Below are 110,889 nucleotides of genomic sequence, written 5' to 3'. Positions count from 1 at the left end.
CCGCAGCCGCCCATCGCCTGGGTGGTGCGGACCAGTTCCTGGATCTTGGCGTCGATCGCCGGACGCGGCGCGCCGGCGGGGAAGCCGAGGCTGATCTGCTTGAGGCTCAAAGTCGCGTCGCGCGGATCGGCGGTCAGCACCTGGCGGCTGTCCTCGACCGCGATGATCGAATAGCCGCCGGGAATGGCGATCGGCTCGCTGACGCCGCCGACCGGCATCTGCTTGACGGCCGCCGCCAGCGGTTCGGGAAGCTGTTCGGCATGGACCCAGCCGAGCTCGCCGCCGGTCGCCGCCGTCGAGGCTTCGGAGAATTGGCGCGCATAGGCCTGGAAGGCGCCGCCGCCGCGCAGCTGCGCGAGGATGCGGTCGGCGTTGGCGCGGACGGTCGCCGCCGTCTCGGGCGTCGCCGACAGGAAGATCTCGGCGATCTTATATTCCTGGGTGCCCTTGGCGGCGTTCAGGCGGTTCATCACCTGCTTAACCTCGTCCTCGCTAACGTTGACGTAGGGCTCGATGCGGTTGCGCTGGAGGCGCGACCAGGCGATCTCGCCCCAGATGCGGCGCTTGACCGTCGTCGTCGAGGAGCCGTTGGCCTTGAGGATGGCGGTGAACTGCTGCGGGTTCATTTTGAAATTCTGGGCGTAGCGGCTGAAATATTGATTGATCTCGGCGTCGGTGACCTTGATCTTTTCCTGCTCGGCGGCCTGGATTTCCAGCGTCTCGTCGACGAGATCGCGCAGCACCTGCTCGCGGATCGCCGGAAGCTGCTCGGGCGGGAGCTGCGCGCCGCCATTGGCGATGACGAACAAAGCGAGGCGCTGGTCGACGTCGGTGCCGGTGATGACGGTGCCGTTGATGATCGCGGTCGCCTTGCGGACCGAGCCGGTGTCGGCAACGAACTGCGGGTTGCTGGGGAGGTGGAGGTTGCTCGCGCTCGGCCCGGGTGCGGCCGGACCGGCAGATGCCGCAGGGGTCGCGGCGACCGGCTTGGTGGCGGAACGGCGCACCGGCGCGGGCGCGCGCGTCTGCGGCGCCGCGGCTGCCGCCGCCGCGCAGGTGCCCGCGATCAGCATCGCCGCCCTCTGGAAAGTGCCGAGCTTCATCATTCCTCCAGTGAATTGAGGCCGCTACGATGGCCTCCGCTTGCTGAACCGCGGCTGACGCGGTCCGGCGAGGTTAACGTCCCAGGTTTTTCAGCGCCACCCTGATCAGGAAGGTGTTCCCCCGCTTGAAGGTGGTGCTGGTGTCATAGTCCCGCCGCCACGTCACCCCCAATTCGATGCACTCGTCGTCGTAGAAGATGCCGAGGCGGTGGCGGACCGGCTGGAAACCGTCCGACAGCGACAGCGGGTCCTCCTTCTTGCTGGTGAGGTCGATGGTGGTCGAGCCGAAGATCGACCAGTAGCGCAGGAACTTGATGCGGCCCGACAGGCGCAGCTCCTCGCGGTCGCGCAGATCCTCGATCGACTGGTCGATGTTGCGGCGCAGGTGAAGGTAGCCGATCGTCGCATAGGTCTGGCTGCCGCCGAACACGGCGTCGATCTCGTTGCGGCGGATGGCGAGATTGTCCTTGTCGAGCCGGAAGCGGTGGACGATGTCGATGACCCGGCCGATCTTGACCGTCGTCCGCCCGACGATGTCCGACAAGGGATCGGAGAGGCCAGTGCCCTGCGGGAGGATGCTGGTGCGGCTGTTGAGCCGGTAGCTCTGGCCGATCGTGGTGCGCACCGCGATGCCGGGCAGGTCGAGCGCATAGTCGAGGCCGTAGGTGATGCGGCTCGAATCCTCCCAGCGGTCGTAGCCGGGGAAGCGATTGAGGGCGAACAGGTTCGAATCCTCGAGATCCACCGAGCGGGCGTCCTCGTTGGGGATTTCGAGATTCTTGGTGGGCGGCGTGGCGACCAGCTGGACGCGCGGGGTGAGGAGCTGGGTGCCGCCGAACGCCTCGCCGACCAAAGGCCAGCGTATCTCGGCGGCGGCGGCGACGATGCCGCGTGTGTGCCAGCCGTCGGTGCCGCGGTAGATCGGCGTCACCGTCGCCGCCGCGTCGTCGGTATGGTAGACGTCGCCGCGCGCAAAGCCGGTCAAGATCAGCTCCTGGCCGAGGCCGGTGATGCTGCGATGCTCCCATAGCGCGGAGGCGAAGGCGCGCTGCGTGTCCTGCCCGGCGGTGCGGGTGATGGCGAGGCTGTTCGCCTGCAGCTGCACGACGCCGCCGACGAACGGGGCGGGGATCCGCCAACGCGCGTCGATGGCGGGAAGCGCGATCGGCTGCTGGCCCTGGGTGTCGGTGATGCGCAGCCCCTGGAACACCCAGCCGGCGATCGAGATGTAGCTGTCCTCGTCGATCCGCTCGGCATTGATCACCGAGCGGAGGCGGACGTCGCGCGAGATGTCGTAGCGGGCGAGGAAGGTGCGGTCGGTGACGTAGCGCAGCGCGGCGGTGACGCTCCAATAGGGGTCGAGCTGGAACTTGCCGTTGGCGTCCAGGTAGAAGCGCACGCGCTCGCTCGACGGCGGGGTGGTTGCGGTGACGATCAGCGGAACCGGCGTGCCGTAGGTGAGCCAGGCGCCGACCTGGAAGGCGCCGAGATGGTCGACCTCGCGGTAGTTCGCCTGCAGCATCGGCAGGACGCCGGTATAGACGTGCGGCGTCACCGTGAGGTCGCGATTGGGCGCGATGCGCAGGTAATAAGGGACGGCGATCTCGAGGCCGTTGCGGCTGTTATATTTGAAGTCGGGAACCAGGAAGCCGGAGCTCGAATGGCCGGCGCCGTCCGGGTGCGACAGGAAGGGCAGAGGGATGATCCGGTGCCCGAGGATGTCGAGCGAGGCGCCCTGGTAATAGATGCGGTGCTTGACCGGGTCCTGGAGGACCTTGACCGCCGTCACCTCCCAGGTCGGGTTCTTGGGGCAGCCCGACGGCTTCAGCACCGCGCAGGGCGTGTAGGCGGCGCGGTAGAGGGTGGTGTAGCCGTCCTTGCGCACCGCCTTCACCGCCGCGAGCCGGCCGCCGTCCTCGAGCACGAGGAGGAGGTTGTTGGCGACCGCATCCTTCATCGCGTTGGTGAGGACGACGTCGTCGCCGTAGAGGACATGGCCTTCGGGCGTCACCACCCGCACGTTGCCGAAGGCCCGCGCTTCATCGGTCTTCCGATTCCAGACCACGCGGTCGGCTTTGAGATTGTTGCCCTCGCTGTTCATCCGCACGTCGCCGACCGCGGTGACGAGATCGGCCTTCTCGTCATATTCGACGCGGTCCGAGGCGAAGGCGACTTCGCGCGTGTCCCCCTCGGCGGCACCTGCTGGGGCCGCCGCAGGGACAGTGGCCGGACCGTTGCTGCTCGACGGCGCCTTCTCGGGGCTGGTCGCCGGCGATTGCGCGCGCAGCGGGTCGGACGTCGGCGCATGGGCGGCGCCTTCCGCTTCCTGACTCGCCGGGCGCGCCTCGGTCTGCGCGGCGGCGGGCGCGGCGACGCCCATCAGCAGCGGGAGGGCGGTCAGGCAGATGAAATGGAGCTTCTTCACTATCCCGCCGAGAGGAGCCACGCGCGAGGCGGGCCTATCGCACCGCAAGAGCGCCGCCGCAACCTGATCCGGCTGCCCGAGAGCCTTTGCAACCCGCCGTGGCTGTGCCTAGAGGGTCGGAACCATTTTCGCGCCCGAGGAGCTTTCCAGCCCATGAACGTCCGCTTCGCTTCCGACCGCCCGACCGGCGCCTATGCGTTGGCGCTTCCCGTGCGCGGCGACGACCTCCTCACCGACCGCCTCGCGAGCCTCCCCGCCAGCGACCGCACCCTCGTCGCCCGCGCCGCAGAGAGTCAGCGCTTCGAGCGCGAGCTCGGCGCCGTCGCCGAGACCTTCGTGGCCGAGGGCGACGCGGTCCGGCGCCTGATCCTTGTCGGCCTGGGCTCCAGCCGCGACGAGGCGGCGCTGTGGGAGCGGGTCGGCGGCGCGCTCACCGCCAAGCTGCTGACGTCCGGCGAAACCCGGCTGGTCGTCGATCTGACCGGTCTCGACGTCTCCGCCGCCGACGCCGCCCGCCTCGCCTTCGCCGCCGCAGCGCGCAGCTGGCGCTACGACATCTACCGCACCAAGCAGCCCAAGAAGCAGAAGCCCACGCTGGAGGAGATCGTGGTCGTCGGCGCGGGCGAGGGCGCAGAGGGCGCGTGGGGCGATCAGCAGGCGCTGCTCGACGGCCTCTCCTTTACCCGTGAGCTTGTCACCGAGCCCGCCAACATCATCTACCCCGAGACCTTCGTCGAGCGCTGCCGCAAGCGGATGGAGCCGCTGGGCGTCGAGATCGAGGTGCTCGACGAGAAGCGCATGGCGGAGCTCGGCTTCGGCGCACTGCTCGGCGTCGGCCAGGGTTCGGTCCGCCCGCCGCGCCTGCTCGTCCTGAAGTGGAACGGCGGCGGTGAGGGCGGAAAGCCGGTCGCTCTGGTGGGCAAGGGCATCACCTTCGACACCGGCGGCATCTCGATCAAGCCGGCCGCCGGCATGGAATCGATGAAGTGGGACATGGGCGGCGCCGGCGCGGTGGCGGGCGCCATGGTCGCGCTCGCCTCCCGCAAGGCCAGGGCGAACATCGTCGCGGTCTGCGCGCTGGCCGAGAACATGCCCGACGGCAACGCCCAGCGTCCCGGCGACGTCGTTACCAGCCTTTCGGGCCAGACGATCGAGGTCATCAACACCGACGCGGAAGGGCGCCTCGTCCTCGGCGATGCGCTCACCTGGGTGCAGCGCGAGCACAAGCCCGAAGTGATCGTCGATCTCGCCACCTTGACCGGCGCGATGGTGATCTCGCTCGGCCACGAATATGCCGGCATCTTCTCGAACGACGACGGCCTCGCCGGCCAGCTGATCGCCGCCGGCACCGAGACCGGCGACCGGCTGTGGCGGATGCCGATGGGCGATGCCTACGATAAGCTGATCGAATCGCCGATCGCCGACATGAAGAATGTCGGGCCGCGGGAGGGCGGGTCGATCACCGCAGCGGTGTTCCTCCAGCGCTTCATCGAGAGCGGCGTCGCATGGGCGCATCTCGACATTGCTGGCATGGCCTGGTCGGACAAGGCGGCGAGCCTCTACGATAAGGGCGCGACCGGGTTCGGCGTGGCCCTGCTCGACCGTTTCGTGGCGGCGAACTTCGAGCGTTGATCGTCGATTTCTACCACCTCACGGCCGCCCCGCTCGAGCGAGTCCTTCCTGCGATAGCGGAGAAGGTTCTCGCGAGCGGCGGACGGCTGCTGGTGGTGGTGGACGAGGGGCAGCTCCCGCGCCTCGACGAGCAGCTCTGGACCTTCGCCAAGGATTCCTTCCTCCCGCACGGCCGCGTCAATCCGGAGGCGCAGCCGATCCTGCTCTCAGCGGATCCGGTAGCGGCGAACGGCGCGACGAATATCGCGCTGGCGGACGGCACATGGCGCGACGAGGCGCTGACCTTCGCACGCACCTTCTACTTCTTCGACGCCGGGCGTCTGGATGGGGCGCGCGCCGCCTGGCGCAACCTCAAGGGCAATCCCGACGCCGAAGCGCGGTACTGGAAGCAGGACGAGCGCGGTAAATGGGTGCAGGGCCCGTAGCGCCGCATTGTCATCCCGGCGAAAGCCCGAATCTCGTGGAGACCCGCTGTGTCTTTCCTCCGGGAGATCCCGGCTTCGCCGGTATGACGGGGTCCGCCTTAGCCTTGCGCCCCGCGGCCCCGGCCCCTAGAGACCGCGCCAATTCCTCACCCGATACTGGAGCTTTGACCGGCCATGGCGACCGAACGCACCTTCTCGATCATCAAGCCCGACGCGACCCGCCGCAATTTGACCGGCGCCATCACCAAGATGCTCGAGGATGCCGGCCTTCGCGTCGTCGCCTCGCGCCGCATCCGCATGTCGCGGGAGCAGGCCGAGGGCTTTTACGGCGTCCACCGCGAGCGGCCGTTCTTCAACGACCTGGTGTCCTTCATGACCTCAGGCCCCGTCGTGGTGCAGGTCCTCGAGGGCGAGAATGCGGTGGCGAAGAACCGCGAAGTGATGGGCGCGACCAACCCGGCCAATGCCGACGAGGGCACGATCCGCAAGGTTCACGCCGAGTCGATCGAGGCGAACAGCGTCCACGGCTCCGATAGCGCCGAGAATGCGGCGATCGAGATCGACTTTTTCTTCAAGCCCGAAGAGATCGTCGGCTGACGCGCTGCGTCGCCCGGTTACGTATCCGGGTGGCGCGCCAGCCATAAGGCGTCGACGCGCGCCTGCGCTTCGGCCGGTTTGACGCGGCCGATCAGTGCCAGCCCACGCAGCTCGATGTTGGTGCCGCCGAACAGGCCCCCGCCGCTGCGCTTGTAGCCGACGTCGTAAAGGGCGGCGTCGGTGACCGCGGTGCCGCCGGAGACGAAGCGGGTGGTGATGGCGATCGGCATGCGAGCGTCGCCCGGCGCCTTGGCTTTCTCGTCGGCCGATTTGACCGCCTGCTTCACCCACTCCGCCTCGATCCGCGCCTCGGTCGTGTCGATGGCGCCGACGCCGAGGGTGGCGGGGAAGAGGATGGTCTGGCCCTGGATCGCCTGCTCGCCATTGTGGGGCGAAAGGTCCAGCCGGCGGCCTTCCCCGTGCGCCTTGAGGATGAGGAGGCGCGACACGGTCGACTGCTTCGCTTTCTCCGCCGCGCGCTCCTCCTCGTTCGACTTACGCTCGGAATAGCCGTTCCACAGCGCCAGCGCCGAGATGACCACGCCGATCACCGCGAGGATCTCGCCGATATTGATCCAGCGCCGCCGGATCGCCGCCGCCTCCTTGCGCTCGGCTGCGGTCGGTTCCGGGTCGTTCAGTGCGGCTTCCTCCGAAATGATATTGGCGCCACGCGCGATCGGGCTGCGCGAGGGTCCCTCCAGACGGTCCCGCAGCCGCAGGAACGGCCGCTCGACCGCCCAGTAGAGCACCGCGCTGGCCGCGAGGGCCGCAGCCAGCGCAAGGGCGAGGCGAGCGTAGCCGGTCGCTCCGAGCAGCGGCGCCAGCCACGTTGCGACGGCGTGATAGGCGAGCTTCTGAGTCAGATAGAGGCTGTAGGCGCCGGTCGCCAGCGCCGCGGCGCCAGGGAAGCGGTAGCGGCCGATCAGGGCGCGATCGGTGCTCGCCGCTGCGACGATGAGGGCGATGCCGACGGAGAGCAGGGGAAAACCCAAAGCCGCCCCGCCGAGTCCCGCGATCTGGCTGCCGAACAGCAGCATCGACCCGGCGATCCCGGCTAGGCCGAGGGCGAGAAGCAGGTTCGGTCGCTCAACGATCCGTTCCCACTGGCTCGGGCGGAAAATCTTGAGCGACGCGATGGCGATGCCGGCGAGGAGGCCGTCGAGGCGGCTCCAGGTGGGGTAGTAGATGAGCGTCATGTACGGCCGCCACTGGGGCGGCGAGGTGGGATCGAAGGGGATTGTCGCCACGTCGCGGAGCCAGAGCCAGCTGCGCAGCGTCACCCCGAGGAGGACGAGCGCCGCGATCACCGACACCGTCTTGCCGGCCGATGGGCGCAGCGCGAGGAGGGCGACGGCGGCGGGGAAGACAAGGTAGAATTGCTCCTCCACGCACAGCGACCAAACATGGGAAAAGGCCTTCGCGCCGGTCGGCTCGAACAGCAGATTCTCCGTGAAGGTGGCGAATTGCCAGAAGGGCTGGATGTCCGGCCATTCGCGGGCGGCGGGGAGGAGGAAGTAGAGCGCCAGCACGGCGACGAAAGCGGGGAGGGTCCTCAGCGCCCGGCGGGCAAAGAAGCGGCGATAGTCCGGTCTCGCCCCTTTGGCCCAGGGCTTTAGCAGCTGGCTGGCGATGAGGAAGCCGCTCAGCACGAAGAACAGGTCGACGCCCATCCAGCCGAACAGGATGAGCGTGTGGTCCGGCTCAGGCACCAGATCGAGGTTCATCGCATGGTAGATCATCACCCAGGCGATGGCGGCGGCGCGGACGATGTCGAGGCCGTGGACCCGCGGCGCGCGGCGCTCAGGCGCCACCATCGGCGCCCTCGACGATCGGGGGGCGCCGGATGCGCGCGCAGAAGTAATCGAGCGTGGCGGGGTAGAGCTTGTGCTCCTCTTCGAGCACGCGCGCGGCGAGGGTTTCCGGCGTGTCGCGGGGGCGAATGCGGACTTCGGCGCGGCCGAGGACGGGGCCGTCGTCCAGCGCCTCGGTGACGATATGGACCGAGCAGCCGGCGACGAGATCGCCCGCTTCGATGGCGCGGCGGTGGGTATCGAGGCCTTTATGGGCCGGGAGGAGGGACGGGTGGATGTTGAGGATCCGCCCCTCCCACGCGTGGATGAACTCGGGCGAGAGGAGGCGCATGTAGCCCGCCAGCGCCACCACCTCAACGCGGTGGCGGCGCAGCTCGGCGTCCAGGACGCAGTCGAAGGCGGCGCGGTCCATGCCCCTGTGGCTCTGCGCCCAGGTCGGGATGGCGAGGCGGCGGGCGGCGACGAGGCCGCGCGCTTCGGGAACGTTCGAGGCGGCGAGGACGAGGTCGTAGGCTCGCGGCTCGCGGCGCTTATATTCCGACAGAGCGACCATGTTGGTGCCGCGCCCCGACAGGAGCACGCCGACCCGCACGCGCTCAGCCATAATGGGTGCCGCTCCACTCTGCGCGCGCGGACCAGGTGCCGCCGGAGCCTGAGACCGTGCAGCCTTTATCGCCGGGCTCTATCGAACCGATCTGGAAGACAGCTTCACCGGCAGTCTCAAGCGCTTGCGTGATGTCATTCACATCCTCCGGCGAGACGATCACTGCCATGCCGACGCCGCAGTTGAAGGTTCGCGCCATCTCCTCCGGCTCGATATGTCCCTGGGCCTGCAGGAAGGCCATCAGCCGCGGCTGCGGCCAGGCATCGGCATCGACATTAGCGTGGAGGCCGTCCGGCAGCACCCGGGGGATGTTCTCCAGAAGCCCGCCGCCGGTGATGTGCGCCATCGCCTTGACCTTGCCGCCGCGCACCAGCGGCAGGAGCGACTTCACGTAGATGCGGGTGGGGGCGAGCAAAGCCTCGATGAGGAGCCGCTCCTGGTCGAACAAAGCCGGCCGGTCGAGCTTCCAGCCCTTGTCGGCGGCGAGGCGGCGGACGAGCGAAAAGCCGTTCGAATGGACGCCCGACGAGGCGAGGCCGAGGATGACATCGCCCGCCGCCACCCCGCCGCCGGTCAGCGCCTCGTCACGCTCGACGGCGCCGACGCAGAAGCCGGCAAGGTCGTAATCGCCTTGCGCATACATGCCCGGCATCTCCGCCGTCTCGCCGCCGATTAGCGCGCAGCCTGCCTCCCGGCACCCCTCGGCGATGGACGCGATCACCCGCTCGGCGACGCCAGCCTCCAATTTGCCGGTGGCGAAATAGTCGAGGAAGAACAGGGGCTCGGCGCCCTGGACGATGAGATCGTTGACGCACATCGCGACGAGATCGATGCCGACGCCGTCGTGGCGGCCGCTGTCGATGGCGAGCTTCAGCTTGGTGCCGACGCCGTCGTTTGCCGCGACGAGCAGCGGGTCCCGATAGCCCGCGGCCTTCAAGTCGAAGAAGCCCCCGAATCCGCCTAGGGCGGCATCGGCGCCGGGCCGTGCGGTGGCCCTGGCGAGCGGCGCGATCGCCTTCACCAGGGCGTTGCCGGCCGCGATCGACACGCCCGCTTTGGCATAGGTGTAGCTTTCGCCTTCGCTCATGGCCGATGCGCTAGCCACATCCCGCTTGGATTTCCACGCTCAACTCGCCAAAAGGCGCAGCGTGACGCTTCCCCGCAGAATTCCGTACCTCGCCGCGATCGCCGCCCTCTGCCTGACCGCCGGCGGATCCAATGCGCAACTCGAAGGCTCGGACCGCGGCATTCCCCCCATCGACAGCGCCAGCACCTTCGAGGTGACCGGTATCGAGGTCGACACGACCGGCCCGACTGCCCAGAAGGCGCGCGAGGAAGGCTGGCGCGAGGCGCAGCGGCGCGGCTGGCGGGCTTTGTGGGCCAAGACCAACGGCCGCCCCATCGGCGAAGCGCCCAACCTTCCCGACGGCAGCCTCGACAATATGGTCGCCGGTATCGTCGTCGAGCAGGAGCAGATCGGCCCCCGCCGCTATATCGCGACATTGGGCGTGCTGTTCGACCGCGCCCGCACCGGCGAGCTGCTCGGCGTCGGCGGCGTCGTCCGCCGCTCCGCGCCCTTGCTGGTCATTCCGGTGATGCTCACCGGCGGCAGCTTCACCACCTTCGAATATAAGAATCCCTGGCAATGGGCCTGGGCCCGCTTCCGCACCGGCAACACGCCGGTCGATTATGTCCGGCCGACCGGATCGGGCATCGATCCCCTGCTGCTCAACCAGATGCAGACGAAGCGGCCCGGCCGTGCGTGGTGGCGGATGCTGCTCGATCAGTATGGCGCCGCCGACGTCGTCATGCCGGAAGTGCGGCTGCAGCGGCTGTTCCCCGGCGGACCGGCGATCGGCACGTTCATCGCCCGCTTCGGTCCCGACAATAGGGTGCTCGGCTCCTTCACCTTGCGGGTCGAGAACAGCGCCGCCATCCCGCGCCTCCTCGACGAAGGGGTGCGCCGCCTCGACGAGATCTATGCGCAGGCCCTGGCCGGCGGCGCGCTGCGCCCGGACCCGACCTTGATCGTCCAGCGGCCGCCCGAAGTCGAGGCGATCGAGGAGCAGGCGCCGGCCGCGACCACGCAGACGCCGGCGGCGCCGACGCAGCAGCCGAGCGGCGCGGCGACCAGCATCAGCATCCAGGTTTCGACTCCGGATGCCGGTGCGGTCTCGCGGGCCGAGCTCGCCGTCAGCCGCGTGCCCGGCGTCACCTCCGCCATCACCACCAGCCTCGCCTTGGGCGGAACCTCGGTGATCCGCGTGACCTATACCGGCGATTCGGCGGCCCTTGCCGCCGCCTTGCAGGGGCAGGGATGGGCGGTGAGCGGCTCGGGCGCGTCGCTGCACATCTCGAGGGGCGGGGGCGATTGAGGTGGCGCAGATCGCGCTGCCGCTGGACTGGCCGGTCGCCGATGCCGACGAGGATTTCCTCCTCTCCGATGCCAACCGCGCCGCCTTCGACCATCTGAAGCGATGGTCGGTCTGGCCGGTCATGGCGACGCTTTTGACGGGGCCGCGCAAATCGGGCCGGAGCCTGCTCGGCCGAATCTTCGTGCGCAAGACCGGCGGGCGCCTGTTCGACAATGCCGAGGACCATGACGAGGAGGCGCTGTTCCACGCCTGGAACCACGCCCAGGAGACGCGGCGGCCGCTGCTGATCGTCGCCGACCGGCCGGCCCCCGCGTGGGACATCCAGCTTCCGGACCTGCGCTCGCGCCTCACCGCCACGCCGCACGTGGAGATTGCCGAGCCGGACGACGACCTCATCGTCAACCTGATCATGAAGCTGCTCGGCGACCGCGGCATCGCCGTTCCGCTCGAGCTGCCCGCCTTCCTGCTGCCGCGGATCGAACGCTCCTACATCGCCGTTCAGCAGGTGGTGGATGCGTTGGACCGCGCCGCTTTGTCACACCATCGTCGCATTACCGTCGCAATGGCGAAGCGGGCGCTGCAGGAAGCCGGGATCATGAAACGGGCGAAATTCTGAGATGGCCGACGCCGCCGTTCCGCGTGCCCCCGAGGCTGAGGAGCCGGAATCTGCGCTCGCCGCCTTTGCACCCAAGGACCGCTACTTCAACCGCGAGCTCTCCTGGCTGGCCTTCAACCGCCGCGTGCTCGAGGAAGCCTGCAACACCGCCCATCCGCTGCTCGAGCGGCTCCGTTTCCTCTCCATCTCCGGCAACAATCTCGACGAATTCTTCATGGTGCGCGTCGCCGGGCTGAAGGCGCACCGGCTGCTCGGCGTTGAGGAAGTCTCGGTCGACGGAATGAGCCTCAACCAGCAGCTTGCCGCCGTCGCCGCCGAATCGGACCGGCTGACGCTGGCCCAGCAGCAGGTCTGGGCGGACCTGCGGGGTGCCCTTGCCCAGAAGGGGGTGGTGGTCCTCGGCCGCGACGACGCCGTCGACCCCGAGACGCAGGCCTTTCTCGACCGCCATTTCCGCGAGCAGATCTTTCCGGTTCTGACGCCGCAGGCGCTCGACCCGGCCCATCCGTTCCCGTTCATCCCCAATCGCGGCTTCTCGCTCGTCTTCGACCTGAAGCGCATCGCGACCGGCGCCAGCATCCGCGAGCTGCTGATGGTGCCGCCCAGCCTGCCGCGCTTCCTCCGCCTCCCCGGCGGCGAGGCGCGCTACATGGCGATCGAGACGCTCATCCGCCGCAACATCGGCACCCTCTTCCCGGGCGCCGAGCTGGTGGGGGAGGGCGCCTTCCGCATCATCCGCGACAGCGACATCGAGATCGAGGAGGAGGCAGAGGACCTCGTCCGCTACTTCAGGAGCGCCATCAAGCGCCGGCGCCGCGGCCGCGTCATCCGCCTCACCTTCGCCGCGGGCATGGCCGCCCCCCTCGTCCAGCTGGTCAAGGACGGCCTCGCCGCTACCGACGCCCTCGTCGCCGAATCGACCGGCTTCGTCGGCGTCGCCGACTTGGACGCGCTCTACGAGGAGGACCGGCCCGACCTCAAATTCGCGCCCTTCACCGCCCGCTTCCCGGAGCGGATCCGCGAGCATGGCGGCGACTGCTTCGCGGCGATCAGCTCGAAGGATATCGTCGTCCACCACCCCTATGAGAGCTTCGAGGTGGTGGTCGAGTTCCTGAAGCAGGCCGCCGCCGACCCCGACGTGGTGGCGATCAAGCAGACGCTCTACCGCGCCGGCAAGCAGTCGGCGATCATCCGTGCGCTGATCGACGCGGCGGAGGCCGGCAAGTCGGTGACGGCGGTGGTCGAGCTTAAGGCGCGGTTCGACGAGGAGCAGAACCTCCTCTGGGCATCGGCCCTGGAGCGGGCGGGGGTGCAGGTCGTCTACGGCTTCATTGACTGGAAGACCCACGCCAAGGTCTCCGTCGTCGTGCGGCGCGAGGAGAAGGGCTACCGCACCTACTGCCATTTCGGTACCGGCAACTACCATCCGGTCACGGCGCGCATCTACACGGACTTGAGCTTCTTCACCGCTGACCCGCGCCTCGGCCGCGATGCGGCGCAGCTGTTCAACTACATCACTGGGTATGTGGAACCGCGCGGGCTCGAACTGCTCACCATCTCGCCTCTGGGCCTGCGCGACGAGCTCTGCCGCCTCATCGACCGCGAGATCGCCTTCGCCCGCTCAGGCGCGCCGGCGCAGATCTGGGCCAAGCTCAACGCGCTGGTCGACCCGCCGATCATCGACAAACTCTACGAGGCGAGCGCGGCGGGGGTGGAGATCGACCTCGTCATCCGCGGCATCTGCTGCCTCAGGCCGGGGGTCGACGGCCTCTCGGAGAATATTAGGGTCAAGTCGATCGTCGGCCGCTTCCTCGAGCACAGCCGCATCTGGTGCTTCGGCAATGGCGACGAGCTGCCGAACCGAGAGGCGCGGGTCTATATCAGCTCGGCCGACTGGATGCCGCGCAACTTCGACCGGCGGGTCGAATATATGGTGCCGATCGAGAACCCCACGGTGCATGCCCAGGTGCTCGACCAGGTGATGGTTGCCAATCTGATCGACAATGAGCAAAGCTGGCGCCTGCTCCCGGACGGCACATATGAGCGCATTGAAAGCAATGGCGACAAGCCGTTCAACCTCCACCATTATTTCATGACGAACCCGTCCTTATCCGGGCGCGGGGCGGCGCTGCGCTCGAGCGGCTCGGTTCCCAAGCTGCGCTTCCGCCGGGGCTGAGGGAAGCCGTCCTTGCCCCATCGCGAACCCATCGCCGTCATCGACATCGGCTCGAACTCCGTTCGCCTCGTCGTCTATTCGGGCGCGCCGCGCGCACCCTCGATCATCTTCAACGAGAAGGTCCTGGCCGGGCTGGGGCAGGGCCTCGACAAGACCGGCGAGCTGGCGGAGGGGCCGCGGGCGCGGGCGATGTCGGCGCTGCGGCGGTTCCGGCTGCTGGTCGAGGCGATGGCCGTGAAGCAGCCGCACGTCCTCGCCACCGCCGCCGTGCGCGACGCAAGGAACGGCCCGGCCTTCCTGGACGATATCCGCGCTTTGGGGCTGCATCCGCAGGTGATTTCGGGCGAGGCCGAAGGCGTTCTCGCCGGCATGGGCGTCCTCTCCGGCATCCCGGATGCGGAGGGGATCGTCGGCGACCTCGGCGGGGGCAGCCTCGAGCTGGCCGAAGTCCGCCCAGGGGAAGTGCGCAAGTCGATCTCGCTTCCGCTCGGCGTGCTGCGCATCGGCGAACCCGACGCAGCCAATGAGAAGAAGGTCCGCGCCTGCCTCGCCGAGGCGCTTGCCGCCTCGAAGCTCGGCAAGAGGGGCAAGGACCGGCCGCTCTACCTCGTGGGCGGCTCCTGGCGCGCCTTGGCCCGGCTCGACATCATCTCGACCGGCTATCCGCTGCCGATCACCCACGATTACCGGATGGCGCCGAGCCGCCCGGCCGAACTCAGGAAGCTCATCGCCAATCTCGACCAGGCCGATCTGCGCAGCCTCCGCATGCTCACGGCTTCGCGCATCCCGACCCTGCCGGCCGCGAAGATGGTCCTCACGGCGCTCGTCGACACGCTGGAGCCCTCGGAGCTGGTCGTGTCGAGCTTCGGCATCCGGGAGGGCTTCCTTTATCAGGCGCTCTCCGCCGCCGAGCGCGCCCGCGACCCGCTGATCGAGGCGACCCGCGCCGCCGGCCGCGGCCTCAGCCGCTTTGGGGAGCATGGCGACAGGCTCGACCGCTGGATCGCGCCGATCTTCGACGACGGGCCCGCCGCCGCCCGCATCCGCCTCGCCGCCTGCCTGCTCGCCGACGTCGCCTGGGCGGCGCATCCGGACTTTCGCGCCGAGCGCGGCGTCGAGATGGCGCTCCACGGCAATTGGGTCGGCGTCGAGGCGTGCGAGCGGGTGATGATGGCGCAGGCCCTGTTCTCGAACTTCGGCGGCGGCCGCTCCTTCCCCGATGCGAACGTCGCCGGTTTGTGCGGCAAGCCGGAGCTGGAGCGCGCGGCGCGCTGGGGGCTTGCCATGCGGCTCGGCCAGCGTCTTAGCGGCGGCCTTGCCCGCACGTTGGAGCGCAGCCGTCTCTCCCGCAAAGGGGACGTTGTGTATCTCACCCTCGCCAAGGGAGAAGGCGATCTGTTCGGAGAAACGGTCGACCGGCGGCTGGCGAAGCTTGCCTCGTCGCTCGGGTGCCGCGGCGAGGTGCGGGTCGGCTGAACGAAGATCGCTGGCGCGCGCTGCCGGGCCGGATCGTGCAACCTGCGGGCTGAAGCGGGTATTCAGGAGGGCCGGCCCTGTGGCATCAGGGGCTTGGCGGAGGGTGTGTAATGCGTGCGGTGTTCCTTAAAGCGGTGGCGGCCATAGCGCTGGCGTCTCCAGCCATGCCGGCGGCCTCGTCCGCCGCGCAATCCTCGCTGAGCGACCAGGGTTTCCAGGCCTTCCTGCCGCAGCTTCGCGCCCGCGCCTTTGCCGCCGGGGTGCGCCGCGAGACGGTCAATGCGGTGTTCCCAACGCTCGAATTCAGCGCCCGCACGATCCAGCTCGACCAGGGCCAGCCGGGGGTGATTGCGGGGAGCAACGCCAACCCGCCGTTCGCGCCCTATCGCGCCCAGCATGTCGGCGCCGCGCTCGTCGCCGCCGGCCGGAGCCGCTACCAGACCTATCTTCCGCAGCTGCGCGAGATCGGCCGCCGCTATGGCGTCACGCCGTCCATCCTCGTCGCGATCTGGGGGCATGAGACGAGCTACGGCGCGGTGACCGGCAATTTCGACCTCCTGAACTCCCTCGCCACCTTGGCCTATGAGGGCCGGCGTCGGGATCTCTTTGCCGACGAGTTCGTCGCGGGGCTGAAGATGATGGACCGCGGCGTGCCGCGCGCGCGGCTGCGGGGGAGCTGGGCGGGGGCGACGGGCTATCCCCAATTCCTGCCGTCGGTGTGGCTGCGCTCGGCGGTCGACTATGACGGGGACGGGCAGGCGGACATCTGGCGCAACGCGCCCGATGCGCTGGCCTCGATTGCCAATTACTTCTCGAAGGCGGGATGGCGGCCGGGGGTGCCGTGGGGGATTGCGGTCAACGTCCCGGCGGGACTCAACCGGGCATCGCTCCGCTCCCGGGTCGCGGCGCCGCGCTGCCCGCGGGTGTTCGAGCGGCACAGCCGCTGGCTGAGCTTCGCCGAGTGGCGGCGGCTCGGCCTCGTGCCGCAAGCGGGGAACTGGCCGCGGGACGCGGAGATGGCGACCCTGATCGAGCCCGACGGGCCGGGCCGGACGGCCTATCTGACGACCGCCAATTACCGGGTGATCCTCGACTATAATTGCTCCAATTTCTATGCGCTTTCGGTCGGGCTGCTTGCCGATGCGGTGGCGCGCTAAGCGGGTGGCGCGGAGCGGGTTTCGCGGTTAAAAAGGTGGCGAAAGTGCCGCGCACGGATGTTGGCGCCAACATTAGATTCTGTCGGAGAAGTGATGCGTAAGTTCTTGATCATAGGGGCTTTAGGCTCCGCAGTCGCGCTTCCGGCCATGGCCGCCGCGCCACCTTTCGAAACCTCGGCCCGGGTCGCCTACATGATCGACCTGTCTTCGGGCGCGACGCTCTACGCCAAGGATGCCGACGTGCGCATGCCGCCGGCGTCGATGGCGAAGATGATGACCGTCCACATCGCCTTCAACCTGATCAAGAAGGGCGAGCTGAAGCTCCAGCAGAATTGCGAGGTCCGGCCCGAAACCTGGAAGCAGTGGCATGGCCCCGCGGCCGGCTCGACCATGTTCTTGTCGCCCGGCGAGCAGGTCAGCGTCGAGAATCTGCTCCATGGCGTCGTGACGCTGTCGGGCAACGACGCCAGCGTCGTCATCGCGGAATGCATTTCGGGCACCGAGCCCGCCTTTGCGAACCTGATGAACCAGGAAGCGCAGCGGCTCGGCATGACCAACAGCCATTTCGGCAATTCAAACGGCTGGCCCGACGCCGGAATCACCTACGTGACCGCGCACGACCTCGCCCGCCTCGCCCGCGCGACGATCGAGACGACGCCGGACCTCTACAAGCGCTTCTATACCCAGACGTCGTTCACCTGGGGCAAGACGATGGGCGGGAACCAGCCGATCGAGCAAGGGAACCGCAACCCGTTGCTCGGGCGGGTGCCGGGCGCCGACGGCCTCAAGACCGGCCATACCGACGAAGCGGGCTACGGCTTCACCGGCTCCGCCGAGCAGAACGGGCGGCGGCTGATCATGGTCGTCGCCGGCCTGCCGAGCTTCAATGCCCGGATCGAGGAATCGGTCAAGTTCATGAACTGGGGCTTCCACGCCTGGAAGGCGCAGCCCCTGTTCAAGGCGAACCAGAAGGTTGCCGACGCGCAGGTCCAGCTCGGCTCGGCCAAGAAGGTCGCCCTCATCGCGCCCGGCGACATCGCCGTGACGCTGCCGGCCGGCCTCGGCGCCAACGTGCGCGTCAAGGTCGTCTATGACGGCCCGATCAAGGCGCCGATCGCGAAGGGCCAGCATGTCGCCGACCTCGTCGTCTCGACCCCTGACACGCCGCCGCAGACCATGCCGCTGGTAGCGGCGGAGGCCGTCGGCCAGGCGGGCTTCTTCGGCCGCATCTGGCTCGGGCTGACGTCGCTCTTTGGTTGAGGTGCCGCCCGGCCGCTTCATCAGCCTCGAAGGCGGGGAAGGGGCCGGCAAGTCAACCCAGCTGCGGCGCCTCGCCGAGGTGCTCCGCGGGCGCGGCCTCGACGTCCTGGAAACGCGCGAGCCCGGCGGCAGCGAAGGGGCGGAGCTGATCCGCCGCCTGCTGCTCGAGGGGCCTGAGGAGCGGTGGACGGCGGAAGCGGAGGCCCTGCTCTTCGCCGCCGCCCGCGCCGACCATGTCGCCCGCACGATACGCCCGGCGGTGGAGCGGGGCGCCTGGGTGCTTTCCGACCGCTTCCTCGACAGCTCGCTCGCCTACCAGGGCGGCGCGCTCGGCCTGGGCACCGAGGCGATCCGCGCGCTGCACCGGTTCGGGAGCCGCGACTATCTGCCCGACCGGACCTTGCTCCTCACCCTGCCGGCGAAGGAGACGGAGCAGCGGCTGCGGTTCCGGGACGCAGACGGTGCCGACCGCATCGGTGCGCGTGACGCCGCTTTCCACGCAGGCGTCGCCGCGGCCTTCGAACAGCTTGCCGACGAGGAGCCGGGGCGGTTCCGGCGCGTCGACGCGTCCGGCAGCGCCGATGACGTCACCGCGCGTGTTCTAGCCGCCATCGAGGATCTGCTGTGACCCCGCTCTTCGGGCATGACGAGGCGGTTACCGCGTTTCGCGACAGCCTCGACCAGGGGCGGCTCCATCATGCCTGGCTGATCTCGGGGCCCGAAGGGATCGGCAAGGCCCTGTTCGCCGAGAAGGCGGCGCTGCGGGTGCTGGCGCAGGGGCAGGGGCCGGTCTCCGAGCCGGGGCTCGACGTGCCGGACGCGCATCCGGCGGCGCGGCTGGCGGCGGCGGGGAGCCACCCCGACCTGATGCGGCTGGAGCGGCTGGCGCGGGACAACGGCTCGGGCGACCTTGCCCGGTCGATCAGCGTCGACCAGGTGCGCTCGCTCTCCCGCTTGTTCTCGACCACTGCCTCGATGTCGCCATGGCGGGTGGTGGTCATCGACGCCATCGACGATCTCGAGCGCGCCGCCGCCAACGCGCTCCTCAAGAATTTGGAGGAGCCGCCGCCGAGCTCGCTTTTCCTCCTCGTCAGCCACGCTTCCGAGCGGCTGCTCCCGACGATCCGCTCGCGCTGCCGCCAGCTCCGCCTGTCGCCGCTCGAGGATGACGCCATGACGTCGGCGCTGCGCAATGCCCTGCCCGACGCCGAGACGCGGGAGATCGAGGATCTGAAAGCCGCCGCCGCCGGCTCCCCGGGCCGCGCGCTGCAGTTCCGCGGGCTCGACATTGCCGCTCTCGACCGCGCGATGGAGGCGATCGTCCGCGATGGCGACGCGACCAATGCCCGCCGCAGCGCGCTGGCGCAGAGCCTTGCGCTCAAATCCGCGCAGCCGCGCTACGAGGTCTTTCTCGCGCGCGCTCCTTCTCTCGTTGCCCGCGAGGCGCGGACGCGGTGCGGGCCGGCGCTGGCGGAGGCGCTGCGCACCTGGGAGCGGGCGCAGAGCCTCGCCTCGAGCGCTACCCATTTGTCGCTCGAGCCGGAGAGCGTGGTGTTCGAGCTTGGCGGCATGCTGGCGTCGCTGGCGGAGAAGGGGCGGCGCCCCGCCTGAGCGCGGGCCGGTGCGGCCCCTACTCAAGCGCCGAACCTGCCGCTAAAGCCGCGGCCATGGCCGAACCTTTCTACATCACCACCGCGATCAGCTATCCGAACGGCCCGCCGCATATCGGCCACGCCTATGAGGCGATCACGACCGACGTCGTCGCCCGGTTCCAGCGCCTCAAGGGGCGCGACGTGTTCTTCATGACCGGCACCGACGAGCACGGGCTGAAGATGGCGCAGGCAGCCCGCGAGCGCGGCATCGAACCGGCGCAGCTGGCAAACGAAATGTCGTCTCTGTTCAAGGCGATGGACGAGCGGCTTCAGATTTCCTTCGATCGCTTCATCCGCACCACCGAGCCCGCCCACCATGCGGCGAGCCAGGCGATCTGGCGCGCGATGGCTGAGAAAGGCGACATCTACCTCGGGCGCTACGAAGGCTGGTACTCGGTCCGCGACGAAGCTTATTATGACGAGAAGGAGCTCCACACCGCCGAGACCGGCGAGAAGCTCTCGCCGCAGGGCACGCTCGCCGAATGGACGGTCGAGGAGAGCTGGTTCTTCCGCCTCTCCGCCTATCAGGACCGGCTGCTCGCGCATTACGAGGCGCATCCGGAATTCATCCGACCCGAGGCGCGGCGCAACGAGGTGATGCGGTTCGTCGAGGGCGGGCTTTCCGACCTCTCCATTTCTCGGACCAGCTTCGAATGGGGCGTCAAGGTGCCGGACAGCGACCGGCACGTCATGTACGTCTGGCTCGACGCGCTCACCAACTACCTAACCGGCGTCGGCTATCCGCACATGGAGTCAGAGACTTACAAGCGTTTCTGGCCGGCGGATATGCACGTCATCGGCAAGGACGTGGTGCGCTTCCACGCGGTCTACTGGCCCGCCTTCCTGATGTCCGCGGGCCTGCCGCTTCCCAAGCAGGTGTTCGGCCACGGCCATGTCCTGCTGCGCGGCGAGAAGATGTCGAAGTCGGTCGGCAACGTCGTCGACCCGCTCGGCCTCGCCGACGCGTTCGGGGTCGACGCGCTGCGCTACTTCCTCGTGCGTGACGTCACCTTCGGGCAGGACGGCAGCTACAGCCCCGAGGCGATCGTGACGCGGGTCAATGCCGACCTCGCCAACAGCTTCGGCAACCTCGCCCAGCGCACCTTGTCTTTCATCGTCAAGAATGGCGGGGCGGTGCTGCCGCAGGGCGGCAAAGGAGACCCGGCCGATGCGGAACTGCTCGCGCTCGTGGCGCGCGCTACGGCGCAGGAGCTGCCGGAGCATTTCGAGAGGCTCGAGCTCAGCCAGGGCATCGAGGCGTGGCTGCGCGCGGTGTTCGCCTGCAACCAATATATCGACGCCCAGGCGCCCTGGGCGCTGCGCAAGACCGACCCGGAGCGGATGATTGCCGTGCTGGCGACTTTGTCCGCGGCGATCATGGACTTGGCGGTGGCGATCCAGCCGGTCATCCCCGTGGGCGCGGCGAAGTTGCTGGGGCAGATGGGGGTGCCGGAAGAGGCGCGAAGCTTCGCGGCGCTCGCCGATCCTGAGCGGTACGCGCGCCTTGGGGGCACACCGCTCGATGCGCCGACGCCGATCTTCCCGCGGCTGGAGCTGCCGGACTCCTAGCTCGGCGGCTTCTCTGCCTCCCTGCCCGCAAAGCGGGTGGGGAGGGGGACCACCCGCAGGGTGGTGGAGGGGTATTTGGAGCGCGCCTCGCCAAAAACCCCTCCACCAGCTTCGCTGGTCCCCCTCCCCATCTGGCGATGGGGAGGCAGAGAGACGGCGTCCCGGCTGCGCGAATTAGAACAGCCCCTCCACCATGCTTCGCATGGTCCCCCTCCCCATGAGGCTGCGCCTCACAGGGAGGACTGGAGGCCTTTTACCAGACGTGGACGCGCTCTTCCGGCGGGAGGTAGAGCTTGTCGCCGGGCTTCACGCCGAAGGCGCGGTACCATTCGTCCATGTTCCGGACGATGCCGTTGACACGGTACTGCTCGGGGCTGTGCGGGTTGGAGAGGAGCTGGGAGCGCAGCGCGCCCTCGCGGGCCTTGCCCTGCCAGCTGTGCGCGTAGGCGAGGAAGAAGCGCTGGTCGCCGGTCATGCCGCCGATCATGGCCGGCTCGCCGTGGCGGGCGACGTAGCGGCGGTAGGCCGCGTAGGCCGCTTCAAGGCCGCCGAGATCGCCGAGATTCTCGCCGAGCGTCAGATGCCCCTTGATGTGGACGCCGGGGATCGGCTCGTAGGCGTCGAACTGCTTCGCGAGCGCCTCGGCATGGACGTTGTAGCGGTCGGCCGACGCCTTGGTCCACCAGTCGCGGAGGCGGCCCTGGGCGTCGAACTGGCGGCCTTCGTCGTCGAAGCCGTGGCCCATTTCGTGGCCGATCGTCGCGCCCGTCTCGCCGTAATTCACCGCCGGGTCCGCCGCCGCGTCGAAGAAGGGCGGCTGCAGCTGGGCGGCCGGGAAGGTGACCTGGTTCAGCGTCGGGTCGTAATACGCGTTCACGGTCTGCGGGTTCATGTCCCACAAGGTCCGGTCGATCGGCTTGGGGAAGCGCGAGAGGTCGAGGTCCCACTTGAACTTGCGCGCCGCCATGGCATTGGCAAGCGCGTTGGTCCGGCTGACCTTCATCGGCGCATAATCGACATATTTGACGGGATGGCCGACGCGCGGATCGAACGAGGCGAGCTTGGCCAGCGCCTCCTTGCGGGTCGGCTCGTCCATCCATGCCGCGTGGTTGATCTTGTCGGCGTAGGCGGCGCGCAGATCCTCGATCATCTCGTCGACCAGCCGCTCGGTCTCCGGCGTCCAATGGTTCTTGATGTAGAGCTGGCCGACCGCCTCGCCCAGATTGGCGTCGAGAAGGCGGATGCCGCGCTTCCAGCGGTCGGCCTGGGCCGGCGTGTCGTTCAGCGCCTTGCCGTAGAAGGCGAAGCGGGCGTCGTCGAGGGCCTTGGGCAGGAACTGGGCGTTGTCGCTGAGGAAGCGGATGGCGAGGAATTCCTTCCACGTCTCGAGCGGCAGGTCGCCGACGGCCTTGCCGGCGGCGGCGACCGCGCTCGGCTCGCCGACGATCACCCGGGTCTGGCCGGCGAGGCCCATGTGGGCGAGCGTGGCCGGCCAGTCGAACTGCGGCGCGAGCGCGGCGAGCTGGGGGAGCGTCATCGGATTGTAGGTGGCGACGGGATCGCGGCGGCGCTCGGGGGTCCACTGCTCCTTCGCGAGCGCGGTCTCGAGGGCGATGTAGCGGTCGGCCTTGGCGCCGGCGTCGGCAATGCCGGCGAGCTCCTGGATGCGGACCAGATAGTCGCGATAGGCCTTGCGGATGCTGTCATACTTGGCGCCGGTGAGCAGGTAATAATCGCGCGTCGGCAGGCCGAGCCGCGCCTGCTGGGCGTAGACGGCGTAGCGGGTCGGATCCTTGACGTCGGCGCCGACGCCGAGGCCGATCGGGGCGGCGTAGCCGGGCTCGCTCATCAGCAGGACGAGGGCCTTCTTGTCCTTGAGGCCGGCGATGCGGTCGAGATAAAGGCGGGCAGGGGTGAGGCCGGCCTTCTCGATCCCGGCTTCGTTCATCCAAGCGCCGTAATAATCGACGATCTGGCGGACGAAGGCGGGCTGGGCTGGCTGGTTCGCGGCGTCCTCGACCATGCGGCGGACCTCGCGCTCGGTCTCGTCGGGGAGGTCGTAATTGTAGCCGATGCGGGACTTGTCGGAGGGGAAGGGGGCGTCGCGCAGCCAGGCGCCGAGCGCATAGCCGAAGAAATCGTCGCCGGGCCTGACGCTGCGGTCGATCAGGGTCTCGTCGACGCCCCATACGCCGTAGCGCGGCTTGGCCGGCTCGGCGCCGAGCGCGGGGGCGGCAAGGAAGGCGGCGCCGAGCAGCAGCGCGCCCGTCAGGCGGAACGAGACCATTGAATTCTCCCGGAAAAAATCTCCCGCACCGGAGATAGCAATTGGCCGGCGGAGCGGCAATGGCGCGGGCTCGATTGCGGCGCGCGGTCTCGCCGAAATGGCGGGATCGCCACCTCTCCTTAACCTCTTGTGGTTAGCGCCGGCCTCGAAGCGCTTGAGGATATGGAATGGCGACGGCTGCGATTGCGAAGGACCTCGGCGAGGCGCGGGAGAAAAGGCTCGCGTTGCTGCTCGATTTCGCCGAGCGGGCCCTGGTCTTCGCGATGATCATCGGCTTCAACATCCGCATCCTGCCGCATTACAGCGAATCGATCTGCTACCTTCTGATCATGGTGTCGGAAGGGGTGACGGCGCTGATGATCCTCATCCGCCGGCCGGGGAAGACGCTGAACACGGTCTATGGTTGGACGCTGGCAGTGCTCGGGACGTTCGCGCCGCTGCTGATCGCGCCCACCCACGCGATGCTGGTCCCGAGCTCGGTCGCCGCTGCGATCATGACGGTGGGGCTGTTCTGCGCGATCTCGGCGAAACTGTTCCTGCGCCGCAGCTTCGGCATCGTGCCGGCCAATCGCGGGATCGAGCGGGAGGGGCCGTACAAGCTCGTCCGCCATCCCATCTATCTCGGCTACGTCATCGCCAATATCGGCTTCCTCAGCGCCAACGTCTCGGCGTGGAACGCGCTCGTCTATGTGAGCTGCTGGGCGGCGATCATCCTGCGCATCCGGGCCGAGGAGGAAGTGCTCTCCACCTCGCCCGAATATGGCGTCTACCAGGCGCAGGTGCCCTACCGGCTGATCCCGTTCGTGTGGTGATCTATTCGGCCGTGGTGGGGTCGATCGTCGCCCGCACTTCGGCGATCGAATTGGCCGGAAACCCGGCGGTCTCGGCGTGCTGGCGGATGAGGTCCTCGCTCGGCGCGCGGTAGATGCAGTAGATCTTGTCGTCGGTGACGTAGGAATGGACCCACTGGATTTCGGGGCCGAGCTGGCGCAGCACGCTGCACGAGCCTTGCGAGGCGCCTTTCAGCTCCTCCGCGCCAAGCCCGCCGACGCCGGGCATGTCCCGCTCGATGACGAATTGCGGCATTGCATCTCTCCCTTTTGAACCGGCCGCGCCCATAGCAGGATTGCGGCCGCGAAACGACTCCGGCGAACCGAAGCGCCTCCGATGCGTTGAGGGCTCGTGTTGCGTTCCTTCCTATTTCGCCGCGGTGTCTGCGGCGCCACGCTCCTCCTCGCGGTCGCCGGGTGCGGCTCCCGGGCTTCCGAGACCGCGACAGCCCCGTCGCCGGAGGAGATCCGCAACCTCATGAAGGGCAATGTCGTGGAGGAAAAGCCGCCGCCGCCGCTGCGGCTCGGAATGCTTGCCGAGGCGGAGATCGCGCCGCGCTTCCGCCAGAAGCCTTTGTGCCGGCTGCGGCAGGGGGAGAAAATGCTGCTCGTCGCCAAGGGGAAGGAGGCGCTGGCGCGGGTCGACGGACGGGTGACGGTGCTGGCGCAGGGCGGGCCGGTGGACGCGACCGGCGCCTTTTTCCGCGGTCCTGGCATCACCATCAGCATCGGCGGCCGCGACCTCCACCCGATCGGCGCCGCGCCGGCCGGCGTGACCCTCGCCGGCGGCCCGCCCGATTCCACGCCGCAGAAGCTCGAAGCGATGTGGGGCTGCACCGGGTGACGCCAGCGCCTGCCGCACGATCAGGCCGCAAGCGCCGCTTGCTGGTCACCGCGGATCGCGGCGCCGAGCGGGCGGACGTGGAGCCGGCAGGGCGTCGCCGCGCCGCCCCGGGCGAGGCTGGTGGCGCGGACGATCTCGCCCGTTGCCGCGAAGCCCAGCCGGTCGAGAAGCCGCGCGCCCGCCGGATTGTCGAGGAAGCTCCAGGCGAGGACGTGGCCGAGCCGCAGGCTGTGGCGCGCCATGTCGAGCAAGGCCGCGCCGGCCTCGCTGGCATAGCCGCGGCCCCAATGCGGGCGGGCCGTCCAGGCGGCGAACAGCGCCTGGCCGTTGCCCATGTGCGCCAGCCCCACGGCGCCGACAAGCTCGGGCGCCCCCAAGCCGCGGCGGTAGACGAGGAGGGTGGTGCGGGCGGGGTCGGCGCTCGCCTCGGCAAGGAACGTTTCCGCCTCGGCCACCGAATAGGGCCAGGGTGCCCCATCGCAATTGCGGGCGACGGCCAGTTCCGAAACCGCGGCGGCCAAAGCGGGCGCGTCCTCGCGCCAGCCGGGCCTCAGCAACAATCTGTCGGTGCGTGCGAACATCTTTCTTCTCCCTTCGCCGCCGGGGCGGCGCGATGATGAGGGAGAAGAAGAGGGAAGGGGGGCGTCCCCTCTCCCTCTTATGGTCTCAGTTGAAACCTGGGGCCGCCCGCCTGGGCGACCGTTTCTCGGCCGCCTATGTCGCCTCCGGCGTAATTTGCATGCACGCCGGAAAGGCTGCGGAGACGCAAAAGGCGCCGCCGCAGACGGTAAGCGGAAGTCGGACGGCAGGAAGGACCCGGTGCGGGGCACCGGCGCGGGTCGCGGCAGAGATCGGCATCGAACCCATGGTCGTCCTTTCCGCACCCAACGTAACAAAGGCTCGCTAGCCTGTCTCGGTGAAAAATTTGATATCGCGGCGAAGACAAAAACAAGGCAAAAACGCGTCCGCCGGCGCCGTCACCCTTGTTAACCATTCCCCAACTCTGCGCCCGTAAAACGACACCCTCTTCACGAGGGGCATTTCACGCATGTTCGACCGGTCGATGCTTGGGCTGCCGATGCTGCTCTTCGCCGCGTCCTGCGTCCCGCAGGCGATGGCGAACACGGCGCCGGACAAGCTCGACGCCGCCGCCCTCGCCAAGGCGGCGAACGCGCCGGTGCCGACCGCCGCCGTCGAGCCGCCGCCTCTGCCCGAGCTTGCCAAGGACATTGCCGTCGGCTCGCCGGCCAGTCCGTTCGACCTCCGACAGGCGTCCGACCATGACGCCCAGACCGCACTCGAATGCCTGACCGCCGCCATCTATTACGAAGCCCGCTCGGAGAGTGAAGGCGGCCAGCGCGCCGTCGCCCAGGTGGTGCTGAACCGCGTCCGCCATCCCGCCTTCCCCAAGAGCGTGTGCGGCGTCGTCTACCAGGGCTCGAACCGCACGACCGGCTGCCAGTTCAGCTTCACATGCGACGGCTCGCTCGCCCGCGGCCGCCAGCCCGGACCATGGGAGCGCGCCCGCCGCATCGCCGAGGAGGCTCTGTCGGGCTACGTCTACGATCCGGTCGGCCTCGCCACCCATTATCACACCACCGCCATCCACCCCTGGTGGGCCGACGCGCTGACCAAGGCGGTGACGATCGGCAACCACATCTTCTACCGCTGGCGCGGCGAGTGGGGCGATCCCAAGTCGTTCCGCCGGCCTTATGTGGGCGCCGAAGCCTATGCGGCCTGGCGCTCCTCGCAGCCGGCCAGCCCCGACGCCCCGGAGCAGGGTCCCAAGCCGGAGATCGTCTTCGGAGTCGCCGTACACCGGGAGGCCAGCGCAGACGCCAACCCCGCGCAGACCGCGCTGGAGGCGGAGGCCGGGGTTCGCGTCCACCGCGCGGGCACGCGGCGGATCGCGCCGGTGCAGGTCGCTGCAGCTGACCCGGCACCGGTCGGCGAGGCGCCCGAAAGCATCCGCGTCCATCGCGGCGGCGATGGCGGCGAAGCAGGGCCTGTCCCGACGCACTGAGGGCCGGACCGGCGGACGACCCCTCTGGAATTTCGCGCTTTTGTGCGGCAGAGAGGGCTCCGATGGCGGCCGCCCGCACCCACTATGAAATCTTGAACGTCGCGCCCGATGCCGAGCTCGTGGTGATCGAGGCAGCGTATCGGGCGCTGATGAAGAAATATCATCCCGACCAGGGCGGCGGCGCCAACGACGGCCCGAGCGCGTCGGACATCAACCGCGCCTACGCCGCCCTTCGCGATCCCGAACGCCGCTCGGCCTACGACCATAAGGAATGGATCCGGCAGCGCGACATCCAGCTCGCCGCGTACCAGCCGCTGCCCCCGCCGCGCGCGTCCAATTTCTTCGGCTGGGGCGGGTGGCTGGTCGCCGCCGTTCTCGCCGGCATGATCGCGCTGATGGCGTCGAAGGGCGGCGCCCCGCAGCTCAGCGAGGCGGAGCAGGCGCGGGCCGCGACCATGGCCGCCCCCGACATGCGCAGCCAGCCTCTACCGCCCGAGAAGAGCCTGGTGACGCCCGCCGAAGCCGCCGAGATCCGCGCCGACGCCTATGCCGGCCGCGTCGATCCGCCAAAGCCGGCACCCGCGCCGGCACCGGCCGCTCCGCCTCCACCGCAAGCCGCACCCGCGCCGGTCACCATTCCCGCGCCGGAACCGACCCCGCACCACCCGATCTACGCCGCCCGCCGCGGCCCGCCCCACCGCACCCACCGCGTCGCCGTGCGTCACGACAAAGATTTCTTGGAGCGCCAGGGCTACATCTACTGAGCCGGCTCGGTTAGCGTCTCAGGTTCAAATTTGCGAAGTCATGGACCCTCTGGCCTGAGCAGCCCGCGCACCTCGTCTCTGTTGCGAACGAACAGCGGATACGCCCAGGAATAGAACTTCGCTTCCTCGGCCGCATCGCCCGCCGGCGTCAGGTCGAGCGACTGGCTGAAGATTGCATAGAAGCCAACGACTTGATCGTCCGTAGGCTCGCCGCCGGCGTCTAGCCAAGCATCGATGACCGCGCCGCACGAGGTCAGCAACTCCGCATAGCCCTGAGGGTCGTCATCAACGAAGGGCGCCAGAACGGAGAAGTCAGTCATCATCGTCCAAGGGGCCCATCGCAGACGTTCAACGCGACGCTTCCTGTAAGGTCCGTGGTTACGGTTAGGGCCATCGCCTCGATCTTAGCGACGATATCTTCCGTGCTCTACAGCCGATCCGTGACGCCCCCGGCGCCCGCATTGGCGCCGCCGCTTTATCTGGATTAAGCTCGCCGGGTTCGAAGGGCGCTGCTGGGCGCCATCAGGGGGGAGTGCAGACCATGAGCGGATTCAGGGCGTTCATCGCCAAAGGCAATATCATCGACCTCGCCGTCGCCGTGATCATCGGCGCCGCCTTCGCCAAGATCGTCGCGTCGCTGACCGAGGACGTGATCATGCCGATCATCGGCGCGATCTTCGGCGGGCTCGATTTTTCCAATTATTTCGTGCTGCTGAAGCCGGTGCCGGCGACCTATCACGGGCCGATGAGCTATGCGGCGCTCAAGGCCGCCGGGGTGCCGATGCTCGGCTACGGCCAATTCCTCACCGTCGCCGTCAACTTCGTGATCCTCGCCTTCATCATCTACCTGATGGTCAAATATGCGATGCGGATGATGCCGAGGAAGGAAGCCGCGGCGCCGGCAGGTCCTGCCGAGGACGTTCTGCTGCTCCGTGAAATCCGGGATTCGCTGCGCACCAGGGCCTGATCCGCGCGAGCGGGGCTCAGCCGACGCAGGGGACGCGGCAGGGCTGAGCCGGCGCCGGCGGCGAAGCCGGCGCGGGCCGGCTGACGGCCGGCTCGTCCGCCGGGCGGGGCGGGCGTGGGGCGGTCGGCCCCACCGTCTGCTGCACCCGCGCCTGCAGCGCCTTGTTGACCCGCTGGTAGCCCTTCGCCTCCAGGCAATCATAGGCGTGGAGCAAGGCCGCGATCGGATCCATCCAATATTTATGGTTGGCGTCGCGGGTGCACAGGTCGATGTCGACCTGCTGCTCGGCGAGGCTCTTCGTCGGATGGGTGACCTGGGCGGTACAGGCCGCGAGCGCGAGCGGCAGCAGCGCGACCAGCGTCTTCACGTTCCTCAACATCGCGGCTTTGTGCACGGGGCCCGCAGCGACCGCAATGGCGGCTTTCGCGCCGCCGCGGCTTTGCCTATCACCGCAGCCAAACAAGGGGAGGCAAGGCATTGGCCAATCTGTTCGCGAGGAAGGCGGTGGTCCGGGACGAGGATTTGGCGCCCGAGCACCGGCTGAAGCGGAGCCTCGGCTGGCCGCACCTCGTCGCTTTGGGGGTCGGCGCGATCGTCGGCACCGGCATCCTCACCCTGACGGGCGTCGGCGCGGCGAAGGCCGGCCCGGCCGTGATCCTTTCCTTCGCCATCGCCGGCCTGATCTGCGCCTGCGCGGCGCTTGCCTACGCCGAGATGGCGACGATGATCCCCGCCTCCGGCAGCGCCTATACCTACACCTATGTGGTGGTCGGCGAGTTGCTCGCATGGATTGTCGGCTGGAGCCTCGTCCTCGAATATTCGCTGGTGGTGAGCGCGGTGGCGGTCGGCTGGTCCGGTTATGCGGCGCCATTGCTCCACGACGCGTTTAACTATCCGCTCGCCTTGGCGCAGGGGCCGGAGCTCGGCGGCATCCTCAATCTGCCGGCCATCTTCATCATCGCCGTGGTCGCCGGCCTGCTCATCTACGGGACCAAGGAGAGCGCGACATTGAACGCCGTGCTGGTGCTGGTGAAGATCGTCGCGCTGATCGTCTTCGTCGCGGTGACTTTGCCCTATTTCAAGGAGGCCAATTTCCACCCGTTCCAGCCCTTCGGCTTTCCCAAGCACAGCGTCGTCGGGCCGGACGGCAAGACCGCCGAGGTCGGCGTGATGGCCGCGGCGGCGATCATCTTTTTCGCTTTCTACGGCTTCGATGCGATCGCCACCGCCGCCGAGGAGACCAAGAATCCGGGCCGCGACCTTTCGATCGGCATCGTCGGCTCGATGCTCGCCTGCGTGATCATCTACATGGCGGTGGCGGGATGCGCGATCGGCGCCATCGCCTACACCCGCTTCGCAAACAGCCCCGAGCCGCTCGCCCTGATCCTGCGCGAGCTCGGCCAGCCCTGGGCGGCGCGCTATCTCGGCATCTCCGCCGTCATCGCTTTGCCGACGGTGATCCTCGCCTTTTTCTACGGCCAGAGCCGCATCTTCTTCGTGATGGCGCGCGACCGGCTCATCCCCGCCAACCTCGCCCGGGTCTCTAAGCGGGGCACGCCGGTGCGGATCACCATCTTCACCGCCATCGTTGTCGGCATCCTCGCCGGCCTCGTGCCGCTGTCGGAGCTGGCCGCGCTCGCCAATGCGGGGACGCTCACCGCCTTCATCGCGGTCTGCGCCTGCATGCTGATCATGCGCCGCCGCGCACCGGAGGCGGAGCGCCGCTTCCGCACGCCGCTGCCCTGGCTGATCGGGGGCATAGGCATCCTCGGCTGCCTGTACCTCTTCTACAGCCTGCCGCGCACCACGCAGATCTACTTCTTCTGCGCGCATGTTGTCGGCCTCGGCCTCTACTTCCTCTACGGCTACCGGCGCAGCGTCGCCGGCCAGGAGAAGCCTGCATGATCCGCCGCGTGCTTGCCGCCTTGTTCCTGCTCGTCGCTGCGCCTGCCATGGCGCAGCCCGCCCGCGCGCCGGTACCGGCCGCCGTTCGAGTGCTGCTGCACACGAGCGGCGGCGACATCGTCGTCGCGCTGGAGACGCAGAAGGCGCCGGTGACGGCCGGCAATTTCCTCCATTATGTCGAGACGCACCGGCTGGACGGGGCCGAATTCTACCGCGCGATGAAGACGGGACCGGACGCCGGGCTCGTGCAGGGCGGGGTGCGGGATCCGCGCAAGCTGTTCCCGCCGATCGCCCACGAGCCGACCAGCCAGACCGGCCTCAGCCATGTCGACGGCGCCCTCTCGGTGCCCCGCTTCGCGCTCGGCAGCGCGCGCGGCGACTTCACGATCATGGTCGGGGACCAGAAATATCTCGACGCCGGCCCCGGCTCGGCCGGCGACGGGCAGGGCTATGCCGTGTTCGGCCGCGTCGTCGAGGGCATGGACGTGGTGCGCCGCATCCTCGTCGCGCCGACGTCGCCGACCGAAGGGGAGGGGGTGATGAAGGGGCAGATGCTCAGCCCGCGCATCGTTATTCTCAGCGCGCGGCGGCTGTCGGCCTCGGCGAGCCACTGAGGCGAATGTTTAGAGGGTGGGGCTCAGAAGCCCGCCTTGAGCTCGGCCAGGTTCAGCCGCCGCGCCTCGCGCTCATAATGGTCGGCGAGCTGCTCGAGCCCGCGGCGCTCGAGGGGCTGCTCCACCTCGCGGGCGGCGCGGCGGCAGTCTTCGGCCTGCCGGTGCAGAAACCTGATCTCGTCCATCGCTCGTCCTCTCGGCCGGCCCGGGCGATATCGCGCGTCGGGCGGGACTGGCGTTCGCGGTCAAAAGATCGGGAGGCGCGGAGGTTCCGGAAAATGCGCGTTTCGGCGCGGAAAACCGCCATTCGCTAGCGGCTGATCGCCTTCAGATAATGGGGCGTGCCTTCATCGTCGACGATCTTGACCGCCGTCGCGTTGAACTGGGTCTGGACGTCGGCGAGATTTTCCTCCGCATAAGCTGCGGCGTCCTCGAGGATGTCGAACGTCTTGGTGCCCAGCGGAAGGGGGCCGCGCAGCCAGATCACCGTATATGCCATCGCTGCCTCCGTCGGCCGAGCGCAGAGGATAGGCGCCGCGGGCCGGCGCGCAAGCGGTTTGGGCGTGCTGCGGCGGGGGCGGCGCGGGTCAGCGGACGGGCAGCCAGGACTTGATGGCGGGGGCCGGCTCGTGCGGCTCGACGGCGCCGGTCAGCTTGGCGACGACCTGGTTGAACGTGCCTTCCACCGTCACCCGCTGTTCGCCGAAATAGACGTCGGTGAACGGTCCGGAGGCGGTCCGCACGTAGGTGACGCGCTCCGGATTGATGGCGATTTCGCCCGGCTCTCCGCCTTTCTTCATGACGATGAGCTTCACGGCGCGTCAGTCTCCTTTCCCGGGGTAGTGGAGGCGTGATTACGGGCAAAAGCTGAACGGGCAAGGTGGGTTCGTGCCTAACGGCGCGTTCATTATGCGAGGTGAAACGGGGCGGTCCGGCGCCCGTCTTTCTGCCCCGGTTCGAAACGGCTCTCGCTGGAACCGGTGGGTGCGTACAGGCGGTTGCGAAATAAGGGTTTCCCAAATCGTTCCGCTGCCTTAATCGCGGCGCCCGTGACCGTCTCCCGCTCCGTCCTCATCGTCGAAGACGAATCGCTCATTGCGATGATGCTCGAAGATTTCCTCGCCTCGCTCGGCCACGAGCTGGCCGGGACCTGCGAGACCGTTCCCGACGCCCTGGTGCGGGTCGAGGAGGGCGGCTTTGACGTCGCTATTTTGGACGTCAATCTGAACGGCCAGCGCGTGTGGCCGGTCGCCGACCGCCTCGCCGCCAAAGGCATCCCCTACATCCTCGCCACCGGCGGCCATATCGAGCCGCCGCCGGCCGAACATGCCTCGGCGCCGGTGCTCTCCAAGCCCTTCACCCTGGACGCCATCGAGCCGGCGATCGAAAGGGCGTTGGAAGGCTGATCGGTCTCCGCTTACGGGCGGAAGTCTCAGTCTCTCCTAACGCCCGAAGGGAGATCCCCTCAGTGCACCCCCGCGGGCCGCGCCGCGCGGGGCTGGCCGGGCGCGAAGGCGTCGCCGAAATAATCGCCCTTGTACCAGAGCGGCCGCTGCGGCGCGTCGGCGAGTTGGCGGGCGATGAGGTAGTTCAGGCGGGCGAAACGGGCGCCCGATTCCCAGTCGATCGGCTGCGACATGTCGTCATTCGGATGGTGGTAGGCGCCGCGCAGGAAGCCCTTCCACTTCTCGCCTCCGCCGTTTGCCCAGCCCGTGGCGAGCATGATCGCCGGCACGCCCTCCTTGACGAACTCATAATGGTCGGAGCGGACGAAGATATTCTCCTCCGGCATCGGATCGGGCGACAGGCCGACGCCCATCTCCCCGGCGGCGCGACGCACCGCTTCGCCGACCGTCGAATGGTCGGCCCCGAACGCGATCACGTCGGTGAAGCGGTAGAGGAGGAGCGGCATGTCGAGATCGACGGCGGCGGCGATCTTCTCCACCGGGACCGTCGGGTTGGAGGCGAAATAGCTGGCGCCGAGCAGGCCCTTTTCCTCGCCCGTATTGGCAATGAACAGGATCGAGCGGCGCGGCTTCTCGCGGCCGGTGGCGAAGGCGCGCGCCGCCTCGAGCATCGTCGCGACGCCGGCGGCGTTGTCGAGCGCGCCGTTGTAGACCACGTCCTCGCCGGGCTTGCCGTTCTTGCGCATGCCGAGATGGTCGAGATGGCCCATCAGGATGACATATTCGCCGCGCAGCTTGGGGTCCGAGCCGGGCAGGAGGCCGATCACCTCCGGGCTCTGGATGGTCGTCCAGCGCGACTGGCGCTCCAGGCGAAGGTTGGTCTTGAGCGCGAAGCCCTTGGGCGTGACGCCGCGGTCGATCTCCGCGCGAACGTCGGCGAAGCTGCGCGGCGCCCCGGCGAACAGGGCGGCGGCGGCCGTGTCGCTTGCGGTCGCGGAGAAGCGGGCGCCGCCGGCGCCGGCGCGGCCGTCCTTGCGCACCCAGTCCAGCGTCGGCCGCCCCGCACCGGCGCGCGCTGCAACCGCCGCGAAGGGCCGCGCCTTGGCGAATTCCCCCGTGTACAAGGTGACGATGCCGACCGCGCCGTGCTTCGCCGCCACCTCGCTCTTGGTGTCGCCGAGATGGGCGGCGATCTCGCTCGGCAGGCCCTTGGGGAGGCCGGCGAACACGGCGACGATCTTGCCGCGGACGTCGAGCCCGCGATAATCGTCCGCGCCATATTGCGGCGCCTCGGCGCCATAGCCGGCGAACACCACCGGCGCCGAGAGATCCTCCTTCTCCGCGTCGAGGCTGGCGCCGGTCACCATCTCGCTGCCATTGTCCCACACCGCCTCGCCGGCAGGTCCGGTCAGCGTGAAGCGCGGCTTGCCGTTTAGCACGGAGGCGCGGAACGGCACCTGCTGGTACCAGCCGCCATTGGCGCCGCCGGGCTTCAAGCCCAGGCCGAGGAACTGGCTGGCGACATAGGCCGCGCCGATCTCATGCCCGCGCGAGCCCGTGTCGCGGCCTTCGAGCAGGTCGTCGGCGAGGAAAGCGACGTGCGACTTGAACCGGTCGGCGGAGAAATCGGGCGCCGGCGCCGGCTGGGCGGAGGCGATGCTGCCGACGGCAAGCGAAAGGGCGGCGGCAAAAGGCAGGAGGCGCATGGATTTTCCTGGACGACGGGGAGGGAAGGGGGAGGCGCTTTGGTAACGGCTTCGCATGGCCGCGCAAGGGGCCTCGGCGGGGATGACGTCGGACGCGCTTGACCGCCGCCGCGCAATCGCCTTCCTTGCGAGGCCCACCCGACGAGGAGCGCAAAGACCCGTGGCCAAACGCCTCACCTACTTCATCCTCGCCGGGCTCGTCCTCGGCATCCTCGTCGGCTGGGTGCTCAACGTCGCGCTCCACGGCGGCACCCCGGCCGGCGACGCGCAGCTGAAGAATGTCGCGGGCTATTTCTCGATCCTCACCCAGATCTTCCTCCACCTCATCAAGATGATCATCGCGCCTTTGGTGCTGTCGACCCTCATCGTCGGCATCGCCCACATGGGCGACACCAGCGCGCTCGGCCGGGTCGGCCTGCGCGCCTTCGCCTGGTTCGTCTCGGCGAGCCTCGTCTCGCTGACCCTCGGCCTCATCCTCGTGCGCACCTTCAAGCCGGGCGTCGACCTCCACCTCGTCGCCGCGGGCGGGGACGCAGGCAAGGTCGACCGCGCCGCCTTCACGCTCGAAAAGTTCGTCACCCACATCTTCCCCGAATCGATGGTCAGCGCGCTCGCCTCGAACGACATCCTGCAGATCGTCGTCTTCTCGATCTTCGTCGGCGTCGCCATCACCGCGGTCGGCGAGCCGGCGCGGCCGCTCGTCCGCGCCCTCGAGGCGCTCGCCAAGGTGGTGCTGCAGGTCACCGACTATGTGATGCGCTTCGCCCCCGTCGCCGTCTTCGCCGCCGTCACTGCCAGCATCGCCGAGCGCGGCCCGTCGATCCTCAAGACCTACGGCTATTTCATGGGCAGCTTCTACGCCGGGCTGATCCTGCTCTGGGCGGTCCTGATCGGCGTCTGCTTCCTGATCGTCGGCCGCCGCACCGCCCTGCTCGTCCGCTACATACGCGACCCGATCGTGCTCGCTTTCTCGACCGCCTCGTCGGAAGCGGCGTTCCCGCGCACGCTCGAGGCGCTGGAGCGGTTCGGCGTGCCGCCGCGCATCGCCAGCTTCGTCCTGCCGCTGGGCTATTCGTTCAACCTCGACGGCTCGATGATGTACATGACCTTCGCGTCGATCTTCATCGCCGAGGCGTACGGCGTACACCTCACCCTCGCGCAGGAGATATTGATGCTCCTGACGCTGATGGTGACCTCGAAGGGCGTCGCCGGCGTCCCGCGCGCCAGCCTCGTCGTCATCACCGCCACGCTCGCGCAGTTCAACATTCCCGAGGCCGGCATCCTCCTCGTCCTCGCCGTCGACCATTTCCTCGACATGGGCCGCTCCGCCACCAACGTCGTCGGCAATGCGGTGGCGAGCACGGTGGTGGCGCGCTGGGAGGGCCAGCTGGAAGCGCCGGAGCCGGTTGACATAGAGCCGCCGCATGCGCCAAGCCACCGGCCGCCGTTGCCGGCGGGGGCGGAGGAACGAGCTTAACTTGCCTCCCCATCGCAAAGCGATGGGGAGGGGGACCACCGAAGGTGGTGGAGGCGTATTCTCACCCCGCGGCGCTTGAGAGAATACCCTCCACCACCCTGCGGGTGGTCCCCCTCCCACGAGCGTTGCTCGTGGGGAGGCAAGAGCTAGTCGAAGGGGCGCTCGATGCTCGGGGGCGGGCTCGAGAACCAGCGCGGGCCGTCCGGCGTCATGTGGAAGCAATCTTCCAGCCGGACGCCGAACTGGCCGGGAATGTAGATTCCCGGCTCGTCGGAAAAGCACATGCCGGCGGCCAGCGGCGTCGTCTCACCGTGCACCAAGTTGACCGGCTCGTGGCCGTCGAGGCCGATGCCGTGGCCGGTGCGGTGCGACGTGCCCGGCAGGCGGTAGCCGGGCCCGTAGCCCCACGCCTCGTACTGGCGGCGCACCGCGTCGTCGACGCTGCCGGCCGGCGCGCCGATCCGGGCCGCCCCGAACGCGATGCGCTGGCCCTGGTGGACCTGGTCCCAGACCTTGCGCTGATGGTCGTTGGCCCGCCCGTAGACGAAGGTGCGCGACACGTCGGATTGGTAGCCGTGGACGGTGCAGCCGCAGTCCATCAGCACGATCTCGCCCTCGCGCACCCGTTGCGGCTTGTGGCTGCCGTGCGGATAGGCGCTCGCCTCGCCGAGCAGGATCAGCGCGAATTCCGGATCGCCGCCCAGCGCCTTGGTCGCGCCGTTCATGATCGCGCCGATCTCAGCCGGGTTCATCCCCTCGCGGATGCGGGGGTAGGTGTAGCGGTAGGCGGCGATGGTGATGTCGGTCGCCTTCTGCATCAGCGCCAGCTCGTGCGCGGTCTTGACCATCCGGCAGCCGCGCACCACCGGCGCGGCGTTGACGATGGTGGCGGAGGGGAGGGCCTTCCGCAGCCCGTCGACCGCGAAGAAGCGCACCGTCTCCTCGATCCCCACCGGCAGCGAGGCCGCGCCGCGGTCGCGCAGCGCCCCCGCCACCAGCCGCAGAGGATCCTCGTCCTCCTGCCACGGCCGGACGTCCGCCGGAATGGACAGCGTCTCGCGGACCGAGGGCTCCTCGAAGAAGGGCGTGACGATCACCGCCTCGCCCCGCGCCGGCAGCACCGCCGCGGTGAGCCGCTCGGAGCGGTGCCACTGCACGCCGGTGAAATAATCGAGCGACGAGCCCGGCTCGATGACGATCGCGCCGATGCGGTTGCGGCGCATCAGTTCCTGCGCCTTCGCCACCCGCGCCAGCCGCTCCTCGCGGGTGATCGGCGCGGCGTCGCCGGTCATCGGCCGCAGCTCCGGATCGGCAAGCGCCAGCGCCGCGCCCGGCCGCAGCAGGGCGGTGCCGGCCAGGGCGGCCGCCCCGAAGGCAAAGCCGCGGCGGCTCAGATCAGGCATAGGCATAAGGTCCGCCTTTCTGCAGGGCCGCCGCATAGGCCGGGCGGGCGTGGATGCGGTGGAGCCAGTCGATGAGGTTCGGCCGCCCGTCGTCCAGGCCGGCGCGATGCCGGGCGGCCTCCAGCGGGAAGCTCATCATCACGTCGGCCGCGGTGAACGTCTCGCCGGCGAACCACGGCCGCTCGGCAAGCTCGCTCTCCAGCCAGTCGAGATGGACGTCGAACATCTTCTGGAGCGGCGCTCGTGCCGGCCGGCCGAGCAGTCCGAGCCGCCCGACAACCAGCATTGCCAGTAGCGGCGGCATCATCGACCCTTCCGCATAATGGAGGAAGTGGCGGTAGCGCAGCACCTCCTCGCGCCGCGCCGGCGGGCCGAGCCGCCCGCCCTCGCGCTCGACGAGATACTCCACGATCGCGCCGGTCTCCGCGACCACCCGCCCGCCACCACCCGGCGCCGGCGCGTCGAGGTCCTCGATCACCGGCGACTTGCCGAGCGGATGCACCCGCCGCAGTTCCGGCGGCGCCAGCATGGTCCTCGGATTGCGGGCGTAGCGGCGCACTTCATAGGGGGTGCCGAGCTCCTCGAGCAGCCACAGGATTCGCTGCGACCGGCTGTTCTCGAGATGATGGACCCGTATCACGCTGCCTTCCTTAAGCGAGCAAGCCCCGCGAGGCCACGCTCGTTTCAGTGCTGCCTGGGCGGAACGTGAAACTCTGGCCTCGACAATCAATGACCTCTAGGGAACCGGATCGCGGCCGGAGCCTTTCCCCCGGTTCACCCCGATCCCCAAACCAATTTCCAGCCCGAGAGCCGTGTTGAACAAGCCGCAGACCTTTGCCTCCGAAGACGTCGCGCCGTTGCGGCCGGGCTTTCGCGAGTTCGTCGCCCTGATGGCCGGGCTGATGGCGCTCAACGCGCTTGCCATCGACGCGATGGTGCCGGCGCTGCCCGCCATCGGCCAGGCGCTGCACATCGCCACAGAGAACCAGCGCCAGCTCATCGTCTCGGTCTATGTGCTCGGCTTCGGCGCCACCCAGATCGTCTACGGCCCCCTGTCGGACCGGTTTGGACGCAAGCCGGTGCTGCTCGTCGCAATCAGCTTCTACGTGGCCTTCGCGCTGACCTGCGCCGCGGCGCCGAGCTTCGCGCTTCTGCTGACGGCGCGGGCGCTGCAGGGCGCGGCGGCGGCGTCGAGCCGCGTTCTGGTCGTCTCGATCGTCCGCGACCGCTACGAGGGCCCGGCGATGGCGCGGCTGATGAGCCTCGCCTTTCTGGTCTTCCTCCTGATGCCGGTGCTGGCGCCGAGCTTCGGGCAGCTCACCTTGCTGTTCGCGCCGTGGCGGGCGATCTTCTTCGGCCTCGCCGTGTTCGCAAGCGTCATGGTCGCCTGGTCGGCGATCCGGCTGCCCGAGACGCTGCACCCGGAATATCGCCGGCCGCTGTCGGTGGCGGCGATCCTCGGCGCGGCGCGGGAGACGGTCACCAACCGCCAGTCGCTCGGCTACACCTTCGCCTTCACGTTGATGATGGGCGCGCTGATGGGCTACATCAACTCGATCCAGCAGGTGGTGTTCGACGTCTTCCAGCGCCCCGGCCTCATTGCCGCGACGTTTGCCGGCGTCGCGGGGCCGATGGCGGTCACCTCCTACGCCAATTCGCGGCTGGTCGAGCGGGTCGGCACCCGCCGCCTCGCTCATGCCGGCCTCTGCGGCTTCACGTTCATGGCGGCGCTCCACCTCGCGTCGGCGTGGGTGGGCGAGAGCCTGCCGGCGTTCATCCTGCTCCAGGGCCTCACCATGGCCTGCTTCGGCCTCGCCTCGGCAAATTTGGGCGCGCTCGCCATGCAGCCGATGGGCCACATCGCCGGCACCGCCTCGTCGGTGCAGGGGACGATCGGCACGATCGGCGGCGCCCTCCTGGGCCTCGCCATCGGCCAGAGCTTCAACGGCACCACCCTCCCCATGATCGGCGGCTTCGCCTGCTTCGGCGCGGCTGGCCTCGTGGTGCTGGCGGTAACGGAGCGCGGGCGGCTGTTCGGGCGGGGCTGAAGCACCGTCAAGCCACTGTAAGGTCACACTCGGTTCACACCTCGGGCGGTTCCGGACGAGGGCAGGATAGGGTTCACGCAGAGACGCAGAGGCGCAGAGAGGCCGGTGCGAGCGGTGTCGATGGTGAAAACTTCGCCTGCGCGAAGCGCTTAGAAGCGGCTGCGTCGGAAGAAGAGCACTGGCCCTGGAGACGGCCCGGCCTCTCTGCGCCTCCGCGTCTCTGCGCGAACCGAACTTACAACCTATCCATCGACGCTAGCGCTGTGGAGAAGGTAAGGGTTTTCACGCGAAGGCGCGAAGGCGCGAAGCAGAAAAGAGTGGCTCCGAATCCGGCGGAGCCGGGCCTTACCTTAGTCGCGGCTCAGCCGCGTCGGAAAACCGCCGCGCGGTGGAAGGTCTCCCTTCGCGCCTTCGCGCCTTCGCGTGAACAAACCTCGAAGCCGAAGCCGCCGAAGGCACCGCACCGGCGTCTGCACCGGCACGGCCCCTCAGCGTTTCTGCGTCTCGGCGCGACCTAGATGTCGTCGTCCGGTGCGGGGCCGGCCATCAGGGCTTCGGCGACCTCGTCGGTCTTGCCGCGGATGGCGCGTTCGAGGCGGGCGGCGACGTCCGGATTCTCGCGCAGGTACGTCTTCGAATTCTCGCGGCCCTGGCCGATGCGGATCGAATCGTAGCTGAACCAGGCACCGGACTTCTCGACGATGCCCGCCTTGACGCCGAGGTCGAGGATCTCGCCGACCTTGGAGATGCCTTCGCCGTACATGATGTCGAACTCGACCTGCTTGAACGGCGGCGCCACCTTGTTCTTGACCACCTTCACGCGGGTGGTGTTGCCGACGATGTCGTCGCGGTCCTTGATCTGTCCGGTGCGGCGGATGTCGAGGCGGACGGAGGCGTAGAATTTCAGCGCGTTGCCGCCGGTCGTCGTCTCCGGATTGCCGTACATGACGCCGATCTTCATGCGCAGCTGGTTGATGAAGATGACGAGGCACTTGGATTTGGAGATCGAGCCGGTGAGCTTCCTCAGCGACTGCGACATGAGCCGCGCCTGGAGGCCGACATGGCTGTCGCCCATCTCGCCCTCGATCTCGGCCCGCGGCACCAGGGCCGCGACCGAATCGACCACCAGCACGTCGATCGCGTTCGAGCGAACCAAGGTGTCGACGATCTCGAGCGCCTGCTCGCCCGTGTCGGGCTGCGAGACGATCAGCTCGTCGATGTCGACGCCAAGCTTCTTGGCATAAATGGGGTCGAGCGCATGCTCCGCGTCCACGAAGGCGGCGGTGCCGCCATTTTTCTGCGCCTCGGCGATGACGTGGAGGGCGAGCGTGGTCTTGCCCGAGCTTTCCGGCCCGTAGACCTCGACCACCCGGCCGCGCGGCAATCCGCCGATGCCGAGCGCGATGTCGAGCCCCAAGGACCCGGTCGAGATCGTCTCGATCTCCACCGCCTCGCGCGATCCCAATTTCATCGCGCTGCCCTTGCCGAAGGCGCGGTCGATCTGCGCCAAAGCGGCGTCGAGCGCTTTTTGCTTGTCCATAGTGTCGGAAGTTCCCGTGACCACTTTCAACGATGCCGCCATGGCCTCGCTCCCCGTCTTACCAAAGCGCGCCGCCCATTCAACGCGATTCGCAGCCTTGTACAGCCTTTGTTCCCAAGGAACAAGTGGAAAACATCAGTGTTCCCGAATTTTCTTCAGCGCCTCCCGCATTCCCGCCTGGAACGCCGGCACCTGGTAGATGCCGTTGTGGCCGACGCCGGGGATGGTGCGGTCGTAGACGAGGTTCGGCACCGCGCGCCGCAGCCCCGCGGTGCGCGCGGCGGCGACCAGTTCGTCGCGCCCGGCGGCGAAGATGGCGGTCGGCACCCGGCTGCCGCGCAGCGCCGCCGCCGGCTCCATCGCATTCGAGAAGAGCAGCCGCACCGGCAGCCACGGCATCTGCGCGACGGCGACCTCGGTCAGCGAATCGAACGGGGTGACGAGGATCAGCCCGCCGAGCGGGCGATGGCCGGCGAGATAGGCCGCCACGCCGCTGCCGATGCTGAAGCCGACCGCGACGATCGGCCTGCCCGGGAAACGGCGCGCGACCGAATCGTGGACCAGCAGCGAATCGGCCTCGAGCGCCCGCGATGTCGGCGTCCCGCCGCTCGGCGGATAGCCGCGAAAGTGAAAGGCGACGATCTCCGCCTCCGGATAGACCTGGCGGAGATATTCGGCGGCGGCGTCGGCGTTCCAGCCGTTGCCCCCGAACGCCAGCAGCAGCGGCGCGTGCGGGCCCGGCGCCGGAAGGCGCACACCGACCAGCCTCACCCCGTCCGGCGTGGTCAGCGCGAGCCGCTCGGCGCCGGCCGGCAGCGACCTCTCGTCCCGCGCCGGCGGTGCCGGGAACAGCATCCTGCCCTGATAGGCATAAGCCGCCGCACACACCGCGGCGTAGAGCAGGAACAGGATCAGCAGGATATCGACCACGCGCCGGATCCTAGAGCGGCGCCGGCGCGGGGCAAGCTGGGGGGCAGGAGAGGCGGCGGCGCTCAAAATCCCCCCATCACGCGCTCTTCGATCAGCCTGCCTGTCGCGCGTTCGTAGCAGAAGCGGCTGCCGCTGGTCGGGTCGGTTCGGGACGTGCGAAGGTCGACGCAGTCGTCGCGGCCGCGGTGCGCCACGCGGATCCATCGCGAGCGTCGCAAAGTCTCCGGCGAGACTTGCTCGACCCGCGCCCCGTCCTGGAGAGCACGCCGCAGCAACGGCTCGTCCTGCGCGTCAACCGTCGAAGGTCGGAGGAGGAGCCACGAAGCGCCCATCAAGAGCCCCAGGAGAGCGAGGCCAGCACCTGCGGCGGGCAGAAGTCTCATGTCCCGCCGCCGAGGTCGAGAAGCCGCCGCCGCACCGCCTCGATCGGGTGCGCCGCCGCCTCTCCGCGTGAAGCGCTGAGGCGGGGATAGCCTGCCTCCGCGTCGGCGATCAGCTTCTTCGTGAACGACCCGCTGCGCACCTCGGCGAGTATGCGGCGCATCTCGGCCCGAGTCTCGGGCGTCACGATTCGCGCGCCGCCTTCGAGCGCACCGAACTCGGCGGTGTTGGAGATCGCCTCGCGCATGCCGGCGATGCCGCGCTCGGCGATGAGGTCGGCGAGCAGCTTCACCTCCGTGAGGCACTCGAAATAGGCGATTTCGGGCGAGAAGCCGGCCTCGACGAGGGTCTCGAAGCCGGCGTGGATCAGCTCGGGGATCGCGCCCCACAACACGGCCTGCTCGTTGAACAGGTCGGCCTCGCATTCCTCTGCGAAGCTGGTCGCGAGCATTCCGGCCCGCCCGCTGCCGATCGCGGCGCCGTAGGAGAGGGCGAGCGCCTCCGCTCCGCCCGTCGCGTCCTGGTGCACTGCGAAAAGAGCGATGAGCCCGCGCCCCGCCTCATATTCGCTCCTCAGCGCCGTGCCGGGCCCCTTCGGCGCGACGAGCAGCACGTCGAGATCCGGCCGGGGGTCGATCAGCCCGAACCTGATGCTGAGCCCATGCGCGAAGACCAGCGCGCCGCCCTGCCGCAGGTTCGGCGCGATCGCCTCTGCGTGGAGTGACGCATGCCCTTCATCCTCGGCGAGCATGACGACGAGGTCGGCCGCCTCCGCCGCCTCGGCTGCCGTCATGACGTCAAACCCGTCGTCGCGCGCCTTGCCGCGCCTCGGCGAGTCCTCGCGCAGTGCGATGGTTACGGACACCCCGCTGTCGCGCAGGTTGAGCGCCTGAGCACGGCCCTGGTTGCCGTATCCGACGACGGCGACCTTGCGGCCGCGGATCAGCGAAAGGTCGGCGTCGGCGTCGCGATAGGCGTGCATGGAGCCCTTCCTAGCGCCGAACCAGCCGGAGGGCATCCGCCAGCGTCGTCGGCCCAAGCGGTTCGGCGAAGCGCGGCCAGTCCGCTGGCGGCTGGTGCGCGAACCAGGTGTATTGGCGCTTGGCATAGCGGCGCGTCGCAAGGCGGCCGGCGGCCAGTGCCTCCTCGCGCGTCGCCTCGCCGCGGAGGAAGGCGGCAATCTCCCGCACGCCGATCGCCCGCATCACCGGCAGCGTCGGCGGCAGGTCTCGCGCGATGAGTGAGGAAACCTCAGCAAGTCCTTCTTCCGACATCATTGTGTCGAAACGCGCATCACATCTCTCATACAGCCACGCCCGCGGCGGCAGCAGCAGGAGAGGGCGCAGCGCCACCGTACCGGCGATGCCGCCGACCCGCTCGCGCTGCCAGTCGGCAAGGGTCCGACCCGTCGAGCGCACCACTTCCAGCGCCCGTGCCACGCGGCTCGTGTCGGACGCCCGCAGGCGGCCGGCCGCACCAGGATCCTCCCGCCGCAACGCTTGGTGCGCTTCGGCCACCGGCAGCGCACGCACCGCCTCGCGAATCGCGGGATCGATCTCCGGCACGGGAGCAATGCCGTCGAGGAGGGTGCGCAGATAGAGGCCGGTGCCGCCGACGAGGATCGGCAGCTTGCCCACCCGATGGGACTCGGCGATCGCCGCTCCGGCCTCCTCGGCCCAATCCGCCGCCGAGCACGGGTCGCCGCCGTCCCGCGTCCCGTAGAGGCGGTGAGGAAATCGCGCTTCCTCCTCCTCGGATGGCCGCGCAGAGATGACCCGCAAGTCCCTGTAAACCTGGGCACTGTCGGCGTTGACGATGACGCAATCGCCTTCCGCTTCAGCCAAAGCCAGCGCGAGCGCCGACTTGCCGCTGGCCGTTGGCCCCGCGATAAGCGCGAGGGCCGGGAGGTCGTCGATGTTCATCGCCACGTTGATAGCAAAGGAGCGGCTGAGAGACGGCGATATTTCTGCGGCCGAGGATCGCATGGCGATGGTCGGCGCCCATAGCTTCGCGCGCAGCTGGATCGACGAGGAAAAAGCCTGCGACCTGCTGTTCAGCCAGGGCGAGGACGCGGCGCGCATCGCGCTGGAGGGCGCGCTCGACGAAGTCGACGTCATCGTCCAGCCCGAGGCCGAGCGCCGCCGCCGCCTGCTCATCGCCGACATGGATTCGACGATGATCCAGGTCGAATGCATCGACGAGCTCGCCGATTATGCCGGTCTCAAGTCCGAAGTTGCCGCCATCACCGAGCGGGCGATGCGCGGCGAGCTCGACTTCGAAGCGGCGCTTAAGGCCCGGGTCAAATTGCTAGAAGGCCTCGAAGCCTCGGCCATCGACCGCTGCCGCGAGGAGCGGGTGCGCCTGACGCCGGGCGCCCGCGCCCTTGTCCGCACGCTCCGGCGGGACGGCGCGGCGACGGTTCTGGTCTCCGGCGGCTTCACCGCCTTTGCCGATCCGGTCGGCATCGAGATCGGCTTCGAGAGCGTCCTCGCGAATCGGCTGCTGGTCAAGGACGGGCGGCTGACCGGCAAGGTCGCCACCCCCATCGTCGGCGCGCAGACCAAGCGCCAGACCCTCCTCGACGCCCTCGCCGCGAACGGCCTCGAGGCGACGGCGGCGCTCGCGGTCGGCGACGGGGCCAACGATATTCCGATGATCGAGGCGGCCGGCCTCGGCGTCGCCTACCACGCCAAGCCGGCCGCAGCGGCTGCGGCCCGCGCCCGCATTGTCCATGGCGACCTGACGGTGCTCCTCTACGCGCTGGGCTATGCGCGCGGCGACTGGGAGGCCGATTAAGCGGGGCGGCTCATGTCCGCGGTGATCGCCGCCAGCGCGAAGGCCACCGAAGCCTCGCCGCAATCGAAGGCGAGCTGGACGCCGTCGCGGGCGACGGCGCGCACCACGGCGGGGATCGTCCCCGCCTCAGGATGCTGGAGCGCGACGCGATCGCCCACCGAAGGCCGCGCATTGGTCTCGAGGAACGCGCCGCGCGCCGAGATGTCGCGCATCGCGGCGGGGGAGGGGGTGTCGGCGAGGAGGACGCACATGCGCCGGCGCCGCCACCGCGTCGCCATCGCGCTCTTCGCGCCGATCCGTCCGACTGCACCCATGATGCGTCCCCTCCTGTCCCGGGGGATGAGGCTAGCGGCGAGGCGCGAACATTCGGTTAAGGTGCGACCTGCGGTTAAGGCGCGACCGGGAAGCAGGCCGAGCCCGCCGCCTTGGCCGCCGCGCAGACCCGATCGGCCGCGGCGCGGTTCGCCAGCGGCCCCGCCTGGAGGCGCGTCACCGCCCCGGCCTGCTGGGTGATCGGCCGCAGCCCGCCGAACGCCGCGATCTTGGCCCTCAGCGTACCCCATTGCTTCTGCGCATTCGCCGCGCTCGAGAACGCGCCGAGCTGGACCCGCCACCCGCCGCCGCCACCCGCAGGCGCCGCGGCAGGCGCGGGATGGGCCGGTGCGGGCCTGGGCGCAGGCGCCGCCTGCGCGGTGCGGACCGGCCGCTGTGCCGGCAGCGTCGAGGCGGTCGCCGAACTGGGATTGAACGGGGTCGGCCGTCCGGCGGCCGTACGCGGCGGCGCGGCGGCTGCCGCGGCCTGCGTCCGCTCCATCTGCGCGGCGAGGGCAAGGCCCTGGCGGCGCTGGGGCAGGGGCACGAACTTGTCCATCTGGGTGAGGTTGCCCGCCGCCTGCGGCAGGCCCTGGGCGGCGGCGCGGCTCATCAGCGCATAAGCGCGCGGCCAGTCCTTGCCCGCGCCGGGAAGGTCGCCGTTGAAGAGGGCGGTGCCGAGCACGTACTGCGCCCGCGGGTCGCCGGCGTCGGCGGCTTTGCGGATCCACGGCAGCGCACGGGTGCGGTCGCCGTTCTGGAACAGGATGAGGCCAAGATTGGCCTGCGCCTGGGCATGGCCCTGCTGCGCCGCTCGTTCATACCAGCTTTGCGCGGTGCCGAGGTCGGCGGGCACGCCGCGGCCGAGCTTGTAGGCCTGGCCGAGGTTGAACTGGGCGTCGGCATCGCCCTTGTCGGCGAGCGGGCGCCATTCCTTGACGGCGGCGCCGAAATTCCCCGCCTGCCACGCGTCGACGCCTTCCTTCACGCCCGCGAAGGCGGAGGTGGCAAGAAGGATGGCGGCCGCTGCCGCGATCTGCCGAGCCGGAATGCGCATGTCGTAAAAGCTCCTGCGAAATGCTGGTCTTACCCTGTTGCGCCCTGCCTAGCGCGTTTTCGTTAACGCGCTCTTAGCGATCCTGCGTGCATCCTCGTTTGCGGTGGGGCGAGGTGCCGTGGGGGCATCCCGTCATTAACCGAAATTTAGCCGTCCCCGGCGCAAAGGACCGGGGAAGGATGAGCCAAGGGGAAGTCATGCGCGTTCTCGCACTGTCATCGCAAAAGGGAGGTTCGGGCAAGACGACCTTGTCCGGGCACCTGGCCGTGCAGGCCCAGCTCGCCGGCGCCGGGCCGGTCGTCCTCATCGACATCGACCCGCAGGGCTCGCTCGCCGACTGGTGGAACGAGCGCGAGGCGGAGATGCCGGCCTTCGCCCAGACCACGGTCGCGCGGCTCGCCGCCGATCTCGAAGTGCTGAAGCAGCAGGGCTTCAAGCTCGCCGTGATCGACACGCCGCCCGCCATCACCATGGCGATCCAGAGCGTCATCCAGGTCGCCGAGCTGATCCTCATCCCGACCCGGCCGAGCCCGCACGATTTGCGCGCCGTCGGCGCCACCGTCGATCTGTGCGAACGCGCCGGCAAGCCCTTGATCTTCGTCGTCAACGCCGCGACCCCCAAGGCGCGGATCACCCACGAAGCCGCCGTCGCCTTGTCGCAGCACGGCACCGTCGCCCCGGTCACCCTCCACCACCGCACCGATTTCGCCGCCTCGATGATCGATGGCCGCACCGTGATGGAAGTCGACCCCAACGGCCGCTCCGCCAAGGAAGTCGTCGAGCTGTGGGACTATGTCGCCGACCGGCTCGAAAAGAATTTCCGCCGCACCGTCTTCGCGCCGCCGACCGGCGGCTATTCGCAGCACCCCGCAATGCCTCGACCCGCTGCCGGCTTCGGCCGGCGCGTCGTCGGCCAGTGAGGGGGGCACAGACCATGGCTGAAGCCAAACCCTTCGCCTCCCTCTCCTCCGGCCTCCTCGCCCGCAAGGGCACCGCCAAGCCCGCCATGCGCCCCCAGGGGTTCGGCAGCTTCGGCGGCAGCCTCGAGGATCTCGGCTGGAACGACATGGGCCACCCGGCCGCGGAGCACGTCCCCTCGTCGGTCGAGGCGCTGACTCCCGCGCCGCGCCTTCACGCCGTCTCGGAGCCGAGCTACGAGCCGCCTGCCTTGCAACCGGGCGAGCCGCCAGTCTTCGAGCAGCAGCGCGCCATCGAGCAGAGCTTCTCCGAAGCCGAGCCCGACGAGGCGTACGAGGCCGAGGAAGCTTACGAGCCGGAGCAGGATGAGGCCTTCGTGGCCGAGCCGGAGCCGGAGCCGCAGCCCGAGGAGGCTTTCGAGGCAGAGCCCGAAGTCGCTTTCGAGGCTGAGTCCGAAGTGACCGTCGAGCCCGAGCCTGAGCCCGAGCCGGAACTCGAAGCGACGTTCGAGCCTGAGCCCGAAGTCGCCGTCGAGCCCGAGCCTGAGCCTGAGCCGGAACCCGAAGCCGCGTTCGAGCGTGAGCCCGAAGTCGCCGTCGAGCCCGAGCCAGAGCCCGAGCCGGTGCGCGCAGCGCCCGAGCCGGCGCCGGTCGTCTCGATCTCGAACCGCCGGCTGCCGGCACCGCGGGGCAAGGCGGCGTTCACGCTCCGCCTCGATCCGGACCGGCATCTGCAGCTGCGGCTGGCCTGCGCCGTCACGCGGCGCTCGGCGCAGCAGCTTGTCACCGGCGCATTGGACGAATTCCTGAACAGCCTGCCCGAAGTGCAGGCGCTCGCGGAGCGGGTGCCGGCCGGGGCGGGGCGCGGCCGATAAAGCATAAGCGGAGGGGTTTCGAATGGAACGGCAAGTCGCAATCAAGCTCGCGGTCTCGGCGCTGGCGCTCACCACCACGATGGTCGCCTGCAAGCCGGCCGCCATGGCCTATCACCCCGCAATCGCCTCCGAAGCGCCGGCCGCGAAAAAGGCCAACGACGCGTTCCAGAAGGCGCAGGGCTTCGTCCACGCCGGCAAGCTCGCGCCGGCGCTGAGCGCGGCCGAGGAAGCGGTGGCGTTCGCGCCGCGCGACGTCGGCTACCGCATGCTGCTCGCCGACCTCTATTTGAAAACCGGCCGCTTCCAGTCTGCCGAGACCACTTATGGCGACGTGCTGAAGCTCGATCCGGAGAACAAGCGCGCCGGCCTCAGTATCGCTCTGTCGGAGATCGCCCTTGGCCGCCCCGCGGCCGCGGTCGCCACCCTCGACGGCATCAGCGAAACCTCGCCGGCCGGCGACGTCGGCCTCGCTTATGCGCTCGCCGGCAAGACCGAGCGGGCGATCGGCATCCTCGAGACCGCGGCCCGCGCCCCCGGCGCCGACGGCCGCGTCCGCCAGAATCTGGCGCTCGCCTATGCCCTGTCCGGCGACTGGGCCAAGGCCCGCGCCACCGCTGCGCAGGACGTCTCTCCCGCCGAGCTTGCGGGCCGCCTGCAGAAATGGGCGGCGCTCGCCAACCCTTCGGCCCCGGCCGAGCGTGTCGCGGCCCTGTTCGGCACCCATTCGGTCGCGGATCCCGGCCAGCCGACCCGCCTCGCCCTCGCCGATCCGGCGCCGCAGCATTTCGCCGCCGCCGATCCCGCGCCTGAGCCGGCCCCCGTCGCCGTCGCCGCGCTCGCGCCGGAGACGCGTCAGCCCGAGCCGGTGCAGGTGGTGCTCGCCCCGCCTGTGGCCGAGCCCGTCACCATCGCCGCGCCTGCCGCGCCGGCCGCCCCCGCAGCCGCTTCGGTGCAGTGGGCCGAAGCGACCAAGCCGGTTCTCGCCAGCGAAGCCCGCCCCGGCGCCGCGCCGCGCCTCAAGCTCGCGTCGCTGCCGCATTTCGCCGCCATCCCGGCCCGCAAGGCGCCGCCGCGCGTGCAGGCGCCGGTCGTCCCTGGCAAGTTCGCCGTCCAGCTCGGCGCCTTTTCGACCTCGGCCGCCGTCGAGCGCGCCTGGGCGCAGGCCTATCGGCGCTACGGCTTTGCCGGCAACACGGCGCTGTCGACCACCTTCAGCGTCGCCGGACGCGGCACCTTCCATCGCCTGTCGGTGGCCGGCTTCGCCAATCGCGGCGCCGCCGATCGCATCTGCGCCTCGGTCCGCGCCCATGGCGGCGCCTGCTTCGTCCGCGCCGTCGCCGGCGACGCGCCGGTCAAATGGGCCAGCCGCTATTCCGCGACCCGCCACGGCTGAGACAGGGGACAGTCTATCTGACTGTCCCCTCCAGCGCCGGTACAGCGGGGACAGTCAATAGACTGTCCCCGTCAAAGGGGGATCTACTCCCGCCGCGCCCGCGTCAGCACGTCGAGCACCGCCATCCGCACCGCGACGCCATTCTCGACCTGGTCGAGGATCGCCGAGCGGTCGGGATCGTCGGCGAGCGCGCCCTCGATCTCGACGCCGCGGTTCATCGGGCCCGGGTGCATGACCAAAGCATCCGGCGCGGCCCGGTCCAGCCGCGCGTAAGTGAGGCCGTAGCGGGCGTGGAAGTCGGCGAGGGTCCCCGAGACGCTCTCCTCCATCCGCTCGCGCTGGATGCGCAGCATCATCACCACGTCGGCGTCCTTTATGCCCTCGTCGAGATCGGTGAAGGTGGCCGCGCCGCCCGCATCGTCGGGAAGGAGGGCAGGGGGCCCGACCAGCCGCACTTCGGCGCCCAGCTTCGGCAGCAGCTTACGGTTCGATCCGGCGACCCGGCTGTGGCGGATGTCGCCGCAGATCGCGACCGTGAGCCCTTCGATCCGCCCCTTGCGCCGCCGCATGGTCAGCGCGTCGAGCAGCGCCTGGGTTGGATGCTCGTTGGTGCCGTCGCCGCCGTTCACCACTGGGCAGCCCGCAACCTCGGCGACCTGCTGCGGCGCACCGCTCTCATTGTGGCGGACCACCATGACGTCCGGGCGCATCGCGTTCAAGGTAAGGGCGGTGTCGATCAGGCTCTCGCCCTTCCTGACGCTCGACCCGCCGGGATGGAAGTTCGCCACCTGCGCGCCGAGCCTTTTCCCCGCCACTTCGAACGAGAAAAGCGTGCGGGTCGAATTCTCGAAGAACAGGTTGAACTGGGTGAGCCCCGCGAGGCGCCGGTCTTCCTTCCGCGCCTGCCGCCCGAAGTCGATCCACGGCTCCGCCTCGTCGAGCAGGAACAGGATGTCTTCGGCGGAAAGCGGGTCGATCCCGAGCAGATGGCGGTGCGGAAAGGGGCGCGGCATCGGCTTGGCCGTCTAGCGGGCAGGGCGGGAGGCGGCAAGGCGGCGGCTTGACGCAGCGACGCGCTTCGGGCTCTCCCGGTGGCGATGACGCGCGCCCCCGACATGCCGCCCCTGCGCGGCTATGCGATCTGCGGCGAGGCGCGGTCCGGGAGCATCTTCCTGTGCCACCTGCTGCGCTCGACCGGGCTGCTCGGGCGGCCGACGGAATTCTTCCATGACGCCGCCGTCGCGCGGGAGGTCGTGGCTGCTCCGGAGACTATACTCGCGCGCCTCGTCGAGGCGGCGGCGACTCCCAACGGCGTCTACGGCCTCAAGGTTTTCACGCGGCATTTCGAGCAGGTCGCGGCGGCCCGCTGGGCGGAGCGCCTGCCGGGTCTCGGCTTCGTCTCCCTGACCCGGGCCGATGTGCTTGGCCAGGCGATCTCCCTCGCCCGCGCCGTCCAGACCGGCCAGTACAAGCTGGGCGATCCGTGGGAAGGCGAGCCCCGCTACGACTCCGCCCTTATCGCCGACTGCCTGGCGCGCATCGTCTACGGCCAGGCGCGGTGGGAAAGCTGGTTCGCCCGCAACGGCATCGCGCCGCTGCGCCTCGTCTACGAACAGGTCGTCGAGGCGCCGCAGGAGGCGGTGGACGCGATCGCACGGCTCGCCGGTCTCGACGCGCCGGCGCCGATCGACCTCTCCCAGGTCGAGGTGCGGGTTCAGCGCGACGCCGCGACCCTTGAATGGCGCGAGCGGTTCGTGCGCGAGAAGCGCGATCTCGGCTATCTCGACGGCGGCCGCCTGTTCAGCCGCCTCGGCCGCGGCGCCGCCTTGGCGCGCTGGTTCCTCGGGCCGCGATGAGCGCCACGGTCTGCAACACCTTGTGGATCGGCCCGCGCCTCGGGCCGGTCGAACGCGCCTGCCTGCGCTCGGTCCTGCGCCAGGGGCATCCTCTCCTGCTGTGGTGCTACGACATCCCGGAAGGGGTCCCTGCCGGTGTCGAGGTCCGGGACGCCGCCGCCATCGTGCCCCGCGAGGCGATCGTCATGCACAAAGCGGGCAGCCACGCCCTCTTCGCCAACCGCTTTCGCTACGAGCTCCAGCGCCGCGGTCTCGGCCTCTGGATCGATTGCGACATCTACCTGGTGAAGCCCCTGGACGGCCTCGACGGGCTCGACGGCCTCGACGGCCACGTCTTCGGCTGGGCCGCGCCGGGGCACATCAACAATGCCGTGCTGCGCCTCCCCCCCGACTCGCCGCTGCTGCCGCCCCTGCTTCGACTGTTCGAGGAGCGGGAGGTGCCGCCCTGGCTGGCGCTGCGTCCGCGCATCGCCGCCTGGCTTCGTCTTAAGCGTAGCGGCCGGACCGGCCTGTCGCGCATGCCGTGGGGCTCGGCAGGGCCGCTCGCGCTGACCTGGCTGGCCGAGCGGCACGGCCTCGCCGGCTGCGCGCTGCCGGCGGCGGTTTTCTATCCGATGCACTGGGACCGCGCCCGCTGGATTCTCGATCCCGGCATCGCGCTCGAGCAGGTGGCGGGGCCGGAGACTCGCGCCGTCCACCTCTGGAACGAGCTGATCAAGGGCTTCAAGGAGGCGCCGGCCCCGCCGGGCTGCTTCCTTGCCCGGCTTCAGGCGGAAGGCGCCGCGGACTGACGCCGCCGGCCGCGGCGCCGTTCGGCAAAGGCCGCATACGCGGCTTGCCAGCTTTCGGACGTCTGCTGGCCTGGCATGCCCGTTTCCAGGTCGCGCTTGAAGTGGCCGCACCAGCTGCAGAACAGCCGCATCTGGTCGCGCATCCCGTCCTCGCCCGCGGGTAGCGCCGGCCGCCCCGCATCGAGCCCGAGCACCCGGTCGATCCCCGCGGCGACGGCGCAGGGATAGTAGCCGGTGGTTCCAAGGCCCATGCCGCATTCCGACGCGATGCGGCAGCCGTTGGTGAAGTCGCTCGCCGCGTAGGCGGGAAGGTCGCGCGGCGCGACGTTGAACGAGGCGAACGCCTGCTGCTCGCCGCCCTGCTCGTCTTTTTCGGAAGCGTTGATCCGCACGTCGCTGGGAATGCGGGCGAGGACGGCGGCGACCTTCGGCCCGAAACCGTTGCTGGTGACCTCGATCCGCGTCTCCGGCGACTGTTCGTCGCGATAGGCGCGAAGCTGATCGAGCATCTCGAAGAAGTCCGGGTGCAGCGTCGGCTCGCCGCCGAGCAGGCGGATGCGCTCCCAGCGGGTGCCGGCCCGCACCGACTCCTCGATGAACATGGCGATTCGCGCCGGCGTCATCCGCTCCGCGCCGGGGGCCTGCGGGACCGAGCGGTTGCAGTTCGCGCAGCTGAGGTTGCAGGCATAAGTGAGGTCGATCTCGATCCGCCGCCTGGAGCGGGCATATTGCGGGCCGAGCAGCCGCGTCACGAGACGGTGCGTGCGCAGCCGCGGGAAGGGTCCGTGGAGGCGCAGGTGCCAGACCCGCCTGCCGAGCGGCCGCGACGGATCGAACCGGCGCCCGATCCACGCCCTTGCGCGTCGGAGGGGGGAAGGGAGGCTCACCGGGCCGCTCTAGCGGCGCGAGGCTCTCACGGCCACCCTAGCCCATGGTGAGCGCGTCGATCGCGCCCTGGAGAATGTAGGCGGCGGCCATCTTGTCGACGAGCTCGGCGCGGCGGGCGCGGCTGGCGTCGGCGTCGAGGAGGGTGCGGGTCACCGCCTGGGTGGACCAGCGCTCGTCCCACAGCAGCAGCGGCAGGCCGAGCGGCGCAAGGTTGCGGGCGAAGGCGCGCACCGACTGGGTGCGCGGGCTGTCCGTTCCATCGAGGTTGAGCGGCAGGCCGGCGACCAGCCCCTTGACCCGCTGCGCCGCCGCCAGCGCCCGGAGCCGCTCCATGTCGGCGGTGAACTTGCCGCGGGTGAGCAATTCGGCCGGCGATGCGATCGTCCAGCCGGCGTCGCACAGAGCGAGGCCGATCGTCTTGGTGCCGACGTCCATCCCGAGCAGCCGCCCGCCCTCCGGCAGCGCCTCGCGATACTCGGCCGCCGACGCGGTGATCACCGCCCCTTCTCCCAGGCCGCCAGCCGCGCCGCCGCGTCGGCGCGGATGTTCGCCCAGAACAGGGCATAATCGTAGACGTGGTAGTTGTTGCCGGGCAGCGCGTAAGGTCCGAGGTCGGGCACCTGCTCCCCGATCAGCAGGAAGCCGCGCGGGTCGCAGCGCGCGGGGACGCCGGGGGCGCTGAGCTTGCCCTCGGTGAGTTCCTTATTCGGAATGAGGATCCCTTTGTTCGCGGCCGCCGGCGCCGCTCCGCCGAGGGCGCCGGTGAGAGGGTTGGTGCAGAGCATCGGCGTGCCCCGCCGCGGCGCCCCGGTGAGGCCAGTGGAGGGGTCGTAGACGTCGGTGATCATCTTGGGATCGGCGGGCTCGCGGAAGCTCTGCCAGGAGAGGATGCAGCCGGCCTGGTCGGGGGCCGCGCAGGCGGGGAGGCCAAGCTTCGGCAGGTCCGCGCTGACCGAGATCGGCCAGCCGACGACGTAGGCCGCGACTACCCGTTTCGCGAGCGACGTCCCCGCTACCTTCTCCGCCAGCAGCCGGGTCAGGTGGAGGCTGCCCTGGCTGTGGCCGGCAAGGACGATCGGGCGGTCCTTCGGCGCATGGGCGACGAACCAGTCGAACGCGGCGGCGACGTCGCGATAGGCGAAATCCAGCGCCTTCGCCGCATCCGCCCGCGTGGTGAGGAACGCGCCGAACGTCGCCTGCCGGTACTTCGGCGCCCAGACTTCGCCGATGCCGTTGAAGGCGCTCGCCTGGCTCTGCACGAACAATCGTGCCCGCCATTGCGATTCGCTGTCGTCGATCGACGCGTTCCACTGCGCGCGCTGGAGGTAGGAGGTGGGGTGGATGAAGAAGATCTCCGCCCGCACCGCCGCGCCGCGCGCCACACCCGGCGGCGTCCACAGCGAGGGGTTGCCGGGGATATCGGGCCGGGCGATCCACAAGGCCGGCTTGTCGTAGGCGAGGGGCGCCGCGGCCTTCGCCTCGAAGCGCTCGCCCGGGATCATGGCCAGCTTCATCAGCTGCGCCTCGAACAGGCGATAGCCGAGCGCCCCCGCCATGACGAGCATGGTGAGGATCGCCACCACCCACAGGAAACGCCTTGCCAGCATGGCGCCGCGCCCAACAGCATCGACCGCCTGATGGCAAGGGTTATGGCAAGTGTTGATGCAGCGCAGCACGAATGCTAGCGCCGCCTCGGCCTCCCCCGTGCCCGCCACGAGGAAGGCCCCGCCACAAGGAACGCCATGTCCGTAGACGCCGCCACCGTGCGCCACATTGCGCGCCTCGCCCGCATCGCCGTCAGCGATGCCGAGGTCGCTGCGCTCGCGCCCGAACTGAACAACATTTTGGGCTGGGTCGAGCAATTGCAGGAAGTCGACGTCGCCGGCGTCGAACCGATGACCGCCGTCATCCCCAATTTCCTGCGCCTGCGCGAAGACGCCGTCACCGACGGCGGCATCCGCGCAAAGGTGTTGGCGAATGCTCCTGCGGCCGAGCACGGCTTCTTCGCCGTCCCGAAGGTGATCGAATAGTGGCCAACCTCACCGATCTCGGTGTCGCCGCCATCCGCGACGGCGTGCGCGACGGCGCCTTTTCCGCCCGCGAGGTGGCCGAAGCGTTCAACGCCGCCGTCGCGAAGGGGAGGGCGCTCAACGCCTACACGGTCGAGACGCCGGAGCGCGCCCTCGCCGCCGCCGACGCCGCCGACGCGGCGCGGGCTGCGGGCGACTTAAAGCCGCTGTCGGGCGTGCCGCTCGGCATCAAGGATCTGTTCGCCACCGAAGGCGTCGCCACCACGGCCGGCAGCCGCATCCTCGAAGGCTTCACGCCGCCGTACGAGTCCACGGTCTCGGGCAACCTCCTGCGCGCCGGCGCCGGCATGCTCGGCAAATTAAACATGGATGAGTTCGCGATGGGCTCGTCGAACGAGACCAGTGCCTGGGGGCCCGTCCTCTCCCCTTGGCGGCGAAGCGATGGTGGCAACGCGCCCCTGACCCCGGGCGGCTCGTCGGGCGGCTCCGCCTCGGCCGTCGCGGCGCGGCTCGCGCCAGGCGTCACCGGCACCGACACGGGCGGGTCGATCCGCCAGCCCGCCGCCTTCGTCGGCATCTCGGGCATCAAGCCGACTTACGGCCGCTGCTCGCGCTGGGGCATGGTCGCCTTCGCCTCCTCGCTCGACCAGGCCGGCCCGATGGCGCGCGACGTCAAGGACTGCGCGATCATGCTCGAGGCGATGGCCGGCTTCGACCCGAAGGATTCAACCTCGCTCGATTTGCCGGTGCCGAACTGGGAGGCGGCCCTCTCCAGCGACATACGCGGCAAGCGCATCGGCATTCCCAGCGAATATCGCATCGACGGCGTCCCCGCCGAGATCGACGAGGTCTGGGAAAAGGGCATCGCCCTCATGCGCGACGCCGGCGCCGAGATCGTCGAGGTGTCTCTCCCGCACACCAAATACGCGCTGCCGACCTACTACATCATCGCCCCGGCCGAAGCGTCGTCCAACCTCGCCCGCTATGACGGCGTCCGTTACGGCCGCCGCGTCCAGCCGGAGCAGGGCTCGCTTACCGACATGTACGAGGCGACCCGCGCCGCCGGCTTCGGCGCCGAGGTCAAGCGGCGCATCATGATCGGCACTTACGTTTTATCCGCAGGCTTTTACGACGCCTACTTCAACCAGGCCCAGAAGGTCCGCGCCCTTATCGCACGCGACTTCGACCGGGCCTGGGAAAGCTGCGACCTCCTCCTCACCCCGACGGCGCCCTCCGCGGCCTTCGCGCTCGGCGAGAAGTCGAACGACCCGATCGCCATGTATCTGAACGACGTCTTCGCCGTCCCCGCCAGCCTCGCCGGCCTGCCCGCAATGTCGGTCCCCGCGGGCCTCAACGCCGAAGGCCTCCCCCTCGGCCTCCAACTCGTCGGCAAGGCGCTCGACGAGCAATCCGTCCTCAACGCCGCTTTGGCCTTGGAAGAACGCGCCGGCTTCACCGCCCGCCCGGAGGCGTGGTGGTGATGCATAGGCCGATGTTGGCGCGCGGAGACGCAGAGGCGCAGAGAGGCCGCGTCACTGTCGCGCGCAGCGCATATTCGAATCCTGTCCATTCGGAAGGGCTTCGCCTCAAGGTTCCCTGCAGCCCCTCTGCGTCTCTGCGTCTCTGCGCGAACCCACACCTTCCTGGATCTTCCCATGTCTGATTACCGCATCCACGGTGCCACCGGCGAATGGGAGGTCGTGATCGGCCTCGAAGTCCACGCCCAGGTCACCTCCAAGGCGAAGCTTTTCTCCGGCGCCTCGACCGAGTTTGGGGCCGAGCCGAACACGCAGGTGAGCCTCGTCGACGCGGCGATGCCGGGGATGCTGCCGGTGCCGAACGCCGAGTGCATCCGCCAGGCGGTGCGCACCGGCATGGCGCTCGAGGCGCAGATCAACCCCTGGTCGCGCTTCGACCGGAAGAATTACTTCTACGCCGACCTCCCGCAGGGCTACCAGATCAGCCAGCTCTACCACCCGATCGTCGGCGAGGGAGAGATCGAGATCCTCGTCGACGAGAAGGACGAAGGCTCGGCCAAGCGTGTCGGCATCGAGCGCATCCATCTGGAGCAGGATGCCGGCAAGCTGATGCACGATCAGCACCCATCCATGTCCTACGTCGATCTCAACCGCTCGGGCGTCGCCCTGATGGAGATCGTCTCGAAGCCCGACATGCGTTCTCCCGAGGAAGCAGGGGCTTACGTCCGCAAGCTTCGATCCATTCTCCGGTACGTCGGCTCGTGCGACGGCAATATGGAACAGGGCTCGATGCGCGCCGACGTCAACGTCTCGGTGCGCAAGCCCGGCGACCCGTTCGGCACCCGCACCGAGACCAAGAACGTCAATTCGGTCCGCTTCATCATGGCGGCGATCGACTATGAGGCGAACCGCCAGGTCGACGTGCTGGAGGGCGGCGGCTTTATCGTCCAGGAAACCCGTTTGTGGGATCCCGACAAGGCCGAGACGCGCTCGCTCCGCTCCAAGGAAGAAGCGCACGATTACCGCTACTTCCCCGATCCGGACCTGTTGCCCGTAGAACTCGCCGACACCTTCCTCGCCGAGTGCCGCGGCTCGCTTCCGGAACTCCCCGACGCCAAGCGCCGCCGTTACGAGCAGGTCCTCGGTCTCCCGGCGTACAACGCGGCGGTGCTCACCGCGGACGTCGACACCGCCCGCTGGTTCGAGGTGCTGCTGGAGAAGGTCGGCGACGGGCATGCCGTCCGCGCCTCCAACTGGGTGACGTCGGAGCTGTTCGGTGCCTTGAACCGCCTCGGCAAGACACTTGCCGAGAGCCCCGTCAGCCCGTCCCAGGCCGCCGAGCTTCTCCGCCTGATCGCCGACGGCACCCTTTCCGGGACGCTGGCCAAGCAGGTGTTCGAGATCATGCTCGACACCGGCGAGAACCCCGGCGCCATCGTCGAGGCCCGCGGGCTCCGGCAGACCAGCGACACCGGCGCGATCGACAAGGTCATCGTCGAGGTGCTCGCCGCCAACCCGGACAAGGTGGCCGAATACCGCTCCGGCAAGGACAAGCTCTTCGGCTTCTTCGTCGGCCAGACGATGAAGGCGATGGCCGGCAAGGCCAATCCGCAGGTAGTGAACGAACTGCTCAGGGAGGCTTTGAGGTCCAGCTGAACCGGGCTTGGCCCGCTAGGCTCTCCGCGCGGCTTCGTCGCGAATTCTACTGACCCTAGTCCTGTACCGAGAATATCGCACCTCCGGCTTCCGCATAAAATCAAATATCAGAAGAGCGGCGCCTGCGGCAAACAAGGATAAGATGCCGGAGAGTATCAGGAGCTGGAACTGGGATACCCCGGACGAACGAATCCCGTCGCCATAATAAGTCTCCCGCGGCAGGACGCCCCACAGCATGACATAAAAGAATGGCAAGGTCGTCACCCCCACGGCCAGGGCAGCGATGCGGTGTAGAAGGGTGCTCGCATCGCGGCGGCCGGACCCGAGGCTCTGGCGCATCTTTGCAAGGAGCTCCAGTCGAAGCGTGCGGAGCGCCTGCGCCTGACTCGACGTCTCGCGTTCTTCCGCTCTGAACAGGGTGCCCTCAGTATCGACGGCGTCGAGATAGATGCTGCCCAGAACGTCGAACCCGTCATTCTGCACATAGGCTTCGTTATCGATCAGCAACTCTCGCAATGCTTGGCGCTCGTCGCCGAGGAAGCCGTGCTGCAGAGCGACGCTTAGCCGCTCGAGGCCGTCCCGAAGCTCGACTTTGGTCACCGTTTTCCGGTTCTGCCGCTCGGTCGAGGAGAGTTCCGCGGAGCGTTGGGCGAGGAGCTGCGCCGTCTGCGCCTCATTGCCTTCCCGAATCCTTTGAATTTCGGCCAGCGCGGCCTCGACCTTGCGGAATCGTTCATTCAGGTCGTCTGAAGGCGTTTGAAGTGCTGGAACCTCTGCGAGGCAGCCCGTAAGCTGCTCCCGCAACTCCACCGCGAAGCTCTCCTCGCGGAAAACGATCGGGCGTACGGCTCCACCAAGCAAGGCTTGGACGGCGTGACTGGCATAGCCGACGGTGACGGCGATCAGCTCCTGCGCTTCGCCGTTGCTCTGCAGTTGGTGCGCGAGCGAACTCACTTGTTGGGCGAGGCGGGATTCGCCGGCCGCGTCCGTTGCCGTGGCGAGGACGACCCCCACCCGCGCACCCGTCTTCGACTCCACCGCCCATACGACCAAGTCTGTCGCCGGATAATCGAGGCGCCACGCGGAAAGCTTCATCTCGCGCGCGCAACGGGAGAAAAGCTGCTGAGCAAGCTGGGCTCGATCCTCGATCGTGCCGGCCGCTCGCGCGGCGATGGCGACGTCCTCGATCGTCAGGATCTCCGTGTTTCCCTGCTTGAGCTCCCATGCGTGATAGCCGATCTGGAGAATCTCGCGCGTATTGCCGCCCGAGATGTCGTTGATCGCCGCGACCACATCCGATGCGATATGCGCTTTGCCGTCTAGGTAGACCGACAAAAGGAGATCGGTTTCGGCGATCGACAGATTCCCTACCCCGATGGTCGCGCGGCCCTTGAAGCGCGGCCACACATCCCTCGGAAGCTCTTCCCAAGCCCGCGACGTGCCGGCGAGCACGAGCATCGCCGATTTGCCCCCCAGTTGTTCGGCAAGCTTCTTCACTATCGAGCTGCTGGTCGCGGTATTGTCAGGCGGCATGAAGTTTTCGACCTGATCGAGCAAAACGATCAGTGGGACGTTCGCCTCCCGAAACAGGGTGGCGAGCGTCTCGAGCGCATCGATCGCCACCTGCGCGGCATCTTCCGACGCGCCGAACAGGGACGTCTTGAACAACTCGCCGGGCAACTCCGCGGGCGCGCCGGACAGCCACTCGAATGCGGCATCGCCATACGCCGGATCTTCCAGCAGGCCGATCGCGAAGGCGACGCGGCTCGAGACCGCGGAAGAGAGGCTTCCCTTTTCGAGCGCATTGCGAAGCTCGAGATGCAACTCGTTCGGATCCAGCAGCCTTCCTTCGAATGCCGTCTCCAGCGAGCGCGTTTCTTCGATCCTGTCTCCTTCGCCGACGGTGGCCGCAGCCATTTGCATGCGTCGCTGCCCTTGGCGCACAAGAGCCTCCGCAACGAGGTCGAGCAGGTCGCGACGGGTAAAGTTCTGGAGCAGGGTGCGGTACGTCTCCACCATGTTCGGAGTGTCGGTCTTGGCGTAGATCGATCGAACTGGGACGCTCTGGAATTCGGAAGCGGTCCGGCTGAGCCAGGTCAGCAGCGAGGTCTTGCCCGTACCATGGCCGCCACAAAGAGCGAGCGCGGGCGCCGGCGCGGGATAGGCGCGCAGGTAGGTGATCAGCTCGTCGCGCAGGCTCCGCATATAGGAGAATTCGGCAAATTCCTGTGCGCTCGAGCCGTAGGTGGTGACCGCTTTCGCCGGAAACGGATTGTCGAGCCGGTCGAGCATGGCGTCACTCGAACGATTGGGCGACGTCCGCCGCGGTGACTTCAGGAGAGCGGGCGGGGTCAGACATGGAAGCGAGCTTCCCGGCTAGCGCCCCGCTCGCCTTCTGGATGGCAAGGCGCATCGGAATCGGGACCGTCCCGCTGCCGCCTGACGCGGCGAAGATCTGCTGGATGGCCGCCGGGTTGAAGGGGAAGGCCGGGCGGGGAGGGTTCGCTCCGGGGGGACGCTCGGCGGCGAACCGCCTTTCGACATAGCTCTGGAACTGGTCCGCCTCGATGCGCGGGGCGTTCACCCAGGCGACCGGTTGCTGGCGAAGGGAAAAGCGGCTTCTGACGTAGCTCGCATGGTCGGGTACCGTTACGGAAAGTATGGCGATGTCGGCGAACCCCTGAACCATATCCAGCGCCTCGAGGGCCGCATCCTTGCTGATCGTGTGGTTCAATGCGTCGAGAAGAACGACGATCTGCGCACCGGGGATGCCGTCCTGAATGTCGTCTTTGAGAAGGGGAAGAAGGTTGGCCGGATCAGGCGCTGTCCCCGGGGCTGCCAGTTCCTTCCAGTTCGTGAAGGTTTCCAGTAGCACCTTGCCCACCGCAGCGTCCCGCTTCGCGACAACTCGTTGCAGGTTTTGCACCAGCACCGATCCGCGCGTCGCCTTGTCCTGGTCGGTGACGAGCAGTTTTATCCGGACCACGAGAGGGTCGAGATTCGCGCGTTCTCGGACTTCGTAGAGGAGCAGGTTTTCGAGTGAGCTGCGTCCGCAGCCATTGGGCCCGCTGACCAGAAAAGTGGTCGTGTTGCCGGTGGCGATGCTGAAAACCTTCACACGGCCGTTCGAGTCGAGCTCTCCCGCACGGCTTGCGTCTCGCCAATCGTAGAAGTCCCAATAATAAGCGAGCTGACAGGCGTCCTGCTGCGGCGAGAGCGCCGCTTGCGAGTGGGGAAACGGATCCCTCGCCAAAAGCCAAGTGGCATGACCGTACACCTAGGCGCTCATACTCACGATCCCCTCCGATCAATCAAGCTTCTCCGCTAGAGCGGGCATCCACATCCTGAGTTCGTTGACGAGCACGGTCAAGTGCCCGTTCCTGCAACTCGACACAATCTTCTTCCTCGGCCTTCGTGGAAGCGCCCCAAGAATCTCGTGTTTCGCCAGGATCTCGTACGCCAACTGCCCCGGTTTCTCCATATGCTCTGCATGGAGAACGGCCTTCAGTTCGTCTCCGGCTTGTCCGATCTTCTCGTCCTCCAGCTGGAGGAACGAGGCGAGCATGTCGCGCTCGTCTTTCCACTGCTTGGCACGGGCGGCGGCGAAGCCGATCGCGGCCGTCAGCAGCGCGGGAGCGAGGAGGCCGAAAAACCACTTTGCGGCTGTCAATGGCACCGATTCGGGAACTCCAGCGATGGAGACCGGCGCAATCGCCGCCTGCCCCCGGGAGTTGAGCGCCACGACATCGCCCTGCACCGCCGCGCCGGAACGGAGCACGGACGGCTCGAGCTGGACCGCGAGTCGCGTAAATACGAACGGGCGAGCGAAACGAAGGGCGGCCCGCTGCTTCCACGCCTTGCCGGGGGGCGGGCAATTCCCCTGTGGCGCGACCGCCACGGGCGATGTGCCCAGGCCTCTGGAAAACACGAGTAGGGTGTCTGGTCTCGTCGCCGCGACATCGAAGAACAGGCAGGTGCGCCCATGAGAGGCGTCCGCCACGTTTACTGGCGCCAGATAGCCCGCGAAGACGGCGGGCGCGTCATTCTCCCCTGTTGGCCACGCGGCGCCTGCCGCCACCATCGAAAGCGCGCCGAGTGCCGCGACCCTGAGCATGGCTGGCTTCCTCCGCTCGCTGAATAGCAGCCCGAAGGCAGGTCTGGCCAGCACGACGTCGCGCGGCGTGCGTTCCGCTTGCGCCGCGACTCCCGCTCCCGCCGGTGCGGTAACCAAGTTTCAACGCCGCGGCGGCTAGAACCGGTGCTCGGGCTTCAACCCCTTGTGCCGGGAGCCGCAATTGGCGATCTTCAAATATACCAACTATTTGGCCCAGTCGAAGAGCACGTCCTTCGACCAGCCGCTGCAGCCGTCCTCGTTCGTGCCGTGCGGAGGCATCTACCGCTGCACAGGCTGCGGCACCGAGATCGCGTCGGAAGGCATCGGCCTGCTCCCCGATCGCAGCCACCACAAGCATGCGCCGGGGCAGCCGCCGATGGCCTGGCAGCTCACCGTCGCGACGGTCGCCACGCACCCGCAGCCCTACCTCCACGGCGCCGCCTGAGATGGGAGCCCAGAAGAGCTCGCTCTCCTTTCGCCTCGCCAAGGCGCTCGACACCGGCCGCGCCGAACGCCGCCTGACCCGCGAGCGCATCCTCCTCGACCTTTTGAACAAGCGCGCCGCCGCCCGCCAGGCGGGTCTCACCGACCTCGAAGAGCAGCTGCGCGAACAGATACGCTGGGCGCTTCCCGTGCACGGCGAAGCCGAGGCCCGGGACGCCGAGCCGCCCGCTGGACACAAGCCGCCGAGGAGCTAAGCTCCCTTCGATCCGTTCGAAGGGGTTCCAATCTTGCCGAAAAGCCCGTCCCTGCGCGCCGCCGCGCTTGCAGCCGCCTGCTTCCTCTGTGCCCCGGCCCTCGCCGCGGACGGCTACCACCACGCGCCGCCGGCCATCGCGCGCATCCTCGCCGCCGCGCCGACGCCAGGCGTGCTGGTCAGCCGCGACCACCGCGTTCTGGCCATCCTCGGCCGGGAGAATCTGCCGAGCATCGTCAACCTCTCGAAGCCGATCCTGCGCCTCGCCGGTTTCCGCATCGATCCTGCCACCAACGGGCCGGCGGAAGTGCGGGTGCAATGGCTGAACGCGCTCTCGTTCAAGGATCTCGCCACCGGCGCGACCGTTGCGGTGAATCTCCCCGCCGGCGCCCGCTTCAGCTCGCCCGGCTGGTCGCCGGACGGCCAGCATCTCGCCCTCGTCATGCAGGAGCCGAACGGCCTCGCTTTGTGGATCGCAGACCGCAGCGGGGCGGCGCGGCCGCTGGTGCGCGGCGTCAACGCGGCGTTCGGCAGCGCCTACGAATGGGCGCCCGACAGCCGCTCCGTTCTGGTCGACACGATCCTCGCCGATCGCGGCGCTCCGCCGGTTCGCGGCAACACCCCCACCGGCCCGATCGTTCAGGAGAGCAAGGGCCGCACCTCCGCCGCCCGCACCTATGAGGACCTCCTCGCCGATTCCGTCGACGAGCAATTGTTCGACTATTATTTCACCGGCCGGCTCACCCGCGTCGACCTCACCGGTGCCGCGACCCCCATAGGCGAGCCCGGCCTGTTTTCCGACTTCAGCCTGTCGCCGGACGGCCGGTTCCTCCTCGTCCAGCGGCTGAAGCGCCCTTATTCCTATCTCCACCCCGCCGAATTCTTTCCGACGGAGATCGCAATCTGGACCGCCGATGGCCGTCCTGTCCGCACCCTGGTCGACCGCCCGCTCGCCGACGACCTGCCGGTCGATTTCGACGCCGTCGTGAAAGGGCCGCGCGAGGCGGAATGGCGGGCCGACGCCCCCGCCACCCTCGTCTGGACGGAAGCGCTCGACGGCGGCGATCCCAAGGCCAAGGTGCCGCACCACGACCGGCTGCTGATGCAGGCGGCGCCGTTCGACGCGCCGCCGGTCGAGCTCGCCCGCACCGAGCGGCGCTACGCCCGCACCTTCTGGGGCGACGACGGCTTCGCTATGGTGGTCGACCGCCAATGGCGCACCCGCACCGAGGGCCGCTACGCCGTCGGCCCCGGTCATCCGGGTGAAGCGCGCCTCCTCGCCACCCGCAATTATCAGGACCAATATGGCGACCCCGGCCGTCCCATCCTCGAGGCGAACGCCGCCGGCAAGCCGGTGATGCGCTTCACCGCCGATCATCGCGCCGTGTTCGTGACGGGGGAGGGGGCAAGCGCCGCCGGCGCCTTCCCATTCCTCGCCACCTTCCCGACCGCCGGCGGCCCGCAACAGCGGCTCTGGGCGGCGAGCGCGCCTTATTACGAAGAGGTCGTGGCCCTGCTCGACGACAAGGGCGGCAAGCTCCTGACGCGCCGCGAAAGCGCGCTGCTCGCGCCGAACTATTTCGTCCGCACCGTCGGGGGGAAGGGCCCCGCGAACCCCGTCACCGCCTTCCCGGACCCGGCGCCGGAGCTGGCGAAGGCGACCAAGCGCACCATCACCTACGCCCGCGCCGACGGGCTGAAGCTGTCGGGCACCCTCTACACCCCCGCGGGCTACGATCCGAAGCGGGACGGACCGCTGCCGACCTTGCTCTGGGCCTATCCGGCCGAGTTCACCGACCCGCGCGTCGCCGGGCAGACCGTCGACCAGGGCAACCGCTTCACCCGCCCGCGCGGCATCAGCCACCTCTTCCTGCTCACCCAGGGCTATGCCGTCCTCGACAACCCGTCGATGCCGATCGTCGGCGAGAAGGGCGCCGAGCCCAATGACACCTATGTGGTGCAGCTCCAGGCCGATGCGCAGGCGGCCGTCGACGCAGTGGTGGCATTGGGCGTCGGCGACCGCGACCGCATGGCGGTCGGCGGCCACAGCTACGGCGCCTTCATGACCGCGAACCTCCTCGCCCACACCAATTTGTTCCGCGCCGGCATCGCCCGCTCCGGCGCCTACAACCGCACCCTGACCCCGTTCGGCTTCCAGGCCGAGCAGCGCACCTATTGGCAGGCGGTGCCGACCTATACCGAGATGTCGCCCTTCACCTTCGCCGACAAGATCAAGGCGCCGATCCTCCTCATCCACGGCGGCGCCGACGACAATAGCGGCACCTTCCCCATCCAGTCCGAACGCTTCTACGCCGCGCTCAAGGGCAATGGCGGCACGGTCCGCTACGTCGTGCTCCCCAACGAGCCGCACGGCTATCGCGGCATGGAATCGACCGAGGAGACGCTCTGGCAGATGACCGACTGGCTCGACCACTATGTGAAGCCGAAGCGCACCGCCCCTGCAACGGCCGCTGCGGCGCCTTGAGGGAGCCCGGCCATGAGGCTGCGGCGAGGCTCCAGACCCTCGCCACCCGGCTGCTGAGGCTGGCCCGGCGGCGCGAAGGAGAGGGCGGCATCGGCAGCGCCCAATATTCGGCGATGGCGGCGCTCCACGTCGAATCGCCGCTGCCGCTGGTCGAGCTCGCCCGTCGCGAGCGTGTGTCGCACCCCACGATGAGCCGGGTGGTCGCCGCACTGGTGCGGCAGGGCCTCGTCGCCCGGGTCGCCGACGCGCGCGACCGCCGCTCCCGCCTGCTCACCCTGACGGATGAGGGCAGGGCGGTGTACGAGGGGATCAGCGGCCGCCGCATCGCCGTCACCGCGGCCATTCTCTCCCTCCTGAAGCCTGAAAGCGTGGCCGATGTCCTCGCCGCGGTAGAGACGGTCGCGGCGCGGCTGGAGGCGGATTGACAGTGGCCGGAAAGTCCGTAGCTTAGCTACGCATATCAGGCGCGGGAGGCGGGCGTGGCGGTGAGAAAGCGGATAGTCTGGCTCGGCGCGGGCCTCGTGGTCGCCAGCGGCATCTACCTCAACAACGCTTCCTGGGCCGCGCACCCGACGGAAGGGCTGACGATCCTCTCTCACCGCGGCGTCCACCAGACCTACCGGCGCGAAGGGCTGACCAACGAGACCTGCACTGCCTCCCGGATCGACCCGCCGACGCACGCCTTCCTCGAGAATACGCTGCCGTCGATGAAGGCCGCCTTCGCTTTGGGTGCGGATGTGGTCGAGCTGGACGTCCATCCGACCGCCGACGGCAATTTCGCGGTCTTCCACGACTGGACGGTGGATTGCCGCACCGAGGGCCACGGCGTGACTCGCGGCAAGTCCATGGCCGAATTGAAGCGGCTGGACGTCGGTTATGGCTACACCGCGGATGGCGGCAGGACCTTTCCCTTTCGGGGCAAGGGGGCGGGCCTGATGCCATCCCTCGACGAGGTGCTTCGCGCCTTCCCGAACCGGCGCTTCCTGATCAACTTCAAGAGCAACGACCCGCGCGAGGGTGAGGCAATGGCCGCCTGGCTCGCGGCGCGGCCCTGGGCGCGGGTGGAGCGGCTGAGCTTCTATGGCGGCGAGCGGCCCGCCGAGCGGCTCCGCACCCTGCGGCCCGACCTGAAGACGATGTCGCGCGGCTCTCTGAAGGGGTGCGCGAAGGCCTACCTCCTCCTTGGCTGGACCGGCTACGTCCCCGCCGCCTGCCGCCACAGCGTGGTCTTCGTGCCGATCAACTATCGCTGGGCCGCGTGGGGCTGGCCGAACCGGCTCCTGGCGCGAATGGAGGCGGCCGGCTCCGACGTCTACGCCATCGCCCCCGTCGACCGCCACGACCCCGGCCTCGGCGGCATCGACACGCCGGAGCAGGTGGCGAGGCTGGGCCCCGCCTTCCGCGGCGGCGTCTCGACCGACCGCATCGACGTCGTCGGCCCGCTTCTGAAGCGGAGGCCGTGAACGCTGCGGAAATCCTCGCACGGGACGGCGGTGTGGGCACCACAAGTCCTCCCTGTCCGCGCCGCGGATGGGGAGGGGGACCACCCGGGTGGTGGAGGGGCCGCGCGCCGTCGCGCAGGGGCATCGGGGACAGTCACCGTGACTGTCCGCCGACTCTCTCTACTCCCCACCCTGTAAGGGAGGGCCCGGGGGTGGGTGGCCGAGCGTAGCACGAGGTGACAGGTACGTGACAGGCACGTACCTGTCACCAAGCGGGAGCTGACCAGGCTCAGCGAGCCTACGATCGACCGGGGGGTCAGGGCCGACACCCTCCGCGCCTCTGCGATCCTCCGCGCTCTCCGCGCGAACCCTTCAACCCTTACGCCCCGGCTCCGGCGAGGCGGCTGTCGCCCCAGCCGGCCTTTGCCCTTGCCGCCGTTCGCGCAGATGCTGAGGAAGGCACGCCCCGCCTCTCGAGGAAAGGTGAAGCCCATGCCAATTTCGCTCTACGACCTCAGTGTCCCGACCTTTCTGCAGACGGTGCGGGCGCTCGGTGGCGTGCTTGGCCGGGCCGCCGCGCATTGCGCGGAGGCGGGCGGCGATCCGGAGGAGTTCGTCGGTGTGCGGCTGGTCGACGACATGGCCCCGTTCCACTTCCAGATCGAAGCGGCCTGGCACCATGCGGTGTGGGGGCTGGAGGCGGCGAAGACCGGCCGCTTCGCCCCGCCGGCGCTGGCCGGACCGGTCCCCTACGCGGCGCTGCAGGGGATGATCGCCAGCGCGGAAGCGGCCCTCGAAGCCTTTACCCCAGAGGACGTCAACAGCTGGGAGGGCAGGGCGCTGGACCTGCAGATCGGCCCGCGCCGGCTCGCCTTCACGTCGGAGACCCTGATCCTCTCCTTTTCGCTGCCGAATTTCCATTTCCACGCCGTCACCGCCTACGATATCCTCCGCGCCCGCGGCGTGCCACTCGGCAAGCGCGACTATGAAGGGCTGCTGCGCACCAGATCGGGCTGAATGCCGATCGGGTCTTGAAAGGCGGGCTCCCATGCGCGGGCCGTCGCAATCCCTAGCAGTGCGGGCGTTCATTGGGTCCGGCACTTGTGTTTCCACCAACTCCCGTCGACCTTCGGACACGCGATCGACCACGCGCGAAGCATTTGTTCGCGTTCTCCCGTCTGCCCGCCGGCACCCACGGGAGAGTTGCTTCCCGGTCGCTCCGCCCTTGCAGCGTCCTCCAGAAGCGCCTGACGAGCGGTCCACGCATTGCTCTCGCCGCGAGAACGCTCGGAGCGCAGGCTCTCCGGGATCCGGTATCGCTCGTTACCGCTCCTGCGTCCGCAAACCACGATCCCACCTTCGGCGCCTCCGGGTTCGCAATCCGGTACCACCTTCGGCAGCGTCGAAGCCGGGTTTGCCGGCACGGTGGAAGGCAATTGTGCGGAGACTGGCTGGCAGGCCGACGCCGCGACGAGGATCGCGCCACGCTTGACCCACGCCGCGGCGCTCACGGCTTCGAGTACCTCGTGCACTCGAAACGCGGCGGCATTGTGTGTGCCTTCGCCCGCTCGGCCACGCAGCGGCTTCCGTTGGGTCCGAAGAGTTCGACGGAAACGCTCTTCCAGGCCTTGGCTGCCGCTGCGTAGTCCGCAGCCGCATTTGCCATTTCGCCCAGGGCGCGGTTCAGGTCGGCGCGGGAAATTGCCTCGCAAGCCCGAAGCTGCTCGCCAATGAAGGGCTGAAGCTTTCGCCAGTTTTCGATCGTGCTCGGCTTCGGGTCGTAGCCGACGAGGACCGGCTGCATGATGCAGACCGTCCCGCCCTGTGCGCTCCGCCCCTCGGCCCTGAAGCGAACGCCTCGGCCATTGTCGACGAATTCAAACCCGATCCTGTCTGAGCTGTCGCGCCAGCGGAGTTGAGCCTCCTTTGTCAGCCAGCAGCCGAAGTCGAGCATCGGTACATCCCGGCAGTCCTCGACATAGCGCACCACGGTGAAACGGCCGAGGCTTGTCTCGCTTTTTTCGTAATGCGCCTTCCCGTCATGATAGGCCGGCGGCTGATAGCCCTCGCCGGAGGGGGGCGCAGCCGCCACCTCCGCCGGCAGCTCCCGCCGGGGTTTCTGCGGTGGCGGGAGTGGTGGGGCGACGGCAAGGCCGAGCGGTGCGAATATGGCTGCAAGGAGCAACGCACCAATCATCTCGTTCGTGTACGCGATCGCCGCAATTCCGCCAACGCCGGGTAGCACCCGCTCGGAACCTGCGGGAACCCGCTGGGCAGCAGAAGTTGAATGGAGCTTCAACTAGGGTGGTTCGACGAACCGTCATTCGGGTTTTCAGGTGCCCTGGCGTTTCAATGCGAACCCCACATCGTTTCGGTTTCCACCCGGCACCGACCCGGCAACGGCCCGGCAGTCGCACGGCACTGACCCGGCACCGACACGGTAACGACCCAGCAGTCGCACGGTAACAACCCGACACCCGTCGGTGCCGCGCTCCCTCCACGATCCCGAAGAAACCCCTGCGAAGGGCCAGAACGCGTTGCCTCACGGAGCAGTTCGTGCTATGTTCCTGTCGGATGCTGAACGTGAAACGCCTTCTCCCTCTCCTGTGGGCCGGCCCTGGCGAGTCGCGGCCGATCGTCGCGTGCGATTCAGCTTGCTCGACGGAAGTTTCACTTTTTTCTTTTTCAGGAAAGTTCGAAACTTCCGGCGCACCGACGGCCACCTGTGGCCTCTGCGCAACTCGTCGCAAGCTCCTCATTCCTCTCGTGAAAAGTCGCTTTTCGGTAACTTCCTCGCTGCTAGGCTGCATGCTCGGGCAAGGGGAGCGAAATGGAGCGGCAGGAACAGGCGATCGAGCGGCGGTCGGGCGGGCCCTGGAGCGCGGAAGCGCCGCCGCCATGCGCCGAATGCGGGTCCGAACAGTGGATCGTCGGACGCCATGTCGCCGAGTGCGCGGGCTGCGCGGCGCTGCTGCCGAGGGCCTATGGCGACCCGGTCGGCATGCCGCGGCCCCGGCTGCTGCGCCGCGCCGCGTGAGGTTCGGGCGGCTCGCCGCCGCAGCGGTCGCCGCCCTTCTCCTCGTCTCTCCCGCAACGGCCGGCACGGTTCGCGACCGTATCTACCCCGCGCCGACCGCGCCGCTGTCGGTGGCGGGACTTCCGGGGGGCGCAGAGCTGGTGACGGTCCGCACCGCCGACGGCCTCGACCTTCGTGGCATCGTGCTTCCCGCCGGCGCGGGGATGCCGACGCTGCTCGTCTTCCACGGCAATGGATCGAGCGCCGCCGATGCCGTGCGGTGGCTCGCGCCACTCGTCTCGGGGGGATACGGCATCGTCGCCGCCGAATATCGCGGCTATAGCGGCAATCCGGGCCGGCCCGACCAGGCTGGCCTCGCCGCCGATGCCGACGCCTTCCTCGCCCTGGCGCATCAGCGCGCGGGGAGCGGCGCCGTCTGGGCGCTCGGCCACAGCCTCGGCGGCGGGGTTGCGGTCGGCCTCGCCCGCCGCACCCGCCTCGACGCGCTGGTCACGGTGGGGGCGTTCACGCGGCTGCGCGCCATGGCGCCGAAGATGGTGCGGTCCTTCGTCCCCAATGCCTATGACAACCTTTCCGCCGTGCCGCAGCTGACGGCGCCGTGGATCCTCGTCCACGGCAGCGCCGACGGCATTGTGCCGATCACCGAAGCCCGCACGCTGCACGCCGCCGCCGGCGCCGCCCATCTTCGCGGCGGCGCCTTCGTGCTGATGGACGCCGATCACAAGCCGGACGGAGCGCTCATCCTCGCCGTGTGCGATGCGGCGAGAGCCTGGCTTGCCACCGGCGAATGGCCGGTCCCGTCGCTGCCGCCGTCCGCCAAGCTGCTCCCGTTTGGGGAGACGACGCCGCGCAACCCCTGAGCCGCTTGCCGCCGGCGTTTCCCTCGCCTAGGCGCGGCGGCATGAAGGGCTCCACAAACCGCCGGCTTCGCCGCCTCCACCAATATCTCGGCCTGTTCTTCGCGCCGACCCTGCTGCTCTTCTCGCTAAGCGGTGCGCTGCAGACCTACCGCTGGCAGGAGCCGAAGGGCTATGGCGGCAGCCCGCCGTCGTGGATCGTGTGGATGGCGAGCGTCCATAAGGACCAGGCATCGCCGCGCCCGCCGCCCGCCGCCGGTCCGGAAGCGGGTCCGCCCGCGGCTGAAGCCAAGGCCAAGGCGCCCGCCGGTCCGGAAGCGAAGGGTCCCCCCGCGAAGGGCGAAGCCAAAGGCGGGGGGCGCAAGGCGGGGCTGATGCTGTTCGTCGGGCTGTTCGGCCTCGCGCTGTTCGTCTCGACGCTGCTCGGCATTGCCATCGCTCTCGCCAATGCGAACGCCCGCCGGACCAACCTCGCCATCCTCGCGGCAGGAATCGCCTTGCCGCTGCTGCTTCTCTACGTCTGACGCGCGCTCAGGAGGTCCGTGACATGGCCGACGACGACAAGCAGCCCAACGTCTACGAAACCGGCAGCGGCGCCGCCCGTGCCGACGACGCCGCGGCGGACGCGCCGGGCGACTCGAAGCTGGGCGAGGACCAGCGCAAGCGCCGGGAGAAGCTGATCGACGAAGCGCTGGAAGAGACTTTCCCTGCCTCCGACCCGATCTCTCCCGCCTGAGCCGCTACGCGGTCACGAGGAGCCGCCCAGCGAAATCCTCGGCGGCGACATCGCGAATCTGCCGGGCGATGCCGCGGGTCAGCGACTCGGGCACCGTCACGTCGAACCCGCGGGCGAGGAGCCCTTCCACCGCCCACTTCACGCAATAATCCGCGGCGACGCCGATCACGGTCACGTCGCGCACGCCGTCGCGCCGGAGCCGTTCGAAAAAAGCATCGCGGGGGAGGGGAGGGGCTTCCGCCCGTCGCTCGTCGCACAGGACAATGTCCGGCTCGGCCCACATGTCGAAGACGCCCTTTTCGAGGCGATAGACCGGGATCGCATCATCGACCGTATCGGGGCTCAGCATGTTGTCCCACCCGGCGCTGCCCTTGACGCAATGGGGCGGGAATTGCTCCGCTTCGGGCGAGTTGGCGTACACCTCCGGCTCGTGGGTGTCGTAGGTGAACAGGATGCCGGCCGTGTCCTCGGGCCGCAGCGCTGCGAGGAAGTGCTCCGCCGCCGGCACCAGCGCCTCGGCTCCCGCCACCGAGAGAGCGCCATCGGCGGCCATGAAATCGCGCTGGGTGTCGACGACGATGACGAACTTCATGCCCTTCTCCTGACGTTCACGCCGCGCCTTACCCCAGCCGCGCGCGCTTGCTAAGCACCGCCGCCATGGACTTCGCCCGCCGCGCCTGGGACCACAGCTTCCCGTTCGATCCGATCGTCCGCACACTGATGGACACGGATTTCTACAAAATCCTGATGGCGCAGATGATCCAGGAGAAGCATTTCAACGATTATGCGACCTTCACCCTCTCCAACCGCACGAAGGATGTCCGCCTCGCCGAGCTGATCGATATGGGCGAGCTCAAGGAGCAGCTCGACCACGCCCGGTCGCTGCGCTTCGAGCCGAACGAGCTGATCTGGCTGCGCGGCCAGACCTTCTACGGCCAGGAGGGGATGTTCACCCCCCACTTCATCGACTTCCTCCGGCGTCTCCGCCTGCCGGAATACGAACTCATCGCCGATCCGGAGACCGGCCAGATCCGCTTCGAGACCCACGCCCGCTGGTGCGAGGCCACATTCTGGGAGATCCCGCTCCTTTCCATCGTCAACGAGATGCGCAACCGCGCGCTGTTGAAGCGGATGAGCCGCAGCCGGCTCGATATTCTCTACGCCCGCGCCAAGGTGAAGCTCTACGCCAAGCTCGAGCGGCTGGCGGCGCTGGAGAATTTGAACCTCACCGATTTCGGCACGCGCCGCCGGCACTCCTTCCTGTGGCAGGAGCATTGCGTGCTGACCGCCGCCGAGGTGCTGGGGAAGGGGTTCACCGGCACCTCCAATGCCTATCTGGCGATGACGCACGGGCTCGAAGCCAAGGGGACGAATGCCCACGAGCTGCCGATGGGACTCGCCGCCATCTGCCCGCCGGACGACGATGCCTGCCTCAAAGAGGCGCAGTACAAGGTGCTGCAGCAATGGCAGAACAGCTATCGCGGCGAGCTGCTCGTCTTCCTGCCCGACACGTTCGGCACCACGCAATTCCTCGCGGACGCGCCGCAATGGGTGGCGAACTGGACCGGTGCCCGGCCCGATTCGAAGGAGCCGGTCGCGGCCGGCGAGGAGCTGATCGCCTTCTGGGAGAGGATGGCGGTCGATCCGGCGGGCAAGCTGATCATCTTCTCGGACGGCATGGATGTCGCGCTGCCGGGGGAGGCGCCGGGCGGCCACGACATTCCGGCGGTGCACGCGCATTTTTCAGGACGCGTGAAGCTCGGCTTCGGCTGGGGGACGATGCTGACCAACGATTTCATCGGCTGCGATCCGGGCGACGGCGAGGCGCTGAAGCCGATCTCGCTGGTCTGTAAGCTCGCCGCCGCCAACGGCCATCCGGCGGTCAAGCTCAGCGACAATTATCGCAAGGCGACGGGACCGGCGGCGGAGGTGGAGCGCTATCGCCGCCTCTTCGGCGCGGCAGGCATGGCCGAAGCGCCGACTTTGGTGTGAAGTGGGGCGGCGGCGCGTGCCGCCGCCCGGCTTCCCTTAGCGGCAGCGGACGTTGCCGCGATCGATCGAACTGCCAAGGGCCGCGCCCGCGCCGGCGCCGAGCAAGGTGCCGACCACCGAGGAGCGTCCATTGGAAAGGCTGTTGCCGAGGAGGCCGCCCAGCGCGCCGCCGAGGATGAGGCCGGTCGTGCCGTCCGACCGACGGCAATAATAGCGCCCGTTGCGGCCGCGATAGATGCGGTCGTCGCGGGTCAGCCGGCGCTCCTGATAATAGCGGCCGTCGCGATAATATTGGTCGGCATAATAGGTGCCGCCGGGGGCGTTGTTGTAGTCGTAGTTGCGGTACGTGCGCCAGTCGCGGCGCTGTGCGTCGGCAGGGGCGGTGGCGAGTGGGGCGACGACGGTGGCCGCCGCAAGCAGGCTAAGGACGAGCTTCTTCATTACACATACTCCGTGAAGCCCCCGGGCCCGGGGGTGGAAACGTTACGCCGCCGGGAAGTTCCCAGCGGCTCAGGTCGACGCCGCGGCGGCGATGCGTTCGGCCTCGGCGAAAAGGCCAAGATCCACCTGTGCGCCCGAGGCGGCGGCATTCTCCGCCAGCTGCTCCGGACGCGACGCGCCGACGATGGCGGAGGCGACGTTGGGGTCGCGCAGCACCCAGGCGAGGGCGAACTGGGCGAGGCTGAGCCCCGCCTCCGCGGCGAGGGGCTTGAGGCGCTGCACCGCCTCGAGGACTTCGTCCTGCATCAGCCGGTCCATGAACCCGCCCATCTCGTCGCTGGTCGCCCGCGTGCCCTGCGGCGGCGTCGTGCCGGGCGCGTACTTGCCCGTAAGCACCCCCTGCGCGAGCGGCGACCAGACGATCTGCGAAATGCCGTTCGCTGCGCAGAGCGGGATCACCTCGCCCTCCGGCTCACGCCAGAGCAGCGAATATTGCGGCTGACTCGAAACGAATTTCTCGACCCCGGCCATCTCGACTGCCGCGCGGATCTTCTCCGCAGGCCATTCCGAGAAACCGATATAGCGCACCTTGCCCGAGCTAACCGCGCGGGTCAGCGCCGCCATCGTCTCCTCGAGCGGCGTCTCGGCATCGTAGCGGTGGCATTGGTAGAGATCGACATAGTCGGTCCCGAGCCGCTGTAGCGACGCGTCCAGTTGCTTCTCGACCTGGGCGGCGGAGAGACCGCGATCGGTCGCCGACATCGGGAAATAGAGTTTGGTCGCGAGCACGTAGCTGTCCCGCGGCCGGCCCTTGAGCGCCTCGCCTAGGAACGTTTCCGCGGCACCGCGTCCGTAAACGTTGGCGGTGTCGATGAAGTTGATTTCGAGTTCGAACGCCTTGTCGACCACCGCCCGTGCCCGGTCCGCCTCGACGCCGACGCCGAAAGTCAGCCACGAGCCGAGCGAGATTTCCGAGACCTGAAGGTCGCTCGATCCCAATTGCCGCCTGCGCATGTCGCTGCTCCCGCTTGCCGTGCCGAGGGAAAGCTTCAGGGCCGCCGCGGTTCCGGTCAGCCGGCGTCGAGCTCCGGCAGGCCGTCGAGCGTCGCGTAGAGCGCGTCGAGGTCGGCGCTCTCCAGCGCGTCGAGCAGGCTGTCGAAGCTGTCGATGACGAAATAGCAGAGCTGGAAGGCCTCCGAGCGGTAGCGGGTGCGCAGGACGCGGGCGAGATCGAAGCGGTGTCGCGCCACCGCCTCGTCCTCCAGCGCGAAGCCGGCCTCGCCGAAGCTCGACGCCAGGCCGGCGCCGTAGATCTTCAGCGCCCCGTCCTCACGGGCGAGGCCGAACTCGACCGTGTACCAATAGAGGCGCGACAGCCGGTGGAGCTGCCCCTTGTCGAGCGCCTCCAGCCCCCGATGGCCGAGCATCTCCAGCACGTCCGCGACGCGGGGGTTGGTGAGCATGGGAACGTGGCCGAACACGTCGTGGAAGACGTCGGGCTCTTCGAGATAATCGAGCTGCTTTGCCGAGCGGATGAAGTTGCCCGCCGGGAATTGGCGGCGGGAGAGGTGGCGGAAGAAGACCTCGTCCGGGACCAGCCCCGGCACCGCCACCACCGTCCAGCCGGTCCGGGCGAACAGGCGCGCGTTCAGCTCGTCGAAATCGGGAATGCCGGAGTGTGAGAGGCGCAGGACGTCGAGCCCCTCCTCGAACGCGCGGACGGCGCGGCCGGCGAGCCGCGCCTGCTGGCGGGCGAAGAGCAGGTCCCAGACCCGGTGGTCCTCGACCGTGTAGTGGGACCAGTTCTGCGGAATCGTCCAATCGTCCCCGGCCGGGGCGGTGGCATCGCGAAAGTCGGCGAACATCGTGTCTCTCCAAATGTGAAAAACCCCGCCCGGGAGGTCCGGACGGGGTGGATTGGCTTGGCTGGTGAGAGCGTGCGCTAGGATCCCGTCCGGTATCGCAAGGCGTAATAATAAGCGACCGTCGCGGCGGCGGCCGGACGGGCGGAGACGGCAAAGGCGGACATCGTCTTCATTGCGAGCAAAGTGGCCTCTCGAATTCAGCCTGTCAACTTAGCTGTTCCCGCCCGAACGCAGCCTGAACGCGTCGGTTGCACTGGACACCCCGCAGCCGCCGCGGCAGCTTAAGCGCCTATAGGGAGGGGCAATTGGCGACACGAGCGGCGGCTGGCGCGGCGGGGGCGGAGGTCTCGATCGAGCGGATCTTCGCGCGCAGCTTTGCGGTTCTTCGCGCCAACTCGCTCGTCGCCTTCGGAATGACCTTCGTGCTGAGCGCCATCCCGATGGCGGTGATCAGCTATGAGTGGGTGCGGCTGCGCGATCACGATTACGGGCCCTTCGGCGCGGGCGTCGGGATCAGCGTGGCGATCGTCACCGGCTTGCTGCTGTTCGTGGCGGCGTCGGCGGCACAAGGCGGGCTGGTCCGCCTCGCCGTCGCGCACGAAGAGGGACGGCGCGCCGGGGTCGGCGAATGTTTCGAGATCGGGCTCTCGCGGGCATTGCCGCTCGTCGTCACGGCGCTGCTCTCCGGCCTCGGCGTCGGTGTCGCCATGCTCGCCTTTCTCGTGCCCGGTCTGATTCTCTATCTCAGCTGGTCCGTCGCGACCCCGGTGGTGGTGCTGGAAAGACAGTCACCGACCGAGGCGCTGGCACGGAGTCAGGAGCTTACGCGGGGCGCACGATGGAGGGTTTTCGGTCTGCAGCTCATTCTCTGGGTCCCGGCGTGGCTGCTTCAGGCGGGCGGGAGCCGCCTGTTGCTCCACGCCGCCGCCGATAGCTTGCTGCTCAGCCTGGGAGGCTATGCCGTGCAGGTGGTCTACGCGACCCTGACCACGACATTGTTCACATTGGTGCGCACGGAGCTCTATTTCGAGCTTCGCAACTGGAAAGAGGGCCCGCCGGCGGACCGGCTGGCCGACGTCTTCCGCTAGCCCCGGCGTCCGGCAGTGGGCAGGGCCGCGCGGTGCCATACCTGGGTCTTGCAGACGAGGCCGCCGAAGCGGCAGCCGTTGATCTCGATCTGGTTGGGCCCAGTCTGGACCATCTCCGAATCGAACTCGTCGCCGAGATCGGGGACGAAGGCGCGGCCCTGCCAGCTGTGCGGCCCAGAGGGGCGATAGTCGCGGAGCAGCTCCAGGCCCATCAGGTTGCGCACCCCGCCCTTGCGGGCCGCGTCCTCCTTCGCCTGCGGAGTCGCCCAGACGACCCGGCCGCACACCGCGGCGCCGCACCGCGCGGTGCGGACGATCACGCTGTTCTTGGGATTGGCCCAGGTGCCGAAGATGCCGGCGTCGGCGTGCGGTGCGGCGGCCGCCAGAAGCCCGGCCATGAAGAGGCTCACCATGATGTCTGTCTCCCGCTCAGTGGAATGTCGCCGGCGCGCCGAGCCCGTGGCGGCGCCATTCGGCGACAACCAGGCCGGCGGCATCGTCGCGCACCAGCACCCGGTCGTAGGCGCCGGTGACGACGAGACGGGTAAAGGATTGAAGGGCCTCGGCCAGGATCGTCGCGCCGGCAATGTCCGGCAGGGTCTCGCCGGCGGTCACAGTATCGACGCGGTACGCCATGATTCTATTCATCCTTCTCGTGCGGCGGCCGGGGCGAGGGGGCCCCGTCACGGCCTTGCGTGCGGCGGGTAACGTCGCGCGCGCCGCTTGGTTCGGGGATGAACCATTTTACATGAAGCGCCGCTGACCGGACGGCTCACATCTCCACCGCGCCGGCTCGTCGCGTTGCCGAATATTCATGGCACCCCCGCCGTTCTTCCGCGTTCAGAGGGACGCCGGGGCGCCAGCGCCGGCCTGTCACACAAGGAAGGATTGAAGCATGAAACGCGTTTTTGTGAGTGCTGCGATTGCCGGCGCGATGCTTGCGGCGGGCGCCGCGACGGTGCCGGCCACGGCCCAGCCGGGCTGGAATTCGAACGCCTTCTGGCGCGGCGCGCCGGGCGGGCAGTGGGAGCGGATCAGCTTCCTCCAGCAGCGCATCGACCGCGGCATCGCCGACGGCTCGCTCAACCGCCGCGAGGGCATGCGCGCCCAGGCCGAGCTGCGCCGCATCCGCTTCGACGCGCAGCGCCTGCGCCAGCGCGGCGGCGGCCGGTTCAACCCGGGCGAAGCGGCCGCGCTGCAGACGCGGCTCGACACCCTGAGCCGCAGCATTCGCTGGTCGCGCCACAACGGCTGGTAACGCTAGGAGAGGCGCCCGCCCGCATTGCCGGCGCGGGCGCCTATTCCCCCGGAGAGGGAAAGCTCAGGTAGAAGAGCCGCCGCACTTCACGGCGGCCGCGCACCACCGTGTCGAGGATCAACCCGACGGCGAAGCTGATCACCGCGACGATCATCAGCCCGGTCGCGAGGATGGCGGTCGGGAAGCGCGGCACCAGATGCGTGTGCGCGTAGGTGATGACCAAAGGCACGGCGAGCACCACCGCCAGCGCCGCCAGCAAGGCCGCAAAACCTCCGTAGAACAGCACCGGCCGCTCGATCCGGAACAGGTGCAGGATGGTGCGCAGGATCCGCCAGCCGTCGCGGTAGGTGGACAGTTTCGAATGTGAGCCTTCAGGCCGCGCCCCGTAGGCCGTGACCACCTCGGCGACCGGCATGGCGAGTTCGAGAGCGTGGACGGTGATCTCGGTCTCCGTCTCGAAGCCGCGGGCCAGCGCCGGGAAGCTCTTCACGAAGCGCCGCGAAAAGACCCGGTAGCCGGACAGGATGTCGGTGAAGGTCCGGCCGAAGATGCGCGCCAGCATGCCGGTGAGCAGCCGGTTGCCGAGGCGGTGGCCGCGCCGATAGGCTTCCTCCACCTCGGAGCGGCGGGCGCCGACCACCATGTCGAGTTGCTCGTCGACGAGGCGGCGGACAAGCTCAGGCGCAGCGGCGGCGTCGTAGGTCGCGTCGCCGTCCGCCATGACATAGACGTCGGCTTCGACGTCGGCGAACATCCGCCGAACGACGTTGCCCTTGCCCTGCATCCGCTCCGCCCGGACGATGGCGCCGGCCTCGGCCGCAACCTCCCGCGTCCGGTCCCGGCTGTTATTGTCGTAGACGTAGACGGTTGCCCCGGGCAGCGCCGCGCGGAATTCGGCGACCGTCCGCGCGATCGCCGCCTCCTCGTTATAGCACGGCAGGAGGACGGCGATGCGGATCTTGCTTTCCCCCCTCACATGCCCCCCTCAGGCGCGGACGGTCAGGCCCCGCCCTTGGCCTTCTTAGCCGCCGGCTTCTTCTTGGGGGAAGCGGACTTTTCCTCAGGCGCGGGAGCGGCCTCCTCGGCGGCGGCCTTCTTGGCGCGCGGAGCCTTGGCGGGCTTCTCCTCGGCAGCGGGCTCGGCCGGAGCGGCTTCCGCCTTCTTTGCCGAAGCCTTCTTGGCGGGCTTCGGCTCGGTTTCTGCGGCCGGAGCTTCGGCCTTGGCCTTCTTGGCTCCGTCCTTCTTGGCCTTGGGGGCGTGATCGTGGCCGTGGTCGTGGTTGCAGTCCGGGCCGTGGACGTGGCCCGTTTCGACGGACTCGATCTCGGCCTGGAGGACGTCGCGGGTCACGGCGCGATCGCTGATCTCGGCCTTCGAGAACAGATAGTCGACGACCTTGTCCTCGAACAAAGGCGCGCGCAGCTGGGCGGCGGCCATCGGCTCGTTCTGGAGATATTCGACGAAGCGCTGGCGGTCCTCGGGGCGATATTGCTGCGCCGCCTGGGCGACGAGCTGGTTCATCTCGGCATCGCTGACCTGGACGCCGGCGCGCTGGCCGATCTCGGAGAGGAGCAGGCCGAGGCGCACCCGACGCTCGGCGATGGCGCGATAATCGTCGCGCTCCGCTTCCATCTCGGCGCGGGCTGCTTCGGGATCCTCCTCGTGCGTTGCTTCATGCTCGAGCTGCTGCCAGATCTGCGCGAACTCCGCCTCAACCATTGAGGGTGGCACCGGGAAATCGTGGCTGGCGGCGAGCTGGTCGAGCAGCTTGCGCTTCATGTGGGTGCGGGTGAGGCCGTTCAGCTCCTGCTCGATCTGGCCCTTCAAAAGCCCCTTGAGCTGGTCGATGCCCTCGAGCCCCATAGCCTGAGCGAAGCTGTCGTCGAGCTGCATCTCCTTGGCACGCTGGACCTCGCCGACGGTCACTTCGAACTTGGCGTCGCGGCCTTTCAGGTACGCGACCGGATAGTCTTCCGGGAAAGTGACGCTCAGCGTCCGCTGCTCGTTCGCCTTGGCGCCGACCAGCTGGTCCTCGAAGCCCGGAATGAGCCGGCCCGAGCCAAGCTCGACCCGCATCGATTCGCCCTTGCCGCCCTCGAACGGCTCCCCGTCGACCGAGCCTTCGTAATCGATGACGACGAGATCGCCCATCTCGGCGGCGTGGTCGGTGCCGGCCGGATCGTAGCTCTTCTGGCCGCTCGCCATCCGCTCGAGCGCCTCGGCGACTTCCTCGTCGGTCGGCTCGACCGTCAGGCGTTCCAGGCTGATGCCTTCGATCTGCGGCTCGCCGACATCGGGAAGCGTCTCGAGCTCGACCTTGACGACCGCGTCCTTGCCGGGGCCGCCATCCTCGAGCTGGACCGAGGGCTGCATCGCGGGGCGCAGCTGCTTCTCGTTCATCAACTGCTGAACGCCGTCCTGCACGGCGCTGTTCAGCGCCTCCTGCTCGATTGCGGGGCCGTGCATCTTGCGGACGAGATTGGCCGGGACCTTGCCGGGGCGGAAGCCGGGCATGCGGATCTGCGGCGCGACGCGCTTCAGCTCGCCGTCGACGCGGGCGTCGATATCCTTCCTGGAAATGGTGATCCGGTAGGCGCGCTTGAGGCCCTCGTTCAACGTCTCGACAGTCTGCATGGGAAGCTCTTACCTTCGTCTCTCGGAAATTTCCGCCGCTGGGGTCGGCGCGCCCTCGCTTTCGCTCGGGAGTTGCACAAGCCGAAACCGTCCCCCGGACGGTTTCGAGTCTGGCGCCACCGCCCTCGCTTCCGCTCGGGAGTTTCGCAAGCCGAAACCGTCCCCCGGACGGTTTCGAGTCTGGCGAAACTGGTGCGGGCGAAGGGACTCGAACCCCCACATCTTTCGATACCAGGACCTAAACCTGGCGCGTCTACCAGTTCCGCCACGCCCGCGGGCCACGGCACGGCGCGGGATATAGCAGGGTCTCGTGCGGGGGCAAGGCGTTGTGCGGGGGCGGGGTCCGTGCACGGAGGAGGGGCCGGTTCAGACCGGCTCCCAGCGATAGACCTCGTGGTCGTGGAACCGCGCGCCGATGCGCCGGTCCCGCCGTTCGGTGGCGAGCCGCAGGCAATAGCGGAGGGTCTTCGGGCTGATTTCGGCCCAGAGCGCCCAGGCGACGATGGCGAGGGAGCGCCGGTCCATGCCGATCGCGCCCCGCCTCAGCAGCGGCAGGAGGACGCCGGGCCGCCGTCCCGCCCACAGCAGGGTCGAGCCCAGCGAGAGCCAGACGTCGGGCTTCAGCCGGCGGTTCCTGCGGCCGGCCACCTTTTCGCCCGCGACGCGGCGGTACATCCGGTCGATCGACGCTTCGACCGAGCGGCGCGACGAGGTCAGCCGCGTGCTGTGCGGCGACGAGCGGTGGCGGTAGAGGGCCGCCGGGATGACGAGGAGGTCGCCCGCCGCCGCCATCCGCCGGTAGAGGTCGAGATCCTCCCAGAAGTCGGCGTCGGCGCGGTAGCCGCCGGCCGTGTCGAAGGCGGCGCGGCGGAACATGATCGAGCCGTGGGGGAACGGAGCGAACGCGGTCGGCGCCGCAAGCCGGGAGCGGTCGCGCGGCCGCACCCGCCGGCCCTGCTCGTCTATTCCCTCGAACAGCGATCCCACGAGGCACGCCTCGGGGTGGGCGTCGAGCGCCTCCAATTGGCGGCGCAGGCGATCGGGGTGGGCGACGTCGTCGGCATCCATCCGGGCGATGAGTTGGCCGGCGGCGTGGCGGACGACGAAGTTCGAGCTTTCAGCCGGGCCGAGGCTCTCGTCGCTCTCGAACAGGCGGATGCGCGGGTCGCGCGCCGCCCATTGGTGCAGGATCTCGCGGGTGCCGTCGACGGACCCGTCGTCGCGGATCAGGAATTCGAAATCGCCATGGGTCTGGCCGAGGATGCTGGCGACGGCGGCATCGACGTAGCCGGCAAGGTCGCGCACCGGCATGACGACGCTGAGGCGCGGCGGCGCTGCGCTTGTGCGCCGCCCGCCCTCGGGGCCTGTCTCACTCTCGTCCCGGGGCATGTCCGGGCGCCTGTAGCCGCCCGCGCCGCCCCCCGCCACTGGAATTGATCCAAATCAGGGGACGGGCCGGCAGGTGCGGGTCGCGTCGATTTGCAGCCCCGGCCCCGCCGCCCCTATAACCCCCCGATGAAAGACGATTTCGCCGCCGCGGTCGCCGCCCAAGGAGACGATGCGGAGATCCGGGCAGTGCTCGAGGAGGTCTGCCGCGTCACCGGCATGGGCTTTGCGGCCGTCGCGCGGGTCACCGAGGACAGGTGGATCGCCGCGCAGGTGCTCGACCGGATCGGCTTCGGCCTGGATCCCGGCGACGAGCTCGCGATCAAGACGACGATCTGCGACGACATCCGCCGCTCGGGCGAGGCGGTGTTCATCGACTATGTCGGCGCCGACCCCGCCTGGCGCAGCCACCCGGTGCCCACCCTCTACGGCTTCCAGAGCTACGCCTCGATCCCGATCCTGCTCGCCGACGGCCGCTTCTACGGCACCTTGTGCGCCATCGACCCGGAACCGCGCGCGGTGAAGCCGGCGGAGACGGTCGCGGCGCTGAGGGCGCTGGCGGGGCGGGTGGCGCGGGCGCTGGCGGGGAAGGTGGGGGAGGGGGCGGTTCCCTGAGGGCTCGGGAAAAGGCGACGGCCGTTGCGACTGTCGCCGGGGCTCCCTGGCCCATCCGTGCCGCCGCGGCCGTGCGGGCGCCGGGTACGAGCCCGCGCCACATCGGACACGCGCCGCTTGGACATCTCGTTACGCCGGTGGTACGACCCGCCCCGCGAGGCGGCCCGGCGTGGCCCGGCCGCCCGCCTGTCGCCGCGCATTCCAACCCCGAGGAACGAGGAGCGCCGCCATGGCCCGCCCGGTCAAGTTCGCCCACGTCGTCTACATGACCCGCAGGTATGAAGCGATGATCGCCTGGTACCAGGACGTCTTCGAGGCCGAGATCGTCAACATGGACCCGGCCATCGCCTTCCTCACCTATGACGACGAACACCACCGCTTCGCCTTCGCGAACCTCGACCTGATGAAGCCCGACGGCGGCGGCGCCGACGACCGCGGCCAGATCGGCGTCAACCACGTCGCCTATACGTACGGGAGCGTCGCCGACCTGCTCGCCACCTACGAGCGCCTCAAGGCGGCCGGCATCCACCCTTATTGGCCGGTCCACCACGGCACGACTTTGTCCCTCTATTACACCGACCCCGACGGCAACCGCATGGAATTCCAGGTCGACGCCTGCAGCGCCGAGGAGGGCAAGGCCTTCCTCGCGGCGACGGACAACCCGGTGGGGGTGGCGTTCGACCCAGAGGCTCTGGTCGCGCGGTGGCGGGGCGGGGAGGCGGAGGAGACAATGCTGGTGCAGCCGGCGGGGGAGCCGGCGCCGGTCCCGCTGGCGCATGGGATGACCTAAGGTCACACCAGGGTCACACCAACGCGGCTCGGCGGCGGCATCCCGGAGCTGCACGCACAGTCGCGTTCGCGAGGACGCAACACCGCTCCGATTCCGCGGCGGCTGCCGCAAGCGACCGGCGCCGGAGTCGGCGGGGACCGGCTCGAAGGCAAGGGGATCGTCGGGGACCGATTCGCGCATCCGACAGGATATGCCGGAAGAGGGGGGTTGTAGGAAAGTTCTTTTTATGTTCCCTCGACTGCCGCCGCCCGCTTCGAGAGGCCGTCACCGCCGCGTCAGCGCAGCTGGCTGTCCTTGCTGCCGCGCCGGTTGATGCCGACGGTGGGAGCGCGGGCGTCGCGGCCCGACTGGCAGGCGACGCAGGTCCGGGCGCCCGGCATGGCGAGCCGGCGCTTCTCGGGAATCTCCTCGCCGCATTCGACGCACTCCGTCTCGCCCCCGCCCGCCGACGCCGCCGCGGCCAGCCGCGCCCGCGCCGCCAGCACGGCGTCCATCACCGTATCGTCGATCTGATCCTGCACCGCGCCATCGCGCGACCAGCCGCCTGCCATCGGGGGCTCCTGTTTTTGTTGTTCTGCTTCAGGGATTTGGGGTTTGGGGGGTGGCTTTTCTAGGCCTGGAGCGCCAAGCGGAAGCCGAGCTTCCGCAAGAGACGCGGCAGGCCGGCCGGCGGGGCGAGAGGCCTCAGCCGAGCGAACCCGTCCGACGCGTCACGGAATTCAGTTCCGTGACGGCTCTTTCGTCGTCGACCGTCACGGCATAGCCTTCGGTAATAGGTACGTACCTGTCACCGCCGATCGGGGAAGGCGCGTCGACATTGAGATTCCGCTCCGAGAGACCAGTCGAGGCGATGGAAGCGACCCGTCCTGACGTGACCTGGCCTCCGGACAGAATATGCCGAAGGGCGGTGACTACTCAGAACTTCGGCCTCCTTGCTTTCTCGTTCGGCGCTTTGGCGTCGGGGCGGAGTTTCTAGCTGCGCGTAGAAGTTTGGCTGCCTCGGCTAACTCGTTCTCCGTGAAGCTGGAATCACGATCGACGGAAGGCACACCATCGCCTTCAGTAGCCGCGCTCGTGATTTCCACATCATTTCCCTGCGCACGATCCATTTCCCCGATAGGACCAGTCAACAAGAACGGCTGCGGCTTCATTACCAACGAGGCTGGTTGACGAGGTCCGTCCATTTCTCGGGTATATGCTCCGGTTGCTGCAAACTTTTCGAGATTCGTGTATAGCGCATGCCTCAGCCGCCTCCCCTCTTCTTCGGGAATCAATTCATTTTGCTCCATCTTAGCGATCTTTTGGACAACTGACATTGTCTCGCCGGCGACTTGTAGATTCTTAAGGGTAACATTCTGCCGATGGAAAGCTACCATATTGTAGACCTCCTTAAGTGTCTCCCTTAATTCGTGCATGAGTCGTGCCAACCCTAGGAAGTCAAACGATTTCTCGCTGCCGGAATCTAGGCCAACGACAGCAAGCTTCGCGTCGGGCATCCCCTCCACCGTTGCAATTATTTTGTAAATACTCTCTACAGAGGCGAGTAACTCGATGAGTCGTGTTGGTGCTGATAGACTGTCACCCCCCTCATCTGCCAATATAACCGTCTGGACTTCCAGTTCCGAGGCTGAGGGCTCCGCCATCTTAGGGTCATACTCACGGCGTAAGAGTTCTGTCACCATAGGTAAAAAGTTGACAACATTATTAACACGATTGTTGTTCTGAAACAGGAAGTCAATGTCCGGCTCCCTAATAGCCGCCTGCCAAGCTTCGGGGTCTGCTAAGTCGGTCAGCTGAAAAATATGCAGAATAGATATCTCCGCATCACTATAAGAAGACACCTTATTGATGAAATCGGTGATTGCCGACAGTGAAATCCAAGCGGACTTCTGTCTTTCTTCCGCGTTACCTTGTCGGAACCCGTCGGTCCCCTTTAGAAACATAGCAGCGATCCCGCTCTCTTTCAGGTCGGCAACGACCCGGCGGGTAGCCGCTTCAAGTATGTCCCTGCGCATCTAGCTTCCTCCCTTTGCGCACACACTTAGCAGCGCGTGAAGGTGGGGCAAGGCTGAGATGCCATTTGAGATGCTGCTTAACGGAGCGAGTTTATCCAAGAGCTCCGGGGTCTGGAGTCAGTCTTTGTCACCGCAGATGCGGACGGATAGCGCCATCGGTGTTGACCACCTTACCCCGTGCCAGCCGCCGGCGCTAGACCGCCGCCTCGCGCTTGGGGTACTTCTGAGCAAGGAAATCCTCGAGGACGTCATCGGACATCAGCAAACCGCGGTGCGAGGAAGGCTTCGTATAGGGATTCGAGCAACCCGTGCCCAAGGCTTCATGCACCTTGATGCCGCAATCGACGACGATCGTCGCCAGTCCCTGGATATCCTCGACCACGGGCGCTTCGCGATTTTGCTTCTTTGCGTGAGGCAACAACCAAACACGTGCCACGCTCAGGCGCCGGATCAGCTCGCGCAAAGCCGCCAAGTCGCAAAGAATGAAGTAGTGAGTGTCAGCGGGGGACCGCTGCGTCGGACTCAGAGCCCCCCCTCACCCCAGCCCTCTCCCCGCCGGGGAGAGGGAGCAGGGGGGCTACTGGTCGAGGAACGACCGCATCTTCCGTGACCGGCTCGGATGCTTCAGCTTCCTCAGCGCCTTCGCTTCGATCTGCCGGATCCGCTCCCTCGTCACCGAGAACTGCTGCCCCACCTCCTCGAGCGTGTGATCCGTGTTCATGCCGATGCCGAAGCGCATCCTCAGCACCCGCTCCTCGCGGGGCGTCAGCGAGGCCAGCACCCGCGTCACCGTCTCCTTCAAGTTCGCCTGGATCGCCGCATCGACCGGGATCACCGCGTTCTTGTCCTCGATGAAGTCGCCGAGGTGGCTGTCTTCCTCGTCGCCGATCGGGGTCTCCAGGGAGATCGGCTCCTTGGCGATCTTCATCACCTTGCGGACCTTCTCCAGGGGCATGGAGAGGCGCTCGGCCAGTTCTTCCGGCGTCGGCTCGCGGCCGATTTCGTGGAGGATCTGGCGGCTGGTGCGGACCAGCTTGTTGATCGTCTCGATCATGTGGACCGGGATGCGGATCGTGCGGGCCTGGTCGGCTATGCTGCGCGTAATCGCCTGGCGGATCCACCAGGTGGCGTAGGTCGAGAATTTGTAGCCGCGGCGATATTCGAATTTGTCGACCGCCTTCATCAAGCCGATATTGCCTTCCTGAATGAGATCAAGGAATTGCAGGCCGCGGTTGGTATATTTCTTGGCGATGGAGATGACGAGGCGCAGGTTCGCCTCGACCATTTCCTTCTTGGCGATGCGCGCCTCGCGCTCGGCCTTCTGGACCTGGTTGACGATGCGGCGGAACTCGGCGAGGCTCATGCCGGTCGCCTGGGCGATCTCGGCGATCTCGCCGCGGATGCGCTCGATGGCGGCGCCTTCCGTCGTGCAGAAGGCGTTCCACTTCTTGTCGGTCGAGCAGACGCGCTCGGCCCAGCCTTCGTCCAGCTCGTGACCAAGATAGCTTTCGAGGAAGGCGCGGCGCGGCACCTTGTGGCGCTCGGCGAGGCGCAGCATCTGGCCGGCGAGCGCGGTCAAGCGCCGGTTGTAGCTGTAGAGCTGGTCGACGAGATATTCGATCTTGGCGTTGTGGAACTGCATGCTCTCGACCTCGGCGGTCAATTGCTCGCGCAGATTCTGGTATTTGGTCTCGTCGCCCTTGGCGAAATCGCGGCCGCCGGACATCGCGTCCATGCGGGAGCCCTGGAGCTTGGAGAATTTCTTGTAGAGGTCGGTGATCTTGGCGAAGCGCTCGAGCGCCTGCGGCTTCAGCGTCTCCTCCATCTGGGCGAGCGAGAGGGTGTTGTCCTCCTCCTCTTCCTCGAAATTGGGGCGGGCGCGGCGGTCGACCAGGCCTTCCTCCTCGTCATCCTCCTCGGCGACGGGAGCCTCCTCGACATCCTCCTCCTCCTTGAAGGAGGGGCCGGCGGTCTTCTCGCTGATCTCGGGCTCGTCGCCTTCCTCGGCGCTGGCGACCTGCTCGGGGGTCGGGCCCTTGGACAGCATGGCGTCGAGATCGAGGATCTCGCGCAGCTGCATGCGGCCCTCGTTCAGGGCATTGGACCAGTCGATGATGGCGTTGAAGGTGATCGGCGACTCGCACAGGCCCCAGATCATCGTGTCGCGGCCGGCCTCGATGCGCTTGGCGATCGCGATCTCGCCCTCGCGGGAGAGCAGTTCCACCGCGCCCATCTCGCGCAGGTACATGCGCACCGGATCGTCGGTGCGGTCGACCGTCTCCTTCTTCTTCTCGATGACGTAGCGCTCGCCCTCGCCGGAGCTGCCGTCGTCGTCGGACGCGTCGATTTCGGGCTCGGCGGCGCGCTCGCCGCCTTCGTCGTCCTCGTCGGCTTCCTCATTCTCGACGACCTGGACGCCAAGCTCGTTGAGCGAGGCCATGACGTCCTCGATCTGGTCGGTCGACATCTGGTCCTGGGGAAGGGCGTCGTTCAGCTCGTCATAGGTGACGTAGCCGCGCTTCTTGGCGCGGGCGATCAGCTTCTTGATCGAGGCTTCGTTCAAGTCGAGGAGAGGGGCGTCGCCGCCGTCCTTGGTGTCCTCGCCGTCGCCGCCGCTACCGTTCGTCGTCTTCGCCATTCTCTATCCTGTCACCCCGCCGCGGCGCCTTCGATGAGCGCCGCCAGCTGCCGTTCCGCCTCGTCGCGGGCCGCCCGGAGCCTTTGCTGCTCCTGGAAGGCCGCTTCGTCCCCCTCCGCCTTCAACCGCGCCGTCGCCGCGTCCAGCGCGGCGTCGAGGCCGGGCTGGGCCGCCAAGGTGTCGATGACCAGAACGAGATCGCGCAGGGCGCGTTCCGGCTCGGCATCGCGGCGGGTGAAGGAGAAAGCCATTCCTCGTGCCCGGCGCAGCTTCTCGGCCAGAGGAGCGACGCCAGCGGAGACCAATATGGTATCGAGGGCCGCGGGATCAAGCGCGCCGTGGAGAAGGGCGCCGGAGAGGAGCGCATCGCGCAGCGCCGCACTGCCCTTGTCGGGCATGGGAAGGGCGGCGATCGCCTCCGAATGCTCGCCGATCGCGGCGGGGAAATGGAGCAGGCCGGCGAGGACGGCGCGGGCGGTCTGTCCGTAAAGGCCGGTGCTGCCGACGCTCTTGGTCGCGGCGGTGAGGGGCTGGCGGGGCTGGAAGCTTTTGCCGCCGCGCTGCTGGCCGAAACCCTTGCGCTCCTGCCAGGGCTGCTGCGGCTTGCGCTCCGGCGGGCGGGTCAAAGCGGCGAAGCGGGCGAGGAATTCGGAGCGATATTGCTCGCGCACATCCTGGTCGGTGATGGTCGAGGCGTGGTCCATCAGCCGGCGGCGCAGGCCGGCCTTGGCCTCGGGGGTGGCGAGGGGCTCGGCCTCGACCTCGTGCTTCCACAGCCGGTCGACCAGCGCCTCGGGCGCTTCAAGCAGCGCCTCGAAGCCGGCCCGGCCTTCGGCACGGACGAGGTCGTCGGGATCCTGGCCGGCGGGGAGGGTGACGAAGGCCAGCGAGCGGCCGGGGCCGACATGGGGGAGGGCGCGCAGGGCCGCGCGGATCGCCGCCTTCTGCCCCGCGCTATCGCCGTCGAAGCAGACGAGGGGGCAGGGGGAGAGGCGCCAGAGTAGGCCGAGCTGCATCTCGGTGACCGCGGTGCCGAGCGGCGCCACCGCCTCGCTTATTCCCGCCTGGTCGAGAGCGATGACGTCCATCTGGCCTTCGACGACGACCACCCGGTTCGCCTGGCGCGCGGCGGCGGCGGCCTTGTCGATGTTGAACAGGGTGCGGCCCTTGTCGAACAGGGGCGTATCGGGGGAATTCAGATATTTTGGCTCGCCGGCGCCGAGAATGCGGGCGGAAAAGGCGATGGTGCGCCCTCGGCGGTCGCGGATTGGGTAGGTGAGTCGTCCGCGGAAGCGGTCATAAGGCTCGCGCTCGGCCTCGGGCTGGATGAGCAGCCCTGCTTCGACCAGCATCGCGTTGCCGAAGCCCTTCAGCGCCGCCTTGAGCTTGCCGCGCGCGTCGGGCGCGAAGCCGAAGCCGAAGCGGCGGCGGGTGCCTTCCGAGATGCCGCGCTTCTCGAGATAGGCCCGCGCATCCCCCCCTTCGATGCCGCCGAGCTGCTCCTCGAACCAAAGCTGCGCCGCCTCCATCACCTCGTAGAGGCCGGTCGCCCGCTCCGCCCGCTCCTGCGAGCGCGGATCCGCCGCCGGCACTTCCATGCCCGCCGCCTCGGCGAGCTCCTTCACCGCGTCCATGAAGGGGAGGCCGCGGGCGTCGGTCAGCCAGCGTATCGCGTCGCCGTGGACGCCGCAGCCGAAGCAATGCCAGAAGCCCTTCTCGTCGTTGACGTAGAAGCTCGGCGTCTTCTCGTTGTGGAACGGGCAGCAGGCCTTGAACTCCCGCCCTGCCTTCTGGAGCTTCACGGTGCGGCCGACCACGCCCGACAGCGAGGTGCGAGCGCGCAGCTCGTCCAGGAACTGGGGGCTGAGACTCACCGGCCGCTGCTCCGGCACCGGAGCGAAGGCGTGTAGTCGGTGGGACCGCGACACGGGCCGCAGGCGAACAGCATCGAAATCCAAACGCTCCCGGGCATCGGTGTCACGCGCACGGATGCAATCTCGCCGCTTTGTGCACGAGATTCGCCGGCGAGTGGAGGGGAATTGATGCCGCATCGCCGACCTGGCGGCCCACTTGACTGGCGAGGCGGGCAGGAGAATGCGACCCAGGCGGGGCCGCCGCCCGCTTTCGACGAACGGCATGGGCGCGTCGTTCGTCGAAAGCGGGTTTTAAAAATGGCGCCATTCGGCTATGGGCCGCGCACCACCTGAGGAGGGGATTCCTTTTTATGATCAAGAAGATAATGCTGAGCGGCGTGGCTTGCGCCGCCCTGCTCGCCGGCTCGTACGCAGTCGCGCAGACCAAGCCCGCCGCCGCCCATGCGGCGCACGCCGCCGCCACCGGCAAGCCCGAGCTCGGCGCCTGGGGCGTCGACCTTTCCGGGATGGACAAGACCGCGAACCCGGGCGACAGCTGGTACAATTATGTGAACGGCACCTGGGACCGCACCACCGAGATCCCGGCCGACAAGTCCAGCTGGGGCGGCTTCGGCGTTCTCGCCGAGCTGTCGAACACGCGCACCCGCACCCTCGTCGAGGACATCGCTTCCAAGCCCGCCGCCCAGGGCAGCAACGAGCAGAAGATCGGCGATCTCTACCGCAGCTACATGGACGAAGCGGCGATCGAGAAGGCCGGCATCGAGCCGCTCAAGCCCTATCTCGCCCGCATCGACGCGATCCACAGCCAGACCGATCTCGCCGCCGCCTTCGCCGAAGCGAACCGCACCGGCGTCGGCAGCCCGATCGGCATCGGCATCCAGCAGGACCTCAAGAATAACAGCCTTTACGCCGCCTATGTCGGCCAGGGGGGCATCGGCCTTCCCGACCGCGACTATTACACCGAGGCCAAGTTCGAGCCGATCCGCGCGAAATATGTCGAGCATGTGACCAACATGCTGCGGCTCGCCGGCATCTCGGAGCCGGAAGCGCGCGCCAAGCGCGTCTTCGAGCTCGAAAAGGACATCGCCGCCACCCACTGGAGCCGCGTCCAGAGCCGCCAGACCGAGAAGCTCTACAACCCCAAGAGCCTCGCCGAGCTGGCGCAGATGGCGCCAGGCTTCGACTGGACGACGTACCTCAAGGGTACCGGCTTCGCCGACCAGAGCCGGGTGATCGTCGCCCAGCCGAGCGCGATCGAAGGCACGGCGAAGATCATCGCCTCTGCGCCGATCGACACCTGGAAGGACTATCTCACCGTCCGCACCATCCGCGCCTCGGCGCCGATGCTGCCCAAGGCGTTCGTCGACGAGAATTTCGCCTTCGCCAAGGTCCTCACCGGCACGCCGCAGCTGCCGGACCGCTGGAAGCGCGGCGTCGGCGTCGTCAACGGCGTCCTCGGCGAGGCGGTCGGCCAGGCCTATGTCTCGCGCTACTTCACGCCGGAGACCAAGGCCAAGGCGGACGAACTGGTCCACAACCTCATTCGCGCGATGGATGCCCGTCTCGCCAATCTGACGTGGATGGCGCCCGAGACCAAGGCGAAGGCGCGGGTCAAGCTCGCCGCCTTCACCCCGAAGATCGGCTATCCGGACAAGTGGCGCGACTATTCGGCGCTGCAGATCGTCCCCGGCGACCTCGTCGGCAACGCGTTCCGCGCGCGCGCCTTCGAATATAACCGCCAGCTCGCGAAGATGGGCAAGCCCGTCGACAAGGGCGAGTGGTTCATGACCCCGATGACCGTCAACGCCTACGCCAACCCGGTGATGAACGAGGTGGTGTTCCCGGCCGCCATCCTGCAGCCGCCCTTCTTCGATCCGAACGCCGACATGGCGGTCAATTACGGCGCCATCGGCGCGGTGATCGGCCACGAGCTCAGCCACCATTTCGACGACCAGGGCCGCAAGTACGATCCGCAGGGCAACCTCGCGGACTGGTGGACGGCCGCCGACGTCGAGCGGTTCAAGACCGGCACCGACAAGGTGATCGCGCAATATGGCGGCTACGAGCCGGTCAAGGGCACGCACGTCAACGGCGAGCTGACGCTCGGCGAGAACATGGCGGACCTCGCCGGCCTCGCCGTCGCCTATGACGCCTACAAGCTGTCGCTGCACGGCAAGGCCGACCGGGTGATCGACGGCTATACCGGCGACCAGCGCTTCTTCCTCGGCTTCGGCCAGGTGTGGCGCAACAAGATGCGGGAAGCGGCGATGATGCAGCAGCTCACCACCGATCCGCATTCGCCCGGCCAGCTGCGCCCGAACGTCGTGCGGAACTTCGACCAATGGTACAAGGCCTTCAACGTGACGAGCGGCGCCCTCTATCTGCCGCCGGAGCAGCGCATCCACATCTGGTAAGCGCGTGTTCGCGTCCAAGCGTCTCTGAATGCTTGCATGGACCGGGCCGGCGAGGCATCGCCGGCCCGGTTTCTTGTTTCAGCCCGCCGAAGGATTCGCCCGCTGTCCCGCAAGTTCGCGTACCTGTCGCTTGGCGGCATCCTCGTCCTCTTCATCCTCTTCTGGGCCGCCGCCAGGCACCACGGGCCGGTGGCGCCGGCGCCGGGCGGGCCGACCGTCGCGGCGCCCAATGTCGGCATCTCCGATCGCGACCTCGCCCGCATCGACGAGCGCCAGCAGGCGAAGGACAGCTTGGTCGACTATAATCTCCTCAACCATCGGCTGACCCGGCTGATGGACGCGCCCAACATGATCGGCATGGCGGTCGGAGTCGTGGAGAATGGCGAGATCCGCTTCCTCAAAGGCTATGGCGAGACCGTCGCCGGCAGCGGCGACAAGGTTACGCCGAACACCCTGTTCCGCTGGGCGTCGGTTTCGAAGGGCGTCGCGGCCGACATGGTGGCGCTGCTTGCCCATGACGGGAAGCTGTCGCTGGTGGAGCCGGTCGGGCGCTATGCACCCTCCCTGAAGCTTCCCGCCGGGAACGAGAACCGGGCGACGGTGGCGGACCTCCTCTCGCACCGGCTGGGGCTGTTCAGCCACGCCAACGACAACAAGCTGGAGGAAGGGCAGGACCCGCACATGCTCCGCTCGATGCTGGCGCAGCTCAACCCGATCTGCCCGCCGGGGACCTGCTGGGCCTATCAGAACGTCGCTTACGACGCGTCGTCCGAGATCGTCGAGAAAGCGACGGGCAAGACCTACGAGCAAGCCGTGCGGGAGCGGATTTTCGGCCCGCTCGGCATGCGCTCGGCCTCGCTCAACCGCAATTCGCTGGTGACGGCGCCGAGCTGGGCGCGGCCCTATACGGGCGGCAAGCACGGCAAGCCGGTGGAGGTCAGCGATGCTTATTACCGGATTCCGGGGGCGGGCGGCGTCAACAGCTCGATCAAGGATCTCGCCATCTGGATGGAGGCCCAGATGGGCCTCGCGCCCAATGTCATCCCGCCTGACGTGCTGCGCGAGGTGCAGACCGGACGGGTGGCGACGGCGGGCGAGCTTGGGCGGATGCGCAAGTTCCGCGAGCGGGTGCGCACCGCCCAATACGGCCTCGGCTGGCGGGTCTACGATTATGCCGGCCACCGCGTCATCGCCCACCGCGGGGGGGTGAAGGGCTACCGCTCGCTGATCATGTTCGATCCGGCGCTGAAGAGCGGCGTCGTCGCCTTGTGGAACGGCTCGAGCAGCCAGGCCGGCGGCCTCGAGTTCGAGGTGATGGACATGCTGTACCGCCTCCCGCCGCGGGATTGGCTCGGCCTCGACGAGAAGCCGGTGCCCGAGGCGGCGGAGGAGGGCAACAGCGCCGTGCCGGATGCTGGGGGCTGAGCGAGGCCACGATCACCAGACGTTCGTCACCCCGGACTTAATCCGGGGTCCACCTCTCTTGTCGCTCGGTTCAAGGAGAAGAAGGTGGATGCCGGATCAAGGCCGGCATGACGATCGCGGTTGCGGATCCACCGCAGACCTATCGCATCAGCACGAGCTCTTCCGCCATCGTTGGATGCAGGGCCACCACCTGGTCGAAATCGCTCTTCTTCAGCTTCGCCTTGATCGCAATCGCCGCGGCCTGGAGGATTTCGGGCGCGTCGGGGCCGATCATGTGGAGGCCGACCACCTCGTCCGTCTCGGCGTTGACGACGAGCTTGTAGAGGGCGCGCTCGTTCCGGCCGGCGAGGACGTTCTTCATCGGGCGGAAATCGGAGGTGTAGGTGCGCACCGAGCCGAGCTTGTTGCGGGCCTGGCCCTCGGTCATGCCGACGCCGGCGAGGGGCGGGTGGCTGAACACGGCCGACGGGATGTTCTCATAGTCGACACGAGTGGGCTTGTCGCCGAACAGGGTGTCGGCGAAGGCCTGGCCCTCGCGGATCGCGACGGGGGTGAGCTGGACGCGGTTGGTGACGTCCCCGACCGCGTAGATCGAGTCGCAGGTGGACTTGTTGTCCGCGTCGACGACGACGGCGCCCTTGTCGTCGAGCTGGACGCCGGCGCTGTCGAGGCCGAGGTCGGCGGTGTTGGGCGTGCGGCCGATCGCGTACATGACGCAGTCCGCCTCGATCGTGTCGCAGCCCTCCATGTGGACGAGGAGAATGCCGTCCTCCCGCTTCTCGATGCGCTGGAACTTGACGTGGAAGCGGTAGTCGATGCCCTTCATGATGGAGATGGTGAGGAGGCGGTCGCGGATCGTCTCGTCATACCCGCGCAGGATGACGTCGGAGCGGTTCACCAGGGTCACGTGGGCGCCGAACTGGTGGAAGATGCCGGCGAATTCGTTGGCGATATAGCCGGCGCCGGCGATCACCACGCGCTTCGGGACCCGGTCGAGGTGGAAGGCCTCGTTCGAGGTGATGCCGTGCTCGGCGCCCTCGAAGCTGGGCACGACCGGCGTGGCGCCGGTGGCGATGAGGATGAGCTTTGCCGTGAGTGTGCGGCCGCCGGCGAGGCGGACCTGGTTGGGGCCCGTGACGACGGCGCGCTCGCGGATCACCTCGACATTGTGGTTGGAGAGGGTCTCTCCATAGGCCCCCTCGAGCCGGTCCACCTCTGCGAGGACGTTGTCGCGCAGCGTTTTCCAGTTGAACGCGCATTCGGGGACGTCCCAGCCGAAGCGGCGCGCGTCGGCAAGGTCCTCGGCGAAATGGGCGCCATAGACGAGCAATTTCTTGGGCACGCAGCCTCGGATGACGCAGGTGCCACCGACCCGGAATTCCTCGGCGACCGCGACTTTGGCGCCGTGGGCGGCGGCGACGCGGGAGGCCCGGACGCCGCCGGAGCCGGCGCCGATGACGAAGAGGTCGTAGTCGAACTTCATGTTCTCGGCTCCAGCCACAGCGTACGCTGCGGAAAATCGGTGGTGATGACGAAGTGGCGAAGGATTGAGGTGCCGACATTGACGTCGCCGGCGGTGCCCGTCGCATCGATGGCGGCACGGACGTTCTCGAAGGTCCGTCCGCCGACCGTAAGGGATTTCAGGACGACGATGTCGCGGCTGACCTTGCCGCCGATGCCGCCGCCGTCGCTGCGGCCGACGATGCGCTTGGGAGCGAGGAGGCCGGTCTGCTCGGCATAGGCCTTGCCGACAAGCACCTCACTGCCGTTTCCGAGATCGAACTCGGCGCGAACCGGCGGGCCGCCCTCGACGCTGACGGGGAAGTTCTCGACGCCGTGGGCGGTGACGAGGGTGTAGCGCTCACCCCCCGGCTGCACGGTGCGCGGCACGGCGGCGATGGTGCCGCGGGCGAGGTCGATGCGCAGGCGCGCCGAGTCGAATATCTCGCGGCCGAGGATGAGCGTGACGGGCCGTCCGACCAGGCGCTGCGAAAGGTCGCGAAGGTCCAGCACCACGGCGGTCATGTGGGGGAGGCGCAGGCCTGCCGCGGACAAGGACACTCCGTGGGCGAAGCGGCCCTTCTCGGCGCCACCGCTGCCGTTCACCGCCTGATCGCTGCCGAGGCGGAGGCGCAGGCGGCGGGCGAGAGTGTCGTCGATCACCGACATTTCCGCCGCCGAGTCCAGCAAGGCGGTGACCCGGGTGCCGTTGACGCTGACGGGGATGAAGAGGCGGTTGCGGAACAGCTCGATCCTCGTCTCCGCGGCCATCGCCGACGATGCAGCGACGAAGAGGAGAACGGGGAGGGCGAGCAGCGCCCGCTTCATTCGTCGAGGCCGCCCAGCGCCTTTTCGATGAGCGCCTCCGTCGACGGATCGAAGTCCATGCCGCCGCCGTCGATCGACTTCGCCATCTCCTTGCCGAGTTCGACGCCATACTGATCGAACGGGTTGATGCCGAGCAGCACTGCATTTGCGAAGGTGCGGTGCTCGTAGAAGGCGAGGAGGGCGCCGAGCGTGGGCGGATCGATTCGGTCGAGAAGGATCGTCGTCGAGGGGCGGTCGCCGGGATAGGAGCGGTGCGGGTCGTCGCTCGCCTTGCCGGCCATCAAAGCGGCGCCCTGCGCGAAGCAGTTGATCAGGAGCTGGCGGTGATGCTCCTCGTCATAGCTGTGGCCGGGCTCGATCGCTGCCACGAACTCGACGGGGACGAGGTGCGTCCCCTGGTGGAGGAGCTGGAAGACGGCGTGCTGGGCGTCGGTGCCGACGCCGCCCCAGGTGATCGGCGCGGTGGCGCGGCCGACGGGGCTGCCGTCGAGCTTCACCGACTTGCCGTCCGATTCCATCTCCAGCTGCTGGAGGTAGGAGGGGAGGAGGCGGAGCCGCTCATCATAGGCGAAGACGGCGCGGGTCTCGGCGCCGCGGATATTGGCATAATAGCGGTCGACGAAGGCGGCGAGCACCGGCGCGTTCCGCTCGAGCGGCGCGAGGCGGAAATGGCGGTCCATCGCCGCCGCGCCTTCGAGCAATTGCTCGAACGCCTCCCAGCCGAGCGCAAGCGCCGCCGGAAAGCCGATCGCCGACCACAAGGAGTAGCGGCCGCCGACGCTCTCCGAGAACGGCAGGACGCGAGTCTCGTCGATGCCGAACTCGATCGCCTTGTCCGGCGCGGCGGTGAGCGCGACGATTCGGCCATAGGGATCCTCGACGCCGCCGTCCTCCAGCCAGGCGATGGCGGAGCGGGCGTTGAGCATCGTCTCGCTGGTGGTGAAGGTCTTCGACGCGATGACGAGGAGGGTGGTCTGCGGGTCGAAGCCGGCGACCGCTTCCTCGAGCGCGGCGGCATCAACGTTGGAGACGATGGCCGCCTCGTAGCGGTCGCTGCCGCGGCCCAAGGCGTCGATCAGGAAATCCGGGCCGAGCGCCGAACCGCCGATGCCGATGTGGATGACGTGGCGGATCGGGCCGAACGCCTCCGCCTCGATCGCGTCGATGAGCGCGCGCATGCGGGCGTGGAGGGCGGATGCGCGGGCGACGCTCTCGGGTGCGCCTTGTCCCCGCTCGGCGCTGTGCTCGGCGGCGCGGCCTTCGGTGGGGTTGACGATGTTGCCGGCGAAGAGGGCGTCGCGGGCGCCGGCGAGGTCCTGGTGCCGGGCGAGCGCGGCGAAGCCCGCCACGAGCCCGGCGTCCAAGTGGGTCTTCGAAAAGTCGAAGCGGATGCCGCCTTCGTCGAGGCTGAGCGCCCCCAGCCGGCCGGGCTCCCGCGCGAACAGGGCGGTCAGCGCGGCGCGCGGCGCGGCTTCGAGGGCGGCCCAGGCGCGGTTCGTCTCGTCCATGGCGGCGCTATAGGAAGGGGAGGGGGCGAGGGGAATAGGATGCTTGATTTGCCCCGTCCGCCGCGCGAAAGGCTGCGGCCATGGCGAGCGGCGCGAAAGCACTGAAAATATCGAAAGCGCGCGGCGGCCTGGCAGAGACGACGCGGTTCCTGCTCGTCCTGTTTTTGGCGGCGGTGCTGCTGCGCACCTTCGTGTTCGCGCCGTTCATGATCCCGTCCGGCTCGATGCTGCCGGGGATGCGGATCGGCGACTATCTGTTCGTCGCCAAATGGCCCTACGGCTATTCGCGCTACGCCTTTCCCTTCGGCCTCGCCAGTTTCTCGGGAAGGCTGTGGAGCGCCGAGCCGAAGCGCGGTGACATCGTCATCTTCCACCATCCGGCGAGTGGTCAGGATTATGTGAAGCGGCTGATCGGTCTGCCCGGCGACACCGTGCAGGTGCGGGACGGGGTGCTGATCCTCAACGGCAAGCCGGTGCCGAAGGTGCGCGTGGCCGATTTCCTGATGGAGGAGAGCGCCAACAGCCCGTGCCGCTATGTCGGCGGCTATGCGCCCCAGCCGGACGTCGAGAACGGCCGCACCTTCTGCCGCTACCCGCGCTACCGGGAGACGCTGCCCGACGGCAAGTCGTACGAGGTGCTCGACCAGATCCACGGCGTCGCCGACGACACGCCGGTCTACCGCGTCCCAGTGGGCAATGTGTTCGTAATGGGCGACAATCGCGACGACAGCGCCGACAGCCGCTTCTCGCCGGAGGTGGGCGGCGTCTCCTTCCTGCCGGAGGACAATCTGATCGGGCGGCCGCTGCTCATCTTCTTCTCCACCGACGGTTCGTCGAGCTGGTTCAAGCCCTGGACCTGGTTTTCGGCCGCGCGCTGGGACCGCGTCGGGAAATCCTATTGAGCGCGCCGCTTGCCTCCTGGCTTGCCGAAGCGCTGGGTGAGACGCCGGGCGACCTCGCGATCTACGAGCGCGCGCTGACGCACCCGAGCCATGGCGGCGACAATTACGAGCGGCTGGAGTTCCTCGGCGACCGGGTGCTCGGCCTCGTCGTCGCGCACTGGCTGGTCGAGCGGTTCCCCGATGCGGAGGGCAAGCTCTCGCAACGCCTCAACGCGCTGGTGACCGGCGAAGTCTGCGCCGAGATCGGGCGAGAGCTCGGCGTGCCCTCGCACCTCAGGCTCGGCAAGCAGGCGCAGGACGACGGCGTGTTCCAGAGCGATAACGTATTGGGCGACGTCACGGAGGCGCTGATCGGCGCTCTCTATCTCGACCAGGGGCTGGAAGCGGCGCGGCGGTTCATCCGGGCCCGCTGGGAGACGCGCGTCGAGCGCCTCACCGCGGCGCCCAAGCACCCCAAGGCCGCCCTCCAGGAATGGGCTGCGGCAAACAACCGGCGGCCGCCCGAATATATCGTGACGGATCGGAGCGGCCCGGACCACGCGCTGCGCTTCACCGTTGCCGTGACGATCCGGGGCCTGGGCGAGGCGAGCGGGATCGGATCTAGCAAGCAGGAAGCCGAGAAGCTCGCCGCGGAAGCCATGCTGGAGAAATTGAAATGAGCGAGCGCTGCGGCCTCGTCGCCATCGTCGGCGCGCCCAATGCGGGCAAGTCGACGCTCGTCAATGCGCTCGTCGGACAGAAGGTCGCGATCGTCAGCCCCAAGGCGCAGACGACGCGCACCCGCATCATGGGCATCGCCATCGAGGGCGAGGCGCAGATCCTGTTGCTCGACACGCCCGGCATCTTCGAGCCGAAGCGGCGGCTCGACCGCGCGATGGTCGCCGCCGCCTGGGGCGGTGCGACCGAGGCGGATCTGATCGCGCTGATCATCGACGCGGAGACGGGCTTCTCGCGCCGCATCGAGGCGATGGTCGAGCAGATCAAGGGTCGCCGCGAGGCCAAGATCCTCGTCCTCAACAAGGTCGATCTGGTGAAGAAGGAATCGCTCCTCGCGCTGGCGACGCAGCTGGGGGAGCGGCTCGAATTCGAGGAGGTCTATTTCGTCTCCGCCTCCACGGGCGACGGGGTGCCGGAGCTGAAGCGCGCGCTGGCGGCCCGCGTGCCGGAAGGGCCCTGGCATTTCCCGCCCGACCAGGTTTCCGACGCCACCGACCGCATGCTCGCCGCCGAGGTCACCCGCGAACAGCTCTACCTCCAGCTCCACGCCGAGCTGCCCTACGAAAGCGCGATCCAGACCGAGAAGTTCGAGGAGAGGAAGGACGGCTCGGTCGCCATTCACCAGCAGATCCTCATTGGCCGCGACAGTCAGAAGGCGATCGTGCTCGGCAAGGGCGGCACCCGCATCCGCGCCATCGGCGAGGCGGCGCGCAAGGAACTCGGCGAACTGCTCGGGCGCAAGGTCCACCTCTTCCTCCACGTCAAGGTCAACCCGAAATGGGAGGAGGATAGGGGGCTCTACCGCGACATCGGGCTCGATTGGGTGGAATAGCTATTCGTCGGCGAGCCGCCGGACCACGTCCATCTTAGCGTGGAAGATGCGCACCACGTCCAGCATATCGGCGGTTTCGCGGAAGAAGATGTAATGCTCCTGGCATCGGCAGCGTCCGAACAGGCGGCCGCGCGACTTCACCCACGTCGCAATCGCCTCCCCCGCTGCGATGGCTTGGATCCCACGCCCAAGATCCTCAAGATAGGCTCGCGCCTGCGACGCGCCCCCACTTTCTGCGGGTGTAATAGCGGATCTCCCGGAGATCGGCGACGGCGCCAGGCCGGAGCCTGATTTCCTTCATGCCCGAGCGGCGTCGAGGCGATCCTGCTCGGCCAGCCATGTTTCCATGTCGAAGGGCTCTGCCTCACCGCTGTCGAGACTTTCTTGGAGGGCACGCGCGAGCGCTTCCTCCTGCGCCTCATATCGTTCCAGCAGGCGCACCGCCTCCTCGACGACCGCGCTTGGATTCTCACATCGTCCCGATGCCAGCTTGTCCTCGATCAAGACACGGAAGTGGCGGGCGAGGCGGATGTCGGTCTGCTCAGTCACGCGGCTTCTCCTGCCAATATCATAGCGTGTCGTGGAGGATGCTCCAACCGTTCAAGCGCCTCCAAGCACCTCCTCAACCCACTCCGGCACCAAGTCGCCCGCGCGCCCCGTCCGCACCTCCTCGAACCAGATGCTGCCGAGACTGGGGTCGAGGTTGATCTCGAGGGTGCGGGCGCCGGCGTAGCGGGCGGTCTGGACGAAGCCGGCGGCGGGGTAGACGGCGCCCGACGTGCCGATCGAGACGAACAGGTCGCACCGGCGCAGCGCGGCGTCGATGCGGTCCATCTCGTAGGGCATTTCGCCGAACCAGACGATGTCGGGCCGCAGCTGCCCCGGGGTGGCGCAGGCGGGGCAGGCGGGGCCGCTCGACAGCTCTTCGTCCCAAGATACATGCGTGTCGCAGGCGAGGCACCAGGCGGAGCGAAGAGCCCCGTGCATGTGGAGGAGCCGCCGCGACCTGGCACGCTCGTGCAGATCGTCGACATTCTGGGTGACGAGGAGGAGATCGCCCGGCCATTCGGCGTCGAGGCGGGCGAGGGCGCGGTGGGCCGCGTTCGGCTCCACCTCCTTCAGCCGGGCGCGGCGGGCGTCGTAGAAGCGCTGGACCAGGACAGGGTCGCGCGCGAAGGCTTCGGGCGTCGCGACATCCTCGACGCGGTGACCTTCCCAGGTGCCCTCGGGACCGCGAAAGGTGGCGAGGCCGCTCTCCGCGGAAATGCCGGCGCCGGTCAGTATGACGACGCGGTCCACTTGTCTCTCCACGTCAGAATTCGCGCTGCAAGGCTTCGGCGAGATCGCCCTTCCTTTCCACCCGCACCTCCTTCGAGCCGAGCCACTGCGCCATCAGGCGGAGTTCGGCGCCTAGTGCCTCGGTCGTGTCCTCCGGCGCGCCCGCCTCGCGGTGGGCGGACTGAACGAGGAGGTGTCCATGCTTCCGGTCGGCCTTCAAGTCGACACGGGCGGCGATGCCGTCGCGGAGCAGGAAGGGAAGGACGTAATAGCCGTGCACCCGCTTCTCGGCCGGCGTGTAGATTTCGATGCGGTAATGGAGGCCGAACAGGCGCTCCGCGCGGGAGCGTTCCCAGATGAGCGGGTCGAACGGAGCGAGCAGGGCCTGCGCCTCGGTTGCACGGGGCCTGGCGGCGTCCTGATGGAGGTAGGCGACGTCGCGCCAGCCTTGGACCCGAACCGGCTGCAGCACGCCTTCCTCAGCCAGCTCGGCGATGCCGGGTGCAGTCTCGCCGGGCGAGAGGCGGAAATAGTCGCGCAGATCCCGCGAGGTCGCGACGCCGAGCGCGCGGGCCGCCCTTTCCAGCAGGGCGCGCTGTGCCTCGGCCTTGGAGGTCGTGGGAAGGGCGAGGATGCGCCTGGGGAGCACCCGCTCCGGCAGGTCGTAGACGCGCTCGAAGCTCCCGCGGCGGGTGGCGGTGGTGATCTTCCCGGCCCAGAACAGCCATTCCAGCACCCTTTTGGCGCCGCTCCACTCCCACCAGCCGGTTCGGCCCTTTTCCAGGTCGGACGCCGCCAACGGGCCCTCGGCGGCGATTCGGGCGAGGATGGCGTCCGCCTCGCCGCGGCGCTCCTCGACGAAGCTGCGCAGGGATTTCCATCCTGCCTCGCCGCGCTCCGCCTCTGCCATCCGCCAGCGCAGCAGCGGGTGGAGCTCGAACGGGAGGAGCGAGGCTTCGTGTGCCCAATATTCGAACAGCCGCCGCGGCTTTCCCCAGGCGGCGCGGTCGAGCAATTGGGTAGGATAGTCGCCGAGGCGGGAGAAGGCCGGCAGGTAGTGCGCGCGCGATACCACATTGACGCTGTCGATCTGGAACAGGTTGAGCTTCTCGGCCAGCGCAAGCAGCCGCCGCTCGCTCACCGGCCCCGCCGGCCGCGGCCGCGCCAGGCCCTGCGCGCCGAGCGCGATCCGGCGGGCTTGCTTCAACGACAGGAGCGGCAGGGCGTCGGCCATGCCGCTCCTTAGCTCATTTGCCGGCGACGGCGATCCTCCCGCGCCACAGCCGGGCGCGGTAGAGCTCGTAGCAGCGGGCGCCGCAGGCGAGGCGAATGAGCGCCCCTTCGGCGATGGCGCGGGCGCGGGCGAGATCCTCCTCGACCAGCGGGCGCAGAGCCTCGGCGTTCCAGGCGGCGCTGTGGCGAACGTCGAGGCTGGCGTGGAGGTCGAAATAGCGCCGCACCTTGGGCGGGAAGCCGAGGCGGCGTAGCGCCGCGGCGGTGCAGCCGGAACGGCCCGGCGCCGTCAGCTCGATGACACCAAGCGCGCCCACCGAATGCCAGGCATAGCGGCGGTTGGTAGCCATCGCCGTCATCGCATTGGCGAGGGCGAGGCTCTCGGGGAGCGTGTCGTCGATCGTCGGTTCGAGATCGAGCGCCGTCACCAGCGCGTCGAGCATCGGCCCGTGCATCCCCTTCGGGTTACCGCGGCCCATTTCGTCCCAATAATTGCGGGCGAGCTCGAGCTTGGCGCGCTTCGGGAACTTAACCTGCGTCATGGCGACGAGATCGTCGAAGCCGGCCTCGCCCGCCGCCTCCTGCTCCAGGAACCAGCGCAGATCGGCGAGCGGCGCCTCTTCGGCGAGCCACGGGAAGAGCGGGTCGCCTTGGCCGGGGCCGCGCTCCTTCAGCCCCTCATACCAGGCGATGAAGCCGTCGGCGTCAGTCGGTGCCTCGGCGGCAGCGCGCGCGGCTTCGCGGCGCAGCGTCTCCAGGAACGCCACTTCGAGGTGCCGCATCTCGGCGTCGCGGTCGATCTCGGCCTGCCAGTCGGCAGCGGGAAGCTGCGGCGCAAGGCGGTCGCGGTTCCAGCGCGCGAGCCGGCGCTGGAGGAACGCGTCGGCCGCGGGGTGGGTCGCGGCCGGCGCCGGACCCCATTGGAAGATACTGGCCATCATGTCCTTCGTGAAACGATTTCGCCTTAGAAATGACAGGGCGGAAGGAAGGTTCCGGCGGTTGCGCTCGCGGGCGCCCTCGCCCACAAAGGAGCCATGATCTTGATCAATGTGTTCGGCGCCGGCGGCCGGATGGGCCGCGCCATCGCCATGGCCGCCGAGGGGCGGGACGATATCCGGCTCAGCGAGGCCGGAGAGGCGGACGTGTTCGTCGACTTCTCGGTGCCGGAGGCGCTGGAGGATAATCTCAAGGCGGCGGGGGCGGCAGGGAAGCCGATCCTCGTCGGCACCACCGGGCTCGGCGAGGATCATCAGCGCCTGATCGACGCTGCGGCGGAGAAGGTCGCCGTGATCCACGCGCCCAACACGTCGCTCGGCGTCAACCTGCTGCGCCACCTGGTCGAGGAAGCGGCAGCGCGGCTCGGGCGGGAATGGGACATCGAGATCGTCGAGATGCACCACCGCGACAAGCGCGACTCGCCTTCCGGCACGGCCTTGCTGCTCGGCGCTTCGGCCGCGAAGGGGCGGGGGGCGACGATGCAGGAATTGAGCCGCTTCGACCGCATGGAAGGCGGGGCGCGCGAGGCGGGGACGATCGGTTATGCGGTGCTGCGCGGCGGCACGGTGGCCGGCGAGCACCAGGTGATCTTCGCCGGCGAGGGCGAGCGGATCGAGCTCGCCCACCGCGCCGACAGCCGGATGATCTTCGCCCGCGGCGCGATCGCCGCGGCTTTGTGGCTCGCGGGGAAACCGGCGGGCCGCTACACGATGGCGGACGTGCTGGGCCTCTGATGGCGGAGGAGGGGGCGCCCCGGCTGCTCCGGCGCCTCGGCCCGTTCGACGCGACGATGCTGGTGATGGGCGGCATCATCGGCTCCGGCATCTTCATCAACCCGGCCGAAGTGGCGCGCGCGGTCCACACGCCGTTCCTGATCGTCGGCGCCTGGGTTTTGGGCGGGATCGTCGCCATGGCCGGCGCCCTCGTCTATGCCGAGCTGGCGGTGCGGCGGCCGGAGACGGGCGGCCAGTACGCCTATCTCCGCGACGCGTTCGGGCCGCTCCCCGCCTTTCTCTACGGCTGGTCGCTGCTGCTCGTCATCCAGTCCGGCGGGATGGCGGCGGTGGCGATCACCTTCGCGCGCTATTTCGTCGTGCTCACCGGCTGGGACGTGCCGGAGGGCGCCATCGCGGCGGGCACGCTGGCGCTGCTCACCCTCGTCAACTGCTTCGGCGTCAAGGCGGGCAGCAACGTCCAGAGCGGGCTGATGCTGCTCAAGATCGGTGCCATCCTCCTCCTCGTCGGTTGCGGCTGGTGGTTCGCGCCGGTCCACCCGCAGACGGCGGCGGCTCCCTTGCTGGACCATTCCGCGCCGCTCGGCCTCCTTGCCGCCATCGGCGCCGCGATGACGCCGGTGATGTTCGCCTACGGTGGCTGGCAGACGACCAGCTTTGTCGCCGGGGAAATGCGCGACCCGCGCCGCGATCTTGCGCGGGGCGTGCTGCTCGGGGTGGCGGGCGTGATCCTCCTCTACACCGCCGTCGCCTTCGTCTGCGTCTGGGTGCTCGGGCCGGCGGGACTCGCGGCGTCCGAGACTCCCGCCGCCTCGGTGATGCGGCTGGCGCTCGGCGAGAAGGGGGCGGCGCTGATCGCGCTCGGCATCGCCATCTCGACTCTCGGCTTCCTCAGCCAAGGCATGCTGACCACGCCGCGCGTCTATTTCGCCATGGCCGAGGACCGGCTCTTCTTCCGCACCGTCGCCCGGGTCAGCGAGAGGACGCGGGTGCCGGTCGTGGCCATCGCCCTGCAGGGAGTGGCCGCGACGGTGATCGCCCTGTCTGGGAGCTACGGCCAGATCCTGAGCTACGTGGTCTCCGTCGACTTCATCTTCTTCGGCCTCACCGGCGCGGCCTTGTTCGTCTTCCGCCGCCGCGGCACCGGGGAGGAGGGCATGTTCCGCGCGCCTGGGCACCCGTTCACCACGGGCCTCTTCGTCGTCGCCTGCTGGCTGGTGGTGGCGGCGACGGTGTGGAACCACCTTGCCAACAGCCTGGTCGGCTTCGCGATCCTGCTCGCGGGTGTTCCCGCCTGCCTCTACTGGCTGCGACGACGGCCCGCATGAATGCGCGCATCCTCCAGTCCGATTACATGCACTGGGCGAAGAACCAGCGGCCGGTCCGCTACCATCTCGCCTCCAGCGAAGTGCCGCATTTCGCGCTCGAGCGGCTGGAGCTGACGCTCGCCGATCTCGATCTGACCGGAGCCAGCGCCTACCGCTACCCGCCGTTGCGGCAAGCCATCGCCGCCAAGGAGGGCGTGCCGCCGGAATGGGTGGTCGCCGCCGACGGCACGTCGATGGCGAACATGCTGGCGATGGCCGCGCTCGTCGCGCCGGGCGATGAGGTGCTGGTCGAGCAGCCGACCTACGAGCCGATGCTCGCGGTGCTCGGCTTCCTTGGCGCCCGCATTACGCGTTTCGAACGCCGTGCGCCGGCCTTCGAACTCGATCCGGAGGAGGTCGCCCGCGCCGTCACGCCCGCGACGAAGCTCATCGTCATCACCAACCTCCACAATCCTTCCGGCGCCTATGCGGACGAGAAAATGCTGCGCAGCATTGCGGAGCTCGGCCCGCGCATTCTCGTCGACGAGGTCTATCGCGACGCTGCGTTCGAGGAGGCGCCGCGGTCTGCGGTCCGCCTCTCGGACCGGTTCGTCGCGACCAACAGCCTGACCAAGGTCTACGGCCTCTCCGGCATACGCTGCGGCTGGATTTTGGCCGAGCCGGCCCTGGCGGAGCGGATGTGGCGACTGAACGAACTGTTCGGGGTGGCTCAGGTCCATGCGGGCGAGCGGCTTGGTTGCATCGCCCTCGCGCACCTCGATGAGGTCGGCGCCGGGACCGCCGAGCGCCTCGCCCGCAACCGGGCCCTCGCCAACGCCTTCTTCGCGCGCCGCAGCGACGTGGAATGCGCGCCGATGGTGCACGGCATCACCGCCTTTCCACGCCTGCTTCCAGGCGATCCCGAGACGCTCGACGAGCTGCTGCGCGCCCGCTTCGACACGTCGATCGTGCCCGGCCGCTGGTTCGAAATGCCCGATCATTTCCGCATCGGCGTCGGCGGCCCGCCCGAGATCGTCGAGGAGGGGCTGGCGCGGCTCGGCAAGGCCTTGGACGAATGCGCATGAAGGCGGCCGAAGTCGCGGAGCTCTACCGCCGGCTGGCGGAGCGGACGCCCAATCCAGAGACCGAGCTCAAGTCGGTCAACGACTATACACTGCTCGTGGCCGTCGTGCTGTCCGCGCAGGCGACGGACGCGAGCGTCAACATCGCCACCCGGGAACTCTTCCAGACCGTCAACACGCCCGCGGCGATGGTCGCGCTCGGCGAGGAGCGGCTGAAGCAGCACATCAAGACGATCGGCCTGTTCAACACCAAGGCGAAGAACGTCATCGCCCTCAGCCAGGCGCTGATCGACAGGCATTTCGGCGAGGTTCCCGCCGACGGCGACGCGCTGGAGGCGCTGCCCGGCGTCGGCCGCAAGACCGCCAACGTCGTGATGAACACCGCCTTCGGCGCCGTGACCTTCGCCGTCGACACCCATGTCTTCCGCGTCTCGAACCGCACCGGCCTCGCCCCGGGCAAGAACGTCGTCGAGGTCGAGATGAAGCTCGACCGGGTCACGCCGCAGCCCTACCGCCGCGACGCGCACCATTTGCTGATCCTGCACGGCCGCTACGTCTGCAAGGCGCGCACGCCCGAATGCTGGCGCTGCGTCATCGTCGACATCTGCCGCTACAAGCCGAAGACCCCGCCGCCGGGGGACCGGGCCGCAGAGAAGAAGGTGCGGGCGGCGAAGGGGATATAGGCTCTCGCCGCCGGGGAAGCGAAACCTCTGGCGGGCGGGAGAGGGCTTTGCTAAGCGCCCACACGGCCCGGCACCCGTAGCTCAGCTGGATAGAGCGCTGCCCTCCGAAGGCAGAGGCCACAGGTTCGAATCCTGTCGGGTGCGCCAGCCCTTTGCCGGCGCCGGGCTCCTCGGGACGGCGCAAAGGAGCGAGTGCATGACCGGCCGCCGGTCCGATCATCCCGTCGATCCGCTCTTCCTCGCCCGCTGGTCGCCGCGGGCGTTCGACAGGTCCGAGATGCCGGAGGCGGACCTGCTGACCATGTTCGAAGCGGCGCGCTGGGCGCCCTCCGCCTTCAACGCCCAGCCCTGGCGCTTCCTCTACGCCCGCCGGGAGGGGCCCGATTGGGCGCTATTCCTCGATCTCCTCATTCCGTGGAACCGGCAGTGGGCGGAGAGTGCATCGGTGCTCGTCTACGTCCTGTCCGACCGGCTGATGACGAGCGGATCGGGTGAGGCGCCGTCGCACAGCCACAGCTTCGATGCGGGGGCGGCCTGGGCCCATCTCGCGCTGCAGGCGGCGCGGCTCGGCTACCATGCCCACGGCATGTCGGGCGTGGAGTTCGAGCGGGCGCAGGGCGCTCTGGCGGTGCCGGAGCGGTTCCGGATCGAGGCGGCGGTGGCGATCGGCCGGCTCGGCGATCCGGCGGCGCTGCCCGAGAAGCTGCGGGCGCGGGAGGCTCCGAGCGCGCGCAAGCCGCTGGACGAGATCGTCTTCGAGGGCCGTTTCCCCGGCTGAGCCCTCCGGTGGGCCTTGTACGCGCCGCGCTTCTCGTGAACATTCCGCCCTGAAGGGAGAAAAGATGACGGTCGAGGCGGGACTATCGGGGGAGGGGGCGACGCGGCGCCGGGTTACCCTGCCGGCGCGGCCGGAGCCGATCCGGGTCGTCGTCGAGGAGACGGCGGTGATCGTCGTCGACATGCAAAACGCCTATGCCTCGCCCGGCGGCTATCTCGATCTCGCCGGCTTCGACATCGGCGGCGCCGCCCGCGTCGTCGAGCAGACCGCCAAGGTGCTGGCGGTGGCGCGCCAGGCCGGGATGGCCGTCGTCTACTTCCAGAACGGCTGGGACCCTGCCTATCGCGAGGCGGGCGGGCCGGGCTCGCCCAATTTCCACAAGTCCAACGCGCTGAAGACGATGCGGGCGCGGCCGGAGCTGCAGGGCAAGCTGCTCGCCCGCGGCGGCTGGGATTACGAGCTGGTCGAGGCGCTGAAGCCGCAGCCGGGCGACATCGAGCTCCACAAGACCCGCTATTCGGGCTTCTTCCACTCGCAGCTCGACAGCCTGCTGCGGGCGCGCGGCATCCGCAACATCGTGCTGCTCGGAATCGCCACCAACGTCTGCGTCGAATCGACGCTCCGCGACGGCTTCTTCCTCGAATATTTCGGCATCATGCTGGAAGACGCGACGCACCAGGCCGGGCCGGAATTCCTTCAGAAGGCCAGCGTCTACAATGTCGAGACATTCTTCGGCTGGGTCTCGACCGTGGCCGATTTCTGCGGTGCCTTCGGGCAGATAGGAGAAAGCTGAAATGCCCTTCGAGCCGATCAACCCGTCGCAATTTCCCGCGCCGATCGCGCCCTATTCGGCGGGAACCAAGGCCGGCAGCACCGTCTACGTCTCCGGCACCCTGGCGCTGGGAGAAGGCGGCATCGTGCTCCATCCGGGCGATGCAGGTGCGCAGACCCGGCATGTGCTGGAGACGATCCGCATCACCCTGGAAGCCGCCGGGGCGAGCATGGCGGACGTCGCCTTCAACCACATCTTCCTTGTGGACTGGGCCGATTATCCCGCGATGAACGCGGTCTATGCGGAATATTTTCCCGGGGCGAAGCCGGCGCGCTACTGCATCCAGTGCGGGCTGGTGAAGCCGGGCCTGCTCGTCGAGATCGCCACCGTCGCGCACCTCGCCTGATGCCGCACGCGGCGGGGCTCTGGTACGAGTGGCACGGCCCGGAGGAGGGGGAGGTGCTGATCCTCTCGGCCGGGCTTGGCGGCTCCGGGAGTTATTGGGAATCGAACCTTCCGTCTCTGACGGAGCGCTACCGCGTCCTGCTCTACGACCATCGCGGCACCGGCCGCAGCGACCGGGAATTGCCGGACGCGAGCGTGGAAGCCATGGCGGACGACATCCTGGCCTTGATGGACGCCCTTGGTGTTGCGCGCGCCACGGTGATCGGGCACGCCGCGGGCGGTGTCGCGGCGCTGGCGCTGGCCCTCAAGGCAACGGACCGGCTCGACTCGGTCGTGGCGGTCAACGCCTGGCTGCGGCCCGACCGGCATTTCCTGCGCTGCTTCGAGCTCCGTCTCGCGCTGCTCCGCGACAGCGGTGTCGAAGCCTATCTGCGAGCCCAGCCTTTATTCCTCTACCCGGCCAACTGGATCAGCGACAATCTCGACCGGCTCGACGAGGAGGCGGCACGTCAGCTCGCGGCTTTTCCCGGCCGGGAAACGGTGGAGCGGCGAATTGCCGCTCTCGCGGCATTCGATGTCGGCGATCGGGTCGCCGAGTTCCGGGTCCCTATCTTCGCGCTCTCGGCGCGTGACGACATGCTGGTGCCGTCGCACTGCATCGACGCATTCTACGACACGCGCGGCGGCATCGGCGTGATGGGTGTCGGGGGCCACGCCTGCAACGTCACCGAGCCGCAGCAATTCGCCCTGTTCGTCCGGAATTTCCTCGACCACGAAATATACCCAGCGGAGTGATCACCATGGAAGTCGGCATCTTCGTGCCCATCGGCAATAACGGCTGGCTCATCTCCGAGACGGCGCCGCAGTACATGCCGAGCTTCGACATGAACAAGGAGATCGCGATCCGCGCCGAGAAGCACGGCGTCGATTTCCTCCTGTCGATGATCAAGCTGCGCGGCTTCGGCGGCAAGACCGAATTCTGGGAGCATAACCTCGAGAGCTTCACGCTCATGGCAGGGCTCGCCGCCGTCACCGAGAAGATCAAGATCTACGCGACCTGCCCAACCCTCGTCATCCCGCCCGCCTTCTGCGCGCGGATGTGCAACACGATCGATTCGATCAGCCACGGCCGCTTCGGCCTCAACCTCATCACCGGCTGGCAGCGGCCGGAATACAGCCAGATGGGGCTGTGGCCGGGCGACGAGCATTTCCGCAACCGCTACCAGATGCTTGGCGAATATGCGGGGATCCTGCGCGAGCTGTGGGAGACCGGAGTGTCGGACTTCCAGGGCGAATATTACCAGATGGAGGATTGCCGGGTGCGGCCGCTGCCGACCGGCGACATGAAGATCATCTGCGCGGGATCGTCGGACGAGGGTCTCGCTTTCTCCGCGCAATATGCCGACTACGCTTTCTGCCTCGGCAAGGGGGTGAACACGCCGACAGCGTTCGCGCCGAACAACGAACGGCTGATGGCGG

At 68.5% G+C, this 110,889-nt stretch carries 113 protein-coding genes and 2 tRNA genes (1 of these 115 only partly in view); 61 read left to right on the top strand and 54 right to left on the bottom strand.

Features of this window, described 5'->3' with window-relative positions:
• Both VGC56_RS18840 and VGC56_RS18835 read right to left on the bottom strand, forming a co-directional pair.
• On the bottom strand, positions 1–1,106 hold the 5' portion of the coding sequence (locus VGC56_RS18840) for a peptidylprolyl isomerase (protein WP_464127373.1). The gene continues 310 nt to the left of window position 1, outside the view; only the first 1,106 of its 1,416 coding nucleotides appear in the window; the start codon lies at positions 1,104–1,106; its stop codon lies beyond the left edge, outside the window.
• Between the two features lie 70 nt (positions 1,107–1,176).
• Positions 1,177–3,528, bottom strand: a complete 2,352-nt coding sequence (locus VGC56_RS18835) for an LPS-assembly protein LptD (protein WP_464127372.1) — start codon at positions 3,526–3,528, stop codon at positions 1,177–1,179.
• A gap of 153 nt (positions 3,529–3,681) precedes the next feature.
• On the opposite strand from VGC56_RS18835, the gene VGC56_RS18830 reads away from it, so the two are divergent.
• The 3 genes from VGC56_RS18830 (at position 3,682) to ndk (ending at position 6,182) form a co-directional block, all read left to right on the top strand.
• Entirely contained in the window at positions 3,682–5,160 is a 1,479-nt protein-coding gene (locus VGC56_RS18830; RefSeq protein ID WP_464127370.1) for a leucyl aminopeptidase, read from the top strand.
• Complete coding sequence (locus VGC56_RS18825) at positions 5,157–5,585, top strand: DNA polymerase III subunit chi (RefSeq protein ID WP_464127367.1); 429 nt, start codon at positions 5,157–5,159, stop codon at positions 5,583–5,585. Before VGC56_RS18830 ends, VGC56_RS18825 begins: the two co-directional genes overlap by 4 nt.
• A gap of 174 nt (positions 5,586–5,759) precedes the next feature.
• Positions 5,760–6,182, top strand: a complete 423-nt coding sequence (ndk, locus tag VGC56_RS18820; protein ID WP_464127365.1) for a nucleoside-diphosphate kinase — start codon at positions 5,760–5,762, stop codon at positions 6,180–6,182.
• Between the two features lie 17 nt (positions 6,183–6,199).
• On the opposite strand, the gene VGC56_RS18815 is transcribed toward ndk, so the two are convergent.
• From VGC56_RS18815 to purM, 3 genes are read right to left on the bottom strand one after another with little or no spacing between them, the layout of a single operon-like run.
• Positions 6,200–7,996, bottom strand: coding sequence for an acyltransferase family protein (locus VGC56_RS18815; RefSeq protein WP_464127363.1), 1,797 nt, complete (start codon positions 7,994–7,996; stop codon positions 6,200–6,202).
• Positions 7,983–8,597 (bottom strand): phosphoribosylglycinamide formyltransferase, encoded by a 615-nt coding sequence (purN, locus tag VGC56_RS18810; RefSeq protein ID WP_464127361.1) that lies wholly within the window; start codon positions 8,595–8,597, stop codon positions 7,983–7,985. The genes VGC56_RS18815 and purN overlap by 14 nt, the downstream gene beginning before the upstream one ends.
• Complete coding sequence (purM, locus tag VGC56_RS18805) at positions 8,590–9,684, bottom strand: phosphoribosylformylglycinamidine cyclo-ligase (RefSeq protein ID WP_464127359.1); 1,095 nt, start codon at positions 9,682–9,684, stop codon at positions 8,590–8,592. The genes purN and purM overlap by 8 nt, the downstream gene beginning before the upstream one ends.
• Positions 9,685–9,745: 61 nt before the next feature.
• Between purM and VGC56_RS18800 the strand changes: the two genes are divergently transcribed.
• From VGC56_RS18800 to metG, 9 genes are all read left to right on the top strand, one after another.
• Positions 9,746–10,972: a heavy-metal-associated domain-containing protein gene (locus tag VGC56_RS18800; protein WP_464127357.1), complete on the top strand. Its 1,227-nt coding sequence runs from the start codon at positions 9,746–9,748 to the stop codon at positions 10,970–10,972.
• Between the two features lies 1 nt (position 10,973).
• Positions 10,974–11,588 carry an HdaA/DnaA family protein gene (locus VGC56_RS18795; RefSeq protein WP_464127356.1) on the top strand — a complete coding sequence of 205 codons (615 nt, stop codon included), beginning with the start codon at positions 10,974–10,976 and terminating at the stop codon, positions 11,586–11,588.
• A gap of 1 nt (position 11,589) precedes the next feature.
• Entirely contained in the window at positions 11,590–13,764 is a 2,175-nt protein-coding gene (locus tag VGC56_RS18790) for an RNA degradosome polyphosphate kinase (RefSeq protein WP_464127355.1), read from the top strand.
• Between the two features lie 12 nt (positions 13,765–13,776).
• Positions 13,777–15,240 carry a Ppx/GppA phosphatase family protein gene (locus VGC56_RS18785; RefSeq protein WP_464127353.1) on the top strand — a complete coding sequence of 488 codons (1,464 nt, stop codon included), beginning with the start codon at positions 13,777–13,779 and terminating at the stop codon, positions 15,238–15,240.
• 110 nt (positions 15,241–15,350) lie between these two features.
• Entirely contained in the window at positions 15,351–16,397 is a 1,047-nt protein-coding gene (locus tag VGC56_RS18780; protein ID WP_464127352.1) for a lytic murein transglycosylase, read from the top strand.
• Between the two features lie 93 nt (positions 16,398–16,490).
• Positions 16,491–17,657, top strand: a complete 1,167-nt coding sequence (locus VGC56_RS18775) for a D-alanyl-D-alanine carboxypeptidase family protein (RefSeq protein ID WP_464127350.1) — start codon at positions 16,491–16,493, stop codon at positions 17,655–17,657.
• Position 17,658: 1 nt separating this feature from the next.
• Positions 17,659–18,285 carry a dTMP kinase gene (gene tmk, locus VGC56_RS18770; RefSeq protein ID WP_464127349.1) on the top strand — a complete coding sequence of 209 codons (627 nt, stop codon included), beginning with the start codon at positions 17,659–17,661 and terminating at the stop codon, positions 18,283–18,285.
• Positions 18,282–19,268 (top strand): DNA polymerase III subunit delta', encoded by a 987-nt coding sequence (locus VGC56_RS18765; RefSeq protein ID WP_464127347.1) that lies wholly within the window; start codon positions 18,282–18,284, stop codon positions 19,266–19,268. Before tmk ends, VGC56_RS18765 begins: the two co-directional genes overlap by 4 nt.
• Positions 19,269–19,324: 56 nt before the next feature.
• Positions 19,325–20,878: a methionine--tRNA ligase gene (gene metG, locus VGC56_RS18760; protein WP_464127345.1), complete on the top strand. Its 1,554-nt coding sequence runs from the start codon at positions 19,325–19,327 to the stop codon at positions 20,876–20,878.
• A 253-nt stretch (positions 20,879–21,131) separates the two neighbouring features.
• Here metG and VGC56_RS18755 read toward each other — a convergent pair whose 3' ends face one another.
• Complete coding sequence (locus VGC56_RS18755) at positions 21,132–23,165, bottom strand: M13 family metallopeptidase (protein WP_464127344.1); 2,034 nt, start codon at positions 23,163–23,165, stop codon at positions 21,132–21,134.
• Positions 23,166–23,332: 167 nt separating this feature from the next.
• Between VGC56_RS18755 and VGC56_RS18750 the strand changes: the two genes are divergently transcribed.
• A complete protein-coding gene (locus VGC56_RS18750) occupies positions 23,333–23,977 on the top strand; it encodes a methyltransferase family protein (RefSeq protein ID WP_464127342.1) in 645 nt (214 codons plus the stop codon).
• A gap of 1 nt (position 23,978) precedes the next feature.
• Here the strand turns inward: VGC56_RS18750 and VGC56_RS18745 are convergent, their stop codons facing one another.
• On the bottom strand, positions 23,979–24,251 hold the full coding sequence (locus VGC56_RS18745; protein ID WP_464127341.1) for a DUF4242 domain-containing protein: 273 nt from the start codon (positions 24,249–24,251) through the stop codon (positions 23,979–23,981).
• Positions 24,252–24,473: 222 nt separating this feature from the next.
• On the opposite strand from VGC56_RS18745, the gene VGC56_RS18740 reads away from it, so the two are divergent.
• On the top strand, positions 24,474–24,839 hold the full coding sequence (locus VGC56_RS18740; RefSeq protein WP_464127339.1) for a hypothetical protein: 366 nt from the start codon (positions 24,474–24,476) through the stop codon (positions 24,837–24,839).
• A gap of 20 nt (positions 24,840–24,859) precedes the next feature.
• On the opposite strand, the gene VGC56_RS18735 is transcribed toward VGC56_RS18740, so the two are convergent.
• Positions 24,860–25,420 carry a GNAT family N-acetyltransferase gene (locus VGC56_RS18735; RefSeq protein ID WP_464127337.1) on the bottom strand — a complete coding sequence of 187 codons (561 nt, stop codon included), beginning with the start codon at positions 25,418–25,420 and terminating at the stop codon, positions 24,860–24,862.
• Positions 25,421–25,887: 467 nt separating this feature from the next.
• Here VGC56_RS18735 and VGC56_RS18730 point away from each other — a divergent pair, with 467 nt between their 5' ends.
• Both VGC56_RS18730 and VGC56_RS18725 read left to right on the top strand, forming a co-directional pair.
• Positions 25,888–26,862, top strand: coding sequence for a cell wall hydrolase (locus VGC56_RS18730; RefSeq protein ID WP_464127336.1), 975 nt, complete (start codon positions 25,888–25,890; stop codon positions 26,860–26,862).
• Between the two features lie 62 nt (positions 26,863–26,924).
• On the top strand, positions 26,925–27,626 hold the full coding sequence (locus VGC56_RS18725) for a J domain-containing protein (RefSeq protein WP_464127334.1): 702 nt from the start codon (positions 26,925–26,927) through the stop codon (positions 27,624–27,626).
• A 38-nt stretch (positions 27,627–27,664) separates the two neighbouring features.
• Here the strand turns inward: VGC56_RS18725 and VGC56_RS18720 are convergent, their stop codons facing one another.
• Positions 27,665–27,949: a hypothetical protein gene (locus VGC56_RS18720; protein WP_464127333.1), complete on the bottom strand. Its 285-nt coding sequence runs from the start codon at positions 27,947–27,949 to the stop codon at positions 27,665–27,667.
• A 218-nt stretch (positions 27,950–28,167) separates the two neighbouring features.
• Between VGC56_RS18720 and mscL the strand changes: the two genes are divergently transcribed.
• Positions 28,168–28,593: a large conductance mechanosensitive channel protein MscL gene (gene mscL / locus VGC56_RS18715; RefSeq protein WP_464127331.1), complete on the top strand. Its 426-nt coding sequence runs from the start codon at positions 28,168–28,170 to the stop codon at positions 28,591–28,593.
• Positions 28,594–28,609: 16 nt separating this feature from the next.
• On the opposite strand, the gene VGC56_RS18710 is transcribed toward mscL, so the two are convergent.
• Entirely contained in the window at positions 28,610–28,960 is a 351-nt protein-coding gene (locus VGC56_RS18710; protein ID WP_464127330.1) for a hypothetical protein, read from the bottom strand.
• Between the two features lie 110 nt (positions 28,961–29,070).
• On the opposite strand from VGC56_RS18710, the gene VGC56_RS18705 reads away from it, so the two are divergent.
• Together VGC56_RS18705 and VGC56_RS18700 are read left to right on the top strand one after the other, a co-directional pair.
• On the top strand, positions 29,071–30,498 hold the full coding sequence (locus VGC56_RS18705) for an amino acid permease (protein ID WP_464127328.1): 1,428 nt from the start codon (positions 29,071–29,073) through the stop codon (positions 30,496–30,498).
• Positions 30,495–31,112, top strand: coding sequence for a peptidylprolyl isomerase (locus VGC56_RS18700; RefSeq protein ID WP_464127327.1), 618 nt, complete (start codon positions 30,495–30,497; stop codon positions 31,110–31,112). Before VGC56_RS18705 ends, VGC56_RS18700 begins: the two co-directional genes overlap by 4 nt.
• Before the next feature lie 23 nt (positions 31,113–31,135).
• On the opposite strand, the gene VGC56_RS18695 is transcribed toward VGC56_RS18700, so the two are convergent.
• The 3 genes from VGC56_RS18695 to VGC56_RS18685 all read right to left on the bottom strand — a co-directional run bounded on the left by VGC56_RS18695 (position 31,136) and on the right by VGC56_RS18685 (position 31,927).
• Complete coding sequence (locus VGC56_RS18695; protein WP_464127325.1) at positions 31,136–31,297, bottom strand: hypothetical protein; 162 nt, start codon at positions 31,295–31,297, stop codon at positions 31,136–31,138.
• A gap of 125 nt (positions 31,298–31,422) precedes the next feature.
• The gene (locus tag VGC56_RS18690; RefSeq protein ID WP_464127324.1) at positions 31,423–31,611 is read right to left on the bottom strand and encodes a hypothetical protein; all 189 of its coding nucleotides are present in this window, start codon (positions 31,609–31,611) and stop codon (positions 31,423–31,425) included.
• 88 nt (positions 31,612–31,699) lie between these two features.
• Positions 31,700–31,927 carry a hypothetical protein gene (locus VGC56_RS18685; RefSeq protein ID WP_464127322.1) on the bottom strand — a complete coding sequence of 76 codons (228 nt, stop codon included), beginning with the start codon at positions 31,925–31,927 and terminating at the stop codon, positions 31,700–31,702.
• Between the two features lie 234 nt (positions 31,928–32,161).
• Here VGC56_RS18685 and VGC56_RS18680 point away from each other — a divergent pair, with 234 nt between their 5' ends.
• Positions 32,162–32,518 carry a response regulator gene (locus tag VGC56_RS18680; RefSeq protein ID WP_464127321.1) on the top strand — a complete coding sequence of 119 codons (357 nt, stop codon included), beginning with the start codon at positions 32,162–32,164 and terminating at the stop codon, positions 32,516–32,518.
• Between the two features lie 59 nt (positions 32,519–32,577).
• Here VGC56_RS18680 and VGC56_RS18675 read toward each other — a convergent pair whose 3' ends face one another.
• Entirely contained in the window at positions 32,578–34,224 is a 1,647-nt protein-coding gene (locus VGC56_RS18675; RefSeq protein ID WP_464127320.1) for a M20/M25/M40 family metallo-hydrolase, read from the bottom strand.
• A 160-nt stretch (positions 34,225–34,384) separates the two neighbouring features.
• Between VGC56_RS18675 and VGC56_RS18670 the strand changes: the two genes are divergently transcribed.
• The gene (locus tag VGC56_RS18670; RefSeq protein WP_464127318.1) at positions 34,385–35,701 is read left to right on the top strand and encodes a dicarboxylate/amino acid:cation symporter; all 1,317 of its coding nucleotides are present in this window, start codon (positions 34,385–34,387) and stop codon (positions 35,699–35,701) included.
• A gap of 146 nt (positions 35,702–35,847) precedes the next feature.
• On the opposite strand, the gene VGC56_RS18665 is transcribed toward VGC56_RS18670, so the two are convergent.
• Positions 35,848–37,104, bottom strand: a complete 1,257-nt coding sequence (locus VGC56_RS18665) for a M24 family metallopeptidase (protein WP_464127317.1) — start codon at positions 37,102–37,104, stop codon at positions 35,848–35,850.
• Positions 37,097–37,744, bottom strand: a complete 648-nt coding sequence (locus tag VGC56_RS18660) for a glutathione S-transferase family protein (RefSeq protein ID WP_464127316.1) — start codon at positions 37,742–37,744, stop codon at positions 37,097–37,099. The genes VGC56_RS18665 and VGC56_RS18660 overlap by 8 nt, the downstream gene beginning before the upstream one ends.
• Positions 37,745–37,916: 172 nt before the next feature.
• Between VGC56_RS18660 and VGC56_RS18655 the strand changes: the two genes are divergently transcribed.
• The gene (locus VGC56_RS18655) at positions 37,917–39,152 is read left to right on the top strand and encodes a multidrug effflux MFS transporter (RefSeq protein ID WP_464127314.1); all 1,236 of its coding nucleotides are present in this window, start codon (positions 37,917–37,919) and stop codon (positions 39,150–39,152) included.
• Positions 39,153–39,666: 514 nt separating this feature from the next.
• On the opposite strand, the gene recA is transcribed toward VGC56_RS18655, so the two are convergent.
• From recA to miaA, 5 genes are all read right to left on the bottom strand, one after another.
• Complete coding sequence (gene recA, locus VGC56_RS18650; protein WP_464127312.1) at positions 39,667–40,734, bottom strand: recombinase RecA; 1,068 nt, start codon at positions 40,732–40,734, stop codon at positions 39,667–39,669.
• A 93-nt stretch (positions 40,735–40,827) separates the two neighbouring features.
• On the bottom strand, positions 40,828–41,622 hold the full coding sequence (locus tag VGC56_RS18645; protein ID WP_464127311.1) for an alpha/beta hydrolase: 795 nt from the start codon (positions 41,620–41,622) through the stop codon (positions 40,828–40,830).
• Between the two features lie 62 nt (positions 41,623–41,684).
• Positions 41,685–42,005: a hypothetical protein gene (locus VGC56_RS18640; RefSeq protein WP_464127309.1), complete on the bottom strand. Its 321-nt coding sequence runs from the start codon at positions 42,003–42,005 to the stop codon at positions 41,685–41,687.
• On the bottom strand, positions 42,002–42,985 hold the full coding sequence (gene ilvC / locus VGC56_RS18635) for a ketol-acid reductoisomerase (RefSeq protein ID WP_464127307.1): 984 nt from the start codon (positions 42,983–42,985) through the stop codon (positions 42,002–42,004). The genes VGC56_RS18640 and ilvC overlap by 4 nt, the downstream gene beginning before the upstream one ends.
• Before the next feature lie 10 nt (positions 42,986–42,995).
• Positions 42,996–43,925: a tRNA (adenosine(37)-N6)-dimethylallyltransferase MiaA gene (gene miaA / locus VGC56_RS18630; RefSeq protein WP_464127305.1), complete on the bottom strand. Its 930-nt coding sequence runs from the start codon at positions 43,923–43,925 to the stop codon at positions 42,996–42,998.
• Here miaA and serB point away from each other — a divergent pair.
• The gene (gene serB / locus VGC56_RS18625) at positions 43,918–44,799 is read left to right on the top strand and encodes a phosphoserine phosphatase SerB (RefSeq protein ID WP_464127303.1); all 882 of its coding nucleotides are present in this window, start codon (positions 43,918–43,920) and stop codon (positions 44,797–44,799) included. The two genes, miaA and serB, sit on opposite strands and share 8 nt — an antisense overlap.
• Here the strand turns inward: serB and VGC56_RS18620 are convergent.
• Together VGC56_RS18620 and VGC56_RS18615 are read right to left on the bottom strand one after the other, a co-directional pair.
• Positions 44,796–45,113 (bottom strand): PilZ domain-containing protein, encoded by a 318-nt coding sequence (locus tag VGC56_RS18620; RefSeq protein ID WP_464127301.1) that lies wholly within the window; start codon positions 45,111–45,113, stop codon positions 44,796–44,798. The genes serB and VGC56_RS18620 overlap by 4 nt on opposite strands.
• A 74-nt stretch (positions 45,114–45,187) precedes the next feature.
• Positions 45,188–46,168 (bottom strand): SPOR domain-containing protein, encoded by a 981-nt coding sequence (locus VGC56_RS18615; protein ID WP_464127299.1) that lies wholly within the window; start codon positions 46,166–46,168, stop codon positions 45,188–45,190.
• A gap of 197 nt (positions 46,169–46,365) precedes the next feature.
• Here VGC56_RS18615 and VGC56_RS18610 point away from each other — a divergent pair, with 197 nt between their 5' ends.
• Genes VGC56_RS18610 through VGC56_RS18600 form a run of 3 tightly spaced genes read left to right on the top strand, consistent with a single transcriptional unit; the run spans position 46,366 to position 49,353 of the window.
• Positions 46,366–47,088 (top strand): AAA family ATPase, encoded by a 723-nt coding sequence (locus tag VGC56_RS18610; protein WP_464127297.1) that lies wholly within the window; start codon positions 46,366–46,368, stop codon positions 47,086–47,088.
• Between the two features lie 14 nt (positions 47,089–47,102).
• Complete coding sequence (locus tag VGC56_RS18605; RefSeq protein WP_464127295.1) at positions 47,103–47,960, top strand: hypothetical protein; 858 nt, start codon at positions 47,103–47,105, stop codon at positions 47,958–47,960.
• 22 nt (positions 47,961–47,982) lie between these two features.
• A complete protein-coding gene (locus VGC56_RS18600; protein WP_464127294.1) occupies positions 47,983–49,353 on the top strand; it encodes an SPOR domain-containing protein in 1,371 nt (456 codons plus the stop codon).
• 83 nt (positions 49,354–49,436) lie between these two features.
• Here the strand turns inward: VGC56_RS18600 and VGC56_RS18595 are convergent, their stop codons facing one another.
• Positions 49,437–50,366, bottom strand: a complete 930-nt coding sequence (locus VGC56_RS18595) for an aspartate carbamoyltransferase catalytic subunit (protein ID WP_464127292.1) — start codon at positions 50,364–50,366, stop codon at positions 49,437–49,439.
• A gap of 84 nt (positions 50,367–50,450) precedes the next feature.
• Here VGC56_RS18595 and VGC56_RS18590 point away from each other — a divergent pair, with 84 nt between their 5' ends.
• On the top strand, positions 50,451–51,209 hold the full coding sequence (locus VGC56_RS18590) for a Stf0 family sulfotransferase (RefSeq protein WP_464127291.1): 759 nt from the start codon (positions 50,451–50,453) through the stop codon (positions 51,207–51,209).
• On the top strand, positions 51,206–52,000 hold the full coding sequence (locus tag VGC56_RS18585) for a hypothetical protein (protein ID WP_464127289.1): 795 nt from the start codon (positions 51,206–51,208) through the stop codon (positions 51,998–52,000). Before VGC56_RS18590 ends, VGC56_RS18585 begins: the two co-directional genes overlap by 4 nt.
• Here the strand turns inward: VGC56_RS18585 and VGC56_RS18580 are convergent.
• Genes VGC56_RS18580 through VGC56_RS18570 form a run of 3 tightly spaced genes read right to left on the bottom strand, consistent with a single transcriptional unit; the run spans position 51,976 to position 54,492 of the window.
• Positions 51,976–52,887, bottom strand: coding sequence for a radical SAM protein (locus tag VGC56_RS18580; RefSeq protein WP_464127288.1), 912 nt, complete (start codon positions 52,885–52,887; stop codon positions 51,976–51,978). The genes VGC56_RS18585 and VGC56_RS18580 overlap by 25 nt on opposite strands.
• Positions 52,888–52,924: 37 nt before the next feature.
• Complete coding sequence (ruvX, locus tag VGC56_RS18575) at positions 52,925–53,386, bottom strand: Holliday junction resolvase RuvX (RefSeq protein ID WP_464127286.1); 462 nt, start codon at positions 53,384–53,386, stop codon at positions 52,925–52,927.
• Positions 53,383–54,492 (bottom strand): DUF3089 domain-containing protein, encoded by a 1,110-nt coding sequence (locus VGC56_RS18570; RefSeq protein WP_464127386.1) that lies wholly within the window; start codon positions 54,490–54,492, stop codon positions 53,383–53,385. Before VGC56_RS18570 ends, ruvX begins: the two co-directional genes overlap by 4 nt.
• Before the next feature lie 138 nt (positions 54,493–54,630).
• Here VGC56_RS18570 and gatC point away from each other — a divergent pair, with 138 nt between their 5' ends.
• From gatC to gatB, 3 genes are all read left to right on the top strand, one after another.
• A complete protein-coding gene (gene gatC / locus VGC56_RS18565; protein WP_464127284.1) occupies positions 54,631–54,918 on the top strand; it encodes an Asp-tRNA(Asn)/Glu-tRNA(Gln) amidotransferase subunit GatC in 288 nt (95 codons plus the stop codon).
• The gene (gatA, locus tag VGC56_RS18560; RefSeq protein ID WP_464127282.1) at positions 54,918–56,399 is read left to right on the top strand and encodes an Asp-tRNA(Asn)/Glu-tRNA(Gln) amidotransferase subunit GatA; all 1,482 of its coding nucleotides are present in this window, start codon (positions 54,918–54,920) and stop codon (positions 56,397–56,399) included. Before gatC ends, gatA begins: the two co-directional genes overlap by 1 nt.
• Positions 56,400–56,573: 174 nt before the next feature.
• On the top strand, positions 56,574–58,052 hold the full coding sequence (gatB, locus tag VGC56_RS18555) for an Asp-tRNA(Asn)/Glu-tRNA(Gln) amidotransferase subunit GatB (protein ID WP_464127280.1): 1,479 nt from the start codon (positions 56,574–56,576) through the stop codon (positions 58,050–58,052).
• A 15-nt stretch (positions 58,053–58,067) separates the two neighbouring features.
• Here gatB and VGC56_RS18550 read toward each other — a convergent pair whose 3' ends face one another.
• From VGC56_RS18550 to VGC56_RS18540, 3 genes are read right to left on the bottom strand one after another with little or no spacing between them, the layout of a single operon-like run.
• Entirely contained in the window at positions 58,068–60,344 is a 2,277-nt protein-coding gene (locus tag VGC56_RS18550) for a hypothetical protein (protein ID WP_464127277.1), read from the bottom strand.
• Positions 60,345–60,348: 4 nt separating this feature from the next.
• Positions 60,349–61,329 (bottom strand): hypothetical protein, encoded by a 981-nt coding sequence (locus tag VGC56_RS18545; protein ID WP_464127276.1) that lies wholly within the window; start codon positions 61,327–61,329, stop codon positions 60,349–60,351.
• Positions 61,330–61,359: 30 nt separating this feature from the next.
• Complete coding sequence (locus tag VGC56_RS18540) at positions 61,360–62,166, bottom strand: hypothetical protein (RefSeq protein WP_464127275.1); 807 nt, start codon at positions 62,164–62,166, stop codon at positions 61,360–61,362.
• Positions 62,167–62,347: 181 nt separating this feature from the next.
• Here VGC56_RS18540 and VGC56_RS18535 point away from each other — a divergent pair, with 181 nt between their 5' ends.
• The 6 genes from VGC56_RS18535 to VGC56_RS18510 all read left to right on the top strand — a co-directional run bounded on the left by VGC56_RS18535 (position 62,348) and on the right by VGC56_RS18510 (position 67,807).
• The gene (locus VGC56_RS18535; RefSeq protein ID WP_464127273.1) at positions 62,348–62,611 is read left to right on the top strand and encodes a hypothetical protein; all 264 of its coding nucleotides are present in this window, start codon (positions 62,348–62,350) and stop codon (positions 62,609–62,611) included.
• Between the two features lies 1 nt (position 62,612).
• The gene (locus VGC56_RS18530) at positions 62,613–62,864 is read left to right on the top strand and encodes a hypothetical protein (RefSeq protein WP_464127271.1); all 252 of its coding nucleotides are present in this window, start codon (positions 62,613–62,615) and stop codon (positions 62,862–62,864) included.
• A 33-nt stretch (positions 62,865–62,897) separates the two neighbouring features.
• Positions 62,898–65,348 carry a S9 family peptidase gene (locus VGC56_RS18525; RefSeq protein WP_464127269.1) on the top strand — a complete coding sequence of 817 codons (2,451 nt, stop codon included), beginning with the start codon at positions 62,898–62,900 and terminating at the stop codon, positions 65,346–65,348.
• Positions 65,345–65,773 carry a MarR family transcriptional regulator gene (locus VGC56_RS18520; protein ID WP_464127268.1) on the top strand — a complete coding sequence of 143 codons (429 nt, stop codon included), beginning with the start codon at positions 65,345–65,347 and terminating at the stop codon, positions 65,771–65,773. The genes VGC56_RS18525 and VGC56_RS18520 overlap by 4 nt, the downstream gene beginning before the upstream one ends.
• Positions 65,774–65,827: 54 nt before the next feature.
• The gene (locus VGC56_RS18515; RefSeq protein WP_464127267.1) at positions 65,828–66,811 is read left to right on the top strand and encodes a glycerophosphodiester phosphodiesterase family protein; all 984 of its coding nucleotides are present in this window, start codon (positions 65,828–65,830) and stop codon (positions 66,809–66,811) included.
• A gap of 471 nt (positions 66,812–67,282) precedes the next feature.
• Positions 67,283–67,807 (top strand): DUF1993 domain-containing protein, encoded by a 525-nt coding sequence (locus tag VGC56_RS18510; RefSeq protein ID WP_464127265.1) that lies wholly within the window; start codon positions 67,283–67,285, stop codon positions 67,805–67,807.
• 490 nt (positions 67,808–68,297) lie between these two features.
• On the opposite strand, the gene VGC56_RS18505 is transcribed toward VGC56_RS18510, so the two are convergent.
• Complete coding sequence (locus VGC56_RS18505) at positions 68,298–69,089, bottom strand: hypothetical protein (RefSeq protein ID WP_464127263.1); 792 nt, start codon at positions 69,087–69,089, stop codon at positions 68,298–68,300.
• A gap of 531 nt (positions 69,090–69,620) precedes the next feature.
• Here VGC56_RS18505 and VGC56_RS18500 point away from each other — a divergent pair.
• From VGC56_RS18500 to VGC56_RS18485, 4 genes are read left to right on the top strand one after another with little or no spacing between them, the layout of a single operon-like run.
• The gene (locus VGC56_RS18500; RefSeq protein WP_464127262.1) at positions 69,621–69,827 is read left to right on the top strand and encodes a hypothetical protein; all 207 of its coding nucleotides are present in this window, start codon (positions 69,621–69,623) and stop codon (positions 69,825–69,827) included.
• Complete coding sequence (locus tag VGC56_RS18495) at positions 69,824–70,687, top strand: alpha/beta hydrolase (protein ID WP_464127260.1); 864 nt, start codon at positions 69,824–69,826, stop codon at positions 70,685–70,687. Before VGC56_RS18500 ends, VGC56_RS18495 begins: the two co-directional genes overlap by 4 nt.
• Positions 70,688–70,728: 41 nt before the next feature.
• Positions 70,729–71,208: a hypothetical protein gene (locus tag VGC56_RS18490; protein WP_464127258.1), complete on the top strand. Its 480-nt coding sequence runs from the start codon at positions 70,729–70,731 to the stop codon at positions 71,206–71,208.
• A gap of 23 nt (positions 71,209–71,231) precedes the next feature.
• Positions 71,232–71,420 carry a hypothetical protein gene (locus tag VGC56_RS18485; RefSeq protein ID WP_464127255.1) on the top strand — a complete coding sequence of 63 codons (189 nt, stop codon included), beginning with the start codon at positions 71,232–71,234 and terminating at the stop codon, positions 71,418–71,420.
• A 4-nt stretch (positions 71,421–71,424) separates the two neighbouring features.
• On the opposite strand, the gene VGC56_RS18480 is transcribed toward VGC56_RS18485, so the two are convergent.
• Positions 71,425–72,012, bottom strand: coding sequence for a cysteine hydrolase family protein (locus VGC56_RS18480; protein ID WP_464127254.1), 588 nt, complete (start codon positions 72,010–72,012; stop codon positions 71,425–71,427).
• 65 nt (positions 72,013–72,077) lie between these two features.
• Here VGC56_RS18480 and VGC56_RS18475 point away from each other — a divergent pair, with 65 nt between their 5' ends.
• Entirely contained in the window at positions 72,078–73,412 is a 1,335-nt protein-coding gene (locus VGC56_RS18475) for a nicotinate phosphoribosyltransferase (RefSeq protein WP_464127252.1), read from the top strand.
• 36 nt (positions 73,413–73,448) lie between these two features.
• On the opposite strand, the gene VGC56_RS18470 is transcribed toward VGC56_RS18475, so the two are convergent.
• From VGC56_RS18470 to phhA, 3 genes are all read right to left on the bottom strand, one after another.
• Positions 73,449–73,853 carry a glycine zipper 2TM domain-containing protein gene (locus tag VGC56_RS18470; RefSeq protein ID WP_464127250.1) on the bottom strand — a complete coding sequence of 135 codons (405 nt, stop codon included), beginning with the start codon at positions 73,851–73,853 and terminating at the stop codon, positions 73,449–73,451.
• 69 nt (positions 73,854–73,922) lie between these two features.
• Entirely contained in the window at positions 73,923–74,867 is a 945-nt protein-coding gene (locus VGC56_RS18465) for an aldo/keto reductase family protein (protein ID WP_464127249.1), read from the bottom strand.
• Positions 74,868–74,923: 56 nt separating this feature from the next.
• Positions 74,924–75,718: a phenylalanine 4-monooxygenase gene (gene phhA / locus VGC56_RS18460; protein WP_464127248.1), complete on the bottom strand. Its 795-nt coding sequence runs from the start codon at positions 75,716–75,718 to the stop codon at positions 74,924–74,926.
• Between the two features lie 305 nt (positions 75,719–76,023).
• Here phhA and VGC56_RS18455 point away from each other — a divergent pair, with 305 nt between their 5' ends.
• Positions 76,024–76,806: a hypothetical protein gene (locus tag VGC56_RS18455; protein WP_464127247.1), complete on the top strand. Its 783-nt coding sequence runs from the start codon at positions 76,024–76,026 to the stop codon at positions 76,804–76,806.
• On the opposite strand, the gene VGC56_RS18450 is transcribed toward VGC56_RS18455, so the two are convergent.
• A complete protein-coding gene (locus VGC56_RS18450; RefSeq protein WP_464127246.1) occupies positions 76,803–77,219 on the bottom strand; it encodes a DUF2147 domain-containing protein in 417 nt (138 codons plus the stop codon). The genes VGC56_RS18455 and VGC56_RS18450 overlap by 4 nt on opposite strands.
• A gap of 16 nt (positions 77,220–77,235) precedes the next feature.
• The gene (locus VGC56_RS18445) at positions 77,236–77,442 is read right to left on the bottom strand and encodes a hypothetical protein (protein WP_464127244.1); all 207 of its coding nucleotides are present in this window, start codon (positions 77,440–77,442) and stop codon (positions 77,236–77,238) included.
• A gap of 259 nt (positions 77,443–77,701) precedes the next feature.
• On the opposite strand from VGC56_RS18445, the gene VGC56_RS18440 reads away from it, so the two are divergent.
• The gene (locus VGC56_RS18440) at positions 77,702–78,064 is read left to right on the top strand and encodes a hypothetical protein (RefSeq protein WP_464127243.1); all 363 of its coding nucleotides are present in this window, start codon (positions 77,702–77,704) and stop codon (positions 78,062–78,064) included.
• A gap of 40 nt (positions 78,065–78,104) precedes the next feature.
• Here VGC56_RS18440 and VGC56_RS18435 read toward each other — a convergent pair whose 3' ends face one another.
• The 4 genes from VGC56_RS18435 to VGC56_RS18420 form a co-directional block, all read right to left on the bottom strand.
• A complete protein-coding gene (locus VGC56_RS18435) occupies positions 78,105–79,040 on the bottom strand; it encodes a glycosyltransferase family 2 protein (RefSeq protein WP_464127241.1) in 936 nt (311 codons plus the stop codon).
• A 23-nt stretch (positions 79,041–79,063) separates the two neighbouring features.
• Complete coding sequence (tig, locus tag VGC56_RS18430; protein WP_464127240.1) at positions 79,064–80,698, bottom strand: trigger factor; 1,635 nt, start codon at positions 80,696–80,698, stop codon at positions 79,064–79,066.
• A gap of 190 nt (positions 80,699–80,888) precedes the next feature.
• Positions 80,889–80,973, bottom strand: a tRNA-Leu gene (locus VGC56_RS18425).
• A gap of 91 nt (positions 80,974–81,064) precedes the next feature.
• On the bottom strand, positions 81,065–82,087 hold the full coding sequence (locus VGC56_RS18420) for a glycosyltransferase family 2 protein (RefSeq protein WP_464127238.1): 1,023 nt from the start codon (positions 82,085–82,087) through the stop codon (positions 81,065–81,067).
• Positions 82,088–82,213: 126 nt separating this feature from the next.
• On the opposite strand from VGC56_RS18420, the gene VGC56_RS18415 reads away from it, so the two are divergent.
• Positions 82,214–82,699 carry a GAF domain-containing protein gene (locus VGC56_RS18415; protein ID WP_464127236.1) on the top strand — a complete coding sequence of 162 codons (486 nt, stop codon included), beginning with the start codon at positions 82,214–82,216 and terminating at the stop codon, positions 82,697–82,699.
• Between the two features lie 229 nt (positions 82,700–82,928).
• Complete coding sequence (locus VGC56_RS18410) at positions 82,929–83,489, top strand: VOC family protein (protein WP_464127235.1); 561 nt, start codon at positions 82,929–82,931, stop codon at positions 83,487–83,489.
• Between the two features lie 275 nt (positions 83,490–83,764).
• On the opposite strand, the gene VGC56_RS18405 is transcribed toward VGC56_RS18410, so the two are convergent.
• The 5 genes from VGC56_RS18405 to dnaG form a co-directional block, all read right to left on the bottom strand.
• A complete protein-coding gene (locus VGC56_RS18405) occupies positions 83,765–84,040 on the bottom strand; it encodes a DksA/TraR family C4-type zinc finger protein (protein ID WP_464127233.1) in 276 nt (91 codons plus the stop codon).
• A 360-nt stretch (positions 84,041–84,400) separates the two neighbouring features.
• Entirely contained in the window at positions 84,401–85,504 is a 1,104-nt protein-coding gene (locus VGC56_RS18400) for a hypothetical protein (RefSeq protein WP_464127232.1), read from the bottom strand.
• Positions 85,505–85,697: 193 nt separating this feature from the next.
• Positions 85,698–85,967 (bottom strand): hypothetical protein, encoded by a 270-nt coding sequence (locus VGC56_RS18395; protein ID WP_464127230.1) that lies wholly within the window; start codon positions 85,965–85,967, stop codon positions 85,698–85,700.
• A 114-nt stretch (positions 85,968–86,081) separates the two neighbouring features.
• Positions 86,082–88,142, bottom strand: coding sequence for an RNA polymerase sigma factor RpoD (rpoD, locus tag VGC56_RS18390; protein WP_464127228.1), 2,061 nt, complete (start codon positions 88,140–88,142; stop codon positions 86,082–86,084).
• 11 nt (positions 88,143–88,153) lie between these two features.
• On the bottom strand, positions 88,154–90,016 hold the full coding sequence (gene dnaG, locus VGC56_RS18385) for a DNA primase (protein WP_464127226.1): 1,863 nt from the start codon (positions 90,014–90,016) through the stop codon (positions 88,154–88,156).
• A 350-nt stretch (positions 90,017–90,366) separates the two neighbouring features.
• Between dnaG and VGC56_RS18380 the strand changes: the two genes are divergently transcribed.
• Together VGC56_RS18380 and VGC56_RS18375 are read left to right on the top strand one after the other, a co-directional pair.
• Positions 90,367–92,430, top strand: coding sequence for a M13 family metallopeptidase (locus tag VGC56_RS18380; RefSeq protein WP_464127224.1), 2,064 nt, complete (start codon positions 90,367–90,369; stop codon positions 92,428–92,430).
• Positions 92,431–92,466: 36 nt separating this feature from the next.
• Positions 92,467–93,855 (top strand): serine hydrolase domain-containing protein, encoded by a 1,389-nt coding sequence (locus VGC56_RS18375; protein WP_464127222.1) that lies wholly within the window; start codon positions 92,467–92,469, stop codon positions 93,853–93,855.
• 139 nt (positions 93,856–93,994) lie between these two features.
• On the opposite strand, the gene gorA is transcribed toward VGC56_RS18375, so the two are convergent.
• Genes gorA through pgi form a run of 3 tightly spaced genes read right to left on the bottom strand, consistent with a single transcriptional unit; the run spans position 93,995 to position 97,691 of the window.
• Positions 93,995–95,338 (bottom strand): glutathione-disulfide reductase, encoded by a 1,344-nt coding sequence (gene gorA, locus VGC56_RS18370; protein WP_464127220.1) that lies wholly within the window; start codon positions 95,336–95,338, stop codon positions 93,995–93,997.
• Positions 95,335–96,183: a retropepsin-like aspartic protease gene (locus VGC56_RS18365; RefSeq protein WP_464127218.1), complete on the bottom strand. Its 849-nt coding sequence runs from the start codon at positions 96,181–96,183 to the stop codon at positions 95,335–95,337. The genes gorA and VGC56_RS18365 overlap by 4 nt, the downstream gene beginning before the upstream one ends.
• Positions 96,180–97,691 (bottom strand): glucose-6-phosphate isomerase, encoded by a 1,512-nt coding sequence (pgi, locus tag VGC56_RS18360; protein WP_464127216.1) that lies wholly within the window; start codon positions 97,689–97,691, stop codon positions 96,180–96,182. Before pgi ends, VGC56_RS18365 begins: the two co-directional genes overlap by 4 nt.
• A gap of 80 nt (positions 97,692–97,771) precedes the next feature.
• On the opposite strand from pgi, the gene lepB reads away from it, so the two are divergent.
• From lepB to era, 3 genes are read left to right on the top strand one after another with little or no spacing between them, the layout of a single operon-like run.
• On the top strand, positions 97,772–98,593 hold the full coding sequence (gene lepB, locus VGC56_RS18355) for a signal peptidase I (RefSeq protein ID WP_464127215.1): 822 nt from the start codon (positions 97,772–97,774) through the stop codon (positions 98,591–98,593).
• On the top strand, positions 98,590–99,252 hold the full coding sequence (gene rnc / locus VGC56_RS18350; protein ID WP_464127213.1) for a ribonuclease III: 663 nt from the start codon (positions 98,590–98,592) through the stop codon (positions 99,250–99,252). The genes lepB and rnc overlap by 4 nt, the downstream gene beginning before the upstream one ends.
• Positions 99,249–100,142, top strand: a complete 894-nt coding sequence (gene era / locus VGC56_RS18345; RefSeq protein ID WP_464127211.1) for a GTPase Era — start codon at positions 99,249–99,251, stop codon at positions 100,140–100,142. Before rnc ends, era begins: the two co-directional genes overlap by 4 nt.
• Here era and VGC56_RS18340 read toward each other — a convergent pair whose 3' ends face one another.
• The 5 genes from VGC56_RS18340 to VGC56_RS18320 all read right to left on the bottom strand — a co-directional run bounded on the left by VGC56_RS18340 (position 100,143) and on the right by VGC56_RS18320 (position 103,591).
• Complete coding sequence (locus VGC56_RS18340) at positions 100,143–100,283, bottom strand: hypothetical protein (RefSeq protein WP_464127210.1); 141 nt, start codon at positions 100,281–100,283, stop codon at positions 100,143–100,145.
• A 156-nt stretch (positions 100,284–100,439) separates the two neighbouring features.
• On the bottom strand, positions 100,440–100,691 hold the full coding sequence (locus tag VGC56_RS18335; RefSeq protein WP_464127208.1) for a type II toxin-antitoxin system ParD family antitoxin: 252 nt from the start codon (positions 100,689–100,691) through the stop codon (positions 100,440–100,442).
• A gap of 51 nt (positions 100,692–100,742) precedes the next feature.
• Positions 100,743–101,453, bottom strand: coding sequence for an NAD-dependent deacylase (locus VGC56_RS18330; RefSeq protein ID WP_464127206.1), 711 nt, complete (start codon positions 101,451–101,453; stop codon positions 100,743–100,745).
• Between the two features lies 1 nt (position 101,454).
• Complete coding sequence (locus tag VGC56_RS18325) at positions 101,455–102,654, bottom strand: winged helix-turn-helix domain-containing protein (protein ID WP_464127204.1); 1,200 nt, start codon at positions 102,652–102,654, stop codon at positions 101,455–101,457.
• A 13-nt stretch (positions 102,655–102,667) separates the two neighbouring features.
• Positions 102,668–103,591, bottom strand: coding sequence for an iron-containing redox enzyme family protein (locus VGC56_RS18320; RefSeq protein WP_464127385.1), 924 nt, complete (start codon positions 103,589–103,591; stop codon positions 102,668–102,670).
• A 96-nt stretch (positions 103,592–103,687) separates the two neighbouring features.
• Between VGC56_RS18320 and dapB the strand changes: the two genes are divergently transcribed.
• From dapB to VGC56_RS18270, 10 genes are all read left to right on the top strand, one after another.
• Positions 103,688–104,383: a 4-hydroxy-tetrahydrodipicolinate reductase gene (dapB, locus tag VGC56_RS18315; RefSeq protein WP_464127202.1), complete on the top strand. Its 696-nt coding sequence runs from the start codon at positions 103,688–103,690 to the stop codon at positions 104,381–104,383.
• On the top strand, positions 104,383–105,711 hold the full coding sequence (locus VGC56_RS18310) for an APC family permease (protein ID WP_464127200.1): 1,329 nt from the start codon (positions 104,383–104,385) through the stop codon (positions 105,709–105,711). Before dapB ends, VGC56_RS18310 begins: the two co-directional genes overlap by 1 nt.
• A complete protein-coding gene (locus VGC56_RS18305) occupies positions 105,708–106,775 on the top strand; it encodes an aminotransferase class I/II-fold pyridoxal phosphate-dependent enzyme (protein WP_464127198.1) in 1,068 nt (355 codons plus the stop codon). The genes VGC56_RS18310 and VGC56_RS18305 overlap by 4 nt, the downstream gene beginning before the upstream one ends.
• Positions 106,772–107,455, top strand: coding sequence for an endonuclease III (gene nth, locus VGC56_RS18300; protein WP_464127383.1), 684 nt, complete (start codon positions 106,772–106,774; stop codon positions 107,453–107,455). Before VGC56_RS18305 ends, nth begins: the two co-directional genes overlap by 4 nt.
• Before the next feature lie 70 nt (positions 107,456–107,525).
• Positions 107,526–107,602 (top strand) — tRNA-Arg (locus VGC56_RS18295).
• Between the two features lie 49 nt (positions 107,603–107,651).
• A complete protein-coding gene (locus VGC56_RS18290) occupies positions 107,652–108,233 on the top strand; it encodes a nitroreductase family protein (RefSeq protein ID WP_464127197.1) in 582 nt (193 codons plus the stop codon).
• Between the two features lie 64 nt (positions 108,234–108,297).
• Positions 108,298–109,026 (top strand): pyrimidine utilization protein B, encoded by a 729-nt coding sequence (rutB, locus tag VGC56_RS18285; RefSeq protein ID WP_464127195.1) that lies wholly within the window; start codon positions 108,298–108,300, stop codon positions 109,024–109,026.
• Position 109,027: 1 nt separating this feature from the next.
• The gene (rutC, locus tag VGC56_RS18280) at positions 109,028–109,411 is read left to right on the top strand and encodes a pyrimidine utilization protein C (RefSeq protein WP_464127193.1); all 384 of its coding nucleotides are present in this window, start codon (positions 109,028–109,030) and stop codon (positions 109,409–109,411) included.
• Positions 109,411–110,205 carry a pyrimidine utilization protein D gene (gene rutD / locus VGC56_RS18275; RefSeq protein ID WP_464127191.1) on the top strand — a complete coding sequence of 265 codons (795 nt, stop codon included), beginning with the start codon at positions 109,411–109,413 and terminating at the stop codon, positions 110,203–110,205. The genes rutC and rutD overlap by 1 nt, the downstream gene beginning before the upstream one ends.
• Before the next feature lie 5 nt (positions 110,206–110,210).
• Positions 110,211–110,889 (top strand): LLM class flavin-dependent oxidoreductase (locus VGC56_RS18270; RefSeq protein WP_464127382.1); only part of this gene is annotated, 679 nt, incomplete at its 3' end.

It is taken from the genome of Allosphingosinicella sp. (assembly GCF_036403745.1).
Lineage (GTDB): Bacteria > Pseudomonadota > Alphaproteobacteria > Sphingomonadales > Sphingomonadaceae > Allosphingosinicella.
Note: the sequence above shows the minus strand (reverse complement) of the source record. Positions and strands in the feature narration are given on the sequence as shown.

Bases quoted from the DNA above. Each gene is read 5' to 3' on its own strand.
- VGC56_RS18830 (WP_464127370.1), top strand. From the start codon at position 3,682: ATGAACGTCCGCTTCGCTTCCGACCGCCCGACCGGCGCCTATGCGTTG.
- ndk (WP_464127365.1), top strand. From the start codon at position 5,760: ATGGCGACCGAACGCACCTTCTCGATCATCAAGCCCGACGCGACCCGC.
- VGC56_RS18815 (WP_464127363.1), bottom strand. From the start codon at position 7,996: ATGGTGGCGCCTGAGCGCCGCGCGCCGCGGGTCCACGGCCTCGACATC.
- purN (WP_464127361.1), bottom strand. From the start codon at position 8,597: ATGGCTGAGCGCGTGCGGGTCGGCGTGCTCCTGTCGGGGCGCGGCACC.
- purM (WP_464127359.1), bottom strand. From the start codon at position 9,684: ATGAGCGAAGGCGAAAGCTACACCTATGCCAAAGCGGGCGTGTCGATC.
- VGC56_RS18790 (WP_464127355.1), top strand. From the start codon at position 11,590: ATGGCCGACGCCGCCGTTCCGCGTGCCCCCGAGGCTGAGGAGCCGGAA.
- VGC56_RS18780 (WP_464127352.1), top strand. From the start codon at position 15,351: ATGCGTGCGGTGTTCCTTAAAGCGGTGGCGGCCATAGCGCTGGCGTCT.
- VGC56_RS18775 (WP_464127350.1), top strand. From the start codon at position 16,491: ATGCGTAAGTTCTTGATCATAGGGGCTTTAGGCTCCGCAGTCGCGCTT.
- metG (WP_464127345.1), top strand. From the start codon at position 19,325: ATGGCCGAACCTTTCTACATCACCACCGCGATCAGCTATCCGAACGGC.
- VGC56_RS18755 (WP_464127344.1), bottom strand. From the start codon at position 23,165: ATGGTCTCGTTCCGCCTGACGGGCGCGCTGCTGCTCGGCGCCGCCTTC.
- VGC56_RS18750 (WP_464127342.1), top strand. From the start codon at position 23,333: ATGGCGACGGCTGCGATTGCGAAGGACCTCGGCGAGGCGCGGGAGAAA.
- VGC56_RS18745 (WP_464127341.1), bottom strand. From the start codon at position 24,251: ATGCCGCAATTCGTCATCGAGCGGGACATGCCCGGCGTCGGCGGGCTT.
- VGC56_RS18740 (WP_464127339.1), top strand. From the start codon at position 24,474: ATGAAGGGCAATGTCGTGGAGGAAAAGCCGCCGCCGCCGCTGCGGCTC.
- VGC56_RS18735 (WP_464127337.1), bottom strand. From the start codon at position 25,420: ATGTTCGCACGCACCGACAGATTGTTGCTGAGGCCCGGCTGGCGCGAG.
- VGC56_RS18730 (WP_464127336.1), top strand. From the start codon at position 25,888: ATGTTCGACCGGTCGATGCTTGGGCTGCCGATGCTGCTCTTCGCCGCG.
- VGC56_RS18725 (WP_464127334.1), top strand. From the start codon at position 26,925: ATGGCGGCCGCCCGCACCCACTATGAAATCTTGAACGTCGCGCCCGAT.
- VGC56_RS18720 (WP_464127333.1), bottom strand. From the start codon at position 27,949: ATGATGACTGACTTCTCCGTTCTGGCGCCCTTCGTTGATGACGACCCT.
- mscL (WP_464127331.1), top strand. From the start codon at position 28,168: ATGAGCGGATTCAGGGCGTTCATCGCCAAAGGCAATATCATCGACCTC.
- VGC56_RS18700 (WP_464127327.1), top strand. From the start codon at position 30,495: ATGATCCGCCGCGTGCTTGCCGCCTTGTTCCTGCTCGTCGCTGCGCCT.
- VGC56_RS18695 (WP_464127325.1), bottom strand. From the start codon at position 31,297: ATGGACGAGATCAGGTTTCTGCACCGGCAGGCCGAAGACTGCCGCCGC.
- VGC56_RS18690 (WP_464127324.1), bottom strand. From the start codon at position 31,611: ATGGCATATACGGTGATCTGGCTGCGCGGCCCCCTTCCGCTGGGCACC.
- VGC56_RS18675 (WP_464127320.1), bottom strand. From the start codon at position 34,224: ATGCGCCTCCTGCCTTTTGCCGCCGCCCTTTCGCTTGCCGTCGGCAGC.
- VGC56_RS18665 (WP_464127317.1), bottom strand. From the start codon at position 37,104: ATGCCTGATCTGAGCCGCCGCGGCTTTGCCTTCGGGGCGGCCGCCCTG.
- recA (WP_464127312.1), bottom strand. From the start codon at position 40,734: ATGGCGGCATCGTTGAAAGTGGTCACGGGAACTTCCGACACTATGGAC.
- VGC56_RS18640 (WP_464127309.1), bottom strand. From the start codon at position 42,005: ATGAGACTTCTGCCCGCCGCAGGTGCTGGCCTCGCTCTCCTGGGGCTC.
- ilvC (WP_464127307.1), bottom strand. From the start codon at position 42,985: ATGCACGCCTATCGCGACGCCGACGCCGACCTTTCGCTGATCCGCGGC.
- serB (WP_464127303.1), top strand. From the start codon at position 43,918: ATGTTCATCGCCACGTTGATAGCAAAGGAGCGGCTGAGAGACGGCGAT.
- miaA (WP_464127305.1), bottom strand. From the start codon at position 43,925: ATGAACATCGACGACCTCCCGGCCCTCGCGCTTATCGCGGGGCCAACG.
- VGC56_RS18620 (WP_464127301.1), bottom strand. From the start codon at position 45,113: ATGGGTGCAGTCGGACGGATCGGCGCGAAGAGCGCGATGGCGACGCGG.
- VGC56_RS18615 (WP_464127299.1), bottom strand. From the start codon at position 46,168: ATGCGCATTCCGGCTCGGCAGATCGCGGCAGCGGCCGCCATCCTTCTT.
- VGC56_RS18610 (WP_464127297.1), top strand. From the start codon at position 46,366: ATGCGCGTTCTCGCACTGTCATCGCAAAAGGGAGGTTCGGGCAAGACG.
- VGC56_RS18605 (WP_464127295.1), top strand. From the start codon at position 47,103: ATGGCTGAAGCCAAACCCTTCGCCTCCCTCTCCTCCGGCCTCCTCGCC.
- VGC56_RS18600 (WP_464127294.1), top strand. From the start codon at position 47,983: ATGGAACGGCAAGTCGCAATCAAGCTCGCGGTCTCGGCGCTGGCGCTC.
- VGC56_RS18595 (WP_464127292.1), bottom strand. From the start codon at position 50,366: ATGCCGCGCCCCTTTCCGCACCGCCATCTGCTCGGGATCGACCCGCTT.
- VGC56_RS18590 (WP_464127291.1), top strand. From the start codon at position 50,451: ATGACGCGCGCCCCCGACATGCCGCCCCTGCGCGGCTATGCGATCTGC.
- VGC56_RS18585 (WP_464127289.1), top strand. From the start codon at position 51,206: ATGAGCGCCACGGTCTGCAACACCTTGTGGATCGGCCCGCGCCTCGGG.
- gatC (WP_464127284.1), top strand. From the start codon at position 54,631: ATGTCCGTAGACGCCGCCACCGTGCGCCACATTGCGCGCCTCGCCCGC.
- gatB (WP_464127280.1), top strand. From the start codon at position 56,574: ATGTCTGATTACCGCATCCACGGTGCCACCGGCGAATGGGAGGTCGTG.
- VGC56_RS18550 (WP_464127277.1), bottom strand. From the start codon at position 60,344: ATGCTCGACCGGCTCGACAATCCGTTTCCGGCGAAAGCGGTCACCACC.
- VGC56_RS18540 (WP_464127275.1), bottom strand. From the start codon at position 62,166: ATGCTCAGGGTCGCGGCACTCGGCGCGCTTTCGATGGTGGCGGCAGGC.
- VGC56_RS18530 (WP_464127271.1), top strand. From the start codon at position 62,613: ATGGGAGCCCAGAAGAGCTCGCTCTCCTTTCGCCTCGCCAAGGCGCTC.
- VGC56_RS18510 (WP_464127265.1), top strand. From the start codon at position 67,283: ATGCCAATTTCGCTCTACGACCTCAGTGTCCCGACCTTTCTGCAGACG.
- VGC56_RS18500 (WP_464127262.1), top strand. From the start codon at position 69,621: ATGGAGCGGCAGGAACAGGCGATCGAGCGGCGGTCGGGCGGGCCCTGG.
- VGC56_RS18490 (WP_464127258.1), top strand. From the start codon at position 70,729: ATGAAGGGCTCCACAAACCGCCGGCTTCGCCGCCTCCACCAATATCTC.
- VGC56_RS18485 (WP_464127255.1), top strand. From the start codon at position 71,232: ATGGCCGACGACGACAAGCAGCCCAACGTCTACGAAACCGGCAGCGGC.
- VGC56_RS18480 (WP_464127254.1), bottom strand. From the start codon at position 72,012: ATGAAGTTCGTCATCGTCGTCGACACCCAGCGCGATTTCATGGCCGCC.
- VGC56_RS18475 (WP_464127252.1), top strand. From the start codon at position 72,078: ATGGACTTCGCCCGCCGCGCCTGGGACCACAGCTTCCCGTTCGATCCG.
- VGC56_RS18470 (WP_464127250.1), bottom strand. From the start codon at position 73,853: ATGAAGAAGCTCGTCCTTAGCCTGCTTGCGGCGGCCACCGTCGTCGCC.
- VGC56_RS18465 (WP_464127249.1), bottom strand. From the start codon at position 74,867: ATGCGCAGGCGGCAATTGGGATCGAGCGACCTTCAGGTCTCGGAAATC.
- phhA (WP_464127248.1), bottom strand. From the start codon at position 75,718: ATGTTCGCCGACTTTCGCGATGCCACCGCCCCGGCCGGGGACGATTGG.
- VGC56_RS18450 (WP_464127246.1), bottom strand. From the start codon at position 77,219: ATGGTGAGCCTCTTCATGGCCGGGCTTCTGGCGGCCGCCGCACCGCAC.
- VGC56_RS18445 (WP_464127244.1), bottom strand. From the start codon at position 77,442: ATGGCGTACCGCGTCGATACTGTGACCGCCGGCGAGACCCTGCCGGAC.
- VGC56_RS18440 (WP_464127243.1), top strand. From the start codon at position 77,702: ATGAAACGCGTTTTTGTGAGTGCTGCGATTGCCGGCGCGATGCTTGCG.
- tig (WP_464127240.1), bottom strand. From the start codon at position 80,698: ATGCAGACTGTCGAGACGTTGAACGAGGGCCTCAAGCGCGCCTACCGG.
- VGC56_RS18420 (WP_464127238.1), bottom strand. From the start codon at position 82,087: ATGCCCCGGGACGAGAGTGAGACAGGCCCCGAGGGCGGGCGGCGCACA.
- VGC56_RS18415 (WP_464127236.1), top strand. From the start codon at position 82,214: ATGAAAGACGATTTCGCCGCCGCGGTCGCCGCCCAAGGAGACGATGCG.
- VGC56_RS18410 (WP_464127235.1), top strand. From the start codon at position 82,929: ATGGCCCGCCCGGTCAAGTTCGCCCACGTCGTCTACATGACCCGCAGG.
- VGC56_RS18405 (WP_464127233.1), bottom strand. From the start codon at position 84,040: ATGGCAGGCGGCTGGTCGCGCGATGGCGCGGTGCAGGATCAGATCGAC.
- VGC56_RS18400 (WP_464127232.1), bottom strand. From the start codon at position 85,504: ATGCGCAGGGACATACTTGAAGCGGCTACCCGCCGGGTCGTTGCCGAC.
- rpoD (WP_464127228.1), bottom strand. From the start codon at position 88,142: ATGGCGAAGACGACGAACGGTAGCGGCGGCGACGGCGAGGACACCAAG.
- VGC56_RS18380 (WP_464127224.1), top strand. From the start codon at position 90,367: ATGATCAAGAAGATAATGCTGAGCGGCGTGGCTTGCGCCGCCCTGCTC.
- VGC56_RS18375 (WP_464127222.1), top strand. From the start codon at position 92,467: ATGGACCGGGCCGGCGAGGCATCGCCGGCCCGGTTTCTTGTTTCAGCC.
- gorA (WP_464127220.1), bottom strand. From the start codon at position 95,338: ATGAAGTTCGACTACGACCTCTTCGTCATCGGCGCCGGCTCCGGCGGC.
- VGC56_RS18365 (WP_464127218.1), bottom strand. From the start codon at position 96,183: ATGAAGCGGGCGCTGCTCGCCCTCCCCGTTCTCCTCTTCGTCGCTGCA.
- pgi (WP_464127216.1), bottom strand. From the start codon at position 97,691: ATGGACGAGACGAACCGCGCCTGGGCCGCCCTCGAAGCCGCGCCGCGC.
- lepB (WP_464127215.1), top strand. From the start codon at position 97,772: ATGGCGAGCGGCGCGAAAGCACTGAAAATATCGAAAGCGCGCGGCGGC.
- era (WP_464127211.1), top strand. From the start codon at position 99,249: ATGAGCGAGCGCTGCGGCCTCGTCGCCATCGTCGGCGCGCCCAATGCG.
- VGC56_RS18325 (WP_464127204.1), bottom strand. From the start codon at position 102,654: ATGGCCGACGCCCTGCCGCTCCTGTCGTTGAAGCAAGCCCGCCGGATC.
- VGC56_RS18320 (WP_464127385.1), bottom strand. From the start codon at position 103,591: ATGGCCAGTATCTTCCAATGGGGTCCGGCGCCGGCCGCGACCCACCCC.
- dapB (WP_464127202.1), top strand. From the start codon at position 103,688: ATGATCTTGATCAATGTGTTCGGCGCCGGCGGCCGGATGGGCCGCGCC.
- VGC56_RS18310 (WP_464127200.1), top strand. From the start codon at position 104,383: ATGGCGGAGGAGGGGGCGCCCCGGCTGCTCCGGCGCCTCGGCCCGTTC.
- VGC56_RS18305 (WP_464127198.1), top strand. From the start codon at position 105,708: ATGAATGCGCGCATCCTCCAGTCCGATTACATGCACTGGGCGAAGAAC.
- nth (WP_464127383.1), top strand. From the start codon at position 106,772: ATGAAGGCGGCCGAAGTCGCGGAGCTCTACCGCCGGCTGGCGGAGCGG.
- VGC56_RS18290 (WP_464127197.1), top strand. From the start codon at position 107,652: ATGACCGGCCGCCGGTCCGATCATCCCGTCGATCCGCTCTTCCTCGCC.
- rutB (WP_464127195.1), top strand. From the start codon at position 108,298: ATGACGGTCGAGGCGGGACTATCGGGGGAGGGGGCGACGCGGCGCCGG.
- rutC (WP_464127193.1), top strand. From the start codon at position 109,028: ATGCCCTTCGAGCCGATCAACCCGTCGCAATTTCCCGCGCCGATCGCG.
- rutD (WP_464127191.1), top strand. From the start codon at position 109,411: ATGCCGCACGCGGCGGGGCTCTGGTACGAGTGGCACGGCCCGGAGGAG.